Origin of the sequence: Streptococcus sp. 1032, assembly GCF_013277015.1 — a bacterium.
In the GTDB taxonomy this organism is placed as follows: Bacteria; Bacillota; Bacilli; order Lactobacillales; family Streptococcaceae; genus Streptococcus.
Genome location: NZ_VMMD01000015.1, coordinates 1 through 115,343, shown reverse-complemented (window position 1 = coordinate 115,343; position 115,343 = coordinate 1). Strand labels below are relative to the sequence as shown.

General features: G+C 39.4%; 110 protein-coding genes and 6 pseudogenes (1 of these 116 running past the window's edge). 89 read left to right on the top strand and 27 right to left on the bottom strand.

What is annotated here, in order from left to right; translation table 11 throughout:
* The 34 genes from nrdG to HT711_RS05030 form a co-directional block, all read left to right on the top strand.
* Nucleotides 1–296, top strand: partial view of an anaerobic ribonucleoside-triphosphate reductase activating protein gene (gene nrdG / locus HT711_RS05195; protein WP_173234701.1) — the 3' portion only. Its footprint begins 295 nt before the window's first position; 296 of the gene's 591 nt are visible here — the last part of the coding sequence; its start codon lies beyond the left edge, outside the window; the stop codon is at nucleotides 294–296.
* Nucleotides 293–919, top strand: coding sequence for a phosphoribulokinase (locus HT711_RS05190; protein ID WP_173234699.1), 627 nt, complete (start codon nucleotides 293–295; stop codon nucleotides 917–919). Before nrdG ends, HT711_RS05190 begins: the two co-directional genes overlap by 4 nt.
* A gap of 244 nt (nucleotides 920–1,163) precedes the next feature.
* Nucleotides 1,164–1,472, top strand: a complete 309-nt coding sequence (rpsJ, locus tag HT711_RS05185; RefSeq protein ID WP_033630409.1) for a 30S ribosomal protein S10 — start codon at nucleotides 1,164–1,166, stop codon at nucleotides 1,470–1,472.
* Between the two features lie 216 nt (nucleotides 1,473–1,688).
* Entirely contained in the window at nucleotides 1,689–2,315 is a 627-nt protein-coding gene (gene rplC, locus HT711_RS05180) for a 50S ribosomal protein L3 (RefSeq protein WP_000160197.1), read from the top strand.
* Between the two features lie 24 nt (nucleotides 2,316–2,339).
* Nucleotides 2,340–2,963, top strand: a complete 624-nt coding sequence (gene rplD, locus HT711_RS05175; RefSeq protein ID WP_000024539.1) for a 50S ribosomal protein L4 — start codon at nucleotides 2,340–2,342, stop codon at nucleotides 2,961–2,963.
* Entirely contained in the window at nucleotides 2,963–3,259 is a 297-nt protein-coding gene (locus tag HT711_RS05170; protein WP_001055347.1) for a 50S ribosomal protein L23, read from the top strand. The genes rplD and HT711_RS05170 overlap by 1 nt, the downstream gene beginning before the upstream one ends.
* Nucleotides 3,260–3,276: 17 nt before the next feature.
* Nucleotides 3,277–4,110 (top strand): 50S ribosomal protein L2, encoded by an 834-nt coding sequence (gene rplB, locus HT711_RS05165; protein ID WP_000512911.1) that lies wholly within the window; start codon nucleotides 3,277–3,279, stop codon nucleotides 4,108–4,110.
* A 103-nt stretch (nucleotides 4,111–4,213) separates the two neighbouring features.
* Nucleotides 4,214–4,495: a 30S ribosomal protein S19 gene (rpsS, locus tag HT711_RS05160; RefSeq protein WP_000533766.1), complete on the top strand. Its 282-nt coding sequence runs from the start codon at nucleotides 4,214–4,216 to the stop codon at nucleotides 4,493–4,495.
* A gap of 11 nt (nucleotides 4,496–4,506) precedes the next feature.
* A complete protein-coding gene (rplV, locus tag HT711_RS05155) occupies nucleotides 4,507–4,851 on the top strand; it encodes a 50S ribosomal protein L22 (protein WP_000818137.1) in 345 nt (114 codons plus the stop codon).
* Between the two features lie 12 nt (nucleotides 4,852–4,863).
* Nucleotides 4,864–5,517, top strand: a complete 654-nt coding sequence (gene rpsC, locus HT711_RS05150) for a 30S ribosomal protein S3 (RefSeq protein ID WP_000529936.1) — start codon at nucleotides 4,864–4,866, stop codon at nucleotides 5,515–5,517.
* A 3-nt stretch (nucleotides 5,518–5,520) separates the two neighbouring features.
* A complete protein-coding gene (gene rplP / locus HT711_RS05145) occupies nucleotides 5,521–5,934 on the top strand; it encodes a 50S ribosomal protein L16 (protein WP_000960946.1) in 414 nt (137 codons plus the stop codon).
* Nucleotides 5,935–5,943: 9 nt separating this feature from the next.
* Entirely contained in the window at nucleotides 5,944–6,150 is a 207-nt protein-coding gene (gene rpmC / locus HT711_RS05140; protein ID WP_000772918.1) for a 50S ribosomal protein L29, read from the top strand.
* Between the two features lie 24 nt (nucleotides 6,151–6,174).
* Nucleotides 6,175–6,435 (top strand): 30S ribosomal protein S17, encoded by a 261-nt coding sequence (gene rpsQ, locus HT711_RS05135; protein WP_000440801.1) that lies wholly within the window; start codon nucleotides 6,175–6,177, stop codon nucleotides 6,433–6,435.
* A 25-nt stretch (nucleotides 6,436–6,460) separates the two neighbouring features.
* The gene (rplN, locus tag HT711_RS05130; RefSeq protein WP_000616545.1) at nucleotides 6,461–6,829 is read left to right on the top strand and encodes a 50S ribosomal protein L14; all 369 of its coding nucleotides are present in this window, start codon (nucleotides 6,461–6,463) and stop codon (nucleotides 6,827–6,829) included.
* A gap of 77 nt (nucleotides 6,830–6,906) precedes the next feature.
* The gene (gene rplX / locus HT711_RS05125) at nucleotides 6,907–7,212 is read left to right on the top strand and encodes a 50S ribosomal protein L24 (RefSeq protein WP_000497691.1); all 306 of its coding nucleotides are present in this window, start codon (nucleotides 6,907–6,909) and stop codon (nucleotides 7,210–7,212) included.
* Between the two features lie 23 nt (nucleotides 7,213–7,235).
* Nucleotides 7,236–7,778 carry a 50S ribosomal protein L5 gene (rplE, locus tag HT711_RS05120; protein WP_000013542.1) on the top strand — a complete coding sequence of 181 codons (543 nt, stop codon included), beginning with the start codon at nucleotides 7,236–7,238 and terminating at the stop codon, nucleotides 7,776–7,778.
* A gap of 17 nt (nucleotides 7,779–7,795) precedes the next feature.
* Nucleotides 7,796–7,981: a type Z 30S ribosomal protein S14 gene (locus tag HT711_RS05115; protein WP_001085697.1), complete on the top strand. Its 186-nt coding sequence runs from the start codon at nucleotides 7,796–7,798 to the stop codon at nucleotides 7,979–7,981.
* Nucleotides 7,982–8,161: 180 nt separating this feature from the next.
* Nucleotides 8,162–8,560: a 30S ribosomal protein S8 gene (rpsH, locus tag HT711_RS05110; protein ID WP_000245504.1), complete on the top strand. Its 399-nt coding sequence runs from the start codon at nucleotides 8,162–8,164 to the stop codon at nucleotides 8,558–8,560.
* Nucleotides 8,561–8,751: 191 nt separating this feature from the next.
* On the top strand, nucleotides 8,752–9,288 hold the full coding sequence (gene rplF, locus HT711_RS05105) for a 50S ribosomal protein L6 (RefSeq protein ID WP_000086635.1): 537 nt from the start codon (nucleotides 8,752–8,754) through the stop codon (nucleotides 9,286–9,288).
* A gap of 83 nt (nucleotides 9,289–9,371) precedes the next feature.
* A complete protein-coding gene (gene rplR, locus HT711_RS05100) occupies nucleotides 9,372–9,728 on the top strand; it encodes a 50S ribosomal protein L18 (RefSeq protein ID WP_000624044.1) in 357 nt (118 codons plus the stop codon).
* 17 nt (nucleotides 9,729–9,745) lie between these two features.
* Entirely contained in the window at nucleotides 9,746–10,240 is a 495-nt protein-coding gene (gene rpsE, locus HT711_RS05095; protein ID WP_000874202.1) for a 30S ribosomal protein S5, read from the top strand.
* 13 nt (nucleotides 10,241–10,253) lie between these two features.
* The gene (gene rpmD, locus HT711_RS05090) at nucleotides 10,254–10,436 is read left to right on the top strand and encodes a 50S ribosomal protein L30 (RefSeq protein WP_000057241.1); all 183 of its coding nucleotides are present in this window, start codon (nucleotides 10,254–10,256) and stop codon (nucleotides 10,434–10,436) included.
* 144 nt (nucleotides 10,437–10,580) lie between these two features.
* Entirely contained in the window at nucleotides 10,581–11,021 is a 441-nt protein-coding gene (gene rplO / locus HT711_RS05085; protein WP_000766087.1) for a 50S ribosomal protein L15, read from the top strand.
* 12 nt (nucleotides 11,022–11,033) lie between these two features.
* A complete protein-coding gene (secY, locus tag HT711_RS05080) occupies nucleotides 11,034–12,344 on the top strand; it encodes a preprotein translocase subunit SecY (RefSeq protein WP_049511466.1) in 1,311 nt (436 codons plus the stop codon).
* Nucleotides 12,345–12,607: 263 nt separating this feature from the next.
* Nucleotides 12,608–13,246 (top strand): adenylate kinase, encoded by a 639-nt coding sequence (locus tag HT711_RS05075; protein ID WP_112444574.1) that lies wholly within the window; start codon nucleotides 12,608–12,610, stop codon nucleotides 13,244–13,246.
* A 116-nt stretch (nucleotides 13,247–13,362) separates the two neighbouring features.
* The gene (gene infA, locus HT711_RS05070) at nucleotides 13,363–13,581 is read left to right on the top strand and encodes a translation initiation factor IF-1 (protein ID WP_001029883.1); all 219 of its coding nucleotides are present in this window, start codon (nucleotides 13,363–13,365) and stop codon (nucleotides 13,579–13,581) included.
* A gap of 24 nt (nucleotides 13,582–13,605) precedes the next feature.
* Complete coding sequence (gene rpmJ, locus HT711_RS05065; protein WP_001808836.1) at nucleotides 13,606–13,722, top strand: 50S ribosomal protein L36; 117 nt, start codon at nucleotides 13,606–13,608, stop codon at nucleotides 13,720–13,722.
* A 17-nt stretch (nucleotides 13,723–13,739) separates the two neighbouring features.
* Nucleotides 13,740–14,105 carry a 30S ribosomal protein S13 gene (gene rpsM, locus HT711_RS05060; RefSeq protein ID WP_000090781.1) on the top strand — a complete coding sequence of 122 codons (366 nt, stop codon included), beginning with the start codon at nucleotides 13,740–13,742 and terminating at the stop codon, nucleotides 14,103–14,105.
* A gap of 17 nt (nucleotides 14,106–14,122) precedes the next feature.
* Entirely contained in the window at nucleotides 14,123–14,506 is a 384-nt protein-coding gene (rpsK, locus tag HT711_RS05055) for a 30S ribosomal protein S11 (protein ID WP_001118385.1), read from the top strand.
* A 42-nt stretch (nucleotides 14,507–14,548) separates the two neighbouring features.
* Entirely contained in the window at nucleotides 14,549–15,484 is a 936-nt protein-coding gene (locus tag HT711_RS05050) for a DNA-directed RNA polymerase subunit alpha (RefSeq protein ID WP_000568988.1), read from the top strand.
* A gap of 11 nt (nucleotides 15,485–15,495) precedes the next feature.
* On the top strand, nucleotides 15,496–15,882 hold the full coding sequence (gene rplQ, locus HT711_RS05045) for a 50S ribosomal protein L17 (protein WP_000331493.1): 387 nt from the start codon (nucleotides 15,496–15,498) through the stop codon (nucleotides 15,880–15,882).
* Between the two features lie 264 nt (nucleotides 15,883–16,146).
* Nucleotides 16,147–16,413 carry an ACT domain-containing protein gene (locus HT711_RS05040; RefSeq protein WP_000644124.1) on the top strand — a complete coding sequence of 89 codons (267 nt, stop codon included), beginning with the start codon at nucleotides 16,147–16,149 and terminating at the stop codon, nucleotides 16,411–16,413.
* Nucleotides 16,414–16,422: 9 nt separating this feature from the next.
* Nucleotides 16,423–17,760: a PFL family protein gene (locus HT711_RS05035; RefSeq protein WP_061438659.1), complete on the top strand. Its 1,338-nt coding sequence runs from the start codon at nucleotides 16,423–16,425 to the stop codon at nucleotides 17,758–17,760.
* A gap of 244 nt (nucleotides 17,761–18,004) precedes the next feature.
* Nucleotides 18,005–18,697, top strand: a complete 693-nt coding sequence (locus HT711_RS05030; RefSeq protein ID WP_050261297.1) for a histidine phosphatase family protein — start codon at nucleotides 18,005–18,007, stop codon at nucleotides 18,695–18,697.
* Nucleotides 18,698–18,955: 258 nt separating this feature from the next.
* Here the strand turns inward: HT711_RS05030 and HT711_RS05025 are convergent, their stop codons facing one another.
* The 6 genes from HT711_RS05025 to HT711_RS05000 all read right to left on the bottom strand — a co-directional run bounded on the left by HT711_RS05025 (nucleotide 18,956) and on the right by HT711_RS05000 (nucleotide 26,232).
* Nucleotides 18,956–20,614, bottom strand: coding sequence for an iron ABC transporter permease (locus HT711_RS05025; protein ID WP_173249798.1), 1,659 nt, complete (start codon nucleotides 20,612–20,614; stop codon nucleotides 18,956–18,958).
* Nucleotides 20,604–21,695, bottom strand: a complete 1,092-nt coding sequence (locus tag HT711_RS05020; protein WP_061438662.1) for an ABC transporter ATP-binding protein — start codon at nucleotides 21,693–21,695, stop codon at nucleotides 20,604–20,606. Before HT711_RS05020 ends, HT711_RS05025 begins: the two co-directional genes overlap by 11 nt.
* Before the next feature lie 12 nt (nucleotides 21,696–21,707).
* Nucleotides 21,708–22,754: an ABC transporter substrate-binding protein gene (locus tag HT711_RS05015; RefSeq protein WP_023946787.1), complete on the bottom strand. Its 1,047-nt coding sequence runs from the start codon at nucleotides 22,752–22,754 to the stop codon at nucleotides 21,708–21,710.
* 111 nt (nucleotides 22,755–22,865) lie between these two features.
* Complete coding sequence (locus tag HT711_RS05010; protein WP_173249797.1) at nucleotides 22,866–23,639, bottom strand: response regulator; 774 nt, start codon at nucleotides 23,637–23,639, stop codon at nucleotides 22,866–22,868.
* Nucleotides 23,632–25,281 (bottom strand): histidine kinase, encoded by a 1,650-nt coding sequence (locus HT711_RS05005; protein ID WP_173249796.1) that lies wholly within the window; start codon nucleotides 25,279–25,281, stop codon nucleotides 23,632–23,634. The genes HT711_RS05010 and HT711_RS05005 overlap by 8 nt, the downstream gene beginning before the upstream one ends.
* Nucleotides 25,282–25,455: 174 nt before the next feature.
* On the bottom strand, nucleotides 25,456–26,232 hold the full coding sequence (locus HT711_RS05000) for a glycyl-radical enzyme activating protein (RefSeq protein WP_000406173.1): 777 nt from the start codon (nucleotides 26,230–26,232) through the stop codon (nucleotides 25,456–25,458).
* A gap of 121 nt (nucleotides 26,233–26,353) precedes the next feature.
* Here HT711_RS05000 and HT711_RS04995 point away from each other — a divergent pair, with 121 nt between their 5' ends.
* From HT711_RS04995 to HT711_RS04945, 11 genes are all read left to right on the top strand, one after another.
* Entirely contained in the window at nucleotides 26,354–27,100 is a 747-nt protein-coding gene (locus HT711_RS04995) for a DeoR/GlpR family DNA-binding transcription regulator (RefSeq protein ID WP_061388975.1), read from the top strand.
* A gap of 12 nt (nucleotides 27,101–27,112) precedes the next feature.
* The gene (locus HT711_RS04990) at nucleotides 27,113–28,087 is read left to right on the top strand and encodes a sugar-binding transcriptional regulator (RefSeq protein ID WP_173249795.1); all 975 of its coding nucleotides are present in this window, start codon (nucleotides 27,113–27,115) and stop codon (nucleotides 28,085–28,087) included.
* A gap of 209 nt (nucleotides 28,088–28,296) precedes the next feature.
* Nucleotides 28,297–28,617 (top strand): PTS lactose/cellobiose transporter subunit IIA, encoded by a 321-nt coding sequence (locus HT711_RS04985; RefSeq protein WP_173213320.1) that lies wholly within the window; start codon nucleotides 28,297–28,299, stop codon nucleotides 28,615–28,617.
* Nucleotides 28,618–28,662: 45 nt separating this feature from the next.
* Nucleotides 28,663–28,971, top strand: coding sequence for a PTS sugar transporter subunit IIB (locus tag HT711_RS04980; RefSeq protein ID WP_173213322.1), 309 nt, complete (start codon nucleotides 28,663–28,665; stop codon nucleotides 28,969–28,971).
* Between the two features lie 16 nt (nucleotides 28,972–28,987).
* Nucleotides 28,988–30,277: a PTS sugar transporter subunit IIC gene (locus HT711_RS04975; RefSeq protein ID WP_153210277.1), complete on the top strand. Its 1,290-nt coding sequence runs from the start codon at nucleotides 28,988–28,990 to the stop codon at nucleotides 30,275–30,277.
* A 161-nt stretch (nucleotides 30,278–30,438) separates the two neighbouring features.
* Nucleotides 30,439–32,877 carry a glycyl radical protein gene (locus HT711_RS04970; RefSeq protein ID WP_173249794.1) on the top strand — a complete coding sequence of 813 codons (2,439 nt, stop codon included), beginning with the start codon at nucleotides 30,439–30,441 and terminating at the stop codon, nucleotides 32,875–32,877.
* Nucleotides 32,878–32,895: 18 nt separating this feature from the next.
* Nucleotides 32,896–33,564, top strand: coding sequence for a fructose-6-phosphate aldolase (locus HT711_RS04965; RefSeq protein WP_049524614.1), 669 nt, complete (start codon nucleotides 32,896–32,898; stop codon nucleotides 33,562–33,564).
* Nucleotides 33,565–33,581: 17 nt separating this feature from the next.
* Complete coding sequence (locus HT711_RS04960; RefSeq protein ID WP_173213327.1) at nucleotides 33,582–34,670, top strand: glycerol dehydrogenase; 1,089 nt, start codon at nucleotides 33,582–33,584, stop codon at nucleotides 34,668–34,670.
* A gap of 349 nt (nucleotides 34,671–35,019) precedes the next feature.
* Nucleotides 35,020–37,521 carry a leucine--tRNA ligase gene (leuS, locus tag HT711_RS04955; RefSeq protein WP_173249793.1) on the top strand — a complete coding sequence of 834 codons (2,502 nt, stop codon included), beginning with the start codon at nucleotides 35,020–35,022 and terminating at the stop codon, nucleotides 37,519–37,521.
* Between the two features lie 109 nt (nucleotides 37,522–37,630).
* Nucleotides 37,631–38,326, top strand: a complete 696-nt coding sequence (locus HT711_RS04950; RefSeq protein ID WP_173249792.1) for a GNAT family protein — start codon at nucleotides 37,631–37,633, stop codon at nucleotides 38,324–38,326.
* A gap of 11 nt (nucleotides 38,327–38,337) precedes the next feature.
* Nucleotides 38,338–38,754 (top strand): GNAT family N-acetyltransferase, encoded by a 417-nt coding sequence (locus HT711_RS04945; RefSeq protein ID WP_173249791.1) that lies wholly within the window; start codon nucleotides 38,338–38,340, stop codon nucleotides 38,752–38,754.
* Nucleotides 38,755–39,601: 847 nt separating this feature from the next.
* Here the strand turns inward: HT711_RS04945 and HT711_RS04940 are convergent.
* Nucleotides 39,602–39,694, bottom strand: coding sequence for a type I toxin-antitoxin system Fst family toxin (locus HT711_RS04940; protein ID WP_173225186.1), 93 nt, complete (start codon nucleotides 39,692–39,694; stop codon nucleotides 39,602–39,604).
* A 133-nt stretch (nucleotides 39,695–39,827) separates the two neighbouring features.
* Between HT711_RS04940 and ruvB the strand changes: the two genes are divergently transcribed.
* From ruvB to HT711_RS04895, 9 genes are all read left to right on the top strand, one after another.
* Nucleotides 39,828–40,826, top strand: a complete 999-nt coding sequence (gene ruvB, locus HT711_RS04935; RefSeq protein ID WP_188111569.1) for a Holliday junction branch migration DNA helicase RuvB — start codon at nucleotides 39,828–39,830, stop codon at nucleotides 40,824–40,826.
* The gene (locus tag HT711_RS04930; RefSeq protein WP_173234387.1) at nucleotides 40,807–41,379 is read left to right on the top strand and encodes a nucleotidyltransferase family protein; all 573 of its coding nucleotides are present in this window, start codon (nucleotides 40,807–40,809) and stop codon (nucleotides 41,377–41,379) included. Before ruvB ends, HT711_RS04930 begins: the two co-directional genes overlap by 20 nt.
* Before the next feature lie 345 nt (nucleotides 41,380–41,724).
* Nucleotides 41,725–42,483 (top strand): isoprenyl transferase, encoded by a 759-nt coding sequence (locus tag HT711_RS04925; RefSeq protein WP_000466719.1) that lies wholly within the window; start codon nucleotides 41,725–41,727, stop codon nucleotides 42,481–42,483.
* 8 nt (nucleotides 42,484–42,491) lie between these two features.
* On the top strand, nucleotides 42,492–43,295 hold the full coding sequence (locus HT711_RS04920) for a phosphatidate cytidylyltransferase (RefSeq protein WP_173234389.1): 804 nt from the start codon (nucleotides 42,492–42,494) through the stop codon (nucleotides 43,293–43,295).
* A gap of 21 nt (nucleotides 43,296–43,316) precedes the next feature.
* Nucleotides 43,317–44,576: an RIP metalloprotease RseP gene (rseP, locus tag HT711_RS04915; protein WP_173249790.1), complete on the top strand. Its 1,260-nt coding sequence runs from the start codon at nucleotides 43,317–43,319 to the stop codon at nucleotides 44,574–44,576.
* A 12-nt stretch (nucleotides 44,577–44,588) separates the two neighbouring features.
* A complete protein-coding gene (locus tag HT711_RS04910; protein ID WP_173249789.1) occupies nucleotides 44,589–46,442 on the top strand; it encodes a proline--tRNA ligase in 1,854 nt (617 codons plus the stop codon).
* 98 nt (nucleotides 46,443–46,540) lie between these two features.
* Nucleotides 46,541–47,920 carry a 6-phospho-beta-glucosidase gene (bglA, locus tag HT711_RS04905; RefSeq protein WP_164226900.1) on the top strand — a complete coding sequence of 460 codons (1,380 nt, stop codon included), beginning with the start codon at nucleotides 46,541–46,543 and terminating at the stop codon, nucleotides 47,918–47,920.
* Between the two features lie 191 nt (nucleotides 47,921–48,111).
* Nucleotides 48,112–49,920 carry a glutamine--fructose-6-phosphate transaminase (isomerizing) gene (gene glmS / locus HT711_RS04900; RefSeq protein WP_164226899.1) on the top strand — a complete coding sequence of 603 codons (1,809 nt, stop codon included), beginning with the start codon at nucleotides 48,112–48,114 and terminating at the stop codon, nucleotides 49,918–49,920.
* A 118-nt stretch (nucleotides 49,921–50,038) separates the two neighbouring features.
* Nucleotides 50,039–51,088, top strand: a complete 1,050-nt coding sequence (locus tag HT711_RS04895) for an LLM class flavin-dependent oxidoreductase (RefSeq protein WP_173234400.1) — start codon at nucleotides 50,039–50,041, stop codon at nucleotides 51,086–51,088.
* A gap of 345 nt (nucleotides 51,089–51,433) precedes the next feature.
* Here the strand turns inward: HT711_RS04895 and HT711_RS04880 are convergent, their stop codons facing one another.
* Entirely contained in the window at nucleotides 51,434–55,558 is a 4,125-nt protein-coding gene (locus HT711_RS04880) for a pullulanase (RefSeq protein WP_240148984.1), read from the bottom strand.
* Between the two features lie 474 nt (nucleotides 55,559–56,032).
* On the opposite strand from HT711_RS04880, the gene HT711_RS04875 reads away from it, so the two are divergent.
* Nucleotides 56,033–58,030 carry a thiol-activated cytolysin family protein gene (locus HT711_RS04875; protein WP_173234402.1) on the top strand — a complete coding sequence of 666 codons (1,998 nt, stop codon included), beginning with the start codon at nucleotides 56,033–56,035 and terminating at the stop codon, nucleotides 58,028–58,030.
* Nucleotides 58,031–58,287: 257 nt separating this feature from the next.
* On the opposite strand, the pseudogene HT711_RS04870 reads toward HT711_RS04875, so the two are convergent.
* Nucleotides 58,288–58,448 (bottom strand): annotated as a pseudogene (locus HT711_RS04870) (helix-turn-helix domain-containing protein); the annotation flags it as partial.
* 266 nt (nucleotides 58,449–58,714) lie between these two features.
* Here HT711_RS04870 and rpsL point away from each other — a divergent pair.
* From rpsL to pepC, 10 genes and pseudogenes are all read left to right on the top strand, one after another.
* A complete protein-coding gene (gene rpsL / locus HT711_RS04865) occupies nucleotides 58,715–59,128 on the top strand; it encodes a 30S ribosomal protein S12 (protein ID WP_001142332.1) in 414 nt (137 codons plus the stop codon).
* Between the two features lie 19 nt (nucleotides 59,129–59,147).
* Nucleotides 59,148–59,618, top strand: coding sequence for a 30S ribosomal protein S7 (rpsG, locus tag HT711_RS04860; RefSeq protein WP_000087873.1), 471 nt, complete (start codon nucleotides 59,148–59,150; stop codon nucleotides 59,616–59,618).
* A gap of 424 nt (nucleotides 59,619–60,042) precedes the next feature.
* Nucleotides 60,043–62,124, top strand: a complete 2,082-nt coding sequence (fusA, locus tag HT711_RS04855) for an elongation factor G (RefSeq protein WP_000090348.1) — start codon at nucleotides 60,043–60,045, stop codon at nucleotides 62,122–62,124.
* Between the two features lie 103 nt (nucleotides 62,125–62,227).
* Nucleotides 62,228–66,619 (top strand): PolC-type DNA polymerase III, encoded by a 4,392-nt coding sequence (locus tag HT711_RS04850; RefSeq protein WP_173234404.1) that lies wholly within the window; start codon nucleotides 62,228–62,230, stop codon nucleotides 66,617–66,619.
* Nucleotides 66,620–66,720: 101 nt separating this feature from the next.
* Nucleotides 66,721–66,984 carry a type II toxin-antitoxin system RelB/DinJ family antitoxin gene (locus tag HT711_RS04845; protein ID WP_023396570.1) on the top strand — a complete coding sequence of 88 codons (264 nt, stop codon included), beginning with the start codon at nucleotides 66,721–66,723 and terminating at the stop codon, nucleotides 66,982–66,984.
* Nucleotides 66,977–67,256, top strand: a pseudogene (locus HT711_RS04840) (type II toxin-antitoxin system YafQ family toxin). The gene HT711_RS04845 and the pseudogene HT711_RS04840 overlap by 8 nt, the downstream one beginning before the upstream one ends.
* A 196-nt stretch (nucleotides 67,257–67,452) precedes the next feature.
* Nucleotides 67,453–68,694 carry an aminopeptidase gene (locus HT711_RS04835; protein ID WP_173234406.1) on the top strand — a complete coding sequence of 414 codons (1,242 nt, stop codon included), beginning with the start codon at nucleotides 67,453–67,455 and terminating at the stop codon, nucleotides 68,692–68,694.
* 9 nt (nucleotides 68,695–68,703) lie between these two features.
* Nucleotides 68,704–68,934 carry a GlsB/YeaQ/YmgE family stress response membrane protein gene (locus HT711_RS04830; protein ID WP_000901572.1) on the top strand — a complete coding sequence of 77 codons (231 nt, stop codon included), beginning with the start codon at nucleotides 68,704–68,706 and terminating at the stop codon, nucleotides 68,932–68,934.
* Between the two features lie 312 nt (nucleotides 68,935–69,246).
* Nucleotides 69,247–69,969, top strand: coding sequence for a pseudouridine synthase (locus tag HT711_RS04825; RefSeq protein ID WP_173234408.1), 723 nt, complete (start codon nucleotides 69,247–69,249; stop codon nucleotides 69,967–69,969).
* A gap of 111 nt (nucleotides 69,970–70,080) precedes the next feature.
* The gene (gene pepC / locus HT711_RS04820) at nucleotides 70,081–71,415 is read left to right on the top strand and encodes an aminopeptidase C (RefSeq protein WP_173234410.1); all 1,335 of its coding nucleotides are present in this window, start codon (nucleotides 70,081–70,083) and stop codon (nucleotides 71,413–71,415) included.
* A gap of 54 nt (nucleotides 71,416–71,469) precedes the next feature.
* Here pepC and HT711_RS04815 read toward each other — a convergent pair whose 3' ends face one another.
* The 5 genes from HT711_RS04815 to HT711_RS04795 all read right to left on the bottom strand — a co-directional run bounded on the left by HT711_RS04815 (nucleotide 71,470) and on the right by HT711_RS04795 (nucleotide 76,516).
* A complete protein-coding gene (locus HT711_RS04815) occupies nucleotides 71,470–72,381 on the bottom strand; it encodes a PTS system mannose/fructose/sorbose family transporter subunit IID (RefSeq protein ID WP_050222832.1) in 912 nt (303 codons plus the stop codon).
* Between the two features lie 23 nt (nucleotides 72,382–72,404).
* Nucleotides 72,405–73,208, bottom strand: coding sequence for a PTS mannose/fructose/sorbose transporter subunit IIC (locus HT711_RS04810; protein WP_050271504.1), 804 nt, complete (start codon nucleotides 73,206–73,208; stop codon nucleotides 72,405–72,407).
* Nucleotides 73,209–73,235: 27 nt separating this feature from the next.
* Nucleotides 73,236–74,225, bottom strand: a complete 990-nt coding sequence (locus HT711_RS04805) for a PTS sugar transporter subunit IIB (RefSeq protein ID WP_050222834.1) — start codon at nucleotides 74,223–74,225, stop codon at nucleotides 73,236–73,238.
* 234 nt (nucleotides 74,226–74,459) lie between these two features.
* Entirely contained in the window at nucleotides 74,460–75,479 is a 1,020-nt protein-coding gene (gene adhP, locus HT711_RS04800) for an alcohol dehydrogenase AdhP (RefSeq protein WP_173234412.1), read from the bottom strand.
* A gap of 224 nt (nucleotides 75,480–75,703) precedes the next feature.
* Nucleotides 75,704–76,516 (bottom strand): Cof-type HAD-IIB family hydrolase, encoded by an 813-nt coding sequence (locus HT711_RS04795; protein ID WP_173234414.1) that lies wholly within the window; start codon nucleotides 76,514–76,516, stop codon nucleotides 75,704–75,706.
* 189 nt (nucleotides 76,517–76,705) lie between these two features.
* Here HT711_RS04795 and HT711_RS04790 point away from each other — a divergent pair, with 189 nt between their 5' ends.
* The 6 genes from HT711_RS04790 to folK all read left to right on the top strand — a co-directional run bounded on the left by HT711_RS04790 (nucleotide 76,706) and on the right by folK (nucleotide 82,985).
* Nucleotides 76,706–78,124, top strand: a complete 1,419-nt coding sequence (locus HT711_RS04790) for an NCS2 family permease (RefSeq protein WP_173234416.1) — start codon at nucleotides 76,706–76,708, stop codon at nucleotides 78,122–78,124.
* Between the two features lie 104 nt (nucleotides 78,125–78,228).
* Entirely contained in the window at nucleotides 78,229–78,936 is a 708-nt protein-coding gene (locus tag HT711_RS04785; RefSeq protein ID WP_050242564.1) for a type II CAAX endopeptidase family protein, read from the top strand.
* Nucleotides 78,937–79,180: 244 nt separating this feature from the next.
* Nucleotides 79,181–80,155, top strand: a complete 975-nt coding sequence (gene folP, locus HT711_RS04780) for a dihydropteroate synthase (protein ID WP_173234215.1) — start codon at nucleotides 79,181–79,183, stop codon at nucleotides 80,153–80,155.
* Nucleotide 80,156: 1 nt separating this feature from the next.
* Entirely contained in the window at nucleotides 80,157–81,479 is a 1,323-nt protein-coding gene (locus HT711_RS04775) for a folylpolyglutamate synthase/dihydrofolate synthase family protein (RefSeq protein WP_173218034.1), read from the top strand.
* The gene (gene folE, locus HT711_RS04770) at nucleotides 81,460–82,014 is read left to right on the top strand and encodes a GTP cyclohydrolase I FolE (RefSeq protein ID WP_061827444.1); all 555 of its coding nucleotides are present in this window, start codon (nucleotides 81,460–81,462) and stop codon (nucleotides 82,012–82,014) included. Before HT711_RS04775 ends, folE begins: the two co-directional genes overlap by 20 nt.
* 158 nt (nucleotides 82,015–82,172) lie before the next feature.
* A complete protein-coding gene (gene folK, locus HT711_RS04765; protein ID WP_173234217.1) occupies nucleotides 82,173–82,985 on the top strand; it encodes a 2-amino-4-hydroxy-6-hydroxymethyldihydropteridine diphosphokinase in 813 nt (270 codons plus the stop codon).
* A 76-nt stretch (nucleotides 82,986–83,061) separates the two neighbouring features.
* Here folK and HT711_RS11415 read toward each other — a convergent pair whose 3' ends face one another.
* The 3 genes and pseudogenes from HT711_RS11415 to HT711_RS04755 all read right to left on the bottom strand — a co-directional run.
* On the bottom strand, nucleotides 83,062–83,184 hold the full coding sequence (locus HT711_RS11415; RefSeq protein WP_262081894.1) for a hypothetical protein: 123 nt from the start codon (nucleotides 83,182–83,184) through the stop codon (nucleotides 83,062–83,064).
* Between the two features lie 6 nt (nucleotides 83,185–83,190).
* Nucleotides 83,191–83,508, bottom strand: a complete 318-nt coding sequence (locus HT711_RS04760; RefSeq protein ID WP_173234219.1) for a DUF960 domain-containing protein — start codon at nucleotides 83,506–83,508, stop codon at nucleotides 83,191–83,193.
* Between the two features lie 190 nt (nucleotides 83,509–83,698).
* A pseudogene (locus HT711_RS04755) lies at nucleotides 83,699–84,064 on the bottom strand (helix-turn-helix domain-containing protein); the annotation flags it as partial.
* A gap of 281 nt (nucleotides 84,065–84,345) precedes the next feature.
* Here HT711_RS04755 and rplM point away from each other — a divergent pair.
* Both rplM and rpsI read left to right on the top strand, forming a co-directional pair.
* The gene (gene rplM, locus HT711_RS04750) at nucleotides 84,346–84,792 is read left to right on the top strand and encodes a 50S ribosomal protein L13 (RefSeq protein ID WP_001044624.1); all 447 of its coding nucleotides are present in this window, start codon (nucleotides 84,346–84,348) and stop codon (nucleotides 84,790–84,792) included.
* Between the two features lie 18 nt (nucleotides 84,793–84,810).
* Complete coding sequence (gene rpsI / locus HT711_RS04745; protein ID WP_000075973.1) at nucleotides 84,811–85,203, top strand: 30S ribosomal protein S9; 393 nt, start codon at nucleotides 84,811–84,813, stop codon at nucleotides 85,201–85,203.
* A 106-nt stretch (nucleotides 85,204–85,309) separates the two neighbouring features.
* Here rpsI and HT711_RS04740 read toward each other — a convergent pair.
* Nucleotides 85,310–85,507: pseudogene (locus HT711_RS04740) on the bottom strand (site-specific integrase); the annotation flags it as partial.
* A 222-nt stretch (nucleotides 85,508–85,729) separates the two neighbouring features.
* On the opposite strand from HT711_RS04740, the gene HT711_RS04735 reads away from it, so the two are divergent.
* The gene (locus HT711_RS04735) at nucleotides 85,730–86,845 is read left to right on the top strand and encodes a hypothetical protein (protein ID WP_173218030.1); all 1,116 of its coding nucleotides are present in this window, start codon (nucleotides 85,730–85,732) and stop codon (nucleotides 86,843–86,845) included.
* A gap of 82 nt (nucleotides 86,846–86,927) precedes the next feature.
* On the top strand, nucleotides 86,928–88,370 hold the full coding sequence (locus HT711_RS04730) for a HEPN domain-containing protein (protein ID WP_173218028.1): 1,443 nt from the start codon (nucleotides 86,928–86,930) through the stop codon (nucleotides 88,368–88,370).
* Between the two features lie 337 nt (nucleotides 88,371–88,707).
* On the opposite strand, the gene HT711_RS04725 is transcribed toward HT711_RS04730, so the two are convergent.
* The 3 genes from HT711_RS04725 to HT711_RS04715 all read right to left on the bottom strand — a co-directional run bounded on the left by HT711_RS04725 (nucleotide 88,708) and on the right by HT711_RS04715 (nucleotide 93,495).
* Nucleotides 88,708–89,919, bottom strand: a complete 1,212-nt coding sequence (locus HT711_RS04725) for an ATP-binding protein (protein WP_173249788.1) — start codon at nucleotides 89,917–89,919, stop codon at nucleotides 88,708–88,710.
* Between the two features lie 386 nt (nucleotides 89,920–90,305).
* The gene (locus HT711_RS04720; RefSeq protein WP_173249787.1) at nucleotides 90,306–91,844 is read right to left on the bottom strand and encodes a response regulator; all 1,539 of its coding nucleotides are present in this window, start codon (nucleotides 91,842–91,844) and stop codon (nucleotides 90,306–90,308) included.
* Nucleotides 91,825–93,495: a histidine kinase gene (locus HT711_RS04715; RefSeq protein WP_173249786.1), complete on the bottom strand. Its 1,671-nt coding sequence runs from the start codon at nucleotides 93,493–93,495 to the stop codon at nucleotides 91,825–91,827. The genes HT711_RS04720 and HT711_RS04715 overlap by 20 nt, the downstream gene beginning before the upstream one ends.
* 202 nt (nucleotides 93,496–93,697) lie before the next feature.
* Between HT711_RS04715 and HT711_RS04710 the strand changes: the two genes are divergently transcribed.
* The 5 genes from HT711_RS04710 to HT711_RS04690 all read left to right on the top strand — a co-directional run bounded on the left by HT711_RS04710 (nucleotide 93,698) and on the right by HT711_RS04690 (nucleotide 100,163).
* Nucleotides 93,698–94,615 (top strand): ABC transporter permease subunit, encoded by a 918-nt coding sequence (locus HT711_RS04710; protein ID WP_000861540.1) that lies wholly within the window; start codon nucleotides 93,698–93,700, stop codon nucleotides 94,613–94,615.
* Between the two features lie 17 nt (nucleotides 94,616–94,632).
* Nucleotides 94,633–95,529: an ABC transporter permease subunit gene (locus HT711_RS04705; protein ID WP_173249785.1), complete on the top strand. Its 897-nt coding sequence runs from the start codon at nucleotides 94,633–94,635 to the stop codon at nucleotides 95,527–95,529.
* A gap of 9 nt (nucleotides 95,530–95,538) precedes the next feature.
* On the top strand, nucleotides 95,539–97,104 hold the full coding sequence (locus tag HT711_RS04700) for an extracellular solute-binding protein (RefSeq protein ID WP_173249784.1): 1,566 nt from the start codon (nucleotides 95,539–95,541) through the stop codon (nucleotides 97,102–97,104).
* Between the two features lie 204 nt (nucleotides 97,105–97,308).
* Nucleotides 97,309–97,953, top strand: a complete 645-nt coding sequence (locus tag HT711_RS04695; RefSeq protein ID WP_173249783.1) for a YesL family protein — start codon at nucleotides 97,309–97,311, stop codon at nucleotides 97,951–97,953.
* Nucleotides 97,950–100,163 (top strand): TIM-barrel domain-containing protein, encoded by a 2,214-nt coding sequence (locus tag HT711_RS04690; protein WP_173249782.1) that lies wholly within the window; start codon nucleotides 97,950–97,952, stop codon nucleotides 100,161–100,163. The genes HT711_RS04695 and HT711_RS04690 overlap by 4 nt, the downstream gene beginning before the upstream one ends.
* Before the next feature lie 221 nt (nucleotides 100,164–100,384).
* Here the strand turns inward: HT711_RS04690 and HT711_RS04685 are convergent, their stop codons facing one another.
* On the bottom strand, nucleotides 100,385–100,861 hold the full coding sequence (locus HT711_RS04685) for a glutathione peroxidase (RefSeq protein WP_173249781.1): 477 nt from the start codon (nucleotides 100,859–100,861) through the stop codon (nucleotides 100,385–100,387).
* Between the two features lie 211 nt (nucleotides 100,862–101,072).
* On the opposite strand from HT711_RS04685, the pseudogene HT711_RS04680 reads away from it, so the two are divergent.
* Nucleotides 101,073–104,272 (top strand): annotated as a pseudogene (locus tag HT711_RS04680) (LPXTG-anchored hyaluronate lyase).
* A 263-nt stretch (nucleotides 104,273–104,535) separates the two neighbouring features.
* Here HT711_RS04680 and HT711_RS04675 read toward each other — a convergent pair.
* The 4 genes from HT711_RS04675 to HT711_RS04660 are packed head-to-tail and all read right to left on the bottom strand — an operon-like array spanning nucleotide 104,536 to nucleotide 107,682.
* Nucleotides 104,536–105,165 carry a bifunctional 4-hydroxy-2-oxoglutarate aldolase/2-dehydro-3-deoxy-phosphogluconate aldolase gene (locus HT711_RS04675; RefSeq protein WP_049513598.1) on the bottom strand — a complete coding sequence of 210 codons (630 nt, stop codon included), beginning with the start codon at nucleotides 105,163–105,165 and terminating at the stop codon, nucleotides 104,536–104,538.
* Between the two features lie 9 nt (nucleotides 105,166–105,174).
* Nucleotides 105,175–106,176, bottom strand: coding sequence for a sugar kinase (locus HT711_RS04670; RefSeq protein ID WP_173249780.1), 1,002 nt, complete (start codon nucleotides 106,174–106,176; stop codon nucleotides 105,175–105,177).
* A gap of 30 nt (nucleotides 106,177–106,206) precedes the next feature.
* Entirely contained in the window at nucleotides 106,207–106,848 is a 642-nt protein-coding gene (locus HT711_RS04665; protein WP_000684789.1) for an RpiB/LacA/LacB family sugar-phosphate isomerase, read from the bottom strand.
* Nucleotides 106,849–106,866: 18 nt separating this feature from the next.
* A complete protein-coding gene (locus HT711_RS04660) occupies nucleotides 106,867–107,682 on the bottom strand; it encodes a gluconate 5-dehydrogenase (protein WP_099180546.1) in 816 nt (271 codons plus the stop codon).
* Between the two features lie 271 nt (nucleotides 107,683–107,953).
* On the opposite strand from HT711_RS04660, the gene HT711_RS04655 reads away from it, so the two are divergent.
* The 8 genes from HT711_RS04655 to HT711_RS04620 are packed head-to-tail and all read left to right on the top strand — an operon-like array spanning nucleotide 107,954 to nucleotide 114,968.
* On the top strand, nucleotides 107,954–108,388 hold the full coding sequence (locus HT711_RS04655; RefSeq protein WP_050240796.1) for a PTS sugar transporter subunit IIA: 435 nt from the start codon (nucleotides 107,954–107,956) through the stop codon (nucleotides 108,386–108,388).
* An 11-nt stretch (nucleotides 108,389–108,399) separates the two neighbouring features.
* Nucleotides 108,400–109,590 carry a glycoside hydrolase family 88 protein gene (locus tag HT711_RS04650; protein WP_000592923.1) on the top strand — a complete coding sequence of 397 codons (1,191 nt, stop codon included), beginning with the start codon at nucleotides 108,400–108,402 and terminating at the stop codon, nucleotides 109,588–109,590.
* Between the two features lie 10 nt (nucleotides 109,591–109,600).
* On the top strand, nucleotides 109,601–110,092 hold the full coding sequence (locus HT711_RS04645) for a PTS system mannose/fructose/N-acetylgalactosamine-transporter subunit IIB (RefSeq protein WP_173249779.1): 492 nt from the start codon (nucleotides 109,601–109,603) through the stop codon (nucleotides 110,090–110,092).
* A 14-nt stretch (nucleotides 110,093–110,106) separates the two neighbouring features.
* The gene (locus HT711_RS04640; RefSeq protein WP_000026611.1) at nucleotides 110,107–110,886 is read left to right on the top strand and encodes a PTS mannose/fructose/sorbose/N-acetylgalactosamine transporter subunit IIC; all 780 of its coding nucleotides are present in this window, start codon (nucleotides 110,107–110,109) and stop codon (nucleotides 110,884–110,886) included.
* Nucleotides 110,873–111,691 (top strand): PTS system mannose/fructose/sorbose family transporter subunit IID, encoded by an 819-nt coding sequence (locus HT711_RS04635; RefSeq protein ID WP_000148015.1) that lies wholly within the window; start codon nucleotides 110,873–110,875, stop codon nucleotides 111,689–111,691. The genes HT711_RS04640 and HT711_RS04635 overlap by 14 nt, the downstream gene beginning before the upstream one ends.
* The gene (gene yajC, locus HT711_RS04630; protein ID WP_173249778.1) at nucleotides 111,691–111,984 is read left to right on the top strand and encodes a preprotein translocase subunit YajC; all 294 of its coding nucleotides are present in this window, start codon (nucleotides 111,691–111,693) and stop codon (nucleotides 111,982–111,984) included. Before HT711_RS04635 ends, yajC begins: the two co-directional genes overlap by 1 nt.
* Nucleotides 111,985–112,005: 21 nt before the next feature.
* Entirely contained in the window at nucleotides 112,006–113,907 is a 1,902-nt protein-coding gene (locus HT711_RS04625) for an alginate lyase family protein (protein WP_173249777.1), read from the top strand.
* Nucleotides 113,908–113,966: 59 nt separating this feature from the next.
* Nucleotides 113,967–114,968, top strand: a complete 1,002-nt coding sequence (locus tag HT711_RS04620) for a LacI family DNA-binding transcriptional regulator (RefSeq protein WP_000412459.1) — start codon at nucleotides 113,967–113,969, stop codon at nucleotides 114,966–114,968.
* A gap of 178 nt (nucleotides 114,969–115,146) precedes the next feature.
* Here HT711_RS04620 and tnpA read toward each other — a convergent pair.
* Nucleotides 115,147–115,343 (bottom strand): annotated as a pseudogene (gene tnpA / locus HT711_RS04615) (IS200/IS605-like element ISSsu4 family transposase); the annotation flags it as partial.

Here is a 115,343-nt window from a genome sequence, read left to right as displayed (position 1 = left end):
CACTCGTTAAGCGGATTCGGAAGGAATTACCAGATAAAGATATCTGGTCTTGGACGGGCTATACATGGGAAGAAATGATGTTGGAGACACAAGATAAACTGGAACTCTTGTCACTGATTGACATTCTTGTCGATGGACGATATGATCGAACTAAGAGGAATCTCATGCTCCAATTTCGAGGTTCTTTCAATCAACGAATTATCGATGTTCAAAAATCCCTCAAAAGTGGGCAAGTAGTGATTTGGGACAAACTTAATGACGGAAAAGAAAGCTATGAACAGGTGAAGAGAGAATGAAGAAAAAAGACCTGATAAAACAACTGGTTTCAGAGATAGAAGCTGGAAAAGTTAGGACACTGGGGATATACGGTCATGGGGCTTCGGGTAAATCAACCTTTGCCCAGGAATTGTACCAATCTTTAGATTCTACTACAGTGAATTTGCTAGAAACAGATCCTTATATCACTTCAGAACGTCATCTGGTAGTACCAAAGCAAGCACCAGATCAAAAGGTGACAGCTTGTCTGCCAGTGGCGCATGAATTGGCGAGTTTGCGGAGAGATATCCTTGCCTTGCAGGCAGGTATGGATATCTTAACAATTGAAGAACCTTGGAAGGCTAGTGAGGTCTTGTCTGGAGCAAAGCCAATTCTGATTGTCGAAGGGATGTCTGTTGGCTTTTTACCCAAAGAACTCTTTGACAAAACCATCTGTTTCTACACGGATGAGGAGACCGAATTAAAAAGGCGTCTAGATCGAGATACGACAGTGAGAAATCGCGATGCATCCTTTATATTGGCTAGCCATCAGATGAGACGGGAGCAGTATCTGCGATACTATAAAGAAACTGAGTCAAGGGCGGACATTCTAGTGGACCAATCAGAAGATAAATTTGATGCCAAGAGGAGTCAGTTTATATAGAAGAAAATCCCTAATTTTAAAAAGAAAAAATAGGAAAACAGTTTCATTGTAAAAAAACGAAAAAATAGCAACAAATCCCTTGCAATCGCAGGGGCTTTGTGTTATTCTATTATGGTGCTGTAAATTACAGCTTTAGCTTTGATGCAAGAGGTTGCGATACGCTCGGTTGCATTGCCACGCAACACCGCGTCGGTTTTCTTGTGGAGCTAGCCTATTATCTTAAATAGACGAAAAGGAGAAAAAGATGGCAAACAAAAAAATCCGTATCCGTTTGAAAGCTTATGAACACCGTACGCTTGACACAGCGGCTACAAAAATCGTAGAATCAGCTACTCGTACAGGTGCACAAGTTGCGGGTCCAATCCCACTTCCAACTGAACGTAGCCTCTACACAATCATTCGTGCGACTCACAAATACAAAGACTCTCGCGAACAATTTGAAATGCGTACACACAAGCGTTTGATCGATATCGTTAACCCAACTCAAAAAACAGTTGATGCTTTGATGAAATTGGATCTTCCAAGTGGTGTAAACGTAGAAATCAAACTTTAATCTAAAATATAAAAGAGCAGAGGCTGGTGTTTCAATCTAATTGAACACGGGCTAAACTCGGTGTGGAAAAGATAAACTTCCTAGTGCCTGCTAGACACTGCGTCAGTTTTCTATTTTCACTTTGAGTTTGACGCCCTTTGTATCTTAGACTTGAGCATAAAAAACGCTCGTTAAAAACTTTTTGAATAAAAAATATAGAAAAGGAACTATTTTCTCATGACAAAAGGAATCTTAGGGAAAAAAGTGGGAATGACTCAAATCTTCACTGAAGCTGGCGAATTGATCCCTGTAACAGTTATTGAAGCAACTCCAAACGTTGTTCTTCAAGTTAAAACTGTTGAAACAGACGGATACAACGCTATCCAAGTTGGTTTCGATGACAAACGCGAAGTATTGAGCAACAAACCTGCTAAAGGACATGTAGCGAAAGCTAACACGGCTCCTAAGCGCTTCATTCGTGAATTCAAAAACGTTGAAGGCTTGGAAGTTGGTGCTGAAATCACAGTTGAAACATTCGCAGCTGGAGACGTTGTTGACGTAACTGGTACTTCTAAAGGTAAAGGTTTCCAAGGTGTTATCAAACGCCACGGACAATCACGTGGACCAATGGCTCACGGTTCTCGTTACCACCGTCGTCCAGGTTCAATGGGACCTGTTGCACCTAACCGCGTATTCAAAGGTAAAAACCTTGCAGGACGTATGGGTGGCGACCGCGTAACAATTCAAAACCTTGAAGTTGTACAAGTTGTTCCAGAAAAGAACGTTATCCTTATCAAAGGTAACGTACCAGGTGCTAAGAAATCTCTTATCACTATCAAATCAGCAGTTAAAGCTGGTAAATAATAAAGAAAGGGGAAATCAGTCACAATGGCAAACGTAACATTATTTGACCAAACTGGTAAAGAAGCTGGCCAAGTTGTTCTTAACGATGCAGTATTTGGTATTGAACCAAATGAATCAGTTGTGTTTGATGTGATCATCAGCCAACGCGCAAGCCTTCGCCAAGGAACACACGCTGTTAAAAACCGCTCTGCAGTATCAGGTGGTGGACGCAAACCATGGCGTCAAAAAGGAACTGGACGTGCTCGTCAAGGTTCTATCCGCTCACCACAATGGCGTGGTGGTGGTGTTGTCTTCGGACCAACTCCACGTTCATATGGCTACAAACTTCCACAAAAAGTTCGTCGCCTAGCTCTTAAATCAGTTTACTCTGAAAAAGTTGCTGAAAACAAATTTGTAGCCGTTGATTCTCTTGAATTTACAGCTCCAAAAACTGCTGAATTTGCAAAAGTTCTTGCAGCATTGAGCATCGATTCTAAAGTTCTTGTTATCCTTGAAGAAGGAAATGAATTCGCAGCTCTTTCAGCTCGTAACCTTCCAAACGTGAAAGTTGCAACTGCTACAACTGCAAGTGTTCTTGACATCGCAAATAGCGACAAACTTCTTGTCACACAAGCAGCTATCTCTAAAATCGAGGAGGTTCTTGCATAATGAATTTGTATGATGTTATCAAAAAACCTGTCATCACTGAAAGCTCAATGGCTCAACTTGAAGCAGGCAAATATGTATTTGAAGTTGACACTCGTGCACACAAACTTTTGATCAAGCAAGCTGTTGAAGCTGCTTTCGAAGGTGTTAAAGTTGCCAATGTTAACACAATCAACGTAAAACCAAAAGCTAAACGTGTTGGACGTTACACTGGTTTTACTAACAAAACTAAAAAAGCTATCATCACACTTACAGCTGATTCAAAAGCAATCGAGTTGTTTGCTGCTGAAGCTGAATAATCTAAGGAGGAAATATCGTGGGAATTCGTGTTTATAAACCAACAACAAACGGTCGCCGTAATATGACTTCTTTGGATTTCGCTGAAATCACAACAAGCACTCCTGAAAAATCATTGCTTGTTGCTTTGAAGAGCAAGGCTGGTCGTAACAACAACGGTCGTATCACAGTTCGTCACCAAGGTGGTGGACACAAACGTTTCTACCGTTTGGTTGACTTCAAACGTAACAAAGACAACGTTGAAGCAGTTGTTAAAACAATCGAGTACGATCCAAACCGTTCTGCAAACATCGCTCTTGTACACTACACTGACGGTGTGAAAGCATACATCATCGCTCCAAAAGGTCTTGAAGTAGGTCAACGTATCGTTTCAGGTCCAGAAGCAGATATCAAAGTCGGAAACGCTCTTCCACTTGCTAACATTCCAGTTGGTACTTTGATCCACAACATCGAGTTGAAACCAGGTCGTGGTGGTGAATTGGTACGTGCTGCTGGTGCATCTGCTCAAGTATTGGGTTCTGAAGGTAAATACGTTCTTGTTCGTCTTCAATCAGGTGAAGTTCGTATGATTCTTGGAACTTGCCGTGCTACAGTTGGTGTTGTCGGAAACGAACAACATGGACTTGTAAACCTTGGTAAAGCAGGACGTAGCCGTTGGAAAGGTATCCGCCCAACAGTTCGTGGTTCTGTAATGAACCCTAACGATCACCCACACGGTGGTGGTGAAGGTAAAGCACCAGTTGGTCGTAAAGCACCATCTACTCCATGGGGCAAACCTGCTCTTGGTCTTAAAACTCGTAACAAGAAAGCGAAATCTGACAAACTTATCGTTCGTCGTCGCAACGAGAAATAATATTAAACTAGTCGCTTAAGTAACTAGTAAATCCGCCAGCTCGGTAGCGCTCCATAGGAGCGCAAGCCGCTGTGGTACAACATTTAAAGGAGAAAATATAAAAATGGGACGCAGTCTTAAAAAAGGACCTTTCGTCGATGAGCATTTGATGAAAAAAGTTGAAGCTCAAGCTAACGACGAAAAGAAAAAAGTTATTAAAACTTGGTCACGTCGTTCAACGATCTTCCCAAGTTTCATTGGTTACACTATTGCAGTTTATGACGGACGTAAACACGTACCTGTTTACATTCAAGAAGACATGGTAGGTCACAAACTTGGTGAATTTGCACCAACTCGTACTTACAAAGGTCACGCTGCAGACGACAAGAAAACACGTAGAAAATAAGGAGAACATAAATGGCAGAAATTACTTCAGCTAAAGCAATGGCTCGTACAGTACGTGTTTCACCTCGTAAATCACGTCTTGTTCTTGATAACATCCGTGGTAAAAGCGTAGCCGATGCAATCGCAATCTTGACATTCACTCCAAACAAAGCTGCTGAAATCATCTTGAAAGTTTTGAACTCAGCTGTAGCTAACGCTGAAAACAACTTTGGTTTGGATAAAGCTAACTTGGTAGTATCTGAAGCATTTGCAAACGAAGGACCAACTATGAAACGTTTCCGTCCACGTGCGAAAGGTTCAGCTTCACCAATCAACAAACGTACAGCTCACATCACTGTAGCTGTTGCAGAAAAATAAGGAGGTAAAATCGTGGGTCAAAAAGTACATCCAATTGGTATGCGTGTCGGCATCATCCGTGATTGGGATGCCAAATGGTATGCTGAAAAAGAATACGCGGATTACCTTCATGAAGATCTTGCAATCCGTAAATTCGTTCAAAAAGAACTGGCTGACGCAGCAGTTTCAACTATCGAAATTGAACGCGCAGTAAACAAAGTTAACGTTTCACTTCACACTGCTAAACCAGGTATGGTAATCGGTAAAGGTGGTGCTAACGTTGATGCACTCCGTGCGAAACTTAACAAATTGACTGGAAAACAAGTACACATCAACATCATCGAAATCAAACAACCTGATTTGGATGCTCACCTTGTAGGTGAAGGAATTGCTCGTCAATTGGAGCAACGTGTTGCTTTCCGTCGTGCACAAAAACAAGCAATCCAACGTGCAATGCGTGCTGGAGCTAAAGGAATCAAAACTCAAGTATCAGGTCGTTTGAACGGTGCAGATATCGCCCGTGCTGAAGGATACTCTGAAGGAACTGTTCCGCTTCACACACTTCGTGCAGATATCGATTACGCTTGGGAAGAAGCAGATACTACATACGGTAAACTTGGTGTTAAAGTATGGATCTACCGTGGTGAAGTTCTTCCAGCTCGCAAAAACACTAAAGGAGGTAAATAACCAATGTTAGTACCTAAACGTGTTAAACACCGTCGTGAATTCCGTGGAAAAATGCGCGGTGAAGCAAAAGGTGGAAAAGAAGTAGCATTCGGTGAATACGGTCTTCAAGCTACAACTAGCCACTGGATCACTAACCGCCAAATCGAAGCTGCTCGTATCGCCATGACTCGTTACATGAAACGTGGTGGTAAAGTTTGGATTAAAATCTTCCCACACAAATCATACACTGCTAAAGCTATCGGTGTGCGTATGGGATCTGGTAAAGGGGCGCCTGAAGGTTGGGTAGCACCAGTTAAACGTGGTAAAGTGATGTTCGAAATCGCTGGTGTATCTGAAGAGATCGCTCGTGAAGCGCTTCGTCTTGCTAGCCACAAATTGCCAGTTAAATGTAAATTCGTAAAACGTGAAGCAGAATAAGGAGAAGGCATGAAACTTAATGAAGTAAAAGAATTTGTTAAAGAACTTCGTGGTCTTTCTCAAGAAGAACTCGCGAAGCGCGAAAACGAATTGAAAAAAGAATTGTTTGAACTTCGTTTCCAAGCTGCTACTGGTCAATTGGAACAAACAGCTCGCTTGAAAGAAGTTAAAAAACAAATCGCTCGTATCAAAACAGTTCAATCTGAAGCGAAATAATAGACTAGGGAAGGAGAAATTTCAATGGAACGCAATAATCGTAAAGTTCTTGTTGGACGTGTTGTATCTGACAAAATGGACAAGACAATCACAGTTGTAGTTGAAACAAAACGTAACCACCCAGTCTATGGTAAACGTATTAACTACTCTAAAAAATACAAAGCTCATGATGAAAACAATGTTGCCAAAGAAGGCGATATCGTACGTATCATGGAAACTCGCCCGCTTTCAGCTACAAAACGTTTCCGTCTTGTAGAAGTTGTTGAAGAAGCGGTCATCATCTAATCAAACCTGAAAGGAGAAAACTGAAATGATTCAAACAGAAACTCGTTTGAAAGTCGCAGACAACAGCGGTGCTCGCGAAATCTTGACTATCAAAGTTCTTGGTGGTTCAGGACGTAAATTTGCAAACATCGGTGATGTTATCGTGGCATCTGTAAAACAAGCTACTCCTGGTGGTGCGGTTAAAAAAGGTGACGTTGTTAAAGCAGTTATCGTTCGTACTAAATCAGGTGCTCGTCGTGCTGATGGTTCATACATCAAATTTGACGAGAACGCAGCAGTTATCATCCGTGAAGACAAAACTCCTCGCGGAACACGTATCTTTGGCCCAGTTGCACGTGAATTGCGTGAAGGTGGCTTCATGAAGATCGTGTCACTTGCTCCAGAAGTACTTTAATTTTTAGAAACAAACTAGTCCCCTAGCTTCAAGCTAGGGTGCCCTTATGGGCGTAAGAAAAATCAAGGAGAAACCTAATGTTTGTAAAAAAAGGCGACAAAGTTCGCGTAATCGCTGGTAAAGATAAGGGAACAGAAGCTGTTGTCCTTACTGCCCTTCCAAAAGTAAACAAAGTTATCGTTGAAGGTGTTAACATTGTTAAGAAACATCAACGTCCAACTAACGAGCTTCCTCAAGGTGGTATCATCGAGAAAGAAGCAGCTATCCACGTATCAAACGTTCAAGTATTGGACAAAAATGGTGTAGCTGGTCGTGTTGGTTACAAATTTGTAGACGGTAAAAAAGTTCGCTACAACAAAAAATCAGGCGAAGTGCTTGATTAATCACGAAGGAAAGGAGAAGTATAATGGCAAATCGTTTAAAAGAAAAATATCTTAATGAAGTAGTTCCTGCTTTGACAGAACAATTCAACTACTCATCAGTGATGGCTGTGCCTAAAGTAGATAAGATCGTTTTGAACATGGGTGTTGGTGAAGCTGTATCAAACGCTAAAAGCCTTGAAAAAGCTGCTGAAGAATTGGCACTTATCTCAGGTCAAAAACCACTTATCACTAAAGCTAAAAAATCAATCGCCGGCTTCCGTCTTCGTGAAGGTGTTGCGATCGGTGCAAAAGTTACCCTTCGTGGTGAACGTATGTACGAATTCTTGGATAAATTGGTTTCAGTTTCACTTCCACGTGTACGTGACTTCCACGGTGTTCCAACGAAATCATTTGATGGACGCGGAAACTACACACTTGGTGTGAAAGAACAATTGATCTTCCCAGAAATCAACTTTGATGACGTTGACAAAACTCGTGGTCTTGACATCGTTATCGTAACAACTGCTAACACTGACGAAGAGTCACGTGCATTGCTTACAGGCCTTGGAATGCCTTTTGCAAAATAATATAGGAGGTAAATCTAATGGCTAAAAAATCAATGATTGCTAAGAACAAACGTCCAGCGAAGTTCTCTACTCAAGCTTATACTCGTTGTGAAAAATGTGGTCGCCCACATTCAGTTTACCGCAAATTTAAACTTTGCCGTGTTTGCTTCCGTGAATTAGCTTACAAAGGACAAATTCCTGGTGTAACAAAAGCATCTTGGTAATTCTAGCTTTCAATCCCGTCGTGATTCGTCGTTATCTGCTTTTGCCTAACTCAAGTTATGCCTGCAAGCAGATGCCTAGACTCACTTAGGAATTGAAACCTAGAAACATATTCTGAGCCTAGCTCAATCATTAACTAGCAAGTGCAACTTGCAAACTACTAGTAAGAGGAGAAAAACAAAATGGTTATGACTGACCCAATCGCAGACTTCCTAACTCGTATTCGTAACGCTAACCAAGCTAAACACGAAGTACTTGAAGTACCTGCATCAAACATCAAAAAAGGGATTGCTGAAATCCTTAAACGCGAAGGTTTTGTAAAAAACGTTGAAATCATCGAAGATGACAAACAAGGCATCATCCGTGTATTCCTTAAATACGGACCAAACGGTGAGAAAGTTATCACTAACTTGAAACGTGTTTCTAAACCAGGACTTCGTGTCTACAAAAAACGTGAAGACCTTCCAAAAGTTCTTAACGGACTTGGAATTGCTATCCTTTCAACTTCTGAAGGTTTGCTTACTGATAAAGAAGCACGTCAAAAGAATGTTGGTGGTGAGGTTATCGCTTACGTTTGGTAAAATCAAGATACAAAGCTCGTAAAGAACAAAGCAAAATTAGGAAGTTGGAGAAGTTTGTTTACAAACAAGCCAACTTATCTATTTTGCACAGTTCTTAGAGCGTGTTCAGTTCAGCTCTTGAACTAAATAAGTATCTGAACCCCGTGAAAACTGGCCGTTCTGGCCTGACAATCTAACAGGAGAAAATAAACATGTCACGTATTGGTAATAAAGTTATCGTGTTGCCTGCTGGTGTTGAACTCACTAACAATGACAACCTTGTAACTGTAAAAGGACCTAAAGGAGAACTTACTCGTGAGTTCTCAAAAGATATTGAAATCCGTGTGGAAGGCACTGAAGTAACTCTTCACCGTCCAAACGATTCAAAAGAAATGAAAACTATCCACGGAACTACTCGTGCCCTTTTGAACAACATGGTTGTTGGTGTATCAGAAGGATTCAAGAAAGAACTTGAAATGCGCGGGGTTGGTTACCGTGCACAACTTCAAGGATCTAAACTTGTTTTGGCTGTTGGTAAATCTCATCCAGACGAAGTTGAAGCTCCAGAAGGAATTACTTTTGAACTTCCAAACCCAACAACAATCGTTGTTAGCGGAATTTCAAAAGAAGTAGTTGGGCAAACAGCTGCTTACGTACGTAGCCTTCGTTCACCAGAACCATATAAAGGTAAAGGTATCCGTTACGTTGGTGAATTCGTTCGCCGTAAAGAAGGTAAAACAGGTAAATAATGTTGAGTGGTTGATTTTCAACCACCAACCTATTTTCCAACTTTGTGCATAGCACACGATTTAAAACTAAAGAGGTGAAAACTGTGATTTCAAAACCAGATAAAAACAAACTCCGCCAAAAACGCCACCGTCGCGTTCGCGGAAAACTCTCTGGAACTGCTGATCGCCCACGTTTGAACGTATTCCGTTCTAATACAGGCATCTACGCTCAAGTGATTGATGACGTAGCGGGTGTAACGCTCGCAAGTGCTTCAACTCTTGACAAAGAAGTTTCAAAAGGAACTAAAACTGAACAAGCCGTTGCTGTCGGTAAACTCGTTGCAGAACGTGCAAACGCTAAAGGTATTTCAGAAGTGGTGTTCGACCGCGGTGGATATCTATATCACGGACGTGTGAAAGCTTTGGCTGATGCAGCTCGTGAAAACGGATTGAAATTCTAATAGGAGGACACTAGAAAATGGCATTTAAAGACAATGCAGTTGAATTAGAAGAACGCGTAGTTGCTGTCAACCGTGTTACAAAAGTTGTTAAAGGTGGACGTCGTCTTCGTTTCGCAGCTCTTGTTGTTGTTGGTGACCACAACGGTCGCGTAGGATTTGGTACTGGTAAAGCTCAAGAAGTTCCAGAAGCAATCCGTAAAGCAGTAGATGATGCTAAGAAAAACTTGATCGAAGTTCCTATGGTTGGAACAACAATCCCACACGAAGTTCTTTCAGAATTCGGTGGAGCTAAAGTATTGTTGAAACCTGCTGTAGAAGGTTCTGGAGTTGCCGCTGGTGGTGCAGTTCGTGCCGTTGTGGAATTGGCAGGTGTGGCAGATATTACATCTAAATCACTTGGTTCTAACACTCCAATCAACATTGTTCGTGCAACTGTTGAAGGTTTGAAACAATTGAAACGCGCTGAAGAAGTTGCTGCCCTTCGTGGTATTTCAGTTTCTGATTTGGCATAAGAAAGGGGATAAAATGGCTCAAATTAAAATTACTTTGACTAAGTCTCCAATCGGACGCATTCCATCACAACGTAAAACTGTTGTAGCACTTGGACTTGGCAAATTGAACAGCTCTGTTATTAAAGAAGATAACGCTGCTATCCGTGGTATGATCACTGCAGTATCTCACTTGGTAACAGTTGAAGAAGTAAACTAATGAATTTTTAGGGGATGTGCACTATACCATCCCCTAAAACTAGATATAGTCATCTATGATGACGTCGTATAGGCGAGTTGATGGGGGAGACAACCTTTTCTCCCTTATCGGCGCTAGCATTTTACAAAAGAGGAGAAAATAAAAATGAAACTTCATGAATTGAAACCTGCAGAAGGTTCTCGTAAAGTACGTAACCGCGTTGGTCGTGGTACTTCATCAGGTAACGGTAAAACATCTGGTCGTGGTCAAAAAGGTCAAAAAGCTCGTAGCGGTGGCGGAGTTCGCCTTGGTTTTGAAGGTGGACAAACTCCATTGTTCCGTCGTCTTCCAAAACGTGGATTCACTAACATCAACGCTAAAGAATACGCAATTGTGAACCTTGACCAATTGAACGTCTTTGAAGATGGTGCTGAAGTAACTCCAGTTGTTCTTATCGAAGCAGGAATTGTTAAAGCTGAAAAATCAGGTATTAAAATTCTTGGTAACGGTGAGTTGACTAAGAAATTGACTGTGAAAGCAGCTAAATTCTCTAAATCAGCTGAAGAAGCTATCACTGCTAAAGGTGGTTCAGTAGAAGTCATCTAAGAGAGGTGACCTATGTTTTTTAAATTATTAAGAGAAGCTCTTAAAGTCAAGCAGGTTCGATCAAAAATTTTATTTACAATTTTTATCGTTTTGGTCTTTCGTATCGGGACTAGCATTACAGTTCCTGGTGTGAATGCCAATAGCTTGAATGCTTTAAGTGGATTATCCTTCTTAAACATGTTGAGCTTGGTCTCAGGGAATGCCCTAAAAAACTTTTCGATTTTTGCCCTAGGAGTTAGTCCTTATATCACCGCTTCTATCGTTGTCCAACTCTTGCAAATGGATATTTTACCTAAATTTGTAGAGTGGGGTAAACAAGGGGAAGTAGGTCGAAGAAAATTGAATCAAGCTACTCGTTATATTGCTCTAGTTCTTGCTTTTGTGCAATCTATCGGGATTACAGCTGGTTTTAATACCTTGGCTGGAGCTCAATTGATTAAAACTGCTTTAACTCCACAAGTTTTTCTGACGATTGGTATCATCTTAACAGCTGGTAGTATGATTGTCACGTGGTTGGGAGAGCAAATTACAGATAAGGGATACGGAAACGGTGTTTCCATGATTATCTTTGCCGGGATTGTTGCCTCAATTCCAGAGATGATTCAGGGCATCTATGTGGACTACTTTGTGAACGTGCCAAGTAGCCGTATCACTTCATCTATCATTTTCGTAATCATTTTGATTATTACTGTATTGTTGATTATTTACTTTACAACTTATGTTCAACAAGCAGAATACAAAATTCCAATCCAATATACTAAGGTTGCACAAGGTGCTCCATCTAGCTCTTACCTTCCATTGAAGGTAAACCCTGCTGGAGTTATCCCTGTTATCTTTGCAAGTTCCATTACTGCAGCGCCTGCGGCGATTCTTCAATTTTTGAGCGCCACAGGTCATGATTGGGCTTGGGTAAGGGTAGCACAAGAGATGTTGGCAACCACTTCTCCAACTGGTATTGCCATGTATGCTTTGTTGATTATTCTCTTTACATTCTTCTATACGTTTGTACAGATTAATCCTGAAAAAGCGGCAGAGAACCTACAAAAGAGCGGTGCCTATATCCATGGAGTTCGTCCTGGTAAAGGTACAGAAGAATATATGTCTAAACTTCTTCGTCGTCTTGCAACTGTTGGTTCCCTCTTCCTTGGTGTGATTTCCATTTTGCCGATTGCAGCTAAAGATGTATTTGGTCTTTCTGATGTTGTTGCCTTTGGGGGAACAAGTCTCTTGATCATTATCTCTACAGGTATCGAAGGAATCAAGCAATTGGAAGGTTACCTATTGAAACGTAAGTATGTTGGTTTCATGGATAGAACAGAATAAAAGTATTTACTGATACTCTTCGAAAATCTCTTCAAACCACGTCAGCTTTATCTGCAACCTCAAAGCAGTGCTTTGAGCAACCTGCGGCTAGCTTCCTAGTTTGCTCTTTGATTTTCATTGAGTATGAAGCAGTAAATGCTGAGGGAGTGGAGGTTTAACTCTAACATTAGTGAGAGTTTGGTCTCCCCTCTTCTATTTTGTTTTTAAATAGGGGTGAAAAGACTTTTTGCTTCTATTTAAAAATAAAATAAGGAGATCAGATCATGAATCTTTTGATTATGGGCTTACCTGGTGCAGGTAAGGGAACTCAAGCAGCAAAAATCGTAGAACAATTCCATGTTGCACATATCTCAACAGGTGATATGTTCCGCGCTGCAATAGCAAATCAAACTGAAATGGGTGTTCTTGCTAAGTCATACATTGACAAGGGTGAATTGGTTCCTGATGAAGTTACAAATGGAATCGTAAAAGAACGTCTTTCACAAGATGATATTAAAGAAACAGGATTCTTATTGGATGGTTACCCACGTACAATCGAACAAGCTCATGCCTTGGACAAAACATTGGCTGAACTTGGCATTGAACTAGAAGGTGTTATCAATATTGAAGTGAACCCTGACAGCCTCTTGGAACGTTTGAGTGGCCGTATCATCCACCGCGTAACTAGAGAAACTTTCCACAAGGTCTTTAACCCACCAGTTGACTATAAAGAAGAAGATTACTACCAACGTGAAGATGATAAGCCTGAGACAGTAAAACGTCGTTTGGATGTGAATATTGCTCAAGGAGAACCAATCATTGCTCACTACCGTGCCAAAGGTTTGGTTCATGACATCGAAGGTAATCAAGATATCAATGATGTCTTCTCAGATATTGAAAAAGTATTGACAAATTTGAAATAAAGCGTTTTTCACACTTGCAAAAATCCGCTACAAATGTTATACTGAGATAGTCTGACTTATAATTGTTGTCTCTGTGTCTAGAGGCATCGAATCGAAATTTATGGAGGTGCTTTTGCGTGGCAAAAGACGATGTGATTGAAGTTGAAGGCAAAGTAGTTGATACAATGCCGAATGCAATGTTTACGGTTGAACTTGAAAATGGACATCAGATTTTAGCAACAGTTTCTGGTAAAATTCGTAAAAACTATATTCGTATTTTAGCGGGAGATCGTGTTACTGTCGAAATGAGTCCATATGACTTGACACGTGGACGTATCACTTACCGCTTTAAATAATCGAAAAACTTGGAGGGATAAGAAATGAAAGTAAGACCATCGGTCAAACCAATTTGCGAATACTGTAAAGTTATTCGTCGTAATGGTCGTGTTATGGTAATTTGCCCAGCAAATCCAAAACACAAACAACGTCAAGGATAAGATAGAAAGGAGAAAACATGGCTCGTATTGCTGGAGTTGACATTCCAAATGACAAACGCGTAGTAATCTCATTGACTTATGTTTATGGTATCGGACTTGCAACATCTAAGAAAATTTTGGCTGCTGCTGGAATCTCAGAAGATGTTCGTGTACGTGATCTTACATCAGATCAAGAAGATGCTATCCGTCGTGAAGTGGATGCAATCAAAGTTGAAGGCGACCTTCGTCGTGAAGTAAACTTGAACATCAAACGTTTGATGGAAATCGGTTCATACCGTGGTATCCGTCACCGTCGTGGACTTCCTGTCCGTGGACAAAACACTAAAAACAACGCTCGCACTCGTAAAGGTAAAGCTGTTGCGATTGCTGGTAAGAAAAAATAATATAGGAGGTAAAAGTCTTGGCTAAACCAACACGTAAACGTCGTGTGAAAAAGAATATCGAATCTGGTATTGCTCATATTCACGCTACATTTAATAACACTATTGTTATGATTACTGATGTGCATGGTAATGCAATTGCTTGGTCATCAGCTGGTGCTCTTGGTTTCAAAGGTTCTCGTAAATCTACACCATTCGCTGCCCAAATGGCTTCTGAAGCTGCTGCTAAATCTGCACAAGAACACGGTCTTAAATCAGTTGAAGTTACTGTAAAAGGTCCAGGTTCTGGTCGTGAGTCAGCTATTCGTGCGCTTGCTGCCGCTGGTCTTGAAGTAACAGCAATTCGTGATGTGACTCCAGTGCCACACAATGGTGCTCGTCCTCCAAAACGTCGCCGTGTATAATCATCGCATTACACTGCTTTTCGTTTAAGAGGGAGTAACTAAATGATCGAGTTTGAAAAACCAAATATAACAAAAATTGATGAAAATAAAGATTATGGCAAGTTTGTAATCGAACCACTTGAACGTGGCTACGGTACAACTCTTGGTAACTCTCTTCGTCGTGTACTTCTAGCTTCTCTACCAGGAGCAGCTGTGACATCTATCAACATTGATGGTGTGTTACATGAGTTTGACACAGTTCCAGGTGTTCGTGAAGACGTGATGCAAATCATTCTGAACATTAAAGGAATTGCAGTGAAATCGTACGTTGAAGACGAAAAAATCATCGAACTGGATGTTGAAGGTCCTGCTGAAGTAACAGCTGGTGACATTTTGACAGATAGCGATATTGAAATTGTAAATCCAGATCATTATCTCTTTACAATCGGTGAAGGTTCTTCCCTAAAAGCGACTATGACTGTTAACAGTGGTCGTGGATATGTACCTGCTGATGAAAATAAAAAGGATAATGCACCAGTTGGAACACTTGCTGTAGATTCTATTTATACACCAGTTACAAAAGTCAACTATCAAGTGGAACCTGCTCGTGTAGGTAGCAATGATGGATTTGACAAATTAACCCTTGAAATCTTGACAAATGGAACAATTATTCCAGAAGATGCTTTAGGGCTTTCAGCACGTATTTTGACAGAACATCTTGATTTGTTTACAAATCTTACTGAGATTGCTAAGTCAACTGAAGTGATGAAAGAAGCTGACACTGAATCTGACGATCGTATTTTGGATCGTACGATTGAGGAACTGGACTTGTCTGTGCGTTCATACAACTGTTTGAAACGTGCCGGTATCAATACTGTGCATGATTTGACAGAAAAATCTGAAGCAGAGATGATGAAAGTACGAAATCTTGGACGCAAGAGTTTGGAAGAAGTGAAACTCAAACTCATTGATTTGGGTCTTGGATTAAAAGATAAATAAAGGAGGAATACATGGCTTACCGTAAACTAGGACGCACTAGCTCACAACGTAAAGCAATGCTTCGCGATTTGACAACTGACCTTTTGATCAACGAATCAATCGTGACAACTGAAGCTCGTGCTAAAGAAATCCGTAAAACTGTTGAAAAAATGATTACTCTAGGTAAACGTGGTGATTTGCATGCACGTCGTCAAGCAGCTGCTTTCGTACGTAATGAAATCGCATCTGAAAACTATGATGAAGCAACTGATAAGTACACTTCTACTACAGCACTTCAAAAATTGTTCTCAGAAATCGCACCTCGTTATGCTGAACGTAACGGTGGATACACTCGTATCCTTAAAACTGAACCACGTCGTGGTGATGCAGCGCCAATGGCGATCATCGAATTAGTATAAAATCATCAATTTTGTTGAGTGTTATGATGATGGAGTCTTGTGCTCTTAGTCTAGCTCTGGTCTACCGCTAGGATTTCGGTCCTAGCGGGAACACTCATCATAAGTTGGGATAGTAGACGCTTGTTTACGAAATTGTTTTTTGCTTAAGAACAACTTCGTAAGCAGGCGTTTTTGAGTATTTTCGTTAGAATTATGCTATACTATTTGAAAAGAATCCTGTTTAATGTTCAGGTTTCCTATTAAAAGAAGAATTGGAGTTTGCTTATGAAAGCGATTATAACTGTTGTTGGTAAAGATAAATCTGGAATTGTTGCAGGTGTTTCTGGCAAAATTGCAGAATTGGGTTTGAACATAGACGATATTTCTCAAACTGTCTTAGATGAATATTTCACGATGATGGCTGTTGTCTCTAGTGATGAAAAGCAAGATTTTACTTATCTGCGAAATGAGTTTGAAGCTTTTGGACAAACTTTGAATGTAAAAATCAATATTCAGAGTGCAGCGATTTTCGAAGCTATGTATAATATCTAGGAGGTGCACATGGATATTAGACAAGTTACGGAAACTATCGCCATGATTGAGGAGCAAAACTTCGATATTAGAACCATTACCATGGGAATTTCCCTTTTGGACTGTATCGATCCAGATATCAATCGTGCTGCGGAGAAAATTTATCAAAAGATTACGACCAAGGCGGCTAATTTAGTGGCTGTTGGGGATGAAATTGCAGCTGAGTTGGGAATTCCAATCGTTAATAAGCGTGTATCGGTGACTCCTATTTCTCTGATTGGGGCAGCGACAGATGCGACGGACTACGTGGTTCTGGCAAAAGCGCTTGATAAGGCTGCGAAAGAGATTGGTGTGGACTTTATTGGTGGTTTCTCTGCCTTGGTACAAAAAGGTTATCAAAAGGGAGATAAGATTCTCATCAATTCTATTCCTCGTGCTCTGGCTGAAACGGACAAGGTCTGCTCGTCAGTCAATATCGGCTCAACCAAGTCTGGTATCAATATGACGGCTGTGGCGGATATGGGACGAGTTATCAAGGAAACGGCTAATCTATCAGATATGGGAGCGGCCAAGTTGGTTGTGTTCGCTAATGCTGTTGAGGACAATCCATTTATGGCTGGTGCCTTCCATGGTGTTGGGGAAGCAGATGTTATCATCAATGTCGGAGTTTCTGGTCCTGGCGTGGTCAAGCGTGCCTTGGAAAAAGTTCGTGGACAGAGCTTTGATGTAGTAGCAGAAACAGTTAAGAAGACTGCCTTTAAAATCACTCGTATCGGTCAATTGGTTGGTCAGTTGGCCAGTGAGAGACTGGGTGTGGAGTTTGGTATTGTGGACTTGAGTTTGGCACCAACTCCTGCGGTTGGAGATTCTGTGGCACGTGTCCTTGAAGAAATGGGGCTAGAAACAGTTGGTACGCACGGAACGACGGCTGCCTTGGCTCTCTTGAATGACCAAGTTAAGAAGGGTGGAGTGATGGCCTGCAACCAAGTTGGTGGTTTGTCTGGTGCCTTTATCCCTGTTTCTGAGGATGAGGGTATGATTGCGGCAGTGCAAAATGGCTCTCTTAATTTAGAAAAACTGGAGGCCATGACGGCTATCTGTTCTGTTGGTTTGGATATGATTGCCATCCCAGAAGATACACCTGCTGAGACCATTGCGGCTATGATTGCGGATGAGGCTGCAATTGGTGTCATTAACATGAAAACAACAGCTGTACGTATCATTCCCAAAGGAAAAGAAGGCGATATGATTGAGTTTGGTGGTCTTCTTGGTACAGCTCCAGTAATGAAAGTCAATGGAGCTTCGTCTGTTGATTTTATCTCTCGTGGAGGACAAATCCCAGCACCAATTCATAGTTTTAAAAATTAAGAAAATAGGAGAAATTTTAAGTTCTATTTAAGGTTGGATGTGTATACTATAATCATTAAATAAAGACCTCCTAATATTATTTGAAACAGATAACACTGATTTAGTTTGAATTTGATTTTCATCTAATATCTTTATTTAATAGAACTCCTAAACTTTTTCATAATAATCTCCTGCAAAAGTCGCCTGTCTGGGTGGCTTTTGTTTTATCATCCATGATATAATAGAAGCAAATGGAGGACGGAAAATGGTAAAAGTACGATTGTATTTGGTACGTCATGGCAAGACCATGTTTAACACGATTGGTCGCGCGCAAGGTTGGAGCGATACTCCCTTAACAACTGAAGGTGAACGAGGGATTCAAGAGTTAGGAATCGGTTTGCGAGAATCTGGTCTGCAGTTTGAGCGTGCTTATTCCAGTGATTCTGGGCGCACCATTCAGACAATGGGAATTATCCTTGACGAGCTTGGCTTGCAGGGAAAAATTCCTTATCGCATGGACAAGCGGATCAGAGAATGGTGTTTTGGTAGCTTTGATGGAGCTTATGATGGTGATCTTTTCATGGGCATTATTCCTCGTATCTTTAATGTGGACCATGTTCACCAATTATCTTATGCTGAACTGGCTGAGGGCTTGGTAGAGGTCGATACAGCTGGTTGGGCTGAAGGCTGGGAAAAACTCAGTGGCCGAATCAAGGAAGGTTTTGAAGCGATTGCCAAAGAAATGGAAGAACAAGGTGGAGGCAATGCTCTCGTTGTCAGCCATGGAATGACCATTGGAACCATTGTTTATCTGATCAATGGTATGCATCCACATGGTCTCGATAATGGTAGCGTGACGATTCTTGAATATGAGGACGGTCAGTTTAGCGTTGAGGTTGTTGGTGACCGTAGTTACCGAGAACTAGGACGTGAGAAGATGGAGGAAGCCTCTATTTAATACTCTTCGAAAATCTCTTCAAACTGTGTCAACGTCGTCTTGCCGTAGATATGGTTACTGACTTCGTCAGTCAGTCTTATCTACAACCCCAAAGCAGTGCTTTGAGCAACCTGCGGCTAGTATCCTAGTTTGCTCTTTGATTTTCATTGAGTATAATCAGTTTAGACTTGCTTGCTAGGAACTAGGGATTTGATAAGAATATCAAGATAAGAAAAAACAGCCGAGGGTAATCCTTTCGGCTGTTTTTGAGGGGGAAAACTAAAGTGTAATGCTGTTGCTTTTAGAGATTTTCATGAACAAGAGCAAGGAACCTACTGTTAGAACAGTGAGGATAGTTGACAAGGCTGCGGCTACACCGTAATTTCCTCTGAGAACTTCTGTATAAATGGCTACAGTCATTGTTCTTGTTTTGACATTGTAGAGGAGGATAGAAGTAGAGAGTTCTGAAATCATTGTGACCCAAGATAAGATGGCTCCAGAAATAATACCAGATAGCATCATTGGAGTTGTAATCTTGGCAAAGGTATTGAGACGGCTACTTCCTAAGCTTTCAGCGGCTTCTTCAATACTTGGTGCTATTTGTTGCAAGCTAGCAACAGATGAGCGAATAGTATAAGGCAATCTTCTGACAGATAGGGACATAATCAGGATGAAAGCTGTCCCAGTAATCATAAGAAATCCACTTCCAAATAGACCGGTATTGAAGGAAGAAATGAAGGCAATCCCTAGAACGGTTCCTGGTACAATATAAGGAACCATACTGAGGCTGTCAATTAAGTTTGTAAACAAATTCCGTTTTCTAACGGCTAGGTAGGAGATAAATGTTGCAAATAGAACAACTAGAACTAAGGCAATCAAAGGGATACGAATGGTATTGAAAATAGCAGAGCCCATACGAGTGAAAGCTACCTTGTAACTGTTTAGAGAATAACCTTTGACAAATACCATACCTGATGTTTTTAGAAAAGAAGTATAAATCAAGTAAATTTGAGGTAAAACAGAGATAAAGATAATTCCGTAGACTGTTGCATAAATGGCAGCCATTTTTCCTTTTGTAGTTTTTTTAGGCTCAATTGGATGGAGCGAATTCATGCTGAAACTGTAGCGATTTGCAATGTGTTTTTGGATAAGGAAAATTGCCAAGGCAATGATAATCGCCATAATTGCTAAAGCAGATGCAAAAGCAGAATTTCCTCCAACCTCGCTAATGAATTGGGTATAAATCAAGACGGGGAAAGTCCGATACCCTTCACCAATCAACATAGGCGTTCCAAAGTCTGAGAATGCTCTCATAAATACAAGTAGGGCAGCAGCTAGTAAGGTTGGAACTAGGAGAGGTAAAATGACCGTTACGATACGCTTAAATCCGAAGGACCCCATACTTTCAGCTGCTTCAAGTAGAGAATTGTCAATACTCTTCATTGTCCCAGCAACGTATAGAAATACCAGTGGGAATAGTTGCAGTGTAAAGACAAGTACAATTCCTTTGAATCCATAAATATCGATAGCTGGAAGATGAAGGGAATTTGTCAGGAATTTAGTAATGACCCCGTTTCGTCCCAGTAAGAGAATCCAGGAGTAGGCTCCCACAAAAGGAGCTGACATGGAAGCAATGATAATCAATATTTGTAGAAATTTCTTCCCCTTGAAGTCATACATAGAGAAGAGATAAGCTAATAGGGTTCCTACGACTAAGGAAGTGACAGTAGCGGTAATGGAAACCTTGAAACTGTTAACAAGTGTCTCAGAGTAGTAGGCTTTACTAAAGAAAGTGACAAAATTAGCTAGTGAGAATTGACCTTCATGTATGAGTGCTTGCTTGAGCACGGTAACGATAGGATAAACGAGAAAGACAAGATAGGTAAGAAAGATGAAGAAAGAGGAGGCTGTCCAAATATTTAGTTTTTTACGTTCCATGGTTGACTCCTTTTATCAGGTTTTGTGAACCATCTGCAGAAAAGACGTTTAATTTTTGAGTATTGATTCGTAGGCGAATACGATCGCCTTTTTGTAGATCTTCTTCAAAAGTTGATTCTTCGCTAACTTGAATTTTTGAGGCAAACCCTGTTTCGATGAAGTATTCAGTATTCAGTCCAAGATAGACGCTATCGCTAATAGTTCCTTCAATATCTCCAGATTCATCTTTGATAAACTCTTCAGGACGAATGCTTACATGAATGGCTTGCTCCTCAGCATGATCAAGGGCTGGCATTCGAAGGGCATAGCCATCTGAAAATACGATATAAGCGCCGTCGCTCCGTTTTTCAAGAGTGGCGGGGATAATATTTGTGCGTCCGATAAAGGTTGCTACAAACTCATTAGCTGGTTTATGATAGAGTTCTTTTGGCCGACCGATTTGTTGGATGACTCCGTCTTTCATAACAGCAATTTGGTCTGAAATAGCCATAGCTTCTTCTTGGTCGTGGGTCACATAAACAGTTGTAATTCCTACTTCGTGTTGGATTTCTCGAATGGCTTGACGCATATCCAAGCGAAGTTTGGCATCCAGATTACTAAGTGGCTCGTCCATGAGGAGAACACTTGGATTAACCGCTAAGGCACGTGCCAAGGCGACACGTTGTTGTTGTCCACCACTGAGTTTATCGGGCTTTCGATCCGCATATTGAGCAATTTGCATGAGTTCAAGATATTTATTGGTCTGTTGAATCAATTCTTCTTTTGGAACCTTCTTTTGCTTAAGACCAAAAGCAACATTATCTCGAACAGTCAAATGTGGGAAAATAGCGTAGTTTTGAAAAACCATCCCGATATTGCGTTTGCTGGGTTCCATATTATTGATTTTTGTATCATCGAAGTAAAATTCTCCGCCTTCGATACTGTTGAAACCTGCAATCATACGAAGAAGAGTCGTTTTCCCACAACCTGAAGGTCCAAGAAGGGTAAAGAGACTTCCTTTTGGAATTGTAATGTTCAAATTCTCAATAACAGGGACATCGTGGTAGATTTTTTTGGCGTTGATAATTTTGATCTCACTCATAGTGAACCTCTTTTACTGTTTAGATTGGATATCTGTAAAGACTTCGTTGTATTTCTTAACGATATCTGATTTATTCTTGATGACATAATCATAATCTTCAGTGAGTGTTTTGATTTTGTCAATTGGTTTCATATTTTCGCTTGTTTTGGCATTTTTACGAACAGGACGGTTAGTAGTGGTTGTACCAAGTGTATCTTGTACTTCTTGAGAGATAATAAAATCGATAAATTTCTTGGCATTTTCCATATTTTTCGCTTTTTTAACGATAGCAGCACTAGCAGGTAGGAAGACGGTTCCTTCTTTTGGATAGACTACCTTAATGTTAGCTCCGTCATTTAAGAGTTTAACTGCTGGATCTTCATAAGAGAGACCAACAGCCATTTCTCCGTCAGCGACTGCTTTATAGACACCAGATGAACTTGAACCGATTTTCCCATCAATAAGTGTGAAGAGATCTTTTACATAAGACCAGGCTTTATCGTCTTTGTAACCACCTTGAGCTTGTAGCATATTTGTTAATTGAGCAAAGGCGCTAGAAGAGTTTGCTGGGTCAGCAGTTGCAATTTTTCCTTTTAGTTCAGGTTTGAGAAGGTCGCTATATCCTTCGATGTTCATGCCTTTTGTTAAATCAGGATTGACGATTAAAACACTACCATCTAGTGTATAAGGTGTAGAGTAGCCAGTTGTGTTTTGATATTCTTTGATAACATTATCATTTTCTTTTGAAGTATAGTTTTCAAAGAGTTCTCCGTGGGTAGCATATTGTGTATAAGAACCACCAAAGATGACATCAGCTACAGGAGCTTCTTTTTCTGACTCTAGTTTTTTGAAAAGTTCTCCAGTACCAGCTTGAATCAGTTCTACTTTGATACCATATTTTTCTTCAAAGGCAGGAATAGTTGCTCCGATTAAGCCCTCTGAGTTTGGTGAATAAACGACTAGCGAACCGCCGTCTCCTTTATCAGATGAATCGCCATCGGCAGATTCATTAGAAGAACAAGCAGCAAGACCAAAAAGAGCTAGTCCGCAAGCAGCATAATACATCCATTTCTTTTTCATGATGGATACCTCCGTTGTGTTATTTAAGTTTATTTTAAAACAATGTAAGCGTTTTAAAAACCGACAATTCTATTCTATTAGAGTAAAATTCTCTACAAAAAGAAGAATAGCTTATTTTACTATTCTTCCGAGTGATTTCAATTCCTTTGGAGAAATATGGAGATACTTTTTAAAAACTTTGGCAAAATATTTATAGTCTGAAAATCCAACTTGATCAGAAATGTCGCTTAGAGGGGAGTTGGGAGATTCAGCTATCTTCTCTATAGCTTGTTTCAGACGATATTGTAAGATATATTCATTTAGAGTCATGGGGAAGTCTTCTTTGATAACTTTATATAGATAGCTTTCGCTATAGTTTAAAGCTTCAGCAATAGTCGCAATCGTAAAATGCTCTGCATAATGCTTGTGGACAAAGGAAATAATTTGTTGAATGATTTGGTTTTGTGTATCAACCTGTTGGATAGAGGTGAGTAAAGTTTGATATTCTTCTAAAAAAGGAGTTTCTTGATAGGTGCTACCTTGTAATCGCAAAACAATGTTTTGAAGACATTCTGTCAATTCCTTGGTATCAATTGGCTTGGATAAGAAATCAACTGCTCCATATTGCATGGCTTTTTTGGCATTTTGAAAATCGTTATAACCTGATAAGATAACTTTTTCATAGGGAAGGGTACGAGTGGCTTCGAACATCATAAAAGCATCCATAATTGGCATTGTGATGTCTGTTAAGACAATATGAGGTTCTTTTTCTTGGATGAGTTTCATTCCCTCTTGACCGTGACTGGCAGTTCCTACGACTTGGATACCCAAGGCAGAGTAGTCTACGGCAATCTCTAGCCATTTTCGGATGAGGTGTTCATCCTCTACGATAATGAGCTTAAACATGAGTTAGTCCTTTCGTTACAAATTTGACCCAAGTTTCTCCTTGGCGATTGACTCCTAGATCTAGCTGGACATCAGAAAAGAAATTGCTCAATCGTTTGTAGCTGTTCACGATGCCATGCTGGGTATGAGGGCTTTCTAAAGAGTCTAAAATAGCGAGTCGCTCTTGTTTTGTGAGTCCTCCGGCGTTATCCTTGACTAAAAAAGTCAGAGAATCTGTTTCCAAGGTAATTTGGATATCTATATGAAGATCAATACGGTATTGCATCCCATATTTTATAGCATTTTCTACTAAAGGAAGCAAGAAAAGTTTAGGAATAGGTTGATTATCAACAGTTTCTGGACAGACAATATCATAAGAAAAGTGCTCGAAACGAATCTTATGAATCATCAGGTAATCCTCTATAATCTTTAAATCTTGGCAAATGGTTGTTTCTTTTTCTAAATCGGTGATACTGTAGCGAAGAATGCGCGTGAGGTTTTGAATCAGGTCTTGTGTGAGAGCGGCATCCATTAAAGAAGTGATTTTAATCGTCTCAAGTGTATTGTAGAGAAAATGAGGATTGAACTGAGCTTCCAGCATTTTTCTTTCAAAAATCCACTTTTCTTTTTCTATGGTCAACATTTTTTGATGAAGTTGATCTAATTCGTACAACATATTGTTTATTTTTTCTGCCATAAACTCAAACTCATCACCTGTTTGTAGAGAAAGCCTTTTTTCTGCTTGTTTAGGAATTTCTTGAAGTTGGTAAACCAAACTTTCAATGGGAACAGCGTTGTGTGTAGCAATCTTATGAGCAATTCGTCTCGCTTGCCAGAAGTAGAGGAAGAATATACATAAGGTGAGGACGGAGGCTAGACCGAGTAAGCTAGGAATGGGAAAGAAGGATTGAAAAGTATAGATTGAAAAAATAGCACCGACTTTTTCTTTTTGAACAATAAGCGGTTCATTCGCATACCAGTGGGTGCGAGAGTGTAGGAGTTTTTCATCCAATTTTTCCAGAGTGGAACGAGTAAACTGATTTGTATTGTTGGAAAACATATTTCCAAAGCTATCGGTAATGATGTATTTGGAATTGATCATTGGGAAACTTGAGATGAAATCATTCTCATTTACGAAAGCAATAGTATAGGCCTTAACTCGTTGGTTTTGAAGTAGTGGTTTGATAAAGAGTGTGTAATGTTGCTTATCTGAAGAGAGTGCAATTTTTTCTGTCACTTTATCTTGAGAAGGATTTTGAATGAGCAGTTTTAGATAGTAGGGAGATAAAATACTTTCTTGATGATTTCGATTGGTACTAAATAGTAATTCACCTGTATCACTTAGGATAATGAGGTCAGAACTAAGCTTCAATCTAGCTTTTGTCTCGTAAAATAAGCTAAAGACTTCTCGCTCTGTGTGTTTGCCGTCCAAAAATTCAGGAATCATTTTATGGTTCATAGTAGTCAGGAGCTCATTATTGGCTTCTTTCATTTCTTGAACCTGTTTTACAATCTGTCTCGTGTCTTTGGAGAGTTGTTGCTTTTGTAAAAAATAGGAAAAACCAAAAAGTAAAATGAGCAGTAAAAGAGAGGTCATAAAGGCTGCGATAGAGCTTCTATGGAGAATTTCTTTTTGGAGAGATTTTTTAAAGGAATGAGACATCTGCTACCTCCTTGGAAGGGTTTTCTGTTATAAGTATAGCAGTTTAAAAATTTTAGAGCAAGGTAAAATAGAAAAGGTTTGGCTAAAATTTTTTAGCTAAACCTTTTGAGAAGTTAAGTATGTATTATAGATGCTTGTTATCTGCAAATAGCTAGAGCATTTCAAGGAAATAAACTAGAAATAACAATTAATATGATGGTTCAGAAATACCTTTTGATAATCAATAAGATCTTCGGGATGAAGTGCGTTGACTCCATCCATTTCATATTTCCGATTTAATAAACGATATTTGTTTTCACCAAATTGATGAAAAGGGAGTAGTTGAACTTGGTCGATATTTAATGAGTTAAATAGAGTAGCGAATTCTTCTGCATCCTCTAAACTATTGTTAAAATCAGGAATAACCGGGATTCTTAAAACGATAGTTTTATGTTGAGAAAAAGCATAATGAATGTTTTTAATAATCATTTGATTAAAAACCCCAGTCACTTTTTTATGTTTTATAGAATTATAATGTTTTAGGTCTGTGTAGATAAAATCCACATATTGGATTAAATCAACAAATTTTTCATGATCAACAAAGGCAGTAGTTTCAATGGCAGTGTGTATGTGATGTTCTTTAGCTGACTTTAAGATGGCTTTAGCAAATTCAAACTGAGCAAATATTTCACCCCCTGATAAAGTTAAACCTCCACCGGATTCTTCGTAAAATTCTTTATCTTTTAATACCTCTGTAATAATTTCTTCTACAGTTTTTTCTTCACCTACTAAAGTGAATTTCTCTCGTTGAGCATCTTTCATTTTTTCAGGTTTCATTCTTTGAGATTCAGGATTAGAACACCATGGACAGCGCAGAGGGCATCCTTTTAAAAAAACAGTTGTACGAATACCCGGACCGTCATGAATTGAAAAGTGTTGAATATTAAAAATAATTCCTTTAGATATTTCCATAAGAGTTCCTCCTCTTTATAATTCTATCCTATCACAAAAACGAAAGAAAAACAATTACGAACGAAAGTTTAATTTGTTGTTTTTTGCTTTTTATTTTGGTAGAATAAAACGGAGGTGTAAAATGAAAAGATTGGAACAAATTATTAAATTAGTATCAGAATATGAAAAGATTGATGTTAATACATTATCGGAAAAATTAAATGTATCAAAAGTAACGATTAGAAAAGATTTAGATAAATTAGAGTCAAAAGGCTTATTACACAGAGAGCATGGATATGCTGTATTAAATAGTGGAGATGACTTAAATGTACGCTTGTCAATTAATTATGAAATCAAGAGAAAAATTGTTCAAGAAGCAGTAAAATTAGTATCAGATAATGAAACAATAATGATAGAATCTGGTTCAACCTGTGCTTTACTTGCTGAGGAAATTTGCAAGCAAAAAAGAAATGTTACGATTGTAACAAATTCATTTTTTATAGCAAATTTTGTGAGAGCTTATGATTCATGTCGTATTATTGTTCTTGGTGGAGAGTTTCAGAAGGATTCACAGGTTACTGTGGGACCTTTATTAAAAGAAATGATACAGACTTTTCATGTGCATCAAGCTTTTGTTGGGACAGATGGTTACGATAAAGAGATGGGCTTTACAGGAAAAGATTTAATGCGCAGTGAGGTAGTTCAATATATTTCAGCAGCGTCGGATAAAGTCATTGTCCTAACTGACTCAAGTAAATTTGATAAAAGGGGTATAGTAAGAAGATTTGCTTTAAGTCAAGTCTATGAAGTAATAACAGACGAAAAACTTTCTAAACAAAATATAGCTACATTAGAAAATGCTGGGATAATGGTTAAGGTAGTTTCGTAAGAGGTTAAGTGTATGAATCAAGATAGGAATAAACTGCTCTCTAAAATTGCTTATCTGTATTATATTGAAAACTTAAATCAGTCACAAATAGCAGCAAAATTAGGAATTTATAGAACCTCTATTAGTAGAATGTTAACAGAAGCAAGGAATGCAGGAATTGTTAAAATTGAAATAGAGAATTTTGATACCAATATGTTTAAGTTGGAAAATTATGTAAAAGAAAAGTATGGTCTGGAAAGTTTAGAAATTATTCCAAACGAATTTGATGATAATCTAACAATTTTATCTGAAAGAATTTCTCAAGTTGCAGCAGGTGTCCTTAGGAATTTAATTGATGATAATATGAAAATTGGCTTTTCTTGGGGGAAAAGTTTAAGTAATTTAGTAGATTTAATTCACAGCAAAAGTGTCCGAAATGTTCACTTCTATCCTCTAGCAGGTGGTCCTAGTCATATACACGCTAAATACCATGTGAATACACTGATTTATGAAATGTCTAGAAAATTTCATGGAGAGTGTACATTTATGAATGCAACAATTGTGCAAGAAAATAAATTGTTAGCAGATGGTATTTTGCAATCAAGATATTTTGAAGATTTGAAAAACAGTTGGAAAGATTTAGATATAGTTGTGGTTGGGATTGGTGATTTTAGTAATAAAGGAAAACATCAATGGTTAGACATGCTTACAGAGGATGACTTTAAAGAATTGACAAAAGTTAAAACTGTAGGGGAAATTTGTTGTCGATTCTTTGATTCAAAAGGTAAAGAAGTTTATGAGAACTTACAGGAAAGAACGATAGCAATCTCTTTGGAAGATTTAAAAAATATTCCTCAAAGTTTAGCTGTTGCTTATGGTGATACGAAAGTATCTGCGATTCTTTCTGTCTTGCGTGCTAATCTAGTAAATCATCTGATTACAGATAAAAATACAATTTTAAAAGTTTTAGAAGAAGATGGTGATTTTTCTTTTCGAAATATTTTATGAGAGTGAAAATGATAGACTGATATCAGTTTATCGTTTTTTCTTTTTTCTTTTTAGTTGATTGCACATTTGTGCTTATATAAATAAAAATTGTTTATTTGTTGTTTTTAGATTGACAAGTTTATTATGTAGTTGTATTCTATAGTTACAAAAGAAAATTTTAAAATTTCAAATGAAAAAAGCTTTTTACATAGTGAAATGAGGAGGAATTTATGGAAATGATTGTTCCAGATCAAATTATCATGGGTTTAATTTTATATGCTGGCGATGCGAAACAACATATTTATAAAGCGTTAGATTATATAAAAAACGGTACATGTGAACGATGTGAAGAAGAAATCCAGTTAGCTGATGCAGCTTTATTAGAAGCCCATAATCTACAAACAAAATTCTTGGCCCAGGAAGCGTCTGGTACAAAGACAGAAATAACAGCTCTCTTTGTTCATTCACAAGATCATCTCATGACTAGTATGACGGAGATTAATTTAATCAAAGAAATTATTAGTTTGAGAAAAGAACTTCAAAAAAAATAATACTAGAGTATTGTCATTGTTATTAACATAGAGGAGGAAAATATAATGGTGAAGATTGGTTTGTTTTGTGCAGCAGGATTTTCTACTGGTATGCTTGTAAATAATATGAAAATTGCAGCGCAATCTAGTGGAGTTGAAGCAGAAATAGAGGCGTTTTCTCAGTCTAAATTAGCTGATTATGCCCCAAATATAGATGTCGCACTATTGGGACCGCAAGTTGCTTATACATTAGATAAGTCAAAAGAAATTTGTGATAAGTGTAATGTTCCGATAGCTGTTATTCCGATGATGGACTATGGTATGTTAGATGGGAAAAAAGTATTAGATTTGGCCCTATCTTTGATTAGTGGGTAAGAAAAGGAGTTTTATTATGGCAAAGATGGATGTTCAGAAAATCATTGCACCAATGATGAAATTTGTGAATATGCGTGGTATTATAGCTCTAAAAGATGGTATGTTAGCAATTTTGCCATTGACAGTAGTTGGTAGTTTATTCTTGATTATGGGACAATTGCCATTTGAAGGATTAAACAAGAGCATTGCTAGTGTATTTGGAGCAAATTGGACAGAGCCGTTTATGCAAGTCTATTCAGGAACTTTTGCGATTATGGGTCTAATTTCTTGTTTTTCAATTGCCTATTCTTATGCTAAGAATAGCGGAGTAGAGGCTTTGCCAGCTGGGGTTCTATCTGTATCTGCATTCTTTATTTTGCTAAGATCATCTTATATCCCTAAACAAGGTGAGGCAATTGGGGATGCTATTAGTAAAGTTTGGTTTGGAGGTCAAGGAATTATCGGTGCTATCATTATAGGTTTGGTAGTAGGAAGTATTTATACCTTCTTTATAAAGAGAAAAATTGTTATTAAGATGCCAGAACAAGTTCCACAAGCTATTGCCAAACAGTTTGAAGCAATGATTCCAGCATTTGTAATTTTCTTACTTTCTATGATTGTATATATTTTAGCGAGCTCATTGACTAATGGCGGAACATTCATAGAAATGATTTATTCTGCTATTCAAGTTCCATTGCAAGGTTTAACTGGATCTTTGTATGGTGCAATTGGAATTGCATTCTTTATATCATTTTTATGGTGGTTTGGTGTCCATGGACAATCGGTAGTAAATGGAGTAGTGACAGCTCTGCTTTTATCTAATCTTGATGCTAATAAAGCTATGTTAGCCTCTGGTAATCTATCATTAGAAAATGGAGCACATATTGTTACCCAACAGTTTTTAGATTCATTTTTAATTCTATCTGGTTCAGGGATTACGTTTGGTCTTGTAGTTGCGATGCTTTTTGCAGCAAAATCGAAACAGTACCAAGCGTTAGGTAAAGTAGCAGCCTTTCCAGCAATATTTAACGTAAATGAGCCAGTTGTATTTGGATTTCCAATTGTTATGAATCCAGTTATGTTTGTACCTTTCATTCTTGTTCCTGTACTTGCAGCTGTGATAGTATATGGAGCTATTGCAACAGGTTTCATGCAGCCATTTTCAGGAGTTACATTACCTTGGAGCACCCCAGCTATTATATCAGGATTTATGGTTGGTGGATGGCAAGGAGTTATTACTCAGCTGGTGATATTAGCGATGTCTACATTAGTTTATTTCCCATTCTTTAAAGTACAGGATCGTTTAGCTTATCAGAATGAAGCATGATAATTCTAAAAAAACATTTGTGTATTGTCATTAAACACACACATTTGTGCTAAAAATTAGAGAGTTAAAGTTTTTCTAGTTAAAAGCTTGAAATTCTCTAAAAAATCAGGTATTATATTTTCGAAAGAAACAAAAATATTTTCGAAAGAAAGGTGCTTACGATGGTAAATACAGAAGTAGCAAGAACAACAATCAAGACAGAATATTTTGGCAGCCTTACTGAAAGGATGAACAAATATCGAGAAGATGTTTTAAATAAAAAACCTTATATTGATGCTGAAAGAGCAGTTTTAGCAACACGCGCTTATGATCGATATAAGGAACAACCTAATGTCCTAAAACGCGCCTATATGCTCAAAGAAATTTTGGAAAATATGACTATCTATATCGAAGAAGAATCTATGATTGCGGGAAATCAAGCTTCTTCCAATAAAGATGCTCCTATTTTTCCAGAATATACGCTAGAATTTGTTCTCAATGAGTTGGATCTTTTTGAAAAGCGTGATGGAGATGTTTTCTATATTACTGAAGAAACAAAAGAACAACTTAGAAGTATTGCTCCGTTTTGGGAAAATAATAATTTACGTGCGAGAGCTGGTGCCTTATTACCTGAAGAAGTGTCTGTTTATATGGAAACAGGATTCTTCGGTATGGAAGGTAAGATGAATTCTGGAGATGCTCACTTAGCAGTTAACTATCAGAAATTGTTGCAATTTGGTTTAAGAGGTTTTGAAGAGCGGGCTCGTAAATCGAAAGCAGCGCTAGATTTAACAGATCCAGCAAGTATTGATAAATATCATTTTTACGACTCTATATTTATCGTAATCGATGCTATTAAAGTATATGCAAATCGCTTTGTTGCTCTTGCTAAAAGTTTAGCCGAAAATGCAAATCCTAAACGTAAGAAAGAATTACTTGAGATTGCAGATATTTGCTCTCGAGTCCCATATGAGCCGGCAACTACTTTTGCAGAAGCTATTCAATCAGTCTGGTTTATTCAATGTATTTTACAAATTGAATCTAATGGCCACTCTCTTTCATATGGCCGTTTTGATCAATATATGTATCCATATATGAAGGCTGATTTAGAAAGTGGTAAAGAAACAGAAGATAGCATTGTTGAACGTCTAACAAATCTTTGGATTAAGACAATTACAATTAATAAGGTTCGCAGTCAAGCACATACATTTTCTTCAGCAGGAAGTCCTTTATATCAAAATGTTACAATTGGTGGACAGACTCGAGATAAGAAGGATGCTGTTAACCCATTATCTTATTTGGTATTAAAATCAGTTGCACAAACCCATCTACCGCAACCTAATCTAACTGTACGTTACCATGCAGGTTTAGATGCTCGTTTCATGAATGAGTGTATTGAAGTGATGAAACTTGGTTTTGGTATGCCTGCATTTAATAATGATGAGATTATTATTCCTTCTTTTATTGCAAAAGGAGTATTGGAAGATGATGCTTATGATTACAGTGCCATTGGATGTGTTGAAACGGCAGTTCCAGGGAAATGGGGCTATCGTTGCACAGGTATGAGTTATATGAACTTCCCTAAGGTTCTACTTATCACGATGAATGATGGAATTGATCCGGCTTCGGGTAAACGGTTTGCACCAAGCTTTGGTCATTTTAAGGATATGAAGAACTTTTCTGAATTAGAAAATGCTTGGGATAAAACACTAAGATATTTGACACGAATGAGTGTTATTGTTGAAAATTCTATTGATTTATCATTGGAACGAGAAGTTCCTGATATTCTATGTTCAGCATTGACTGATGATTGTATTGGTCGTGGAAAACACCTGAAAGAAGGTGGAGCAGTATATGATTATATATCAGGTTTGCAAGTTGGAATTGCAAATTTGTCGGATTCATTAGCTGCAATTAAAAAATTGGTATTTGAGGAAGAACGTATAAGCCCAAGTCAGCTTTGGCATGCACTGGAAACAGATTATGCCGGAGAAGAAGGTAAGGTCATTCAAGAAATGTTGATTCATGATGCACCTAAGTACGGTAATGATGATGATTATGCTGACAAATTGGTTACTGCTGCTTATGACATTTATGTTGATGAAATTGCTAAATATCCTAATACACGTTATGGAAGAGGACCTATTGGAGGAATTCGTTATTCAGGAACATCTTCTATCTCAGCCAACGTAGGACAGGGACGTGGAACATTAGCAACGCCAGATGGACGCAACGCGGGTACACCGTTAGCAGAGGGTTGTTCACCATCACATAATATGGATCAACACGGCCCTACATCTGTTTTAAAATCTGTTTCAAAATTACCAACAGATGAAATCGTAGGTGGGGTTCTCTTAAATCAGAAAGTAAATCCTCAAACCTTAGCCAAAGAAGAAGATAAATTAAAACTAATTGCTTTGTTACGAACATTCTTTAATCGTTTACATGGGTACCATATTCAATACAATGTTGTTTCCAGAGAGACGTTGATTGACGCTCAGAAACATCCTGAAAAACACAGAGACTTAATTGTTCGTGTTGCAGGATACTCTGCATTCTTCAATGTTCTTTCTAAGGCAACCCAAGATGATATTATAGGACGTACTGAGCATACTTTGTAAAATAAAGAGGTTCTTTTTATGGAATTTATGCTTGACACATTAAATTTAGATGAGATTAAAAAGTGGTCTGAAATTTTACCGCTAGCTGGGGTAACTTCAAATCCCACTATTGCAAAAAGAGAGGGTTCTATTAATTTTTTTGAACGAATCAAAGATGTAAGAGAATTGATTGGCTCTGCACCCTCTATTCATGTTCAGGTGATTTCTCAAGATTTTGAAGGCATCTTAAAGGATGCTCATGAAATTCGGAGACAAGCAGGAGATGATATATTTATCAAAGTACCTGTTACTCCAGCTGGATTACGTGCAATAAAGGTGCTAAAAAAAGAGGGCTACCCTATCACTGCAACAGCTATTTATACAGTTATTCAGGGATTATTAGCTATCGAAGCAGGAGCGGATTACCTAGCTCCATATTATAATAGAATGGAAAATCTGAACATTGATTCAAATTCTGTCATTCGTCAATTAGCTCTTGCTATTGATAGACAGAACTCTCCTAGTAAGATTTTAGCTGCATCCTTTAAAAATGTAGCACAAGTAAATAATGCTTTAGCTGCAGGTGCGCATGCTGTTACAGCAGGAGCAGATGTTTTTGAATCAGCTTTCGCCATGCCATCTATCCAAAAGGCGGTTGATGATTTTTCTGACGACTGGTTTGTTACTCAAAATAGTCGTTCCATTTAGATAGAGAGGAAACAAACATGAGAATTTTTGCTAGTCCTTCGAGATATATTCAAGGGGAAAATGCCTTGTTCGAAAATGCCAAATCAATATTGGATTTGGGAAATCGTCCGATTCTATTATGCGATCAGTTGGTTTATGATATTGTTGGAAAACGATTTGAAGATTACCTACATAGGTATGGTTTCCATATTGTTCTAGCCCAGTTTAATGGTGAAGCTTCTGACAATGAAATCAATCGAGTTGTTGCCTTGGCTGAGAAAGAAAATTGTGATAGTATTATCGGGCTCGGTGGTGGAAAGACGATTGATAGTGCAAAAGCTATTGCAGATTTGATTGAAAAACCTGTTATTATTGCTCCAACAATTGCATCGACCGACGCACCTGTATCTGCTTTATCTGTTATTTATACAGATGAAGGTGCATTTGATCATTATCTATTTTATTCTAAAAATCCAGATTTAGTTTTGGTTGATACAAAAGTTATTTCACAAGCTCCTAAGCGTTTATTAGCGTCTGGTATTGCAGATGGTTTAGCAACTTGGGTTGAGGCGCGTGCAGTTATGCAGGCAAATGGAAAAACTATGTTGGGACAAGAACAAACGTTGGCTGGAGTTGCAATTGCGAAGAAATGTGAAGAAACGCTGTTTGCAGATGGTTTACAGGCTATGGCAGCTTGTGAAGCTAAAGTGGTGACACCAGCATTAGAAAATATTGTTGAAGCTAATACTCTATTGAGTGGCCTAGGTTTTGAAAGTGGAGGATTGGCTGCGGCGCATGCAATTCATAATGGTTTTACTGCATTGACGGGTGACATTCATCATTTAACACATGGTGAAAAAGTAGCTTATGGAACTTTGGTACAACTTTTATTGGAAAATAGACCTAAAGAAGAACTTGATAAGTATATTGAGTTTTACAAAAAAATTGGTATGCCAACAACTCTAAAAGAAATGCATTTGGATCAAGTTGGATATGATGATTTAATAAAAGTTGGTAAACAAGCAACTATGGAGGGTGAGACAATCCATCAGATGCCGTTTAAGATTTCGCCTTCAGATGTTGCACAAGCCATTATCGCTGTAGATGCATATGTAAATTCGCAATAAACAATAGAGACTACTGTTTTACAAATGGTAGTCTTTTATTTATCCTCATATTGTATCCGAAGCTCTTTATAAATCAGGAAGTAATACAGGTTGTCAGCTATTTATTGTAAATACATTAATTAGTATTCCAGTCTTATCTTCGGTCTAAAATAAGTATTTTGTGCTATACGAGATAAGCTTCTTGGTTTACTCCTTGATTTTCTGCATAACAATGGGATAAAAAGTGGGAGATAGGGCAAGTCATAGTAATCAAAATTAATGAAATACAGTATACAGTTTTTTCTTTTAACACATTTCAAATTCCCTCAAAAATGGTATAATAGTAACATCACAAAATTGGAGAGAGACCATGAGTTTTTACAATCATAAAGAAATTGAGCCTAAGTGGCAGGGCTACTGGGCAGAACATCATACATTTAAGACTGGAACAGATGCGTCAAAACCTAAGTTTTATGCGCTTGATATGTTCCCTTATCCATCTGGAGCAGGTCTGCACGTAGGACACCCAGAAGGTTACACAGCAACGGATATCCTCAGCCGTTACAAACGTGCGCAAGGCTACAATGTCCTTCACCCAATGGGTTGGGATGCTTTTGGTTTGCCTGCAGAGCAATACGCTATGGATACTGGTAATGACCCAGCAGAATTTACAGCTGAGAACATTGCCAACTTCAAACGCCAAATCAATGCGCTTGGATTTTCTTATGACTGGGATCGTGAAGTCAATACAACAGATCCAAACTACTACAAATGGACTCAGTGGATCTTCACCAAGCTTTACGAAAAAGGCTTGGCCTATGAAGCGGAAGTGCCAGTAAACTGGGTTGAGGAATTGGGAACAGCCATCGCCAACGAAGAGGTTCTTCCTGACGGAACTTCTGAGCGTGGAGGCTATCCAGTTGTCCGCAAGCCAATGCGCCAATGGATGCTCAAAATTACGGCCTACGCAGAGCGCTTGCTCAATGACTTAGATGAACTTGATTGGCCAGAGTCTATCAAGGACATGCAACGCAACTGGATTGGGAAATCAACTGGTGCCAATGTAACTTTTAAAGTTAAGGGAACCGACAAGGAATTCACCGTCTTTACCACTCGTCCTGATACCCTTTTCGGTGCGACTTTCACTGTTTTGGCTCCTGAGCATGAACTAGTAGATGCCATCACAAGCACAGAGCAAGCAGAGGCAGTAGCAGACTACAAACACCAAGCTAGCCTTAAGTCTGACTTGGCTCGTACAGACCTTGCCAAAGAAAAAACTGGTGTTTGGACTGGTGCTTATGCCATCAACCCTGTCAATGGCAAGGAAATTCCAATCTGGATTGCGGATTACGTTCTTGCTAGTTATGGAACAGGTGCCGTTATGGCTGTACCTGCCCATGACCAACGTGACTGGGAATTTGCCAAACAATTTGACCTTCCAATCGTAGAAGTACTTGAAGGTGGAAATGTAGCAGAAGCTGCCTACACAGAGGATGGTCTTCATGTCAATTCAGACTTCCTAGATGGACTCAACAAAGAAGACGCTATTGCCAAGATTGTGGCTTGGTTGGAAGAAAAAGGCTGTGGACAAGAGAAGGTTACCTACCGTCTCCGCGACTGGCTCTTTAGCCGTCAACGTTACTGGGGTGAACCAATCCCAATCATTCATTGGGAAGATGGAACTTCAACAGCTGTTCCTGAAAATGAACTGCCGCTTGTCTTGCCTGTAACCAAGGATATCCGTCCTTCAGGTACTGGTGAAAGTCCACTAGCTAACTTGACAGATTGGCTTGAAGTGACTCGTGAAGATGGTGTCAAAGGTCGTCGTGAAACTAACACTATGCCACAATGGGCAGGTTCAAGCTGGTACTACCTCCGCTATATTGATCCACACAATACTGAGAAATTGGCTGATGAGGACCTTCTCAAACAATGGTTGCCAGTAGATATTTACGTGGGTGGTGCAGAGCATGCCGTTCTTCACTTGCTTTACGCTCGTTTCTGGCATAAATTCCTCTATGACCTCGGTGTCGTTCCAACTAAGGAACCATTCCAAAAACTCTTTAACCAAGGAATGATTTTGGGAACAAGCTACCGTGACCACCGTGGGGCTCTTGTGGCAACCGATAAGGTTGAAAAACGTGACGGTTCTTTCTTCCATGTGGAAACAGGGGAAGAGTTGGAGCAAGCACCAGCCAAGATGTCTAAATCTCTAAAGAACGTTGTCAACCCAGACGACGTGGTGGAACAATACGGTGCTGATACCCTTCGTGTCTATGAAATGTTTATGGGACCGCTTGATGCTTCAATCGCTTGGTCTGAAGAAGGTCTGGAAGGAAGCCGTAAGTTCCTTGACCGTGTTTACCGTTTGATTATGAGTAAGGAAATCCTTGCGGAAAACAATGGCGCTCTTGACAAGGTCTACAATGAAACAGTCAAATCTGTCACTGAGCAAATCGAGTCTATGAAATTCAACACAGCTATTGCCCAACTCATGGTCTTTGTCAATGCGGCTAACAAGGAAGACGAACTCTATGTGGACTACGCCAAAGGATTTATCCAATTGATTGCACCATTTGCTCCTCACTTGGCAGAAGAACTCTGGCAAACAGTTGCGGCAACAGGTGAGTCAATCTCTTACGTGGCTTGGCCAACATGGGACGAAAGCAAATTAGTTGAAGACGAAATCGAAATCGTTGTCCAAATCAAAGGTAAAGTCCGTGCCAAACTCATGGTCGCTAAAGATCTATCACGCGAAGAATTGCAAGAAATTGCTCTCGCTGATGAAAAGGTTAAAGCAGAAATTGACGGTAAGGACATCGTGAAAGTGATTAGTGTACCGAATAAATTGGTTAATATTGTTGTGAAATAAGATAGGAATCCTTCAGAGTAGAATCTGGAGGATTTTTTGAATCTTCTTATGAAAGTATGGTATACTATGGGCAACTATAAAGTTTGAAAAGTGAATCAAGGAGAAAACAATGCCAGTAAACGAATATGGTCAGATGATTGGGGAGTCAATGGAAGGTTATACACCGGGCGAATTGCCTTCTATTGATTTCTTAGAAGGGCGTTATGCTAGGGTAGAGGCTCTTTCGGTGGAAAAACATGCGGAGGATTTATTAGCTGTTTATGGTCCAGATACTCCTCGGGAGATGTGGACTTACCTCTTTCAGGAACCAGTGGCAGATATGGAGGAGCTGGTTAGCCTTTTAAATCAGATGTTGGCTCGTAAGGACCGTTTTTACTATGCGATTATAGACAAGGCGACTGGTAAGGCTTTGGGAACTTTTTCTCTCATGCGTATTGACCAGAATAACCGAGTAATAGAAGTGGGAGCTGTCACTTTTTCTTCAAAACTCAAGGGGACACGGATAGGGACAGAAGCCCAGTATCTCTTGGCTTGCTATGTCTTTGAGGAGCTTAACTATCGTCGCTATGAGTGGAAATGTGATTCTCTTAATCTGCCATCCAGACGAGCTGCGGAGCGTTTGGGCTTTATTTATGAAGGAACCTTCCGTCAGGCAGTGGTTTATAAGGGGCGTACGAGGGATACGGATTGGTTGTCTATGATTGATAAGGACTGGCCTCAAGTCAAAACTCGTTTGGAAACATGGTTGCGTCCTGAAAATTTTGATAAAAATCGACGGCAGTACAAGAGCTTGAGAGAACTCTAAGAGGTGTTGAGATGATTACTATTAAAAAGCAAGAAATTGTCAAGCTAGAGGATATTTTGCATCTCTATCAGGCAGTCGGTTGGACAAATTATACCCATCAACCAGAGATGCTGGAGCAGGCCTTATCTCATTCATTAGTGATTTATGTGGCACTTGATGGTGATGCTGTGGTGGGCTTGATTCGTTTGGTTGGAGATGGATTTTCATCAGTTTTTGTACAGGATTTGATTGTTTTGCCTAGCTATCAGCGCCAAGGGATTGGTAGCTCCTTGATGAAAGAGGCTTTAAAGGATTACAAAGAGGCCTATCAAGTCCAGCTGGTGACAGAAGAGACAGAAAGAACCTTGGGATTCTATCGTTCTATGGGCTTTGAAATCTTATCCACCTATAATTGTATAGGGATGACTTGGGCGAATCGAGAAAAATAGCAAAACTTGTTTTTTCTTAAGCAAAGTTTAAGGATGGTCTAGTATCATATAGTCATTAAATAAAGACCTCCTAACTTTATTTAATGAAATCCTAAAATTTTTTTCATCATAATCTCCTAATGAAGTCACCTAATCAGGTGACTTTTTTGTGGGGTGAGGTGATGTTGATAGAAATTTTTTCAGAATGGTAGAATTTGAGAAAAGTTAAGCTAGTTTTAAGCTTTGTCTTGTATCATATAGTTATTAAATAAAGACCTCCTAACTTTATTTAATAAAATCCTAAACTTTTCTTTTTCATAATAATCTCCCTTAACTCCACCCAATCAGGTGGAGTTTTTTGGCTCTATTTCAGGCTTTTTGGGACTATTCTAAAAATAATTTTTCGATATTTTTCGGTATTTTTCGGATTTTGGTCGGGGAATTGGCGGGGACTTTTTGAGATTTTGGCGGGGATTTTTTTAGCGAATATAACTAAGAAATAGGCTTGCTGTTACTTCAGCTACTTCAAACTCAATTTGATTGTAAGTGACTGTTAATTGAAGGACTGGAACTGCTGTAATAATGATTTTGCTTGTCTAGTAGTGGCGTATTAAATGAGAAGTGACATATAAGATTGTATCTTCGTTTACTAAATCAAAATTTCTATGAAATTGATAGAATCTCTAATTTTCTCTTAAACTTGAAAGTCTTGTTGTAAAGCGATTAAAGCTTGAAAAGCCGAGAATATAAACCTTTGACAAATTTTGTGAACTATGGGATAATAAAAAGGAATTAAGTATTGTGTCTATATCATAGGCTAGAAAAGACCCCAAGCTCACGTCCAAATAAGCTTGGGGTCTTTTTGACACTATTTGTCCTTGTTTAGCCATTTATCGACTATATGAAGAACGACACCGACCACAATTGGTCCGATGATAGTTTTAAGTATTGTATCCATCATGGGCTATCTCACCTCCTTTCGCAGGCGGTGTAGCAGTGCCGTAGAATATTAGACCACATAAGTGCTAAACTCGGGAGTCGCCCAATTAGGTGGCTTTTTTGTTTGTGGCTTGGATTTTTGATATAATAGAGCCATGAATAGAATTTTAGACAATGAGATAATAGGGGACGAGGAGTTAGTAGAACGCACGCTCCGTCCTCAGTACTTACGTGAATATATTGGACAGGATAAGGTCAAGGACCAGCTCCAAATCTTTATCGAAGCTGCCAAAATGAGAGATGAAGCGCTGGATCATGTCCTCTTATTTGGACCTCCAGGTCTGGGGAAAACGACCATGGCTTTTGTTATTGCCAATGAATTGGGAGTAAATCTCAAGCAGACTTCGGGTCCAGTCATTGAAAAAGCCGGTGATCTGGTAGCGATTTTGAATGACTTAGAGCCTGGGGATGTCCTTTTTATTGATGAGATTCATCGCTTGCCCATGTCGGTGGAAGAGGTGCTTTATAGTGCTATGGAGGACTTCTACATAGATATTATGATTGGGGCTGGTGAGGGTAGTCGCAGTGTTCATTTGGAGTTGCCACCTTTTACCTTGATTGGTGCGACGACTCGGGCTGGTATGCTCTCAAATCCACTACGGGCACGTTTTGGGATTACAGGTCATATGGAGTATTATGCTCATGCTGACTTGACGGAAATTGTTGAGCGGACGGCAGATATTTTTGAGATGGAAATCACTCATGAGGCAGCATCTGAGTTGGCCCTACGTAGTCGTGGGACCCCTCGTATTGCCAATCGTCTCCTCAAGCGCGTGCGCGATTTTGCCCAGATAATGGGAAATGGGGTTATCGATGATCTTACTACCGATAAGGCTTTGACTATGCTGGATGTTGACCATGAAGGTCTGGACTATGTGGATCAAAAAATCCTTCGTACCATGATTGAGATGTACGGTGGTGGCCCTGTCGGATTAGGAACTCTTTCTGTTAACATAGCAGAAGAGCGTGAGACAGTTGAAGACATGTATGAGCCCTACTTGATTCAAAAAGGCTTTATCATGCGGACGCGGTCTGGACGGGTGGCGACTGCTAAGGCATATGATCACTTAGGTTATGAATACAATGAAAAATGAGCAAGAAATCCTAAATGCTTTTAGAAAAAATCCAGATATGATGGCTATTCTGACTATCATACGAAACCTTGGTCTGAAAGACTCGTGGTTGGCAGCGGGTTCTGTCAGAAATTTTATCTGGAATCTCTTGTCAGACAAATCCCCTTTTGACTGTGAAACAGATGTAGATGTTATTTTCTTTGATCCAGATATTTCTTATGAGGAAACCTTGTCCCTAGAGAAAAAGCTGAGAGAGGACTTCCCTCAGTACCAGTGGGAATTGAAAAATCAAGTCTATATGCACCAGCACAGTCCTCACACTTCTCCCTATACCAGTTCTCGTGATGCTATGAGTAAGTATCCAGAACGATGTACGGCTGTTGGACTACGCTTGAATGAAGAATCAGATTTTGAACTCTATGCACCTTATGGTTTGGAGGATATTGTGAATTTTCAAGTTCGTCCAACTCCTTATTTCTTAGAAAATGAAGACCGAATGGAACTTTATCAAACACGTCTATCCAAGAAAAATTGGCAGGAGAAATGGAAAAATTTGATTTTTAAAACTTCTTAAGGAAACTTTAAGCTAGGGAGTGTATACTAAGTCCATAAGTTAAGAAGACCTTAACTTAAACTCCTAAAACTTTTTCATAATAATCTCCCTATAAAAAATAAAGTCGCCCAATCAGGCGGCTTATTTTTTTGAAAAAAGGGCTTGGTGCCTGAGAATAATACTCAATGAAAATCAAAGTGTAAACTAGGAAGCTAACCGCAGGTTGCTCAAAACACTGTTTTGAGGTTGCAGATAGAGCTGACGTGGTTTGAAGAGATTTTCGAAGAGTATAAATAGCTTAGTGATAGAAGAAAATGGGGAAATATGGTATAATGAAACGATAGATTTTTGAATAGGAATAAGATCATGTTTGGATTTTTTAAGAAAGATAAGGCTGTGGAAGTAGAGGTTCCGACACAGGTTCCTGCTCATATCGGCATCATCATGGATGGGAATGGCCGTTGGGCTAAAAAACGTATGCAGCCGCGGGTTTTTGGGCACAAGGCGGGCATGGAAGCGTTGCAAACTGTGACCAAGGCAGCCAACAAACTGGGTGTCAAGGTTATTACAGTTTATGCTTTTTCTACGGAAAATTGGACCCGTCCAGATCAGGAAGTCAAGTTTATCATGAACTTGCCAGTAGAGTTTTATGATAATTATGTCCCGGAACTGCATGCGAATAATGTTAAGATTCAAATGATTGGGGAGACAGACCGCCTGCCTAAGCAAACCTTTGAAGCTCTGACTAAGGCTGAGGAATTGACTAAGAACAACACAGGATTGATTCTTAATTTTGCCCTCAACTATGGTGGACGTGCTGAGATTACACAGGCTCTTAAGTTGATTTCCCAGGATGTGTTAGATGCCAAAATCAACCCAGGTGACATCACAGAGGAATTGATTGGTAATTATCTTTTTACCCAGCATTTACCTAAGGACTTGCGAGATCCGGACTTGATTATCCGTACTAGTGGAGAATTGCGTTTGAGCAATTTCCTTCCATGGCAGGGAGCCTATAGTGAGCTTTATTTTACGGACACCTTGTGGCCTGATTTTGACGAGGCAGCCTTGCAGGAAGCCATTCTTGCCTACAATCGTCGTCATCGCCGATTTGGAGGAGTTTAGGAGGAAATATGACACAGGATTTACAGAAAAGAACCTTGTTTGCAGGGATTGCCCTGGCTATTTTCCTACCAATTTTAATGATTGGTGGTCTCTTGCTTCAGATAGCAATTGGAATCATAGCCATGCTAGCCATGCATGAACTTTTGAAGATGAGAGGTCTAGAGACCATGACGATGGAGGGCCTCTTAACCCTCTTTGCAACCTTTGCCTTGACCATTCCCTTGGAGAATTACCTGACTTTTTTGCCAGTTGATGGGAATGTGGTTGCCTATAGTGTTTTGATTTCAATCATGTTAGGAACGACTGTGTTTAGCAAGTCTTATACGATTGAGGATGCGGTTTTCCCTCTTGCTATGAGCTTCTATGTGGGCTTTGGTTTTAATGCTCTATTAGATGCTAGAATTGCAGGTTTAGATAAGGCGCTTTTGGCCTTGTGTATCGTCTGGGCGACAGACAGTGGTGCCTATCTTGTTGGGATGAACTATGGGAAACGAAAGTTAGCACCAAGGGTATCGCCTAATAAAACCCTTGAGGGTGCCTTGGGTGGTATTTTAGGTGCTATTTTAGTAACCATCATCTTTATGATGTTTGACAGTACAGTTGCTCTTCCGTATGGAATTTACAAGATGTCAGTCTTTGCTATTTTCTTTAGCATTGCTGGACAATTTGGTGATTTACTAGAAAGTTCGATCAAGCGTCACTTTGGTGTTAAGGATTCTGGGAAATTTATTCCTGGACATGGTGGTGTTTTGGATCGTTTCGATAGTATGTTGCTTGTATTTCCAATCATGCACTTGTTTGGACTCTTTTAATCAAAAGACGGAGGAAATACTATGCTCGGAATTTTAACCTTTATTCTGGTTTTCGGGATTATTGTGGTGGTGCATGAGTTTGGGCACTTCTACTTTGCCAAGAAATCAGGGATTCTAGTCCGTGAATTTGCCATTGGTATGGGGCCAAAAATCTTTGCTCATATTGGCAAGGATGGAACGGCCTATACCATTCGGATCTTACCTCTAGGTGGCTATGTTCGTATGGCCGGTTGGGGTGATGATACCACTGAAATCAAGACAGGAACTCCTGTCAGTTTGACGCTTACTGATGATGGTAAGGTTAAACGCATCAATCTTTCAGGTAAAAAATTAGATCAAACAGCCCTCCCTATGCAGGTGACCCAGTTTGATTTTGAAGATAAGCTCTTTATCAAGGGCTTGGTTCTGGAAGAAGAAAAAACATTTGCAGTAGATCACGATGCAACGGTTGTGGAAGCAGATGGTACTGAGGTTCGGATTGCTCCCTTGGATGTTCAATATCAAAATGCGACTATCTGGGGGAAACTGATTACCAACTTTGCAGGTCCTATGAACAACTTTATCTTAGGTGTCGTTGTTTTCTGGATTTTAATCTTCATGCAGGGTGGAGTCAGAGATGTCGATACCAACCAGTTCCATGTCATGCCCCAAGGGGCCTTGGCTAAGGTGGGAGTATCAGAAACGGCACAGATTACCAAGATTGGCTCACATGAGATTAGCAACTGGGAAAGTTTGATTCAGGCTGTGGAAACAGAAACCAAAGGTAAGACAGCCCCGACCTTGGATGTGACTATTTCTGAAAAGGGTAGTGACAAACAAGTCACTGTTACTCCGGAAGAAAGTCAAGGGCGTTACCTTCCAGGTGTTCAACCGGGGATTAAGTCAGATTTTCTATCCATGTTTGTAGGTGGTTTTACAACTGCTGCTGACTCGGCTCTACGAATTCTCTCAGCTCTGAAAAACCTGATTTTCCAACCGGATTTGAACAAGCTAGGTGGACCTGTTGCCATCTTTAAGGCAAGTAGTGATGCTGCTAAAAATGGAATTGAGAATGTCTTGTACTTCTTGGCAATGATTTCCATCAATATCGGGATTTTTAATCTTATTCCGATTCCAGCTCTGGATGGTGGTAAGATTGTGCTCAATATCCTGGAAGCCATTCGCCGCAAACCATTGAAACAAGAAATTGAAACCTATGTCACCTTGGCCGGAGTGGTCATCATGGTTGTCTTGATGATTGCTGTGACCTGGAATGACATCATGCGACTCTTTTTTAGATAATCGAGGAATATTATGAAACAAAGTAAAATGCCTATCCCAACGCTTCGCGAAATGCCAAGCGATGCTCAAGTTATCAGCCACGCTCTTATGTTGCGAGCTGGTTATGTTCGTCAAGTCTCAGCAGGTGTTTATTCTTACCTACCACTTGCTAATCGTGTGATTGAAAAAGCTAAAAATATCATGCGCCAAGAATTCGACAAGATTGGTGCCGTTGAGATGTTGGCTCCTGCTCTTCTTAGTGCAGAATTGTGGCGCGAATCAGGTCGTTACGAAACTTATGGTGAGGACCTTTACAAACTAAAAAACCGTGAAAAATCAGACTTTATCTTAGGTCCAACTCACGAAGAAACCTTTACAGCTATTGTCCGCGATTCTGTTAAGTCTTATAAGCAATTGCCACTCAACCTTTACCAAATCCAGCCTAAGTATCGTGATGAAAAACGCCCACGTAATGGACTTCTCCGTACACGTGAGTTTATCATGAAGGATGCTTACAGTTTCCACGCTAATTATGATAGCTTGGACAGTGTTTACGATGAGTACAAGGCCGCTTATGAGCGTATTTTCACTCGTAGTGGTTTAGACTTCAAGGCTATCATTGGTGACGGTGGAGCCATGGGTGGTAAGGACAGCCAAGAATTTATGGCCATTACACCTGCTCGTACAGACCTTGACCGCTGGGTTGTCTTGGACAAGTCAGTTGCCTCATTTGACGAAATTCCTGCAGAAGTGCAAGAAGAAATCAAGGCAGAATTGCTCAAATGGATGGTCTCTGGTGAAGATACCATTGCTTACTCAAGTGAGTCTAGCTATGCGGCTAACTTAGAAATGGCAACAAACGAGTACAAACCAAGCAACCGTGTTGTTGCCGAAGAAGAAGTGGCTCGTGTTGCAACGCCAGATGTTAAATCAATCGATGAAGTGGCAGCCTTCCTCAACGTTCCGGAAGAACAAACAATTAAAACCCTCTTCTACATGGCAGATGGTGAACTTGTTGCAGCCCTTCTAGTTGGAAATGACCAACTCAACGAAGTTAAATTGAAAAACTACTTGGGAGCAGATTTCTTTGACGTTGCTAGCGAAGAAGAAGTGGCGAATCTTATTCAAGCAGGATTCGGTTCACTTGGCCCAGTTGGTTTGCCAGAGAATGTTAAAGTCATCGCAGACCGTAAGGTGCAAGATGTTCGCAATGCAGTTGTCGGTGCTAACGAAGATGGCTACCACTTGACTGGTGTGAACCCAGGTCGTGATTTTACTGCAGAATATGTGGATATCCGTGAAGTTCGTGAGGGTGAAATTTCCCCAGACGGACAAGGTGTCCTTAACTTTGCGCGTGGTATCGAAATTGGTCACATCTTCAAACTCGGCACTCGCTATTCAGCAAGCATGGGAGCAGATGTCTTGGATGAAAATGGTCGTGCTGTGCCAATTATCATGGGATGTTACGGTATCGGTGTCAGCCGTCTCCTTTCAGCAGTGATGGAGCAACACGCTCGCCTCTTTGTTAACAAAACGCCAAAAGGTGAATACCGTTACGCTTGGGGAATCAACTTCCCTAAAGAATTGGCACCATTTGATGTGCACTTGATCACTGTCAATGTCAAGGATGATGAAGCGCAAGCCTTGACAGAAAAGCTTGAAGCAAGCTTGATGGGAGCTGGTTACGAAGTCTTGACAGATGACCGTAACGAACGTGTTGGTGTTAAATTCAGCGATAGTGACTTGATTGGATTGCCAATCCGTATCACTGTTGGTAAAAAAGCGGCCGATGGCATCGTAGAAGTGAAGATTAAAGCGACTGGTGACACCATCGAAGTTCATGCAGATAACTTGCTTGAAACGCTTGAAATTCTCAGCAAGAAATAAAAACTATAATCAGAAGAAAAACAAGGAAAAAATGTAACTAGTTTTTACCTTGTTTTTTCTGTATAATGGGAAAAATGAGTAGATAAAGAGGTAAATGTATGCTAAGATTTCCAAAGGATTTTGTCTGGGGATCCTCTACTTCTGGACCACAAACAGAAGGACGTGTAGCTGGTGACGGTAAGGGAGATAATCTCTGGGATTATTGGTACCAAGTGGAGCCAAATCGTTACTATAATGGAATTGGTCCAGATAAGACATCGACCTTTTATGAAAATTGGGAACAGGATATTGAGCTTTTGTTAGAAACTGGTCACACGGCCTTTCGGACTTCTATTCAGTGGTCACGGATTTTTCCACAAGGGCGTGGAAAAGTCAACCCTCAAGGTGTAGCCTTTTACCGTAAGGTCTTTGAGGCTATTAAGGCTAAAGGGATTCGTCTTTTAGTCAATCTTTATCATTTTGATCTGCCTTTTGCCCTTCAAGAGGATGGTGATGGTTGGGAAAATAAGGCGACTGTCTCAGCCTATGAAGACTATGCTCGTTTTTGTTTTGAGACTTATGGAGATCTAGTGGATCAATGGATTACCTTTAACGAGCCCATCGTTCCTGTAGAGTTTGGCTATTTTTACGATGCCCATTATCCGCATAAGGTGGATGCAGAAGCTGCCGTTAAAGTAGCTTATCACACACAATTGGCTAGCAGTCGAGCGGTCAAGGCTTGTCATGAACTTTTGCCTGATTCCAAGATTGGGATTGTCCTCAACTTGACACCGGCTTATCCACGTAGCCAGCATCCTGCTGATGTCAAGGCTGCTCGTATTGCGGACCTTTTTCAAGCCCAATCTTTCTTAGATCCGTCTGTCTTGGGGACCTATCCACAGGAGTTGGTAGAAATCTTGCATGAATACGGTCTCTTACCTGATACTACGGAGGAGGAGTTGGAACTCATTCGTGACAATACGGTAGACTTCCTTGGTGTCAACTACTATCAACCTTTGCGTGTTATGGCACCTCGATTTGCTAAGCATCCAGAGAGTCCACTCTTACCAGAACATTTTTACGAACCTTATGTTATGCCTGGACGTAAAATCAATCCTCACCGTGGTTGGGAGATTTATGAGCAGGGGATTTATGACATTGCCCAAAATATCAAGGAAAATTATGGTAATATTGAGTGGATGTTGACAGAGAATGGCATGGGTGTTGAGGGGGAAGAAAAATTCCGTCAAGATGGGATGATTCAAGATGATTACCGTATTGACTTTGTAAAAGGTCATCTTCGTGAACTTCACCGAGCCATTGAAGATGGAGCCAATTGTAAGGGCTACTTGATTTGGACCTTTATTGACTGCTGGTCATGGCTCAATAGCTATAAAAATCGCTATGGTTTGGTCGAATTAGACTTGGAAACGCAAGAACGTCGTCTGAAGAAATCAGGGCACTGGTTCAAGGAACTAAGTGATAATAATGGATTTTAAAAAGGACTCTGACTAATGATTTTAATTAGTCAGAGTTTTTTGCTTACAAGAGCTTAATTTGAACTATACCAATTTTTACTCTTGACAAGTGAAAGAAACAAGTATATACTGTTTTTGCTGATTCTATAAAAGATAAATTAGACTATACCAATTTTAAGGAGAAAGCACAGCTTGCCTGTGTCGTAGATACTATGTGTGGAATTGTTGGTGTTGTTGGAAACACAAATGCAACTGATATTTTGATTCAAGGGCTTGAAAAGCTCGAATACCGTGGTTATGATTCTGCGGGGATTTTTGTCCTAGGTGGTGCTGAGAATCATTTGGTGAAGGCTGTTGGTCGTATCGCAGAATTGTCTGCCAAGACAGCTGATGTTGAGGGAACAACTGGTATTGGACATACTCGTTGGGCTACTCACGGAAAACCAACGGAAGACAATGCTCACCCACACCGCTCTGAGACAGAACGTTTTGTCTTGGTTCACAATGGGGTGATTGAGAACTACCTTGAAATCAAGGAAGAATACCTTGCAGGTCACCACTTCAAAGGGCAAACAGATACTGAAATCGCTGTTCACTTGATTGGAAAATTTGCGGAAGAAGATGGCTTGTCAGTTCTTGAAGCCTTCAAAAAAGCTCTTCACATCATCCATGGTTCTTATGCCTTTGCCTTGGTTGACTCACAAGATCCTGAAGTCATCTACGTGGCTAAAAATAAATCACCACTTTTGATTGGGCTTGGAGAAGGCTACAACATGGTCTGCTCAGATGCCATGGCTATGATTCGTGAAACCAACCAATACATGGAAATCCATGACCAAGAGTTGGTAATCGTCAAGGCTGATAGCGTCGAAGTGCAAGACTATGATGGAAATAGTCGTGAGCGTGCTAGCTACACTGCTGAGCTAGACTTATCTGATATCGGTAAGGGAACTTATCCTTACTACATGCTCAAGGAAATCGATGAGCAACCAACGGTTATGCGTAAACTCATCCAAGCCTACACAGATGAGGCTGGTCAAGTTGTCGTAGACCCAGCTATCATCCAGGCTGTTCAAGACGCAGACCGTATCTACATCCTTGCAGCTGGGACATCTTACCACGCAGGATTTGCTTCTAAGAAAATGTTGGAAGAATTGACAGATACACCAGTTGAACTTGGAATCTCATCTGAGTGGGGCTACGGTATGCCACTTCTCAGCAAGAAACCACTCTTCATCTTTATCAGCCAGTCTGGTGAAACAGCGGATAGCCGTCAGGTTTTGGTCAAGGCTAATGAAATGGGAATCCCAAGCTTAACAGTGACAAATGTCCCAGGTTCAACTCTTTCACGTGAAGCCAATCATACCATGCTCCTTCATGCAGGTCCTGAAATTGCCGTAGCATCAACCAAGGCCTATACAGCGCAAATTGCAGCCCTTGCCTTCTTAGCAAAAGCAGTCGGAGAAGCAAATGGCAATGCTAAAGCGCAAGCCTTTGATTTAGTTCATGAGTTGTCAATCGTAGCTCAGTCTATCGAATCAACTCTTTCAGAGAAAGAAACCATCGAAGCCAAGGTTCGTGAGCTTCTTGAAACAACTCGTAACGCCTTTTACATTGGACGTGGTCAAGATTACTATGTAGCCATGGAAGCAAGTCTCAAACTCAAAGAGATTTCTTACATCCAGTGTGAAGGCTTTGCGGCAGGAGAACTCAAGCACGGAACCATTGCCTTGATTGAAGAAGGAACGCCTGTTTTGGCCCTCTTGTCAGATCCAGTCCTTGCCAACCATACTCGTGGAAATATCCAAGAGGTCGCAGCCCGTGGTGCCAAGGTTCTCACTATTGCAGAAGAAAATGTTGCCAAAGATACAGACGACATCGTTCTTACGACCGTCCACCCTTACCTCTCACCAATCTCAATGGTTGTGCCAACACAATTAGTCGCTTACTTTGCAACACTCCACCGTGGTCTCGATGTGGACAAACCACGTAACCTTGCTAAGTCAGTAACGGTAGAATAAGCTAAAAAAGTCTAGTTATCTAGGCTTTTTCTTGTGAGCAAATAGGTTGCTTGTACTCAAGATTCGTGTTAGAATAATTTTTCAAATTGAAGGACAGAAATAGACAGGGAGTATCAAAATGGTAGAATTGGGAATTTCAACATTTGGGGAAACAACGGAGCTTGAAGGGACTGGACAGACTTACAGTCATGCTGAACGCATTCGTCAGTTGGTGGCAGAGATTGAATTGGCTGACAAAGTTGGTTTGGACGTGTATGGGATTGGTGAGCATCATCGGGAAGACTTTGCGGTATCAGCCCCAGAGATTGTTCTGGCCGCTGGGGCAGTTAATACCAAGAAAATCCGTTTGACCAGTGCAGTCAGCATTCTCTCGAGCATGGATCCGATTCGCTTGTTCCAACAGTATGCCACTATCGATGCTTTATCAAATGGACGAGCGGAGATTATGGCCGGAAGGGGTTCTTTCACGGAATCTTTTCCCTTGTTTGGCTATGATTTGAAAGACTACGAATCCCTTTTTGATGAGAAATTAGATTTGCTTCAGTTAGTCAATGAAAAGACCAAGTTAGACTGGCAAGGTCGATTGACCCAAACAATCTCTGGCAAAGAAGTTTATCCTCGTCCAGTTCAGGATCGATTACCCTTATGGATAGCGACAGGTGGTCATGTCGAATCAACAGTGAAGATTGCTCAGGCAGGCTTGCCGATTGTCTATGCCATTATTGGTGGCAATCCGCGTTATTTTAAAAAGTTGATTCAGGCTTATCGTGAGATTGGGAGCGAAGTGGGTCATGCCAGTCATGAACTAAAGGTTGGAGCCCATTCTTGGGGTTGGATTGCTGAAGATGGCGAGCAGGCTGTAAAAGATTATTTCCATCCGACTAAGCAAGTAGTGGATGCTATTTCCAAAGACCGTCCGCACTGGCAGGAATTGCGTTATGAGCAATATTTGGAGCAAGTTGGGCCAAATGGTGCTATGTTTGTGGGCAATCCAGATCAGGTAGCCGAAAAATTGATTCGCATGATTGAAGATCTAGGTTTGGACCGCTTTATGCTCCATCTACCGCTTGGTTCCATGCCTCATGATCAGGTTCTGAGAGCTATTGAACTTTTCGGAACGCAAGTGGCTCCAAAAGTACGGGCTTATTTTACCATGACAGAGGCTTAATAAAAAATCCTAATCAAGTTTATTAGGACAACAAATATTGTACAAAAATCAATCCCCCAAGCGTTAAGTCTAGGGGGATTTTTCTATAGGAGGGCTAGTTTATACTCTTCCAAAATCTCTTCAAACCACGTCAGCTTCCATCTGCATCCTCAAAGCAGTGCTTTGAGCAGCCTGAGGCTAGCTTGCTCTTTGATTTTCATTGAGTTTTAGTTCTCTTTTTTGTTTTTTAGTAAAGCGAGACCTAGAAGGGCGAGGAGACTAATTCCTGCAAACAGAAGTTTGTTATCGTTGTGCTTAGTTATATCTAGTTATATCTAGCTAAGCAAAGGTTATACAGTAGCAGTTTTAGCTAACCCATTCACCGTTTTCATTGACCAAATAGCCTTCAACTCTTGTATTAACTGCAAGTTTACCTGATGAATCAACATAGTACCATTTGCCAGAAACTTCAAACCATTGATTTTCTTTCATAGCTCCTGATGGCTCAAGATAGTACCAAGTATCTCCATCCTTAACCCAACCGGTTGACATAGAACCGTTACTATTTAGGAAGTACCAAACATTGCCATCTTTTACCCAACCAGTTACCATAGAGCCATCATCTTTTAGATAATACCAAGTATCTCCATCTTTCACCCAACCAGTAGCTAGAGAACCATCTGCTTTATGGAGATACCAGATACCATTTTCTTGTTTCCAACTAGCTTTAGTTGCCTGATTTGGAGTTTCCGGTTTCTTATTTGTATAAGCTGGGGTGTAGGAAGTTACAATAGCTTGTGTAGAAGTAGCTGGAAGTGATTGAGTATTATTGTCTTTATGTGGTTGTGAAGCTTGTGAATCAGTTGTAGCTTGGCTAGGTTTGTTTTCTGCATCGGCTACTGTTGCAGATGGTTTAGTAGAATCAGGTTTAGTTTGTGGAGCTGGATCTTGATGTGCAGGGTGAGAAGCTTCATTTTGATGTTCAGGCTTGGAAGGGCTTGAGTCTGGTTTTTCTTCCACAGCTGGGGCAACGATGGCACCACCTTGAGAGACTCGAAGAACAGTAGCTGTAAGGGCATTCAATTTCAAACCTTTTTCAGTCCATTTAAGCCCTTGAGGGTTGGCAATTCCTACTGGTCCTGCTTGGTTTTCATCTGCCAAAACTTCAGCATTTCTTAGATGGGCAAAGGCAGTTCCCAAATTAAATTCGCGAGCTTTTTCATCCGCATTGACAAAGACTGCGTAGATATCACCGTTTGGAGCAGTAATTTGGTAGCCAATCACTACATCCTCTTTTTCCACACCATTTTGACCTGGGACAGTGATGAGGTGGACACGGTCTTTGATATCTTGGAGACTCTTAAGTCGGAAGGCATCTGTAGATTGACGAAGGGCAATCAAACCTTTCATATAGTTACGGCTCTTGACATTTTCAGGATAAGCTTTACTATCTGTAGCCTTAGTCCAGTCAAACTTGTTGACTGCATCGCTAGAATCGTAAGAATCATGGATGAAGTAAGGATAGTCAAATGGGTTGCCGTCCTTATCACGCAACAAGTGAGATTTGTTTGGTTGTTTGTCCTCTGCTACTGGAGTCTTGTAGGCTGGGTCACGGAATTGTTTGGTGCGACCATATTCCTGACCAGAGTGGATAAATGGAGTTCCTTGAGCTGTCAAGACCATGAGATTTCCAAGTCGCAAACGACGGTGGATTTCAGCATAGTTCTCAGCCTTGCTTGGGTCTTTTTTGATAGACTGGGCAATGATGTCAAAGAGGGTCAAGTTATCATGGGCTGCGATGTATTGGATGACATCTCCAGGATTGTCTGCTTCAAAGTTGGTTGGCTGAGCAATGAGATTTTTGAAGACAGTGTTGACATCACGCTTGCCACCTGTGATAAAGGCAGGTTGACCTTCATTTGGATAACCAGACTTGAGGTTGTTACGGATGTCATCTGAGAAGACAGCGACAGTATCGGTATGTTTCATCCAATCTTGGTCAGCTGCTTTAGTAGGCATGTTTTCATCACCGGCATAGGTTCTCCAACCTTCACCCAGCATGATGAGATTTGGATTGAGGGCGCGTGCAGCCTTATAAGCTTCTTCGATAGAAGCCGCATCATGGTCTCCCATCATATCGAAGCGGAATCCATCTACTTTGTAGGTATCGACTAGGTATTTGATAGAATCAACTAGGAGCCGTTTGGTCATATGGTGAGTTGTCCCCAAACGTCCACCACCAAAGCTAGTTCGAGGTGTTCCGTCAGCATCCATAAAGTGGTAGTAGTTTGGCTCTAGGTCTTCAAAGAGATCGACTTTGGCTGTATGGTTATACACTACGTCCAGGATAGCTCCCATGCCACGTTTGTGGATTTCGTTGATGAGGTTTTTAAACTCTGCGATTCGTTTTTCTGGATTTTTAGGATCGCTTGAATACATACCAGTCAATGAGAAGTAGTTTTGAGGATCATATCCCCAGTTGTAGTTGCTGTTGCTTGAAGCATAGTCAGACAAGCGTTCATGGTTTTTCAATTCATTGACAAAGTAGTAAGACAAGACTGGAAGGAGCTGGATGTGGGTTACCCCCAAGTCTTTGAGATAGTCTAGTTTTTCAATAAAGGCTTCAAAGGTACCAAATGGTTTGGTCAAGTCTTTTGCAATGGCAGGATCTGAAGTGAAGTCACGCACATGAGCTTCGTAGATAACGGCATCTTCACGAGTCTTGAAGTTGTGAATCTTACCATAAGTCAAGTCTTGAGGTCCTAGTTTAGCTGGATCTACAAAGGCAGCTTTAGCCACTTTATGGGAAGCGTCTGTTTTTGCAAGATCGCTGTTCCAAGCAGCGAGGGACTTAGCGTAAGGATCGAGTGCAAGAACAGTTTTACCTTGACGCTCAATTTGGTATTGATAATAGTATCCAGTGAAATCCGTGATTCCTAATTTGTTTGTGCTATCTAGAGTTTGTTTCCAAGTTCCTCTTTCCCCTTTTTCAAGAGCGACAGTTCCAACCACTTTTTCAGGGTCATTCTTGTCGTAGACAACAACAGAAACCTTATCAGCACTTGGTGACCAAAGAGTCAAATCAACTTGTTTTCCTTCTTCTTTTAAGTCAGCTCCAAGTTTGCCATCATAGCTGTAAGTCTCATCTTTAAGGCGCCAGCTTGTTTTGGTAGTGAAGTGGTCGGAATTGTAGCTAACAGTATATGGATGTTTTGTATCTGAGAAATCTCCGCTGTAAGTCACTTTCTTACCAGCTTCATCGATTGCAACATCGGTGATAGTTACCTTGTTTCCTAGGTGATTAGTGATGTTGGAGTGCTTGAGGATATCCTCTTTTTTGGCACCGACTAGTGTTGAAAAACTACTTTCAATGCTAGAAGTGCCTACGTGTTGGGCTCCTGTCATACGGATATCATGGACATAGTATGGATTTGTGTAAATTGATTCATCATCGTCTTTTAGGAAAATTTGGCTATGATTTTTCAAATCTGTGAACTTATAATCTTCTTTACGGATCTTCACGTCGTCTCCTTGTTTACTCTCATCTAGTAATAAAAAGCCGAATTCTTTGGCGGCATCCTTAAGAGGAATGTCGATATAGCGGCCATATTTGCCTGTAGCCGTAAAGTCTGTTCCGTCAGGCCATTGAGCGCTACTTGGATTTTTCACATCTCCCCAGTACCAGAGAGATTTCTTGTCATAGTTGCCGTCAGTGCGGTAATAGTTGACGCGAACAGTTCCTGCAGGTTGTGGCTCGTAAGAGAAAACCTTGTAATCTTGGTCCAACCAAGCCTCGTTCATTTTTGGAACTAGTTTTTCGACCGATTTATCGCCGGTTAGATTTTTTCCAGCTGTATTATTGATGAGGAAGCTAATCTTCTTGGCTTGTTCTCCCTTTAATTTAACATCTAGGTAGTAGCCGTAGTCGTCTTTTTTAGCATCCTTAAAAGACAGGGCTCCGTTTGGCCAGTTTTCAGATGGTTTTTCAACATCGTCCCAAGTCCATAGTCCTTGAGCATCCTTGTTTTCTTCAGGAAGTTTTTTGACATGGATACGGAAGTAGTTGTCTTCGATTGGCTCTTCTGCCTTAGTTTCAGTCGTTACTGGACTCGTAGAAGTAGTTGGTTCACTTGAACGATCTTGCCCGGTTTGTGGTGCTGAATCGACTGGGATTGCAACAGGAGTGGTTGGCTCTGTTGCAGGTTTTTCTTCTTTTTTCTCTAGGGAAGCGTTTGCATTGTCAGGTGAAGAAAAATCGCTTTCGTTCTTGCCAGCGATGTTTGTTGCATCAGTAAGAGATTGAGTAAGGGCAGTAGTAGTTTCACTATTACTTGCGTTAGTGGTTGGTGTACTTTCGTCGGCTGAGATAGTTGGTGTGGCCATGGCAAGTAGGACAAGACTTGCTCCGATAAGGACAGAACCAGTTCCATTTTTGAGGGAACGGATGCTGTAGACCATTTTTTTCTCAGTTTGAGCTGGTGTTTTTCTCATAATGATTCTCCAATCAATAAATTTCTATATCAGTATAGCATGTAGTAAAACAATATGCAAGCGTTTTCTTTAGTTTGTCAAAGAAATTCTTACTTTTGAGAAGTTTTCTGTACTATTTTATATATCAGTATAAATGACGGAGATAAAAATGTCACATAAGCAAAGCCGTATTATTAGGAAGATGATGTGTTCCCAGCTATTTTTATTCAGAAATTGATCTCTAATATTTCTTTAAAAAGTTCATCTAGCGAAACTGTAAATAGGAAGAGAAAAAGCTAGCGCTTCTCAAGTTTTATCTAGTTTCCAAACTATAGTATTTACTGGAAATCTAAAGAAAATATCAGAAAAATTCAGCAAACGTTTTCTTCTTATTTTCTTGACTTTTTTGCTGGTTTGTGCTTGACTTTTACTTGAAATTTGATAGACTATAGACAAATAGGAAAACGTATTCATTTAAAAACGGAGGAATAAGGAATGAATCAAGAAAAACGTTTGCATCGCTTTGTCAAAAAGTGTGGACTCGGTGTGTGTAGTGCTGTTGTTGCGGCCTTTTTATTGAACGCTCAGGGAGTAGCTTTGGCTACAGAGCAAGGGAATCGTCCAGTTGAGACAGAAAACATCGCTCGTGGAAAACAAGCTAGTCAAAGCTCTACTGCTTATGGAGGAGCTGCTACACGAGCAGTGGATGGTAATGTTGATAGTGACTATGGGCACCATTCTGTAACGCACACAAACTTTGAAGACAATGCTTGGTGGCAAGTTGATCTTGGAAAAACAGAGAATGTTGGAAAAGTTAAACTTTACAATCGTGGAGATGGGAATGTAGCTAATCGTCTTTCTAATTTTGATGTTGTTTTGTTAAATGAAGCAAAACAAGAAGTTGCTCGTCAACACTTTGATAGTTTGAATGGGAAGGCAGAACTTGAAGTTTTCTTCACCGCCAAAGGCGCTCGTTATGTAAAAGTGGAGTTGAAAACTAAAAATACCCCATTGAGCTTGGCAGAAGTGGAAGTATTCCGTTCAGCAACAACTCAAGTTGGACAGGATAGAACTGCGCCAGCAGTAGATCAAAAATCAGCATTGAAAGACTACCTTTTTGGCTTAACTTATAATCCTTTGGATATTTTAACTCGCAAGGGAGAAACCTTAGAAAATCGCTACAACACAAGTGCTAAGGAACAAAATGGAGAGTTTGTCGTTGTAGAAAAAATCAAGAAAACCCTCTCTACAGGCACAGCAGATGTTTCCATCAATGGAAATCAAAATGTCTTCCTAGGTGGCTTGTATAAGGCAAACCAAAATCTGCTAGAAAATCAGCCAGAATTGATTAGTCTTGCCCGTGCAAAGGGGACAGTCAGCGTCGATTTACCTGGGATGATTCATTCTGAAAATAAAATCGAAGCAAATCCTACAACTAGTGGCATGCAAGAAGCAATGAATACCTTGGTTGAAAAATGGACAAAGAACTATTCATCTAGCCATTCTGTTCCTGCCCGTGTTCAGTATGAATCGACTACAGCCTATAGCATGAACCAATTGAAAGCAAAATTTGGTGCAGACTTTGAAAAAGCAGGTGCACCGCTCAAGATTGACTTTGAGGCTGTGCAAAAGGGTGAAAAGCAAATTGAAGTTGTAAACTTTAAACAAATCTACTATACAGCGACATTTGATGCACCGACCAATCCAGCGGCTGTATTTGACAAGAGTGTGACACCTGAAGATTTAAAACAAAGAGGTGTTGATTCACAAACTCCACCTGTATATGTATCAAATGTTTCTTACGGACGTCAAATCTATGTTAAGTTTGAGTCAACAAGTAAGTCTACTGAATTAAAAGCAGCTATCAATGCGGTTATCAAAGGCGCAACAATTGCTCCAAATTCTGAATGGAGCCGTCTATTGAAGAATACTTCTGTAACAGCGGTAATTGTAGGAGGTAATGCTAGCGGTGCCGCCAAAGTTGTCACAGGAACAGTCGAAAACTTGAAGGAACTCATCAGAGAAGGAGCTAACTTTAGCGCTCAAAGTCCAGCTGTGCCAATCTCATATAAGACTGCCTTCCTAAAAGATAATGCCCAAGCAACTTTACAAAATAGTACAGACTATATCGAAACGAAGGTTACTTCTTACAAAAATGGCTTCTTGAAACTTCATCATAAGGGTGCTTATGTTGCGCGTTACTACATCTATTGGGATGAAATTACATATGATGAACAAGGAAATCCAGAAATCCGTTCACGTCAATGGGAAGATAACGGAAAAAACAGAACTTCAGGCTTCCAAACAGAGATTCAATTTAAAGGAAATGTCCGTAATCTTCGTATCAAGGTTCAAGAAAAGACGGGTCTTGTATGGGAACCATGGCGTACAGTTTACAACCGCACAGACTTACCACTAGTACAACAGCGTACAATTACACATTGGGGAACAACTCTAAACCCTAAAGTTGATGAAAAAATTGTGAATGAGTAACGATTTGATTTACTTGATTCGATAGTAAACAGTGAAGAGGAGGAACTTCGATTTCTCCTCTTTTATGATTGACTTTTGAGAGAATGAAAAGGGTAACTTCTATAGCAGATTGAAACTAGAATAGTACGTTGTTGCTATTAAAACATTTCTAGAAATTAAGTTGACTTTCCCAATAGATTTGTTCATGTCTTATTTCAATTCAATATAAAACCAACTTCCAGTTTTCCACAACCTAGCTTTTAGTATGAGAAAAACGCGTTGTTACAGACATAAGGAGCTTTTTGAGAAGTGGGCAATCCGTGCAATCAGATTTGACGGATGTTGGATGCATGATACGATTGCGCTTGATTTCTTTTGAAATCGTTGACGGGTCTTTTCCCATCTTCTCAATGATGGAACGGAAAGTCTCACACTTAATTCCACCATAAAAATCCGTTTTAGACTAATTTCCACTTCGGTCAGGCAAGTGGAAGTTACTTTGAGAAGTTACGAAATTAACAATAAAAAAGAAAAATATCTTGACAAGCAAGGGAAAATTTTGTTACAATAATAGACGGTACTTTTTACTTTTGGTCTCTCAAGAGTGTACAGGGACGTGCTGACAAATGTTGCAAAAGTACACACAGATGATAGCTGTCACCAAGTGTATCATCACCAAAAATAAAAAAACACAGGAGAATGTAGATGCCTACAATTAACCAATTGGTTCGCAAACCGCGTAAATCAAAAGTAGAAAAATCTAAATCACCAGCTTTGAACGTTGGTTACAACAGTCATAAAAAAGTTCAAACAAACGTTTCTTCACCACAAAAACGTGGTGTTGCAACTCGTGTTGGAACAATGACACCTAAAAAACCTAACTCAGCCCTTCGTAAATTCGCTCGTGTACGTTTGAGCAACCTTATCGAAGTTACTGCCTACATCCCAGGTATCGGACACAACTTGCAAGAGCACAGCGTGGTTCTTCTTCGTGGTGGACGTGTAAAAGACCTTCCAGGGGTACGTTACCATATCGTCCGTGGTGCACTTGATACTGCAGGTGTTAACGATCGTAAACAAGGCCGTTCTAAATACGGTACTAAACGTCCAAAAGCATAAGGAAAGGGGATAAAGAGAAATGAGTCGTAAAAATAGAGCTCCAAAACGTGACGTATTGCCAGATCCGCTTTACAATTCACAACTAGTTACTCGTCTTATCAACCGCGTTATGCTTGATGGTAAACGTGGTACAGCTGCTTCAATCGTTTACGGTGCCTTTGAGCAAATCAAAGAAGCTACTGGAAACGATGCACTTGAAGTATTTGAAACAGCTATGGAAAACATCATGCCTGTACTTGAAGTACGTGCACGTCGTGTTGGTGGTTCTAACTACCAAGTCCCAGTTGAAGTTCGTCCAGAACGTCGTACAACACTTGGACTTCGTTGGTTGGTAACAATCGCTCGTCTTCGTGGTGAACACACAATGCAAGACCGTCTTGCAAAAGAAATCTTGGATGCTGCTAACAACACTGGTGCAGCTGTTAAGAAACGTGAAGACACTCACCGTATGGCTGAAGCTAACCGTGCATTCGCACACTTCCGTTGGTAAGATAGGATGCGAAAGCGTTAAGAAAGTCCCAGAGAAAATAGGGAATCGAAGCAGGTTGCGATTGCAACCAATGAGATTCATCTTTTTCTCCAGACTTTTAGCTTGAGCTCAACTATATCATGATGCTAGGAACGGTAAGGATACAAGGTGAAAATAGGAAACTGACGCAGTATTCGACGAATACAAGGAAGTTTATCTTTTTCACACAGCATCCCGTTCCGGCTCAAATCGGCTAATTAACTTTAGCCCGGGTTCAAATTAGCTAAATCGATTAGTATTAGCTATAACTCAACTTACCATCTCGTAAGTTGAAACCAACAATAGCATGAAAACATTGAGAACGGGTAGGTCCTGCCTATCCGTTTTTATTAAAATCGTGTTATAATAGAATAGAAATCAAAAATAAATAGGAGAAACAAACCTCATGGCACGCGAATTTTCACTTGAAAAAACTCGTAATATCGGTATCATGGCTCACGTCGATGCTGGTAAAACAACAACTACTGAGCGTATTCTTTACTACACTGGTAAAATCCACAAAATCGGTGAAACTCACGAAGGTGCGTCACAAATGGACTGGATGGAGCAAGAGCAAGAGCGTGGTATCACTATCACATCTGCTGCGACAACAGCTCAATGGAACAACCACCGCGTAAACATCATCGACACACCAGGACACGTGGACTTCACAATCGAAGTACAACGTTCTCTTCGTGTATTGGATGGTGCGGTTACCGTTCTTGACTCACAATCAGGTGTTGAGCCTCAAACTGAAACAGTTTGGCGTCAAGCAACTGAGTATGGAGTTCCACGTATCGTATTTGCCAACAAAATGGACAAAATCGGTGCTGACTTCCTTTACTCTGTAAGCACACTTCACGATCGTCTTCAAGCAAATGCACACCCAATCCAATTGCCAATCGGTTCTGAAGATGACTTCCGTGGTATCATCGACTTGATCAAGATGAAAGCTGAAATCTATACTAACGACCTTGGTACAGATATCCTTGAAGAAGACATCCCAGCTGAATACCTTGACCAAGCTCAAGAATACCGTGAAAAATTGATCGAAGCAGTTGCTGAAACTGACGAAGAATTGATGATGAAATACCTCGAAGGTGAAGAAATCACTAACGAAGAATTGAAAGCTGGTATCCGTAAAGCGACTATCAACGTTGAATTCTTCCCAGTATTGTGTGGTTCTGCCTTCAAGAACAAAGGTGTTCAATTGATGCTTGATGCGGTTATCGACTACCTTCCAAGCCCACTTGACATCCCAGCAATCAAGGGTATTAACCCAGATACAGACGAAGAAGAAACTCGTCCAGCATCTGACGAAGAGCCATTTGCAGCTCTTGCCTTCAAGATCATGACTGACCCATTTGTAGGTCGTTTGACATTCTTCCGTGTTTACTCTGGTGTTCTTCAATCAGGTTCGTACGTATTGAACACTTCTAAAGGTAAACGTGAACGTATCGGACGTATCCTTCAAATGCACGCCAACAGCCGTCAAGAAATTGACACTGTTTACTCAGGTGATATCGCTGCTGCCGTTGGTTTGAAAGATACTACAACTGGTGACTCATTGACAGATGAAAAAGCTAAAATCATCCTTGAGTCAATCAACGTTCCAGAACCAGTTATCCAATTGATGGTTGAGCCAAAATCTAAAGCTGACCAAGACAAGATGGGTATCGCCCTTCAAAAATTGGCTGAAGAAGATCCAACATTCCGCGTTGAAACAAACGTTGAAACTGGTGAAACGGTTATCTCTGGTATGGGTGAGCTTCACCTTGATGTCCTTGTTGACCGTATGCGTCGTGAGTTCAAAGTTGAAGCGAACGTAGGTGCTCCTCAAGTATCTTACCGTGAAACATTCCGCGCTTCTACTCAAGCACGTGGATTCTTCAAACGTCAGTCTGGTGGTAAAGGTCAATTCGGTGATGTATGGATTGAATTTACTCCAAACGAAGAAGGTAAAGGATTCGAATTTGAAAATGCAATCGTCGGTGGTGTGGTTCCTCGCGAATTTATCCCAGCGGTTGAAAAAGGTTTGGTAGAATCTATGGCTAACGGTGTTCTTGCAGGTTACCCAATGGTTGACGTTAAAGCTAAACTTTACGATGGTTCATACCACGATGTCGACTCATCTGAAACTGCCTTCAAGATCGCGGCTTCACTTGCCCTTAAAGAAGCTGCTAAATCAGCACAACCAGCTATCCTTGAGCCAATGATGCTTGTAACAATCACTGTTCCAGAAGAAAACCTTGGTGATGTTATGGGGCACGTAACTGCTCGTCGTGGACGTGTAGATGGTATGGAAGCACATGGTAACAGCCAAATCGTTCGTGCTTACGTTCCACTTGCTGAAATGTTCGGTTACGCAACAGTTCTTCGTTCTGCATCTCAAGGACGTGGTACATTCATGATGGTATTTGACCACTACGAAGATGTACCTAAGTCAGTACAAGAAGAAATCATTAAGAAAAACAAAGGTGAAGACTAATCTGTCCTCACTTTAGAAGGAAGTCACTTAGTGGCTTCCTTTTGTCTTTAGAAAATACCTCTAAATATGGTAAAATAGTAGGAGAATAATGTGAGGAAAATGAATGTCAAATAGTTTTGAAATTTTGATGAATCAACTGGGGATGCCTGCTGAAATGAGACAGGCTCCTGTTTTATCACAGGCTGATATTGAGCGAGTTGTGGTTCATAAAATTAGTAAGGTATGGGAGTTTCATTTCGTATTTTCTAATATTTTACCGATTGAAATCTTTTTAGAATTAAAGAGAGGTTTGAGCGAAGAATTTTCTAAGACAGGCAATAAAGCTGTTTTCGAAATCAAGGCTCTGTCTCAAGAATTTTCAAATCAACTCTTGCAGGCCTATTATAGAGAGGCTTTTTCTGAGGGGCCATGTGCTAGTCAAGGTTTTAAGTCCCTTTATCAAAATTTGCAAGTTCGTGCGGAGGGCAATCAGCTCTTTATTGAAGGCTCTGAGGCGATTGATAAGGAACACTTTAAGAAAAATCATCTTCCTAATTTAGCCAAACAACTTGAAAAATTTGGTTTTCCAACTTTTAATTGTCAAGTCGAGAAGAATGATGTGCTGACTCAAGAGCAGGAAGAAGCATTTCATGCTGAAAATGAGCAGATTGTTCAAGCGGCCAATGAGGAAGCGCTCCGTGCTATGGAACAACTAGAACAGATGGCACCTCCTCCAGCGGAAGAGAAACCATCCTTTGATTTTCAAGCTAAAAAAGCTGCAGCTAAACCGAAGCTGGATAAGGCAGAGATTACTCCTATGATTGAAGTGACGACGGAGGAAAATCGTTTGGTCTTTGAAGGGGTTGTTTTTGATGTGGAGCAAAAAGTGACCAGAACAGGGCGTGTTTTGATCAACTTTAAAATGACGGACTACACTTCAAGTTTTTCGATGCAAAAGTGGGTTAAGAATGAGGAAGAGGCTCAGAAATTTGATCTCATCAAGAAAAATTCTTGGCTCCGTGTTCGTGGGAATGTGGAGATGAATAACTTCACACGCGATTTGACTATGAACGTGCAAGACGTGCAGGAAGTTGTTCACTATGAGCGGAAGGATTTAATGCCAGAAGGAGAACGACGGGTTGAGTTTCATGCTCATACTAATATGTCGACCATGGATGCTCTACCAGAGGTAGAAGAAATCGTTGCGACAGCTGCTAAGTGGGGACACAAGGCGGTTGCCATCACAGACCATGGAAATGTTCAGTCCTTCCCACATGGCTATAAGGCGGCTAAGAAAGCGGGAATCCAGCTGATCTATGGTATGGAAGCCAATATCGTGGAGGACCGTGTTCCTATCGTTTATAACGAAGTGGAGATGAACTTGTCGGAAGCGACCTACGTGGTCTTTGACGTGGAAACGACAGGCCTTTCAGCCATCTATAATGACTTGATTCAGGTTGCGGCTTCTAAGATGTACAAGGGGAATGTCATTGCTGAATTTGATGAATTTATCAATCCTGGACATCCTTTGTCAGCTTTTACTACTGAGTTGACTGGAATTACAGATGATCATGTCAAAAATGCCAAACCACTGGAACAAGTTCTGCAAGAATTTCAAGAGTTTTGCAAGGATACGGTCCTAGTTGCCCACAATGCTACCTTTGACGTTGGATTTATGAATGCCAACTATGAGCGCCATGGTCTGCCTAAGATTAGCCAGCCAGTAATCGATACTCTAGAATTTGCTAGAAATCTCTACCCTGAGTATAAACGTCATGGTTTGGGCCCTTTGACTAAGCGTTTCGGTGTGGCACTGGAACACCATCACATGGCCAACTACGATGCGGAAGCTACAGGTCGCCTGCTCTTCATCTTTATCAAAGAGGTTGCAGAAAAACATGGTGTGACCGATCTAGCTAGACTCAACATTGATTTGATTAGTCTAGATTCTTATAAAAAAGCTCGGATTAAACATGCGACCATTTATGTCAAGAATCAAGTAGGGCTAAAAAATATCTTTAAGCTGGTTTCTTTATCCAATACCAAGTACTTTGAAGGGGTGCCACGAATTCCGAGAACAGTTCTAGATGCTCATCGGGAAGGTTTGATTTTAGGTTCAGCTTGCTCTGAAGGTGAAGTTTTTGATGCAGTCGTTTCCCAAGGTGTGGATGCGGCGGTTGAGGTGGCCAAGTATTATGACTTTATCGAGGTCATGCCACCAGCTATCTATGCTCCCTTGATTGCCAAGGAGCAGGTCAAGGATATGGAAGAACTCCAGACCATTATCAAAAGTTTGATAGAAGTTGGAGACCGTCTTGGTAAGCCCGTTCTGGCTACGGGAAATGTCCATTATATCGAACCGGAAGAAGAGATTTATCGTGAAATTATCGTCCGTAGTCTAGGCCAGGGGGCGATGATTAACCGAACTATCGGTCATGGAGAACATGCCCAACCGGCACCACTTCCAAAGGCTCATTTTAGAACGACCAATGAGATGTTGGATGAATTTGCCTTCTTGGGAGAGGAATTAGCTCGGAAATTGGTTATTGAAAACACCAATGCCTTGGCAGAAATCTTTGAACCCGTTGAGGTTGTTAAGGGTGACTTATACACTCCTTTCATCGACAAGGCTGAAGAAACAGTTGCTGAGTTGACCTATAAGAAAGCTTTTGAGATTTATGGAAACCCGCTGCCAGATATTGTTGATTTGCGGATTGAAAAAGAACTAACCTCTATTCTGGGGAATGGATTTGCTGTGATTTATCTGGCTTCGCAGATGCTGGTACAACGTTCCAATGAACGGGGCTACTTGGTTGGTTCTCGTGGGTCTGTTGGGTCCAGTTTCGTTGCGACCATGATTGGGATTACAGAGGTTAATCCTCTCTCTCCACACTATGTCTGTGGTCAGTGTCAGTACAGTGAGTTTATCACAGATGGTTCTTATGGTTCAGGTTTTGATATGCCCAATAAGGACTGTCCTAAATGTGGTCATAATCTCAGCAAAAACGGACAGGATATTCCTTTCGAGACCTTCCTTGGTTTTGATGGGGACAAGGTTCCCGATATTGACTTGAACTTCTCGGGAGAAGATCAGCCTAGCGCCCACTTGGATGTACGTGATATTTTTGGTGAGGAATATGCATTCCGTGCAGGAACAGTTGGTACAGTAGCTGCCAAGACCGCTTATGGATTTGTCAAGGGCTATGAGAGAGATTATGGCAAGTTTTATCGTGATGCAGAGGTGGAACGTTTAGCCCAGGGAGCTGCTGGTGTCAAACGAACGACAGGCCAACACCCGGGGGGAATCGTTGTTATTCCGAACTACATGGATGTCTATGATTTCACGCCTGTTCAGTATCCAGCGGATGACGTGACGGCTGAATGGCAGACCACTCACTTTAACTTCCATGATATAGACGAGAACGTCCTCAAACTCGATGTACTGGGACATGATGATCCGACCATGATTCGGAAACTGCAGGATTTGTCAGGGATTGATCCTAATGAAATTCCTATGGATGATGAAGGTGTGATGGCCCTCTTTTCTGGGACTGATGTGCTAGGTGTGACTCCTGAACAAATCGGAACGCCGACAGGTATGCTGGGGATTCCAGAATTTGGAACCAACTTTGTACGTGGGATGGTAGATGAGACGCATCCGACGACTTTTGCGGAGTTGCTTCAGCTGTCTGGTTTGTCCCACGGTACCGACGTTTGGTTGGGAAATGCCCAAGATTTGATCAAGCAAGGAATAGCGGATCTATCGACTGTTATCGGTTGTCGGGACGACATCATGGTTTACCTCATGCATGCGGGTCTTGAACCTAAGATGGCCTTTACTATCATGGAACGGGTACGTAAGGGCTTGTGGCTCAAGATTTCAGAAGAGGAACGTAATGGCTACATCGAAGCCATGAAGGCTAATAAGGTGCCAGAGTGGTATATCGAGTCCTGTGGGAAAATTAAGTACATGTTCCCTAAAGCCCATGCGGCAGCCTACGTTATGATGGCCTTGCGTGTAGCTTACTTCAAGGTTCACCATCCCATTTATTATTACTGTGCTTACTTCTCAATCCGTGCTAAGGCTTTTGATATCAAGACTATGGGTGCGGGCTTGGATGCCATCAAACGCAGAATGGAAGAAATCTCTGAAAAACGGAAGAACAATGAGGCCTCTAATGTGGAAATCGATCTCTATACAACTCTTGAGATTGTAAATGAGATGTGGGAACGTGGTTTCAAGTTTGGCAAACTCGATCTCTACCGTAGTCAGGCGACAGAGTTCCTTATCGATGGGGATACCCTCATTCCGCCATTTGTAGCAATGGATGGTCTGGGAGAGAACGTTGCTAAGCAGTTGGTGCGAGCGCGTGAAGAGGGAGAATTCCTCTCTAAAACAGAACTACGCAAACGCGGTGGACTCTCATCAACTTTGGTTGAGAAGATGGATGAAATGGGGATTCTCGGCAATATGCCAGAGGATAACCAGTTGAGTTTGTTTGATGAGTTGTTTTAAAAAATTGTTTAATCATCTATCCAAAGAGGCTAATGTATATCCAATAGATTTACATTAGCCTTCTTTTTTGTTAAAATAGTCTATAGAAAGAGGGTGAGAGTATGTCAAAGACGAGTATGAGTATCCGTCTGGATAGTGAGGTTAAGGAGCAGGCCCAACAGGTGTTTAATAACCTGGGAATGGATATGACAACAGCTATCAATATTTTTCTTCGTCAGGCTATTCAATATCAGGGATTACCTTTTGATGTTAGACTAGACGAAAATTGGAAGTTGCTCCAAGTGTTAACGGATTTAGACCAAAATCGTAATATGAGCCCATCCTTTGAATCAGTCTCAGACTTGATGAAGGACTTGCGTGCTTAAGATTCGTTATCATAAACAGTTTAAAAAAGATTTTAAGTTGGCTATGAAGCGTGGTTTTAGGGCAGAATTATTAGAAGAAGTTTTAAATTTTCTTGTTCAAGAAAAAAGAACTTCCTGCTAGATATCGTGATCATCAATTAACGGCATCTAAGCATTTTCAAGGAGTTCGTGAATGCCATATCCAGCCGGATTGGCTTTTGGTTTATAAAGTAGACAAGGAAGAATTGCTTTTAAATTTGCTGCGGACAGGCAGTCATAGTGATTTATTTTAATCTATTTTAAGGGGTTCAGGAAAAAACTAAGAATTTTTGCGGAAGATAGGCCAGCTGAGAAAGTATTTGAATATCAATTAGAACTTGCTGATCAGACAATTCTTCTATCAATAGCACTTTTGTCAGGTGCCATTGCTTTAGCAGGATTATTTTCTGCTTTGAAAGAAAAATAAACAAATAGAAAAGGAAAAACAGAATGGTTTTACCAAATTTCAAAGAAAATCTAGAAAAATATGCGAAATTATTGGTTGCGAACGGAATTAACGTGCAACCTGGTCACACTTTGGCTCTCTCTATCGATGTGGAGCAACGTGAGTTGGCTCACTTAATCGTCAAAGAAGCTTATGCCTTGGGTGCGCATGAGGTTATTGTTCAGTGGACAGATGATGTCATTAACCGTGAGAAATTCCTCTATGCTCCGATGGAGCGTCTGGACAATGTGCCAGAATACAAGATTGCTGAGATGAACTATCTTTTGGAGAACAAGGCTAGCCGTCTCGGAGTTCGTTCATCTGATCCAGGTGCTTTGAACGGTGTGGATGCTGACAAGCTTTCAGCTTCTGCTAAAGCTATGGGACTTGCCATGAAGCCAATGCGCATCGCAACGCAATCCAACAAGGTTAGCTGGACTGTAGCAGCCGCTGCTGGACTTGAGTGGGCTAAGAAAGTCTTTCCAAATGCTGCGAGCGACGAAGAAGCAGTCGATCTCCTTTGGGACCAAATTTTCAAAACTTGCCGTGTTTATGAAGAAGATCCTGTTAAGGCTTGGGAAGAGCATGCAGCTATTCTCAAGAGCAAGGCAGATATGCTTAATAAAGAACAATTTTCAGCCCTTCACTACACAGCGCCAGGGACAGATTTGACACTTGGTTTGCCGAAGAACCACGTTTGGGAATCAGCTGGGGCTATCAATGCACAGGGAGAAGGATTCTTGCCAAATATGCCGACAGAGGAAGTTTTCACAGCGCCTGATTTCCGTCGCGCAGATGGTTATGTCACTTCTACAAAACCGCTTAGCTATAACGGAAATATCATCGAAGGTATTAAGGTAACCTTTAAGGATGGACAAATCGTTGACATCACTGCAGAAAAAGGCGATCAAGTCATGAAAGACCTTGTCTTTGAAAATGCGGGTGCGCGTGCCTTGGGTGAATGTGCCTTGGTACCAGATCCAAGTCCAATTTCTCAGTCAGGCATTACCTTCTTTAATACCCTTTTCGATGAGAATGCGTCAAATCACTTGGCTATCGGTGCAGCCTATGCGACCAGCGTTGTTGGGGGAGCAGAGATGAGCGAAGAAGAACTTGAAGCTGCAGGTCTCAACCGTTCAGATGTTCACGTAGACTTTATGATTGGTTCTAACCAAATGGATATCGATGGTATTCGTGAGGATGGGACACGTGTACCACTCTTCCGTAACGGAGATTGGGCAAGTTAAGGAGATAATATGTTAGGAAGTATGTTCGTTGGTCTCCTAGTGGGATTTTTAGCAGGTACTCTGACCAATCGTGGAGAGCGAATGGGATGTTTTGGAAAAATGTTCCTAGGCTGGATTGGTGCCTTTATAGGCCACTTGCTTTTTGGGACTTGGGGACCGATAATAGCAGGAACTGCCATTATTCCGGCAGTACTAGGTTCCATGATTGTCTTAGCGATTTTTTGGAGACGAGGAAGTTAATTTCTTAAATCTGATACTCAATGAAAATCAAAGAGCAAACTAGGAAACTAGCCGCAGGCTGCTCAAAGCACTGCTTTGAGGTTGTAGATAGAACTGACGAAGTCAGCTAAAAACACTGTTTTGAGGTTGCAGATAGAACTGACGAAGTCAGCTAAAAACACTGTTTTGAGGTTGCAGATAGAACTGACGAAGTCAGTAACATATATACGGCAAGGCGACGTTGACGCGGTTTGAAGAGATTTTTGAAGAGTATGAAACGAAAAGGAGGTTGGTCATTGTACCAGCCTCCTTTTGATATGATATAATAGTTCTATGAGATTAGATAAATTTTTAGTTGCCTGTGCGGTGGGAAGTCGGACTGAGGTCAAAAACTTGCTCAAGGCTGGGCGCGTGACTGTAAATGGTAAAAAAGAAAAATCAGCTAAATTGCAGATTGATGAAAAAATAGATGAGATTCGCTTTGATGGGCAAGTGTTGGAGTATGAAGAGTTTGTCTACTACATGATGAACAAGCCCAAAGGAGTTATCTCAGCGACTGAGGATCCCAAGCACAGAACCGTTCTGGACTTGTTGGATGACTTGGCGCGGAGTAAGGAAGTTTTCCCAGTAGGACGCTTGGATATTGACACGCATGGTCTTTTGCTCTTGACCAATGACGGCAAGCTTGCCCATGCTCTTCTTTCACCTAAGCGTCATGTGGACAAGACTTATCTGGCACAAGTCAAGGGAATCATGACCCAAGAAGATGTGGAGACATTTGCTGAGGGTATTCCGCTCAAAGACTTTACCTGTCAACCCGCTAGACTGGAGCTTGTTTCCATAGATACAGAAAAGAATCAAAGCCAAATCCGTGTGACTATTGCAGAAGGGAAGTTTCATCAGGTCAAGCGTATGGTGGTCTACTGTGGCAAGGAAGTAGTAGACTTGCAACGTTTGACTATGGGAAATCTAGTATTGGATGAGAACTTAGAACGAGGAGAATGGCGTCGCTTGACCAAGGAGGAATTGGAAAATCTTCTTGCTAGTATTGCTTAATTTGGTTTATATTCGAAAAAGGTGAGGAAGAATGTCCTTGCCTTTTATGTTTTTCAGTTGCTTACTTTGTGAAAAGAGTTATAATAGACTGTAGAATAAAAGGAGGAATCTATGAACGCGATTCAAGAATCATTTACTGATAAACTATTTGCCAATTATGAAGCAAATGTAAAATACCAAGCGATTGAAAATGCTGCTAGTCACAATGGAATTTTTGCAGCCCTAGAACGTCGCCAAAGCCATGTAGACAACACACCTGTTTTCTCATTGGATTTGACCAAGGACAAGGTAACAAACCAGAAGGCTTCTGGTCGTTGCTGGATGTTTGCGGCTCTCAACACCTTCCGCCACAAGCTTATCTCACAATACAAACTAGAAAATTTTGAGTTATCACAGGCCCACACATTCTTCTGGGACAAGTATGAGAAATCAAACTGGTTCTTGGAGCAAGTCATTGAGACTGCAGACCAAGGCTTGACGAGCCGTAAGGTTAGCTTCCTACTTCAAACACCACAACAAGATGGCGGTCAATGGGATATGGTCGTTTCTCTCTTTGAGAAATACGGTGTCGTGCCTAAGTCAGTTTACCCTGAGTCTGTTTCATCTAGTAGCAGCCGTGAGCTAAATGCAATTCTTAACAAATTGCTTCGCCAAGATGCTCAAATTTTGCGTGATCTATTAGCTTCAGGTGCTGATCAAGCGACTGTTCAAGCTAAGAAAGAAGACCTCTTGCAAGAAATCTTTAACTTTCTTGCTATGTCTTTAGGACTTCCACCACGTAAATTTGACTTTGCTTATCGCGATAAGGATAACAACTACCAAAGCGAAAAATGTATCACACCACAAGAATTTTACAAGAAATATGTCAATCTTCCGCTAGAAGACTATGTTTCTGTTATCAACGCACCAACTGCTGACAAGCCTTACGGCAAATCTTATACAGTTGAGATGTTAGGAAATGTGGTTGGTAGCCGTGCGGTTCGTTATATCAACGTTCCTATGGAGCGCTTGAAAGAGTTGGCAATTGCTCAAATGCAAGCAGGTGAGACTGTTTGGTTTGGTTCAGATGTCGGTCAGCTCAGCAACCGCAAAGCTGGAATTCTTGCGACAGATGTTTATGACTTTGAATCAAGCATGGACATTAAACTCACTCAAGACAAGGCTGGACGTTTGGACTACAGCGAAAGCTTAATGACCCACGCTATGGTCTTGACAGGTGTTGACTTGGATGAAAATGGCAAGTCAACCAAGTGGAAGGTTGAAAACTCATGGGGAGACAAGGTTGGTACAGATGGTTACTTTGTTGCCTCAGACGCTTGGATGGACGAATACACTTACCAAATCGTTGTTCGCAAAGAATTGCTGACAGCAGAAGAACAAGTTGCTTATGAAGCAGAACCAATTGTGCTTGCACCATGGGATCCAATGGGAGCCTTGGCAGAATAAAAACATAGAAAAAAGGAATCAGGCTTAGAACCTGGTTCCTTTTAAGTTGCTTGATTACATGATGTGAAGAACATGTGCCACAATACCCACTGCGAAGAGGGCAAGGATAATAGTGATTGGAGATACTTTTTTCTTAAGCAAGTACATGCAAAGTAAAGTAAGGAGTAGTCCTGATAATCCAGGAATCAACATATCCAAGTTTTGTTGGAAAGTAGTAACTTTTTCAGGAGTTTGAGACAATCCTTGTCCTACTTGTGCGAATGCTTCTTGGATACCTTTAGATCCTTCTGGCAATTTATCCCAATGGATATAAGCCTTTTCATCTAGTTGAACTTTGGAAACATCGAAAGCAAATTTAATATTTACCCAGCGTTGAACAAGGACAGCAAGAATGAACATCCCAAGGATAGAAGCTCCTTTAGTGATGTCTTGAAGGATACCGCCAGACATATCTTTAGTGATTTCTGATCCAGCCTTGTATCCAACCTCTTGAACATACCACAAGAATGACATACGAATCAAGTTCCATGCAACAAAGAAGAGGAGTGGACCCAAGATATTGCCAGTAAGGGCAAGTGAAGCACCGAGAGATCCAAGGATTGGGCGTACTGTAAACCAGAATACTGGGTCACCGATACCAGCAAGAGGTCCCATCATACCGATTTTAACCCCTTGGATAGCAGCGTCATCGATTTCCACACCGTTAGCACGTTCTTCTTCAAGCGCAAGAGTAACCCCCATGATTGGAGCGGCTACGTATGGATGAGTGTTGAAGAACTCAAGGTGACGCTCAAGAGCAGCGATTTGATCTTCTTTTTTAGTGTAGAGTTTTTTGATAGCTGGAATGAGTGTATAAGCCCAGCCCAAGTTTTGCATCCGTTCAAAGTTCCAAGACCCTTGTAAGAAGGTTGAACGCCACCAAACTTTTTTACGATCTGATTTAGTTAATTGAAGTTTTTCAGTCATGATGTTTTCAGTCCTTTCTTATCTTAGTAGTCTTCTAGGATATCGCCGATTGGGTCGTTAGAAGTTGCGGCTCCTCCGCCACCATTTCCACCAGTTTTAGAAAGGTGAAGGTAGATAAGCGCGATAGCAACACCGATAGCACCAAATCCGATTAGAGTAATGTCTGATACGGCAGCGAGAACGAAACCAAGAGCGAAGAATGGCCATACTTCACGAGTTGCCATCATGTTGATAACCATAGCGTAACCAACGGCAACAACCATACCACCACCGATAGCCATACCATCTTTGAGCCAATCAGGCATAGCATTTAGAATGCTTTGTACAGTTTCAGTTGGTACCATAAGGAGAAGAGCTGCAGGAAGCGCGATACGAAGTCCTTGGAAAAGTAGCGCAATAAAATGCGCACGCTCCACAGCGCCGAAGTCACCTTTTTTAGCGGCAGCATCTGCAGTATGAACCAAACCAACTGAGATTGTACGAACAATCATAGTTAAGAATAGACCAGCAACGGCAAGAGGGATAGCAACCGCTTGGGCAACACCGATACCTGTCTTAGTAAAGTCACCACCAAGAACCATGATAATGGCAGCAGCGACAGAAGCAAGTGCAGCATCAGGAGCGATAGCAGCACCGATATTTGACCAACCAAGGGCAATCATTTGAAGCGATCCACCGAGGATAATCCCTGCTTCCAAGTGACCTGTTACAAGCCCAATAAGGGTACAGGCTACAAGTGGTTGGTGAAATTGGAATTGGTCGAGGACGCCTTCAAGACCTGCAAGGAAGGCTACAACGACTACTAAAACCATAGAAATAATAGACATCTTTAAAATCCTTTCATAAATAATGGCTTATTTGACATTGGCTTTGTTAATCAAGTCAAACAAATCTTTTTTAGAATCATTTGGTACTTTACGTACATCGAATTCAACACCCAAGTCACGCATTTTTTCAAATGTAGCAACGTCTTCTTTGTCCATAGACAAAACAGTATTGACCAATGTTTTACCTGTTGAGTGAGCCATAGAACCAACGTTAAGAGTTTTGATTGGCACGCCACCTTCGATGGCACGAAGGGCATCTTGAGGTGTTTCAAACAAGATAAGGGCATGTGTTTCTCCAAAACGTGGGTCTTTTGAAACCTCAATCAGTTTTTGAATTGGAACCACGTTAGCCTTGACATTACCTGGAGCTGCTTGTTTAATCAATTCTTTACGAAGGTCGTCTTTAGCTACGTTATCTGAAGCAACGATGATACGATTTGCTTTTGAATCTGGAGTCCAAGCAGTTGCAACCTGACCGTGAAGTAGACGTGTGTCAAGACGGGCAAGATTGATTTTCAATTTACCGTCTCCGATAACAGTTCCTTCTGGGATAGCAGCTTGGGCAACTGGAGCAGCTGCAGCGCTTGCAACTTCTTCAACTGGGTTTAGCTCTTCTGGAAGAGCCTTGATGCCATCTTTGGCTTCTTTAATGATATTAGCAGCGACTTTTTCTACACCTGCAGCAGCGTCCATGAGGCGCTCTGTGTAGGCTTGAATTAACATCGGTAAATTAAGTCCTGTGATGATGGCAAACTTACGCTCGGGATTTTCTCCCATCACGCGACTAGCTTGGTTAAATGGAGATCCACTCCAAAGGTCAGCCAGAACTAGAACCTCATCTTCTGCGTCAAATGCAGCAACAGCGTTATTAAACTTAGCGTATAGATCATCAGGGCCTTCATTTGGCATAAAGGTTACAACTTGAACCTTTTCTTGTTCACCAAAGATCATAGATCCTGACTGATGAATACCCGCAGCAAACTCGCCGTGGCTCGCAATAATGATTCCGATACTCATTATTGTCATTCCTCCTTTTTTGTTTTAGTTTTCGTTTAAGAAAACTTTAAGACTTTTTAAGTATAAACCGTTTTCATCTAAAAATCAACTATTTATCATAAAATAATTAAAAAGATTACATCTGAAAATATTGATATATTGAGTTTTAGAGAAGTTTTTTTGAATCCTTATTTAAAAATTTAATATAAAAAAGTTGGAAGCGCATTCCAACTTTTAAAATAGGTTTCTAATAGATTAATGGGTGAAGTCGAGTACCATACGTCCTTGTATTTGACCTTTTTCCATTTCGTCGAAAATGGCTACGGCATCTTCTATTGGACGTTTTTGAACAACTGGAACTACTAAACCTTCTGCACCGAATTGGAAGGCTTCTTCCAAGTCTTTACGAGTTCCTACAAGAGAACCGATGACTTGGATTCCATCGAGGACTGTTTTAACGATGCTGAGTTCCATCATTTCAGAAGGAAGACCGACAGCGACGACGCGACCACCGGCACGAACGGAGTCAACAGCCTGATTGAAGGCAACTTTAGATACAGCAGTTACGACAGCTGAATGAGCTCCTCCATCAGTTTTTTCTCTGATGAGTCCTGGTACATCTTCAACTTCGAGACCGTTAATAACGACATCAGCACCGACTTCCTTTGCAAGGGCAAGTTTGTCGTTGTTGATATCAACTGCGATGACATGAGCATTAAATACTTTTTTAGCGTATTGAACAGCTAGGTTACCAAGTCCACCAGCACCGTAAAGAACAACCCATTGACCTGGTTCAACTTTTGCTTCTTTTATAGCTTTATAGGTTGTTACACCAGCACATGTGATAGAAGAGGCTTGGGCTGGATCAAGTCCGTCAGGAACTTTAACAGCATAGTCTGCAGTTACGATACACTGTTCAGCCATACCACCGTCTACTGAGTAGCCAGCATTTTTTACTGTACGGCAAAGAGTTTCACGGCCAGTTGTACAGTATTCGCAAGTACCACATCCTTCAAAGAACCAAGCAACGCTGACGCGGTCACCGACTTTAAGGCTTTTCACATCTGGAGCAATTTCTTTAACGATACCAACACCTTCGTGGCCAAGAACACGTCCTGGGACTTGACCAAAGTCACCATGAGCAACGTGGAGGTCGGTGTGGCAAACGCCACAGTATTCAATTTCTACAAGTGCTTCCCCAGTTTCAAGTGGACGGAGTACTTTTTCTTCAATAGCAACACCAGTGCTTTCTGGATTTACAACAACAGCTTTCATAGCTATCCTCCTTTATATTGACCGAGAACAGGGACAACGGGACTGGATTGATTTTGTGTCAACAGAGTCGAGTGTAACGAGCTCTCTTGTATTTATATGTGAAGTATATCACAAAAGAAAGCCTTTTCCAAGGTTTTGGTGGTAAAAAATAGAACAATCGATTAACTGGTTGATGAGACTGTGAAAAGAGCACAAAGACCAGCTCGCAAGCTGGTCAGTAGGGGCTATAAGAATAAGTCTTGCAGGATTTTGGCAACTCCGTCTTGGTCATTGGTCAAGGAAATTTGCTCATCGGCATAAGGGAGTAGCTCTGGATTGGCATTTTTCATGGCATAGCCCTTCCCAGCAAAAGCGAGCATTTCGGTATCATTGTGTTCATCTCCAAAAGCAATCAAATCTTTTTTGTCGCGGTTCATTACCTTGAGCAAGTAGTCCAAAGCAAAGGCCTTATTGACACCTTTTGGGGTACACTCAAGGATATTGAGCGGACCTCCCCAGGTATTGATAGACAGTTGATGCTGGTAGAAGGCGTTCATTTCTTTTGCCAAGGCATATTTGTCACTGGCTCTGGTCTGTAACAGAATACAGTTAGGATCCTTGGTTACTAACTCTGGCTGAAATTGATCTTCAGGCTGGAAAGCTTCTACACCAAATAGTTTAGGATCGGCAATTTCTTCATTGGGATTTGTGATGTAGAATTTTTTACGGTATTCTCCAGCGATAAAATCGGCTTGAATGTCCTCAGAACGTCGAACCATGTCTAGCAGATATTTTTTGTCTACCGTCAAACACTTTTCAAAGTCCCAAACTTGGTCTGGTAAATGAGTAAGGGAGCCGTTGAAATTAATCATAGGAGTGTCTAAGCCTAGTTCACGGTAGAAATCTTTTGACATGCGGTAAGGGCGACCTGTCGTAATAATAACCTGATGGCCTTTTTCAGTAACTTTTTTAATGGTTTCTTTGGTAAAGTCAGAAATCTGACTGTCTGAGTTGAGCAGGGTTCCATCCAGGTCTAGTGCAATAATTTTTTTCGTCATATGAACCTTTCTAGTGTCTTTCCAGATAAGATGTCTTCTATTATAACAAAAAGCAGACAGAAAAGCAGATTCCAAACAAAAAATGAAATTCCATCAAATTCTTAAATAAATTAAACAAATATATTGAAAAAGTGAATGATGAATGATATAATTCTATTATTGTTCGTAAAAATTAAAAGGAGATTGATGATGGACAAATTATTTAAACTAAAAGAGAACGGTACAGACGTTCGTACAGAGGTTCTCGCTGGTTTAACAACTTTCTTTGCAATGAGCTATATTCTCTTTGTAAACCCACAAATGCTTTCGCAAACAGGAATGCCTGCTCAGGGTGTATTCCTCGCAACGATTATCGGTGCAGTTGCTGGTACCTTGATGATGGCTTTTTATGCTAACTTGCCATACGCTCAAGCGCCAGGTATGGGACTGAATGCTTTCTTTACCTTTACAGTTGTATTTGGACTCGGTTATTCTTGGCAAGAAGCCCTAGCTATGGTCTTCATCTGTGGGATTATTTCATTGATTATTACCTTGACAAATGTTCGTAAAATGATCATTGAATCGATTCCAAATGCCCTTCGCTCGGCTATTTCAGCTGGTATCGGTGTCTTTCTTGCCTATGTAGGGATTAAGAATGCTGGACTTTTGAAATTTACGATTGATCCAGGCAACTATATTGTTGTAGGAGAAGGGGCTGACAAAGCTCAAGCAACGATTGCAGCAAATTCTTCAGCAGTTCCAGGCTTGGTCAGCTTTAATAATCCAGCTGTTTTGGTGGCTCTTGCAGGACTTGCTATCACAATCTTCTTTGTCATTAAAGGGATTAAAGGGGGAATTATCCTCTCTATCTTGACAACAACGGTTCTTGCTATCGCAGTTGGTTTGGTAGATTTGTCTAGTATCGATTTTGCTAATAACCATGTTGGTGCAGCTTTTGAAGATTTGAAGACAGTCTTTGGTGCAGCTCTTGGTTCAGAAGGTTTGGGAGCTTTGATTTCAGATACAGCTCGCTTGCCTGAAACTCTGATGGCCATTCTTGCCTTCTCATTGACAGATATTTTTGACACGATTGGTACCTTGATTGGTACAGGTGAAAAAGTTGGTATTGTAGCGACAAATGGTGAAAATCACCAATCAGCCAAGTTGGACAAGGCTCTTTACTCTGATTTGATTGGAACGACAGTCGGTGCCATTGCAGGTACTTCAAACGTAACGACTTATGTTGAGTCTGCTGCGGGTATCGGTGCAGGTGGACGTACTGGTTTGACAGCCTTGGTTGTAGCTATCTGTTTTGCGATTTCAAGCTTCTTTAGTCCACTTCTAGCGATTGTACCAACAGCCGCTACAGCTCCAATCTTGATTATCGTTGGGATTATGATGTTGGCTAGCTTGAAAAATATCCATTGGGACGATATGTCTGAAGCGGTTCCTGCTTTCTTCACATCTATCTTTATGGGATTCAGCTACTCTATCACTCAAGGGATTGCAGTTGGTTTCTTGACTTACACTTTGACTAAGCTTGTCAAAGGTCAAGCTAAAGATGTTCATGTCATGATTTGGATTTTGGATGCCTTATTTATCCTGAACTACATCAGCATGGCACTATAAATGCTATAATATAAAAAGGGGTTCTCCCCTTTTTATATTATAGTTACTTGAAAATTGCTTCAAACTAGGTAGGTGATTTTGATTGAATGGTAGGAGTATAATTGATGATAAAAAAGAATATTTGGGATGAAGTATTAAACAGGGGGAAGTGGTTAATAATCTTTCTAGTAGGGCTTTTGTTTTCTCAGTTTCCTTTAGCCCTAGCAACTTTTCTAACTAGCAGAAAATTTCCACTGCTTCAAACTGGACTATTAGTAGGGGTCTTATCTCTTGTGGTTTTAACTGTATTTATAATAGGTGCTAGGAAAACACAGTTGGCTAGTTTTGGTTTATCGTTTTTCAAGGCTAAGGATTTGGCTAGATTGGCCTTAAGCTATCTAGTGATTCTTGCCTTTAATATTCTTGGTGTGGTCTTACTGCGTTTGATGAATGAAACAACAACCAGCAATCAATCAAATATTAATGATTTGGTCCAGAATAGTTCCTTAATTTCCAGTTTTTTCTTACTGGTTCTAATAGCTCCTATTTGTGAGGAGATTTTATGTCGAGGAGTGATTCCTAAAAAACTCTTTCGTGGTAAAGAAAATGTGGGTTATATAGTCGGTGCTATTATCTTTGCCTTGCTTCATTTACCGACAAATCTACCTTCTCTTCTTATCTATGGAGGAATGTCAACTGTGCTAACTTGGACAGTTTATAAAACCCAACGTTTGGAAATGTCTATCTTACTTCACATGATTGTTAATGGAGTTTTTTTCTGTTTGTTGGCTCTTGTGGTGATTTTGAGTCGGACATTAGGGATTTCTGTTTAATACTCAATGAAAATCAAAGAGCAAACTAGGAAACTAGCCGCAGGCTGCTCAAAACACTGTTTTGAGGTTGTAGATAAGACTTACGAAGTCAGTCACATATATACGGCAAGGCGACGTTGACGCGGTTTGAAGAGATTTTCGAAGAGTATAAGATTATTGACAATTGCTTACTTGTTTCTACTGGGAAAAAGATGAATGCAATCGTGTCCATCTTTTTCTTTTTATGGTAAAATAGAGAAATAATATGGTGAAAAGCCTTGAGGGAGTGACCGATATGTTAAGTAAAGCCAATCGTGCAAAGACAGCTATTTGCGGAATTATCAATGTAACCCCAGACTCCTTTTCGGATGGTGGTCAATTTTTTGCTCTTGAGCAAGCACTCCAGCAGGCTCGGAAGTTGATCGCAGAGGGAGCGAGTATGCTAGATATCGGCGGAGAATCGACTCGGCCGGGAAGTAGCTATGTTGAGATAGAAGAGGAAATCCAGCGTGTTGTTCCAGTGATTAAAGCGATTCGCAAGGAAAGTGATGTCCTCATTTCTATTGATACTTGGAAAAGTCAGGTGGCAGAGACTGCTTTGGCTGCTGGTGCCAATCTAGTTAATGATATTACTGGTCTCATGGGTGATGAAAAAATGGCCCATGTGGTTGCTAAGGCTGGTGCGAAAGTGGTCATCATGTTTAATCCAGTCATGGCTCGACCTCAGCACCCTAGCTCGCTCATCTTCCCTCATTTTGGTTTTGGTCAAGCTTTTACAGAAAAAGAGTTAGCTGACTTTGAAACATTGCCAATCGAAGACTTGATGGAGGCTTTCTTTGACAGAGCCCTAGCGAGAGCAGAGGAAGCTGGTATTGCACAAGAAAACATCCTTCTGGATCCAGGAATTGGCTTTGGTCTGACCAAGAAAGAAAATCTGCTTCTTTTACGGGACTTGGATAAACTACATCAGAAGGGCTATCCAATCTTTCTTGGAGTGTCGCGCAAGCGATTTGTCATCAATATCCTAGAAGAAAATGGTTTTGAAGTCAATCCTGAGACAGAGCTTGGTTTCCGCAATCGAGATACGGCTTCGGCTCATGTAACTAGTATCGCTGCAAGACAGGGTGTGGAAGTGGTGCGCGTGCATGATGTAGCTAGTCACAGGATGGCAGTTGAAATTGCCTCCGCCATTCGTCTGGCTGATGAAGCGGAAAATTTAGATTTAAAACAATATAAATAAGATGAAAGAAATTGAAAACAATCAGTGGATTGCCCACTATCGGACGGATCAACCGCATTTTGGCTTGGAACGAATGGTGGAACTGTTAGCTTTGCGTGGCAATCCCCATCTCAAACTCAAGGTTATCCATATCGGAGGGACCAATGGCAAGGGTTCGACCATTGCTTTTTTGAAAAATATGCTAGAAAAGATGGGGCTGAGAGTTGGGGTGTTCAGCTCGCCCTATCTCATTCATTACACAGACCAGATTAGCATCAATGGAGAATCTATCCCAGAAGCGAGGCTAGAAGCCCTCATGGCAGACTATCAGTCTTTGCTGGAGGGAGAAACGGCCGCCAATTTGCAGGGGACAACCGAGTTTGAGATTATCACAGCTATAGCCTATGATTACTTTGCCTCGGAGCAAGTAGACGTGGCTATCATGGAAGTCGGCATGGGTGGACTTTTAGATAGTACCAATGTCTGCCAGCCCATTTTGACAGGCATCACCACTATTGGACTGGATCATGTGGCCCTACTTGGTGACACCTTGGATGCCATAGCAGAGCAGAAAGCAGGTATTATCAAACAAGGGATTCCCTTGGTAACAGGGCGTATTGCTCCAGAAGCTTTGGCTATGATTGACTGCATTGCGGAAGGGAAAGATGCACTGAGATTTGCCTACGGGACAGATTATCAGGTCAGCCATCAAGAAAGTGTGGTGACAGGGGAAGTCTTTGACTATACAAGTGCTGTCAGACAAGGTCGCTTCCAGACTAGCCTGCTTGGCTTGCACCAGATAGAGAATGCTGGGATGGCCATAGCTTTACTTGATACTTTTTGTTTAGAAGATGGTCGAGAGCTAGCAAGCAATGACCTACTTGGTCAAGCCTTGGAAGAAGCAAGTTGGCCAGGGCGTTTGGAAGTTGTGTCGAGAGACCCTCTGATGATTTTGGATGGGGCCCACAATCCCCATGCTATCAAGGCCTTATTGGCAACCTTGCAAGAACGCTTTGCGGATTATCATAAGGAAATCCTCTTTACTTGTATCAAAACCAAGGCCTTGGAGGATATGTTGGACTTGCTGGGGACAATGCCAGATACCGAGCTTACTCTGACACATTTTGAAGATAGTCGGGCGACTGATGAAAGCGTGTTGGAAGAGGCAGCTAAGTCTAGGAATCTCAACTACCAAGGTTGGCAGGATTTTCTAGAGCAGAAATTGACAGATAAAAAAGAAGAGAAACAAACAGTTAGGATTGTCACGGGTTCCTTGTATTTCTTGAGCCAAGTGAGAGCCTATCTGATGGAGAGGAAGAATGAGAATGGATACACAAAAGATTGAAGCAGCTGTAAAAATGATTATCGAGGCTGTCGGAGAGGACGTTAATCGCGAGGGCTTGCAGGAAACACCTGCTCGTGTAGCCCGTATGTACCAAGAGATTTTTTCAGGTCTTGGTCAAACAGCGGAGGAACATTTGTCAAAATCCTTTGAGATTATTGACGATAATATGGTGGTAGAAAAGGATATTTTTTTCCATACCATGTGTGAACACCACTTCTTGCCATTTTATGGTAGAGCGCATATTGCCTATATTCCAGATGGCCGTGTGGCAGGTTTGTCTAAGCTAGCTCGTACGGTTGAAGTTTATTCTAAAAAGCCACAAATTCAAGAACGGTTGAATATCGAAGTGGCTGATGCCTTGATGGAGTATCTAGGCGCTAAAGGAGCCTTTGTTGTCATTGAGGCGGAACATATGTGTATGAGCATGCGTGGTGTCAGAAAACCGGGCACTGCCACCTTGACGACAGTAGCTCGTGGTCTATTTGAAACAGATAAGGACCTCCGAGATCAGGCTTATCGTTTAATGGGACTATAATACTCTTCGAAAATCAAATTCAAACCACGTCAGCTTCCATCTGCAACCTCAAAACAGTGTTTTGAGCAGCCTGCGGCTAGCTTCCTAGTTTGCACTTTGATTTTCATTGAGTATAAAAAGAATCCGCTTTGGGCGGATTTTTCTAGAAAGGAATCATTATGGATCAACTGCAGATTAAGGATTTGGAAATTTTTGCCTATCATGGTCTTTTTCCTAGTGAGAAGGAATTGGGGCAGAAGTTTGTCGTTTCAGCCATCCTATCCTATGATATGACCAAGGCGGCGACAGACTTGGATTTAACGGCTTCTGTCCATTATGGAGAACTGTGTCAGCAGTGGACGACTTGGTTTCAGGAAACAACTGAGGATTTGATTGAAACGGTAGCTTATAAACTGGTGGAACGTACTTTTGAGGCCTATCCTCTTGTCCAAGAAATGAAGCTGGAACTGAAAAAACCTTGGGCGCCAGTGCATTTGCCACTAGATACTTGCTCGGTAGCCATTCATCGCCGCAAGCAACGATCCTTTATCGCCCTAGGAAGCAATATGGGAGATAAACAAGCAAACTTGAGACAAGCCATTGAGAAAATGCGAAATCGAGGTATCCATATTCTCAAAGAGTCCAGTGTCTTTACGACGGAGCCTTGGGGTGGTGTGGAGCAAGATAGCTTTGCTAATCAAGTGGTTGAAGTAGAAACATGGTTGCCTGCCCCAGTGCTATTAGAAACCTTGTTAACCATTGAAGCAGAGATGGGACGGGTGAGAGAAGTGCATTGGGGACCTCGTTTGATTGATTTGGACTTGCTCTTTGTGGAGGACCAGGTCATTTATACAGACGACCTCATCCTGCCTCATCCTTACATAGCGGAACGCCTTTTTGTCCTTGAGTCCTTACAGGAAATTGCGCCTCATTTTATCCATCCGACATTAAAGCAACCGATCCGTAACTTGTATAATGCTTTGAAAAAATAGAAAAAACTCTAGTTTTCAGTCGTTTGCAACTGAAGGCTAGAGTTTTTATACTCTTCGAAAATCTCTTCAAACCACGTCAGCTTCCATCTGCAACCTCAAAACAGTGTTTTGAGCTGACTTCGTCAGTTCTATCCACAACCTCAAAGCAGTGCTTTGAGCAACCTGCGGCTAGCTTCCTAATTGGCTCTTTGATTTTCATTGAGTATTAAAATAGGTCATTTTCTTCTGGGAGGAGGATAGTCTCTCTACCATTCATATCTAAAACCAGAACTCTCGGGGGATAAAGAGGGTCGAAAGGATGATTAAAGTCAAAATCAATGGCTGTGGGGAGGTGTTGACTTGAGAAGTGGAAGGTAATTTTTCCTTGGTTATTGAGCAATTGAAACTCAAGTTCTTCTTCCAATTCAAAGACATTTTTTAAGAAGTGGTCAATAATATACCAAAAAGAATCAATGACATCATCAGGCAAGCTGGTAACAATGCCAAAACTAGCAGACCGCATCTGGGTATTGGTAAAAGCCATATTTTTGCCCCCTTTCTTTTCCCTTATCATACAGCAAATAGGATTAAAAATCAAGAAAAGGTGATTTTTTGAAAAGGATTTTAGCTACAGGGAGAAATAAGGAAAAAATCCTAAAAATCTCCCGAAGTTAATAGGTAAATTCCCAAATTAACTTGATTATATAACTTTCAGTTACTTTGAGAAGTTACGCATTAGAAATGACTTTGTCCATGTCCCAGAAGGTCTTGGAATTGAGGGGAGTTCCTTCACGAGATTCAACAAGAGTTTGTTCGTATTGTTTTTGAGCTTGTTTAGCAAGGTAGAAGATTTTCTGATAGCCACAATTCTGTCTTCTTTTAGGGCATCCATTACAGACAAAGGGAGCTTTGTCGAGTAGAGGGCAAGGAAGGTTATCGCAAGTAGACTCTCGGACTTGTCTGTTTCGTTTGACTTCTTTAGAAACAGTAGTCGGGTCTTTTAGAATGGATTGTCCAATAGCTTTGAAGGTTTCACTGCGCTCTAAACCTAATTGGATATCATTACGGTCTGAAAGGGTAAGGTGTTTATGTTTTGTCATAGTAGACCTCGTTTCTAACTCAAACGTCTCACACTTAATTCCACCATAAAAATCCGTTTTAGACTAATTTCCACTTTGGTCAGGCAAGTGGAAGTTACTTTGAGAAGTTACGTTTAGAAAAATATTTTTCATATCTATTGACTTTTAGGGGTGAAATTTGGTATTATAGTAGGCGGTATTGTTTACCCCATTTGAAAGGCCCCGGAACCTTCCAAATACTTTTCGATGGGAAGGAACACCCATCACCGTAAACAAAAATCGAACTATATATAGGAGAAATCATGAACAAAACAACATTTATGGCTAAACCAGGCCAAGTTGAACGTAAATGGTACGTAGTTGACGCAACTGATGTACCACTTGGACGTCTTTCTGCAGTAGTTGCTAGCGTACTTCGCGGAAAAAACAAACCAACATTTACACCACACACTGATACAGGTGACTTTGTGATTGTTATCAATGCTGAAAAAGTTAAATTGACTGGTAAAAAAGCAACTGATAAAATCTACTACACTCACTCAAACCACCCAGGTGGATTGAAACAAATCTCTGCAGGTGAACTTCGTTCTAAAAATGCAGTACGTTTGATCGAGAAATCAGTTAAAGGTATGCTTCCACACAATACTCTTGGACGCGCTCAAGGTATGAAGTTGAAAGTATTTGTTGGAGCTGAGCACACTCACGCTGCACAACAACCAGAAGTTCTTGATATTTCAGGACTTATCTAAGGAAAGGAACAATAAAGTATGTCACAAGCACAATATGCAGGTACTGGACGTCGTAAAAACGCTGTTGCACGCGTTCGCCTTGTTCCAGGAACTGGTAAAATCACTGTTAACAAAAAAGATGTTGAAGAGTACATCCCACACGCTGACCTTCGTCTTGTCATCAACCAACCATTCGCAGTTACTTCAACTGTAGGTTCATACGACGTTTTCGTTAACGTTGTAGGTGGTGGATACGCTGGTCAATCAGGAGCTATCCGTCACGGTATCGCTCGTGCCCTTCTTCAAGTAGACCCAGACTTCCGCGATTCATTGAAACGCGCAGGACTTCTTACACGTGACTCACGTAAAGTTGAACGTAAGAAACCAGGTCTTAAGAAAGCTCGTAAAGCATCACAATTTAGTAAACGTTAATCAATACGATCATATCAACGTTTCAAAGCACTCAAAAGTTTACCTTATGGGTGCTTTTTTCGTATTTTTTTGAAAAGCTTACCTCAAAGTTTACCTTATTTTTACCTTATTGTTTTAGAGACTTTAAAGCAAATTCACCAACTGCCATAGGAACTACATTAGGAGTATTGACATAAATTTGAGTTGTACCTGTATGTCGTAGTTTATGAAGTGTAGCATGTGCCAGCTCTTTATGTCGCTTTCTAATGCTTTTCATTTTATTGTTCAGATAGTCAGCATGTAAAGGCTTGTTGGTGTTTCCTTTTGCTATATCGACACTATAATATGACTGGGAGGGCAAAGTCAGTTGCTTTAAAACGTTAATTGATACGATTATATCAATATTTCAAAGCTATTTGCAAAGTGCTTTTCTAGGTTTACACTTAAAATAATTGTTAAGTTATATAGGAACCTTCTAGATAAAGACTGAGTACTTTTAGAGTATAATATAGTTATGTAGAGTTAAAAAGAATTGAGGAAAGTAATATTGGCTAAATCTCACATATCAGAATTATTACCAACTAAGTATAGAAAACGTCATCAATTAATGCTATATTTGTATGATATACTAGTTGATATTTTAGTTAAAGCTGATAAATATCAATTATCCAGTCTATCTTTTAGATTTACTAATGAGATAAATGATGAAATTGACTTGTTTGATGAACTAGATAGACAAAAAGATTTAGATATTTCTGAATATGTATATATACCTCACATCTTTTTTTCAATTTTACGTGATTTAAATTACTATCTATTTGAATCTCTGAGTTGTATAGAGAGGGGAAAAGTTACTGTTGCATTTTCTCTTGCTAGGAAACCTTTTCAAGATAATTTATTTTATTTAAGTTGGATATTGGTTCAACCACATGATTTCTTAGAAAAAATACAATATGGAGAGCTTAGGGAATATGACGTAAGTGATTTGAAGGGTAAAAAAGAATTTGTTATTGACCTACTTTTAAAAGCAAAAGAATCGATTCAGTATGAAAATGGTTTTTTGGATTTTAGTAGAGAATTACTTGATCCTGAATTACTATATGACATTATATATAATCGAAAGGCAGAAAATAGTTTAACAAGTGTATTTGATCAATCTATTCATTTGGTGACAAAGAATAAAAATTATCCTACGGAAAAGCGAAATCTTAATTTTATATTTTCTGATGATAAGATTTGGGATGATTTTTGGCATTTGTTCTATGAGAAAACACCCTACATTCTCATTTATTTAGTAGAAGTAGCTATTGCTATATTTGAGAAATATTTTGATATTGATTTAGAAATAGTTACCCTTAACCGGTATATTAGAAATTTAAAGATAATTTTAGCTTTATCTGGAGAAGAAAATAAAGAATTAGAAAGTATTTTTGATTTCATATTTAATGGTGATAATCTTAGCATGACATGTGAAGAATGCGGGAGGATATATAAGTTCAATATCAATTTAGTGAGGGAAATAAAAGAAGATTATCTATATACTTGTCAGAATTGTGGTTTTGTAGAGAGACTAGGGCAATATTTTGTGAGTGATGAATTATTGAGTAATAAAAGAAATACTCTGATTGATAACTCGAATGATGAGAATTGGAAGCTGGTCTAATACAATTAAAAGGTAGTACCGACATAAAAATCATAGTTTAGAAAGTTGTGAAGATTTTTGAAAAGCAATCAGAAAGGATAATATGAAATTTAAAGATTACACTTGGAATAAAGAGTTTGAAATAAAAGGGTATTTTTCAGAACGTTCCGACGATATAGTTAGTAAGGATAACTTGAGCGGTATTTTACATTATTCTTCTAGTGAAATTGTATTAGAATTATTTGGTGGATTTGAAGAGGAATCAGGTATTTCATTCGGTTTTGGTAAGTGTTTGGAAAAGATATATGGTTTCTCCAGTAATGGTAATATTTTAATTTTAAATACTTATGGTGAACCAATGGTACATTCCTCATCTCCTGGATTTCCGATAACTAGATATAGAGTAAAAAATTTTAAAATTTACAGTGTATTTTATAATGAGCTTGGAAATTTTGATTATAGTTCTGAGGCCTTTAAAGATTTAATTAATGAATTAGATTCTGAAAAAATCAAGGAATATAATTTTAGCTTTGAACATATTGAGGAATGGATTGAAAAATCATTGGTAACTGTTAAATATAGAGACAATCAAACTATTTTTGAAAGTGCAGTAAGTGAATATCAACCAACAAAAGTGTCAATAAGATCACTAGGAATGAACTTTGAAGATGTGGCAATACTCCATTCTTCATATACAACTACGTCATTTACCAGTGATTATTTTATTAAACTTATTTCAGCTGATTTAAATATAAGATATTTTGATGAATTTTATCAAGCTTCACATAAGTTTAAGGAATTTATTGAGATTTTATCAAATATACCATTGTCTTTTACTAATATTGAATTTCTTGTTCTTTATAAAATGATAGATGGTAAGCGTATGCCACTTATAAAAGGCAAATTCTTTGTTCAGCATTCTAGAAAATCCCAAAAATGGAAATCGTATTCTCAGCAAGATATTTCTTTGAGGGCATTAGAAGATAATTTTGAACATATTTTAAATCATTGGTTTGATAAATCTGAGGAACTTGAATTTATAGTGAGACAATTTTCAAAAAATCTTCATGGTGATTTATATTTGGAAGATCAGTTGGTTGATGCTATTAGGAATTTGGAAGTTTACTCTAGAAATTTTAAGAATTTTAAAAATCCGAAATGTTTATCTGATGTTGAAGAAAAAGCTAGACAATCTTTGTTTGACTTTATAAACACACATCTTTTAGAAGAGGTAAGAAGAAAATTTAGAAATAAATTGAAATTTAATCAAAAAGAGCCTAACCTTGCCGAACGTTTAAAAAATTTATTCGATTCAATTGATGAGCTTAATCTGTCTAAAATTTTTTCGAATAGTGAGAGAGAATTACTAATAATAAAATTAATTCAAACACGAAATTACTATACTCATGGTGATTCGAAAGATAACTATCCAGAAATGATAACAGATATCAGGGAGATGTATGAAACAAAATTGTTTCTTCAAGAAGTGCTGAGATATTATATTTATCAAGAATTGGATATGAAATATAAATATAAAAAATTCTAAACCTCAAGCCATTAGCTCAATGATTTAGGATGTTTTCATGGAAATTGGAACAATTGACACAGTTGTTGAGACTTTAGTCGCTTATAAATGTGGCTGCAACCTGACAAGGTCAGTTGTCTGTAAACGTTAATCAATATGAGTATATTAACGTTTACAGACATTCAAGAATTTTCTCTTGGATGTCTTTTTTGTATAGAAATCAAGAGTTTCCATCATTGATTTTTAGTCTAGTATTAGTTTCTACTGAATAAGCTTTTTCGGCCATAACAAAACACTCCTGTTCATAGTTTCACTAGATTTTGACAGGAGTGTTTTTCTTGTGTATCAATTTATAGGTTCAGTATTTTTCTAGTAACCAATCTATGATATTTTTCTTCTCAATACCATTGTAATTTGCTGTTGGCTGAATCGTATCCATTGTTAATAGATATTTTGGGAATTGATCTTTAATGGCTTCTAGTGGTCTAAGTTCTCTTTCTAGTGTTTCTGGAGCAAGTGTTGTTTCACTGACTTGATAATAAGCGTAGTGACCAAGATCAGTTACAACAACAAAATCAACCTCATATTTATCTAAATTACCAACATATACTTGTGAATATCTACGTCTCAATTCCAAATATACCATATTTTCCAAGATATGCCCAATGTCTTCTTTGTGGTCTGGCAATAAGAGGTGTCGTAAACCTAAATCAACGGGATAATATTTTTCTAAGCGTTGCAATAATGCTCTGCCTTTTACATCAAAACGTGGAACGGAATAAAAAAGTAAACTATCTGTCAAAGTTGTCAAATAATTTTCCAAAGTATTATGGGAGATTGAAACATTTTGGCTGACTAGGGTATTGCGAATCTTATTTGTTGATATTAAGCTACCTGTACTACTGAGAAGAGTTCGAACAATGCGCTCAATAATAGTAGGATTTGGATTTCCTAATCTAGTTACAATATCATTTAACAGTATGGAGTTATATATTCCTCTGAGATAGTCAATTTTTTCAGCGTAAGATGATGTTTGCAATAAGTAAGGGAAAGCACTAAAGAGATAATTGTTAAAAATTTCTGTTGTATTCAGATTCTCTGAGAGAGATTGACCCGATAGGTATTCTTCAAATGACAAAGGAAGAACCTCTATCTCAACATACCGACCAGTTAAGTTTGTTGCTAATTGGCTGCTCATAAAGTAGGCGTTTGATCCAGTCAAATAGAGGTCAACATTTGGTAGGATGAATAGGCTATCTGCAACTAGTTCAAATTTTTCAACATGTTGAATTTCATCTAAAAAGATATAGTATGTTTTCTCCCCAACTAACTGCTCTTTTATATAAGCGAATAATGTTTGAAAATGTCGCAGGTCATAGTAACTCAAATCTTCGAAATTGATGGATATAATCTGATCCTCGTCTACCCCAGTTGCTAGTAACTCTTCTTTATAGAGTTGAAAGAGAACAGATTTACCAGCTCGTCTAACTCCGCTCACAACTTTGATGATTTGGCGGTCACGATGTCTTCTTAGAAAGTCTAAATAATGTGGTCTTTTAATATAGTTCATAATAGATACCTCAAAGATAGTATAATACAAATAGACATTATTTTCAAATATTTAGAAATAAAATAGAATTCGTTTGGTTATTTCTAAGTATTTAGAAATAGTGTTTTTCTGCAATCAAAAAATAGTCCATTTTGGTATGGTATGATAGTAAATCTTATAAGGTGTTATAGCAAGTATTCAAATAAAAAGCGCATACTATCAGGAGTGTAAAAGCTTGATAGTATACGTTTTATCCTATGAAATATTTACTGGATTTTCTTCTCAAACTGACTTTTTAAGAAGTTACCTTATCAGCAATTTCAAATAAGTTTATGGAGCTATCTTTGGAAAAATTGTAGAGTGTCAAAGCTTACCATAGTCTTTAGCATTTCAATAATTTAGATTGCTTACATTTTGTTTTGATAAGTTTTACGGTAATCTCCAGGAGAAAGTCCAGTCCTTTGTTTAAAAATTTTAGTAAAGTAAGAATAATTATCATACCCTACTTGACAAGATACTTGTGATATCGATATATTTGTTTGAGATAGGAGAGATTTAGCAGCATTAATGCGTTTATCCGTTATATATTTAACAAGAGTTTCTCCAGTTTCTTTTTTAAAAATTCTAGCTAAATGATCTGCGCTGAGATAAACCATATCTGCTAATATAGAACGATTTATATCTTCATAGTAGTGATGATCTATGTATTCGACAATGCGTTGAATACTATTTTTTTGGTTTTCAATGTTTGTTGCAAATTTCTTAGCATGCGACCAGTAATAATCAAAGTAATCCTGAAAAGATTCAATTGAATGAAAGCGTCGTTGGAATAAGAAATCATGAGTGCTGTTTTGGAACAATTTATGTGCCGAAATTCCTTTTTGATCTAGATATATTCCTATTTGTTGAGTCCAATCTAGTAAAATTTGTTGTAGTGTGAAAGTAGGAATTTGAGAATTATAGGCAAGTGAATTAATTTTTTCTCTTAATTCGTATTCACTTAAGCTATCTAAAAAAGTAATTGAAAGAGTTTCTGTTTTAAAGGAAGTTGGAAAACTATGTGGAACACATGTAATAGTATTCCAATAAGAAACATATTGTTCATTATAAGTGTAGAGTTCTTTGGTATGAAATAAAATATCGGATATTTTATGGCAACTCTTATATATAATGTTTGAGTATTTACTAAAGTTATTAGAAATTTGAGAATGAATCTCATATGCCAATTTGTCACTACGTTTGGATGAGTCTACTCTAAAGAGACAAACATATTGATCAACCTGGCTTTCCATTTTGAATAGACTTATCAGCTTATAAGAAGGTTGTGAAATTCTTTGAAGTTCTCTTTTTAGTTGAGAAGTCCATGATGGAGTTTCTGCAGAATAATCTTCTTCATTAAGATTGATTGTTAAAACTGCAAGAAAAAAATACTGGTGTTTTTGAAGAATAAAATCTTGTTTGTTTGCTATATTTTCTAGCTCATCAATGCGAGAAATTTGAGGTTTTCTAAGGTAATCATACCAGAAGTTATCTTCTATTTGTAAAACTGCATCATTTTTTCCGTTTAAGTTATGATTCTCAATTTTACTAATGGCTTTTTGAATAATAAATTCTAATTTTTCAAAGTTAATAGGTTTTAGATAGTATTCGAAGCTTTGTAATTCAATTGCTTTTTGAGCATAGTTGAAGTCGGCGTAATTGGTTAAAAAAATTGTTTTTATATCATATTTTTCATTTCTAATCCACGATAAGAGTTCGAGGCCACTACCTTGAGGCATTTCTATATCGCTTATCATGAGATCAATAGGATGCTCTCTAATAATATTTTGAGCTTGAGTGAGGCTATAGGCAACATAAACAATGTCAATGTGTAGTTTATCCCAATTTATTTTCTCTCGTAAAGCCTCAATGATAAAGCGATCGTCATCAACTAATAAAATGTTCATTATAACCTCCGTCTATAATCTTGTATGGAATGAGTAAAAGAATTTTAGCTCCACCTTCTTCATTATTTTCAAATGTAATAGTATAGTCGTTGGGATAGAGAAGATTTAAACGTTCGATGGTGTTTGTTATCCCGATATGATGTCCATCTTCTGTTATTAGAGACTGTTTCTGATTTAGTTTTGATAAAATTTCTTCAGAGAAACCTGGACCATTATCTTCGATACAAATCTGAATATAATCTGAGTTCTCAGTTTTTACTTTTTTTATCGATAGCAAAATTGTAAATAAATCCTGAAATGAAAAACCGTGTTTGATTGTGTTTTCAATAAATGTTTGTAAAAGTAATGATGGGATAAGAGTATTTTGTAGGTCATCATTGTAGTTTAGTGAAAAGTAGATGCTATTTCCATATCGAATTCGTTGTATTTCTAAATAATCTTTAATATGCTGAACTTCATCTTTAAGTTCTGAAAAATCTTGATTAGCCATAAATAAATGACGGAGATAATTTGAAGTTAGGATAGTTAATTCTTCAATTTCTTTGTAGTTTTTTGTTTGAAGCATACTATGAATCATTGATAACATATTTAAGTAGAAATGCGGTCGAATTTGATTTTTAAGATAATTAAGTTCAATCTTCTTAAGTTCTAGTTGTGAATGGTATTCCCGTATTTTTAATTCTTGCATGTCAAATATTACTTTATTAAGTTTATCATTTGCCTTATCAATTTCTAGTATACCTTCAGATATAAAAAATTCAGAAGGGGGGATGGAGTCCCCAAGTTGAGAGAGTCGTTCAGTGAGTCTTGTTATCGGTTTAATCATCCACTGACGAATATACAGGATAATGATGATTGATAAAATGGTGATAATAATAGGAACAGCTGATAAAAATACTTCTAAGAGTGTGATATTTCTAAAGACTTCGGCATAATCGACTAAAACATAAATATCGAAAGGTAAATGCGTTTTTTCATTTTGAGCATGAATTAGGTAGTTTTCGGAGGGTATATTGTTAGGCTCTTTTAGGGAAAGTTTACCATTATTTCCAATATTGAGTTTTCTGAGAGGTTTTAGGATATCTTCTGAAGATATGACGGCATAAATGATTTTTCCTTCGTAATGAACAGATTTAACTAAGTATTCGCTGTTTTTAGTAGTTACATTTTTCCATTTACGGTCACTTATATCACTACGCAATGATTTTAGATTTGATTTTAACAGTAGATAATCTTCATATGGAATATAAAGATTGGAGACATTTATAAAATAATCAGTACTATCGGTTTCTAATAAGAATGTCATATGAGTTTCATTTTGATATTCAAACTCTGCAAAGCTAGTTTGAACTTTTTTGAGATCTTCTTGATAGTCAAGAAACGTTTGTACATGATTTAATTTCTCTAAAGATTCATTATGCGTTATTGTTGAGTACATAAAGCGTTCTACAGAATGCAATTTCTCATTAACAGAGTCAGCATAAATTTCAATTGAACTACGTAGGTGTACTATATTTTGGTTTTTAATAAAATTTCTGGTTATGTCACTCATAGCAATATTGATTAAAATATTTATCAATAGTAGTACAAGTAGGAGTTTAAAGAAAAAATGAATAGAATGTTTTTTTGATAAGTCGTGATTTAATTTCATATACTAGTCTCCTATTAAAATTATAGCACTTTGAAAATACGATATCATGTAACAAAACAGATATGTTTTATCAAGATGTCGGAAAAGTAATAGTTTTTAAAATTAAAAAACTGAAAAATTGATAAACCTAGTCCAAAAAGTTCTATTAAGGGAATTCTATATGGTGTAAAATAATCGTAGAAAATCAGATGGGAGGAAAAACATGAAAGTAGCATCTCAACTTCATAAAATAAAATTAAAGCATAGTATTCCGTTATATATATTACTTTTTCCTTCAATATTGCTATTAATTTTATTTTCCTATATTCCCATGTTGGGACTAATTATTGCATTTAAAGACTATTCACCAGCCAATGGTATCTTTGCTAGTCAGTGGGTAGGATTTAAGTATTTTACTCAATTTTTCTCATCATTCCAATTCGGGACAACTATGTTCAATACATTAAAAATTTCACTTTATAGTATTGTAGTAGGATTCCCCTTACCCATTATACTAGCTATCATTAGTAATCAGTTAAGAGTTGGGAAATTTAGAAAAATATTTCAAGTGACAACTTACTTACCTCATTTTATCTCTACAATGGTTATGTGTGGGATGATTATCTTATTTTTATCTCCTACTAGTGGTTTGTTAGCGAATGTATTTAAGTCTGTTGGAATCACTATTCCAGATTTTTTATCAAAACCTAGTCATTTTGCAGGTGTTTATGTTTGGAGTGATGTATGGCAACATATTGGTTGGGATAGTATTATTTATCTGGCGGCGCTTTCTGCAATTGATCCTACATATTATGAGGCTGCAACTATGGATGGTGCCTCTAGGTTACAAAAAATTCGGCATATAGAATTACCATTGCTTTTGCCGACTGCTATGATTTTATTAATATTAAGAGCAGGTAGTTTATTAAGTGTAGGGTTTGAGAAAGTGTTACTACTACAGAATCCTCTTAATTTAGCAGGAAGTGAGATAATTTCGACCTATGTTTATAAAGTTGGTATGGTGAACTTTCAGTATAGTTATTCGACTGCTATAGGGTTATTTAACACCGTAGTCAATCTAATAATTTTGTTATCTGTTAACTGGTTCTCGAAAAGATATACCAGAACGGGTCTTTTTTAAAGGAAGGAGTGCTTAAGGTGAGATGGTTTCATAAATCAAGAAAAACAAACTCTGAATTATTATTTGATATAGTTACCTATGGTTTAGCAATTTTTCTTATTCTGTTAATTGTTTATCCGTTATGGTTTGTAGTGATTGCATCTTTTAGTAATCCTTCAGATGTTGCAAATGGGAAGGTATGGTTTATTCCAAGAGAATGGAAATTAGATGGATATTTACGTCTTATTCAACAACCTTTATTTTTACATAGCTATCTAAATACAATTTTATATACTGTTGTTGGGACCTTAGTTGCTTTAGTAGTCAATATTCCAGCTGGTTATGCTTTATCTAGAAAAGAATTAGTTGGTAGAAGGTGGATGAGTATTCTATACATAATCCCTATGTTTGTATCAGGTGGCTTGATTCCTACCTACTTAACAGTAAAGAATGTAGGCTTGATTGATACATTTTGGGTAATGGTAATACCTTTTGCGGTTTCATCATACAATATTATTGTTGCTAGAACTTTCTTTAATAATAGTATTCCAGACGGGATGTGGGAGGCTGCGCAAATTGATGGCTGTGGTACAATTCGTTATTTTATTAAAATAGTTGTTCCGTTATCAAAAGCTATTATAGCAGTTATTGGACTTTGGACTGCAGTTGGTATTTGGAATTCGTGGTTTAATGCTTTAATTTATTTAACGAATGAAAATTTACAACCATTGCAATTAATTTTACGACGTTTACTAATTAGTAATCAAATGTTACAATCGCAAGCAACAGGAGAAGTTGCATCAGATCTTCGTATCAAAGCCGATATGATGAAATATGCAGCAATTGTTATTTCAACCGCTCCGATAATGTTGCTATATCCCTTTGTTCAAAAATATTTTAATCAAGGCGTAATGATTGGCGCCTTGAAAGAATAGGAGAAAAACATGAAAAATAAATCATTTACATATTTGTTCTTAGGAACAGTTACACTTGCTGGCTTAACAGCCTGTGCAAATTCCAATAATGCGAATAAGGACGATAAGTCTGGAGAGGATTCTTATAAAATCACAACTGTTCGTTGGTCTGACTGGGGAGAAGATTATCATAAAGGTTTTCTAACAGATTCTGCCAAGGAAGCAGGTATTGATGTTAAATGGGATACACTTGTAGCAGCAGATTGGGCAGATAAGAAATCTGTGTTGGTTGCTAGTGGAGATTTACCAGATGCATTTTTAGGCTCAAATGCTTTTACAGATTCAGAAATTGCTCAGAACCAATCTCTATTTATCCCGTTGGAAGATTTAATCAAGGAAAACATGCCTAATTTAACTAAGGCTATGGAGAAAGAACCTAAGATTAAAGCTATGATTACTTCACCAGATGGTCATATCTACAGTCTACCTAAAAAATTACCGATGCGTCCTACTGTAGCTAATCAGCTATTTATTAATAAAAAGTGGCTGGATAATTTAGGATTAAAGGTTCCAGAAACTTATGATGATTTAGTAAAAGTACTACAAGAATTTAAGGATAAAGATGCGAACGGAAATGGAGACACTTCTGATGAAATTCCATTCGGAGCAGGAAACTTTGATCCAACATTCTCATATATTCTTCCGTTCAATAATCGTTTAGGTGCAGATAATACGTATGAAATGTCTGTAAAAGATGGAAAACCAGTCTACCTTCGTACAGAGGAAAGTTATAAACAAGGGATTGCAGCAATGCACGAATCTTATAAAAAAGGTTTGATTGATCCGGAAATCTTTACAGAAGATACCTCTATGAGTGTAGCAAAACGTATGGATAAGGGAGTATCTAGAGTAGGTGTTTCTAGTGGTTGGACAGCAGATGCAACGTTTGGCTTACATTCAAGTGAATATATTGCTCTACCTGCTTTAAAAGGTATGGATGGTAAACAATATGTCTTTTCTGACCCAGATCATTACAACTACGGTCGAAATGAAATTTTGATTACAAATAAGAGCAAAAACCCTGCTAAATTATTGAAATGGTTGGATAAATTATATACAGATGAAGCAAGTATTCAGAATTTCTATGGATCATTTGGAATAGCTACTGAAAAGAATGGTGATAAGTTTAAAGTGTTACCTCCTAAAGATGGTAAATCAGCTGATGAATGGGCATGGATTAATTCACTTCGAGATTTTGGTCCTAAATACGTAAGCGATGATATCAATAGTCGCGTAGAAATCGATCAAACACAAGGTGATGGATTGAAATTGAAGATGGACCAAGATTTGAAACAATTTGCGTTGCCAGCTTACCCTAATGTGATTTATTCACAAGAAGAGCTTAACAAATTATCATCAATCTATGTGAGTATTGAATCTTATGTCAAACAACAAGCATCTAAATGGGTAGTTGAAGGTGGCATAGAAAAAGAATGGGACTCATACAAAGAAACTCTTAAGAATATGGGATTGGACGAATTTATGAAGATTCAACAGGAAGAATATAATCGTTACCAAAAAGAAGTAAAAGAGTAATACTTTATATGAACTCTTGGTTGTATAAACAAGGGACTAGCTAATTACAGGAAGCGAGACTGATAACATCAAATTATCTCGCTTCCTTTATTCTAATTTTTAAAGAAATTTGGAAATGTTTTTTAAATAATTTAGGTAATATTTTTGTGCAACTGACATTCTAAAATATAGAGTTAAGACGATTGATTTTATGGAGAATATATTATGCAAAAATTATTTTCATTAGATGGAAAAGTGGTTAGAATTTTAACTTTTTTGACAGATTTAATTATTTTAAATACTCTATTTATTGTTAGTTGTATTCCAATAGTTACAATTGGAGCATCACTAACTTCTCTTACGACAATGTGGTATCGTATTTTAAAAGGTAAAGATACCGATATTGCTTATCATTATTTTCGGATCTTTAGACAAAATTTTAAACAATCAACTTTTATTTGGTTGTTTATCCTCCTAATAGAATTACTTTTATATGTGAACTATTGTCTTTGGGGCTATTCAAGTTTATTTTCAGAGTATAGTTTATTGTTAGTGTTGCCCTTTTTATTTGTTATAATACTTTTGATGAGTGTTATTTTTCCCTATATTGGTTTATTTAAAGATAATCTAAAAAATAGTATTGTAAATAGCGTATTAATTTGTATTTTAAATCCAATACAAGCTATCATGTTGGTTTTATTTAATATTTCTGTACTGTATATGAGTTTTAGTAGTCCAGAACGAGTTTTAACAGCTATTTACGTATTTACATTTGGGGGATTTGCTTTTTGCGGATTGATGAATGTAATGATAACGAATAAAATGTTTGATAAAGTAAAGCAATTTACTAAAAGGAGGGAAACAAATTGAAAATTTTTAAGGGAGAGTTTTATCGAATCTCTGTATTAACAGACAAGTTAGTAAGGTTAGAATACTCTCAAACTGGAAGTTTTGAGGATAGAACGACACAACTTATCTATAATAGAGGTTTTGGTCAAGTTTCGTTAGATTATATCGAGACATCAAACGTACTAGATATTATGACGGACTATTTTCATTTGCATTTTAATAAAGGAGAATTTAACGCCGAAAATTTATTTATAGAATTAAAAGGAAATTTTGCCGTATATGGTAGTCGCTGGTATTTTGGTGAATCTATTGAAACGTTAAAAGGAACAGCTCGGACTCTGGATGAGGCAGATGGAGCAATCTCGTTAGAAGATGGAATTATTAGCAGAAATGGTATAGCCTTATTGGATGATTCTCAAGAATTTATTTGGGATGAACAGTCTGGTTATATTGAGAGAGAAAATCAAATTGACCTGTATTTCTTTGCCTATGGGCATGATTATAGAGGAGCAATCAGAGACTTTTACCATTTGACTGGTTCAACACCCTTGTTGCCAAGATATGCTTTAGGCAATTGGTGGAGTAGGTATTGGCCTTATACGTCGGATGAATACTTGGATTTAATAGACAGATTTGAAACAGAGAAAATTCCATTATCTATCGGTGTTTTAGATATGGATTGGCATATAACTGATATTCCAGCTCGTTTTGGAAGTGGCTGGACAGGATATAGTTGGAATAAAAACTTAATACCTAATCCAGAACAGTTATTGCAACAACTTCATGATAGAAAGTTAAAACTCTCCTTAAATGTCCATCCTGCTGATGGTATACGGGCTTATGAAGAAGCTTATCCTCGAGTCGCCAAACGATTGGGGTTAAATGTAGAACTAGAAGAACCTGCTATTTTTGATTTTTTTAATCCATCTTTTAGAGAAGCCTACTTTAAAGATGTTCATTATGAGCTAGAAAAGCAGGGAGTAGATTTTTGGTGGATTGACTGGCAACAAGGGACACAAGGCATGTTGGATCCACTGTGGCTTTTAAACCATTATCATTATCAGGATAGTTGTAAAAATGAAGAAGGTGGTTTGATTTTATCAAGATATGCAGGTCCTGGTAGTCATCGCTACCCTGTTGGTTTTTCAGGGGATACTATTATTAGTTGGAATTCCTTAAGATTTCAACCTTATTTTACAGCGACAGCATCAAATATCGGTTATAGTTGGTGGAGTCATGATATTGGTGGACACATGCTGGGGGATTATGACGAAGAGCTACAAACCAGATGGCTACAGTTTGGCGTTTTTAGTCCGATTACTCGATTACATAGTTCCAGAAGTCCCTTTAATAGTAAAGAACCTTGGTTTTTTTCAGAAACAACATCTAAGATTATGAAGAAATACCTTCGTTTGAGACATCAGATGATTCCATATCTATATACCATGAATGTAAAGACACACGAGGAAGGTGCCCCATTAATTAGCCCAATGTATTATTTCTACCCAGAGAATGATGAGAGCTATAATGTTCCAAATCAATACTTTTTTGGAACAGAACTGATGGTGGCTCCCATTGTAGAAAAGATGGATTTGGCATTCCAATCTGCAAAAGTGGATGTATGGTTCCCTGAAGGTGAATGGTATGACTTCTTTTCAGAGAAAAAATATACAGGTGGTGTGAAGTTGAGTGTTTATAGAGACATTTCGACTATGCCTGTGTTTGCAAAAAGTGGTGCAATCATTCCCCTGGTTGGTTCTGAGATAGATATGGGTGTTGAGTTACCTGAAGTTGTAGATTGGTATGTATTTCCAGGCAAACAACATTCTTTTGAAATGATTGAAGATCAAAATGGTCAAAGATATAAAACAAGATTATCAATCGACTGGGAAATGGGGATGGTAGAGTTAGCATTACAAGGAGATTCTAGTATCGTTCCAAGCAAAAGAAGGCATAGAATTCATTTTAAAGGAACGAATGTGTCTATAATTGAATTGCCAAATAAGAATGATACAGCTAGATTTGAATGGAAAGATCATAAAAGGACATCCCTAAATGACGAAGTTTTCAGACTACTAAAGACGGCTTCTCTTCCATATGAATTAAAAGATAGATTGTTAAATCAATTCATCAATGCCAAAAATTCTCATGAGTTAATGAATATCTTGCATCATCAGGATAAGGAATTGAGAGGGCGTTTGTTGGAAATGATATTTACTAGCCAAAACTAATTGAAATAATTAGAAAGTCATTTGTTTAGTGTATATGAAGCTTCGGTATGGTATTTGTTATCATTGGTCACATTGAAAATGTGAAATAAGCACCTACAACATAGACTTTACAACACTTCATGGTTCGATCCGTGAGGTGTTTTTCCATTTAAGTCAAAGCTAATCAAAAAATCCCACTATTCATTAGGCTAAAGGAAACCTAATCATAGTGAGATTGTGAATTATAGTAGATTTTGTATTGCCTCTTCAATTTGTTTTGGATCCGTTTTTGAAGAGAAGCGTTCAAAGACTTGCCCATCACGATCGATGAGAAATTTAGCGAAATTCCATTCGATTCGTTTTCCCAGTGGGCCAGATTTCTGGTCTTTTAACCAGACATAGAGAGGATCTGCCTCCTTACCGTTGACCTTGATCTTGGCAAAACGTGGGAAGGTGGTCTGATAATGTAGGCTACAGAAGGCGTTGATTTCCTCTGCGCTACCTGGTGCTTGTCCCATAAACTGATTGCAAGGGAAGTCTAAAATCTCAAAACCTTGTTCTTGATAGCGGTCATAGAGTTCTCGAAGTCCTTGGTACTGGGGCGTTAAACCACATCCAGTAGCAGTGTTGACAACCAAGAGAACTTTGCCACGATAGCTTTCCAAGGGAGTTGATTGGTTGTTTTGGCCTAAAACGGAAAAATCATAAAGTGAAGTCATGAGGGCCTCTTTTCTTTTTCTACATTGTAACAGTTTTTACTTTTTTCGTCGAGTCGGATGGAAGATGTTGTTGAAAAATAGGTCCTTGATACAATAGAAACCGTTTACAAACAGCTTAAAAAAATGGTGTGGTTTAATTAAGCCGGGTTACTTAGTTGCTATAAATCTCTAATTTGAGATTTAGTTCCTATTGATTTATTGGAGTGTATACATGCAAACAAAAACAAAGAAACTCATTGTGAGTTTGTCTTCACTTGTTTTATCAGGATTTTTATTACACCATTATCTGACAGTTGGAGCGAAAGAAACGACTACGAATACCATTCAGAAAAGCCAGAAGTTCAGTATCAGCAAAGGGATGCAAAAAATTTAGTTGAAAATGGTGATCTTGGTCAGACGGAGGACGGAAGCAGTCCGTGGACAGGAAGCAAAGCTCAGGGGTGGTCAGCTTGGGTAGACCAGAAGAATAGTTCTGCAGATGCCTCAACTCGAGTTATTGAGGCTAAGGATGGGGCTATCACTATCTCAAGCCATGAGAAATTAAGGGCAGTGGTTCACCGTATGGTCCCTGTTGAAGCTAAGAAAAAGTATAAACTGCGTTTCAAGACTAAAACAGATAATAAAGTCGGGATTGCTAAGGTTCGTATCATTGAGGAAAGTGGTAAGGACAATCAATTGTGGAATTTTGCAACGACGTCAGGAACAAAGGACTGGAAGACCATTGAAGCAGACTATAGCCCGACTTTAGATGTTGATAAAATCAAGCTGGAGTTATTCTATGAAACGGGAACTGGGACTATTTCTTTTAAGGATATTGAGCTGGTAGAGGTAGCAGACCAGCCTTCTGAGGATTCTCAAACAGATAAACAGCTCGAGGAAAAGATTGATTTACCAATTGGGAAAAAACATGTCTTTGCTCTTGCAGACTATACTTATAAGGTAGAAAATCCTGATTTTGCTTCAGTCAAAAATGGAATTTTAGAACCTCTTAAGGAAGGGACAACCAATGTCATTGTCAGTAAAGATGGAAAGGAGGTGAAAAACATTCCTTTGAAGATTCTAGCCTCTGTTAAGGATGCATACACAGCCCGTTTGGATGACTGGAATGGTATCATCGCTGGGAATCAATACTATGATTCTAAAAATGAACAGATGGCCAAATTAAACCAGGAACTGGAAGGAAAAGTGGCTGATAGCCTATCCAGTATTTCAAGTCAGGCGGGCCGCACCTATTTGTGGGAAAAATTTTCAAATTATAAAACGTCTGCGAATCTAACTGCTACTTATCGGAAATTGGAGGAGATGGCCAAGCAAGTGACCAATCCTTCTTTTCGTTATTATCAGGATGAAACCGTTATTCGAACAGTTAGGGATTCCATGGAATGGATGCATAAACATGTCTACAATAGTGAAAAAAGCATTGTTGGGAGTTGGCGGGATTATGAAATCAGTACACCTCGTGCCATCAACAATACCTTGTCTCTGATGAAAGAATACTTCTCTGATGAGGAAATTAAAAAGTATACAGATGTGATTGAAAAATTTGCGCCAGATCCCGAATATTTCCGAAAGACGACTGATAACCCATTTAAGTCCCTAGGTGGAAACTTAGTGGATATGGGAAGGGTAAAAGTAATAGCTGTTTTACTGCGCAAGGATGACCAAGAAATTTCTTCTACCATTCGTTCGATTGAGCAAGTGTTCAAGTTGGTAGACCAAGATGAAGGTTTTTATCAAGATGGATTCTATATCGACCACACCAATGTTGCCTATACGGGTGCTTATGGGGATGTCTTGATTGATGGCCTGTCTCAACTGTTGCCAGTCATTCAAAAGACCAAGAGCCCAATCAATAAATATAAAATGCAAACTATGTACCACTGGATTGATAAATCGTTTGCCCCTTTGCTGGTGAATGGAGAGCTGATGGATATGAGTCGTGGACGCTCGATCAGTCGTGCAAATTGCGAGGGGCACGTGGCCGTAGTAGAAGTGCTAAGAGGGATTCACCGGATAGCGGATATGTCTGAAGGAGAAACCAAACAACGTTTGCAGAGTTTTGTGAAGACCATTGTCCAATCGGATAGTTATTATGATGTCTTTAAGAATTTGAAGACTTATAAGGATATCAGTTTGATGCAATCTTTGTTAAGCGATGCTGGAGTCGCAAGTGTTCCAAGAACCAGTTACCTATCTGCCTTTAATAAGATGGATAAAACAGCTATGTACAATGCGGAGAAAGGGTTTGGATTTGGCTTGTCACTCTTTTCCAGTCGTATCTTGAATTACGAACACATGAACAAGGAAAACAAACGTGGTTGGTATACGAGTGATGGGATGTTCTATCTTTACAATGGCGATTTGAGTCACTATAGCGATGGCTACTGGCCAACAGTTAATCCATATAAGATGCCTGGTGCGACAGGAACAGATGCTAAGAGATCGGATAGTGATACAGGTAAAGTTCTACCGTCTGCTTTCGTTGGAACGAGCAAACTAGATGAGGCCAATGCGACAGCAACCATGGATCTCACTAACTGGAATCAAACACTGACTGCTCATAAGAGCTGGTTTATGCTGAAGGATAAGATCGCCTTTTTAGGAAGCAATATCCAAAACACTTCAATAGATACTGCTGCAACTACAATTGACCAGAGAAAACTGGAATCAAGTGATCCATATAAAGTCTATGTCAATGATAAAGAAGCCTCCCTCACGGAACAAGAAAAGGATTATCCTGAAACCCAAAGTGTCTTCTTAGAATCGTCCGATTCGAAAAAGAATATTGGTTACTTTTTCTTTAAGAAGAGTTCAATCAGTATGAGTAAGGCTGTCCAAAAGGGATCTTGGAAGGATATCAATGAAGGACAGTCAGACAAGGAAGTTGAAAATGAATTTCTTACGATTAGTCAGGCTCATAAGTAAAATGGGGATTCTTATGGCTATATGCTCATCCCTAACGTGGATCGTGCCACCTTCAATCAAATGGTAAAAGAGTTAGAAAGTAGTCTCATCGATAACAATGAGATCCTTCAGTCTGTTTATGATGCCAAACAAGGAGTTTGGGGCATTGTAAAATATGATGATTCTGTCTCTACTATTTCCAACCAATTCCAAGTCTTGAAACGTGGGGTCTATACGATTCGAAAAGAAGGGGATGACTATAAGGTTGCCTACTACAATCCTGAAACCCAGGAATCAGCTCCAGATCAGGAAGTCTTTAAAAAGTTAGAACAAGCAGCTCAACCACAAACTCAGGATTCAAAAGAAAAGGAAAAATCTGAAGAAGAAAAGAACCATTCGGATCAAAAGAATCTCCCTCAGACAGGAGAAGGTCAGTCAATCTTGGCAAGTCTAGGGCTCTTGCTACTTGGGGCGACTTATCTATTCCGTAGAGGAAAGAATAACTGATTTGTTCATCATCTAAGATGAATCACATGAAACTGTGGAAAATAGAAAAAATCCGAAGAAAGTCAAACATCTTCGGATTTTTCTTTTAAAAAGAGTTTGGAACAAAAAGATTTTGATTTTAGAAATTCTTTATTATAAATTTTAAAAATCGATAGATTAGACAAAAAAGCGAACAATACAGAATTCTGAGTGTCAGATAACTCGTTTTGTTCGCTTTTTATATTTAAGGTTAGACTTTTGTCCCAGACTATTTTCACTTCATTTTATCTGAGTGTAACATACTGTTGGGCAATCTCGCTAATGCGGTCAAAGTCGCCTTGGGAAGCGAGTTTATTGAGTTCGCCACCAATTCCAACGGCGTCTGCACCAGCAGCGAACCATTGAGGAATGTTGTTTAGGCCGACTCCTCCGGTTACCATTACGGAAACTTGTGGGATCGGTGCCTTGACTGCAGAGATATATGCTGGACTGAGAGCACTACCTGGGAAGAGTTTAATGATTTCACTACCGGCTTCAAGTGCAGTCGTTATCTCTGTGAGAGTAATACAGCCTGGAATGTACGGTGTGCTGTAGAGATTGCACATTTTTGCAGTTTCAGCATGGAAAGATGGAGAAACAACGTAATTTGCTCCGGCTAGAATAGCATCTCTAGCAGTTACGGCATCAATCACAGTACCTGCACCGATACAAACACTTTGATCGTCCTGATACAAGTCTACAAGTTCCTTGATGATTTGCCCTGCATACTGATTGGTATAGGCGATTTCAATAGCTTTGATACCTCCCTTGATACAAGCAATCGAGGCTTGCAGTCCTTCTTCCTTTGTATTTCCTCGAATAACAGCGACAATTTTTTGTTTTTTTAGTTCAATAATCGTATCTGATTTGGTCATGTAATTCTCCTAACGAATGATATCTTGTGCATTTGCCAGTAATTTTTCAATACTAGTTTCGGAAGTGGAGAGATGGTCTCCTGGAAGAGTACATTTGAGAGTTGCGCTCGCAACTGCAAAGTCAATGGTAGTTTTTAAGGAGGAATGATGGAGTAGTTGATAAAGGGCACCAGATATAAAGGCATCTCCGCTACCAACTCGTTGATAGACTGCAGTTTTTAGTTGGACAGACTCTTCAAATCGTTCTCCCAGAGCATAGGCCTGATAGACATTTTTGTCTTGTTCATCACTAGAGCGGAGGGTATGGAAAATGGCCTTGAAACCATAGGCTTCTTTTAATTGTCGCATGCGATTTTCCACCTCTTTTAGGCTGGCTCTGTCTCTTGGGAACATCTCTAGATTTTGGTCATCAATCATGAGAGGATCAATACCAAAGCAATAGTCAGCGAAACGTGCAAACTTAGAAAATTCATACTTGGCTTCTAGGACTGAAATCATCTTTGTTCTCAGATTGAGATCCATTGAAACGATAATCCCTCGGCGCTTGGCTTCTTCCAAGAGTAGGAGAAGGAGCGTACGAACCTCTTGACCGATAGCTACAGTGATTCCACTAAAATGAAAATGGCTAATCCCCTGAAAGAGAGAATCCATATCTAGCATGTTTGGCCGAATCTGACTGATACTCGTATGCTTACGATCGTAGAAAACTTCACTTTGACGACAACCAAAGCCGTTCTCCAAAAAGTAGAGGCCGATTCGATTGCCAATCCGACAGATTGAACTGGTATCGATTTGGTGCTGTTTCAAGAATGTGAGAAAACGATCTCCAATCTCGTTGTCAGGGAGTGCGGTAAAGACTTTCGTTGAGATACCCAGGGCCTGCAAATTACAAGCGATGTTAATTTCTGATCCGCCAAAATAAGTCGAACTGGCAACATGATCGCCGATACTGGTGGCATCTAATGGTGAGATTCGAATTAATGGTTCGCCAAACAGTAATATTTTCGTCATCCATTAGTTCCTTTCTGGTTTAGAATAGCTTTACTTGGCTAATACTTCTTTCAAATAAGCAGCGACTTCATCATCTTGGCAGTTTTCAAAGAAGTATTCTTGGAAGTATTTGCCAGAGATGGTGTCTTTGAGGAAGTCTTGGTCGATTGTTTTAAGGATGGTCATCAAATCATTGTAGGTGATTTGTTTTACCTCGTTTAAGATACGAGCGTTGCGTTGTTCAGGGATTACACGTTCTCTTGGGTAGCCACCGCCCATTTCTTCAGCAAATAAGCGTTCAAACATCAATTTGAGGGTCAGTTCTGCCCCCCAGCCAAATCCTTTGGCATAAGGGATAGACAAGGCGTTACCACCATTGATTTGAGAATAAAGGTAAGCATCAGTTGGGTCCACTGCTAGACCACAGACAACACCAGGGAAGCTGTTTAAAGCAAGCATAGCTCCTACACCCGTACCACAGCCGGTAACAACAAAGTCGACTGCTTTTGTATTTAAAAGGATGGCAGCCATTAGGCCGTTTTGTACGTATGTTAATGGGTTTTCACCTTCTTCTCCACGCATACCATAGTTAAATAATTGGTAGCCTTTTTTATTTGTCGCTTCTTTTAGACTATCATAAATAATGTGATTCTTACTAGCTTGACTATTTTCATTGATTAATGCGATTTTCATAAGATCCTCTTTCTATTTTTACTCAGGTTGTTTTCCGATGTAGGCTAAGATACCGCCATCTACATATAGGATGTGGCCATTGACAAAGTCGCTGGCTTCACTAGCGAGAAAGACAGCAGGGCCCATTAAATCTTCAGGATTTCCCCAACGTGCAGCAGGTGTTTTTGCAATGATGAACTGGTCAAATGGGTGGCGAGAACCATCTTCTTGCAACTCACGAAGAGGTGCTGTTTGAGGAGTGGCAATATAACCCGGCCCGATTCCGTTACATTGGATATTGGCTCCACCGTATTCAGACGCAATGTTGCGGGTCAACATTTTCAAGCCGCCTTTAGCGGCAGCATAAGCGCTAACCGTTTCACGTCCCAGTTCGCTCATCATCGAGCAAATATTGATAATCTTTCCATGCCCTTTCTTTATCATAGAAGGAATGACTGCTTTTGAAACGATAAATGGTGCGTTTAAGTCAATATCGATGACCTTACGGAAATCAGCGGCGCTCATTTCGCACATTGGAACGCGGCGGATAATACCAGCGTTATTAACGAGGATGTCAATGACACCAACCTCTTGTTCGATTTGCTTGACCATGGCTTGGATACCGTCCTCGTCTGTCACGTCACAGACATACCCATGGGCTTCGATGCCAACTTCACGATAAGCTTCAATCCCTTTATTGACCAGGTCTTGATTGATATCATTAAAGACAATAGTAGCGCCGACCTCAGCGTAGGATTTGGCAATAGCAAATCCAATTCCATAAGAAGCGCCGGTGATGAGAGCAATTTTTCCTTTTAAAGAAAACTGTTCAATTGAGAATGATGTATTTGTCATTTGATACTTCCTTTCAAATTTGTTAAGACTTCTCTATAACCAAATTATATTCTAGTAAACCGGTTTTGTCAATGATTAAATATTTTTATTTCTGAAAATCTTTGTTTTCCTAAAAAAACGGAAGATTTTGAAGTTTCTGTCTATTGTAATGGTTAAACAAGCAATGAAAGCGCTAATATTTTTTTGAAAAAACTATTGACAAGATAAAAATAAAGGTCTACAATGTAAAATATAGAGTAAACCGGTAAACTCAAAAAAGAAAGGAGAAAAGATGAAAATTGTACTTGTAGGGCATGGACATTTTGCCACAGGGATTTATAGTTCTTTACAATTGATTGCAGGCAATCAAGAAAATGTGGAGGCGATTGACTTTGTGGAAGGAATGTCAGCAGATGAACTCAAGCAAAAAATCTTACTTGCAATTTCAAATGAAGAAGAAATTTTAATCCTAAGTGATCTCTTGGGAGGATCGCCATTCAAGGTTTCTTCTACCATAATGGGAGAAAATCCAGCCAAAACAATGAATGTTCTCTCGGGTTTGAACTTAGCCATGTTAATGGAAGCAGTCTTTGCTAGAATGTCTCATAGCTTTGATGAGGTTGTTAATAAATCAGTAGTGGCGGCCCAGGGCGGAGTCGTAAATGGTAAAGAATTGTTTTCAGCGGATGCAGAGGAAGAGGAAGAAGATTTCGAATCGGGTATTTAAAGGGTAAAAGAATGATAAAAAAGGTTACGATTGAAGAAATAAAATCGCCTGAGCGCTTCTTAGAAGTACCACTTCTGACGAAAGAAGAAGTCGGCCAGGCAATCGATAAGGTTATTCGGCAGTTAGAACTCAACCTTGACTATTTCAAGGAGGATTTCCCGACGCCAGCTACCTTTGATAATGTCTATCCAATCATGGATAATACGGAATGGACCAATGGTTTCTGGACAGGAGAACTGTGGTTGGCTTATGAATACAGTCAACAGGATGAATTTAAAAACATCGCTCATAAAAATGTTCTTTCTTTCCTGGATCGTGTCAATAAGAGAGTAGAATTGGATCACCATGATCTCGGCTTCTTGTACACACCGTCTTGTATGGCTGAATATAAGATAAATGGAGATGGAGAGGCCAGAGAGGCAGCCTTGAAAGCTGCAGATAAGTTGATTGAACGCTATCAAGAAAAAGGTGGTTTTATTCAAGCTTGGGGAGACTTGGGCAAGAAAGAGCATTACCGTTTGATTATCGACTGCTTGCTCAACATCCAACTCTTATTCTTTGCTTATCAAGAAACAGGCGATCAAAAATACTACGATATTGCAGAAAGCCATTTCTATGTTTCAGCTAATAATGTAATCCGTGATGACGCTTCGTCCTTCCACACCTTCTACTTTGATCCTGAGACAGGTCAACCCCTTAAAGGTGTAACGAGACAAGGGTATAGTGATGATTCATGCTGGGCACGTGGTCAATCATGGGGAGTCTATGGTATTCCTTTGACTTATCGTCACCTGAAAGACGAGTCCTGCTTTGACTTGTTTAAGGGTGTAACCAATTATTTCTTGAATCGTCTGCCAAAAGATCATGTTTCTTATTGGGATTTGATTTTTAATGATGGTAGTGATCAATCACGAGATTCTTCAGCAACAGCTATCGCTGTCTGTGGGATTCATGAAATGCTAAAACATCTCCCAGAGGTGGATGCTGACAAAGATATTTATAAACATGCTATGCATGCCATGCTTCGTTCTTTGATCGAACATTATGCAAATGATCAATTTACCCCTGGTGGGACAAGTCTCCTCCACGGTGTGTACTCATGGCATTCAGGTAAAGGAGTGGACGAAGGCAATATCTGGGGTGACTACTATTACCTAGAAGCCCTTATCCGTTTCTACAAGGATTGGAACCTATATTGGTAGGAGGAGAAATATGACAATGCCAAATATTATTATGACCCGTATCGATGAACGGTTGATTCATGGGCAAGGACAACTTTGGGTAAAATACCTAGGTTGTAATACGGTCATTGTTGCCAATGACGAAGTAAGCACGGACAAGATGCAACAAACTCTGATGAAAACAGTTGTGCCAGACTCAGTTGCCATGCGTTTCTTCCCTTTGCAAAAGGTGATTGATATCATTCACAAGGCCAATCCTGCTCAAACGATCTTTATCGTTGTAAAGGATGTGAAGGACGCTTTAACCTTGGTAGAAGGTGGTGTCCCTATTGAAGAAGTCAATATTGGGAACATTCACAATGCCCCTGGTAAAGAGCAAGTGACACGCTCCATCTTCCTGGGTGAAGAGGACAAGGCAGCCCTCAAGGAATTGAACCAAACTTATCAAGTAACATTTAATACGAAAACAACTCCAACAGGAAATGATGGAGCTGTTGAAGTCAACATTATGGACTATATTTAAAAGAGGAGATCGTTATGTCGATTAATGTATTTCAAGCGATTTTAATTGGATTATGGACAGCTTTCTGTTTTAGTGGAATGCTGTTAGGAATTTACACCAATAGATGTATTGTTCTGTCATTTGGTGTCGGAATTATTCTAGGTGATTTGCCTACTGCTCTTGCAATGGGAGCTATTGGTGAATTGGCTTATATGGGATTCGGTGTTGGTGCTGGAGGTACTGTTCCACCAAACCCAATCGGACCTGGTATCTTTGGTACCTTGATGGCTATCACTAGTGCTGGTAAAGTCAGTCCAGAAGCGGCTCTTGCCCTCTCTACTCCGATTGCTGTGGCGATTCAATTCTTACAAACTTTCGCCTACACTGTACGTGCTGGTGCGCCTGAAACGGCGATGAAGCACTTGAAAAACCATAATTTGAAGAAATTCAAGTTCACTCTAAATGCAACAATTTGGTTGTTTGCCTTTATTGGATTTACCTTGGGTTGCTTGGGTGCCCTTTCAATGGATACCTTGTTGAAACTCGTAGACTACATTCCACCAGTATTGCTTACAGGTTTGACAGTTGCTGGTAAAATGCTCCCAGCTATCGGTTTTGCAATGATCTTGTCAGTGATGGCTAAGAAAGAGTTGATTCCCTTTGTCTTGTTGGGATATGTTTGTGCGGCTTATCTAAACATCCCAACAATTGGTATTGCAATTGTAGGTACTATCTTTGCTTTGATTGAATTTTATAACAAGCCAAAAACAGCGAATCATGTGGTAGAGGAGGAAGCACACGATGACTGGATCTAACAAATTAACAAAACGTGATTATCTTAAAACGTCTTTGCGGGCATTCTTTTGTCAAAATGGATTTAACTATAGTAACTATCAAGGGTTGGGATATGCCAATGTGATGTATCCTGCTTTGAAAAAACACTATGGAGAGGATCAGGAAGGTTTCTACCAAGCCTTGGAAGAAAACTGTGAATTCTATAATACCAACCCACACTTCCTGCCTTTTATTACCAGTTTGCACCTTGTAATGTTGGAAAATGGCCGTCCGGCAAAAGAGACACGTAGCATCAAGATGGCCTTGATGGGGCCATTGGCAGGTATTGGGGATTCTCTTTCACAATTTTGTTTAGCTCCATTGTTCTCAACCATCGCAGCTTCTTTTGCTCAAGAAGGCCTGGTTGTCGGTCCAATCTTGTTCTTCCTAGCGATGAATACGATTTTGACAGCGATTAAATTGTCAACTGGTCTCTATGGATACAAACTAGGAACGACTGTGATTGATAAACTAAGTGAACAGATGGCAACGATTTCTCGTATTGCTAATATTATCGGTGTAACCGTAATTGCTGGTTTGGCAGCGACATCTGTGAAGATTATGGTGCCAATCACCTTTGCTGCAGGGGAAGTTAAAGCAGATACCAAACAAAGTATCGTAAGTATTCAGGGAATGCTTGATAAGGTTGCTCCAGCTCTTCTACCAGCCCTATTTACACTTTTAGTTTACTACTTGATCAAAGAAAAGAAATGGACAACATATAAACTCGTTATTTTAACAGTTATCATCGGAATTATCGGAAGCTGGCTTAAGATTCTAGCTTAATGGATACAACATTGTTTTATGGAATAGTGATTGTCTTGGCAGTGAGCCCCCTTTTACTGTCAAGCTTTCATTCTATTCGTCAGCAAAAGTTGCTTCGCAAACAGATGGAGCAACGAAAAGAGTATTTAGCTTCTTTAACATCTGGTGATGAAGTGTTGTTATTGTCTGGAATTCATGGAAAAATCATTTCTATCAAAGATGACTTGGTCTCCTTGCAGATTGCAAAAGGTGTGGTCATCTATGTAGAAAAGGAAAGTGTAATGGGAAAGATAAAAGAACTGCTTTTTAAGTAGTTCTTTTTCTGGTAATAGATAATGAAAGAAGAAAGAAGACAATTTTTTGAAAGAATTGATGGGGATCAATATCGTGATTATATCTTGTCCCACTGTTCACAAGACTATGAGAAAGTCAAGCGTTCCCTTGAACGCTTGATGGACAATCGTTTTATGTTTGATAGTCCTTGGGATATGGAACCTTGTTCAAAAATCCATCAAATCCAGCCGATGGTGTGGAATCAAGTATTTGAAGATGATCCAGAATGGGCTTATATGCTCAATCGACAAGAATATCTCTTGCAGTTTATGATAGGGTACCTGGTAGAAGGAGATAAGGGCTATATCCAAAAGTGCAAGTTCTTTCTATTTGACTGGATTGAGCAGGTGAGAGAATTTCGTCCTCAATCTTTGATGACTAGAACCTTGGATACGGGTATTCGTTCCTTTACTTGGTTGAAACTACTCTTGCTCCTCTTGAAATTTGACTTGCTAGAGGAGGAAGAACTAGAGAAAATTTTGGTCAGTCTAGAAAAGCAGATTGACTTTATGAAAAGCCATTATCGCGCCAAGTACACCCTTAGTAACTGGGGGATTTTACAAACGATTCCGATACTTGCAACCTATCATTTCTTTTCAGATAAGATGGACCTAGAAGAAGCTTACCATTTTGCTTCAAAGGAGTTGAAACAGCAGATCGAGACGCAGATTTTAGAGGATGGAAGTCAGTTTGAACAGTCGATTCTCTATCATGTAGAGGTTTATAAAGCCTTGCTGGACTTGTGTCTCTTGCTTCCGGACTTGCAAGATAGCCTTCAAGAGCTGCTGGAAAAGATGGCGACTTACATTCAAATGATGACAGGTCTAGATGGACGGACCTTGGCTTTTGGTGATAGCGATTCTACAGAAACGACAGAGATTTTGAGCCTGTCTGCTATGGTTTTGAACAAGGAAGACCTTCTTAACGGTCTGGATGTTAAAGTCGATTTACTTAGCCTCCTGTTCCTGGGGCGAGAAAAGGTCAAGCGACTGCAGGAATTTGAAAAGAGAGCTTGGCAGCCTAAGTTCAGGAGCTTTGAAGATTCTGGGCATGTTTGCATTAAGGATGAACATCGTTATCTATTTTTTAAAAACGGTCCGCTGGGAAGTGCCCATAGCCATAGTGACGAGAATAGTTTTTGCTTACAGTATCAAGGCCAACCGATTTTCATAGATACTGGGCGTTATTCTTATCGGGAGGTAGATGAACGTTATCTCTTAAAGAGTGCTTGGAGTCATTCGACCTGTATAGTAGATGGGAAAGCTCCAGAAAGGATCGTGGGATCCTGGGAATATGAATACTATCCTCACTCCCTGTTTTGTCACCACAAAGAAAGAGAGGGAGTGCATTATATTGAGGGGGCGTATTTGTCAGCAGAACCTGATTTGCCTTATCTTCACAGGAGAAAAATCCTCATGTTGGCAGAGGATGTATGGCTCTTGGTAGATGATATCAGGTGTCAAGGTCAGCATGAGGCGTTGACTCAGTTTATCCTTGACAAGGATGTGACCTATCAAGATGGGAAAATCAATCAGTTGAAACTATGGAGTGAAGTTGATTTTGATTTGGAAGCTACGATCATTTCTCCTAAATACAACGAGCTTGAAAAAAGTAGCAAACTCATCAAACACCAATTCTTTGAGAATCAGATGCTGGATTATACAATCATTGCGCATGAGAGTTTTGAAATCATCCGTCATTCTGTCTACCAGACAGATGGTCATCAAGTAGAAAATGCTCTGGCTTTTGAAGTGAAAAATGACGAAACAGACAAGCTGATTCTGTTATTAAGCGAGGATATTTGTGTAGGTGAAAAATTATGCCTCGTTGACGGAACAAAAATGCGTGGAAAATGTCTAGTATATGATAAAATAAATGAGAGAATGATTCGCTTGCAGTGCTAGAAATAGACGTTTTGAATAGTGAATATGTTATAATGGGTATTAGTAGGAGGTGTTTTAGATTGGAGAAGAAACTGACCATAAAAGATATTGCAGAAATGGCTCAGACCTCGAAAACAACCGTGTCATTTTACCTAAACGGGAAATATGAAAAAATGTCCCAAGAGACACGTGAAAAGATTAAAAAAGTTATTCATGAAACAAATTACAAACCGAGCATTGTTGCGCGTAGCTTAAACTCCAAACGAACAAAATTAATTGGTGTTTTGATTGGTGATATTACCAACAGTTTCTCAACCCAAATTGTTAAGGGAATTGAGGATATCGCCAGCCAGAATGGCTACCAGGTAATGATAGGAAATAGTAACTACAGCCAAGAGAGTGAGGACAGGTATATTGAAAGCATGCTTCTCTTGGGAGTAGACGGCTTTATTATTCAGCCGACCTCTAATTTCCGAAAATATTCTCGTATCATCGATGAGAAAAAGAAGAAAATGGTCTTTTTTGATAGTCGGCTCTATGAACACCGGACTAGCTGGGTCAAAACCAATAACTATGATGCCGTTTATGATATGACCCAGTCCTGTATCGAAAAAGGTTATGAGCATTTTCTCTTGATTACAGCGGATACGAGTCGTTTGAGTACTCGGATTGAGCGGGCAAGTGGTTTTGTGGATGCTTTAACAGATGCTAATATGCGCCACGCTAGGCTAACCATTGAAGATAAGCATACGAATTTGGAACAAATTAAGGAATTTTTACAAAAAGAAATCAATCCCGATGAAAAAACTCTGGTATTTGTTCCTAACTGTTGGGCACTACCTCCAGTCTTTACCGTTATCAAAGAGTTGAATTATAACTTGCCACAAGTTGGGTTGATTGGTTTTGACAATACGGAGTGGACTTGCTTTTCTTCTCCAAGTGTTTCGACGTTGGTTCAGCCCGCCTTTGAAGAAGGACAACAGGCTACAAAGATTTTGATTGACCAGATTGAAGGCCTCAATCAAGAAGAAAGGCAACAAGTCTTGGATTGTAGTGTGAGTTGGAAAGAGTCGACTTTCTAAGATGAAAGGGAAATAACTGGCAACCTCTGTTAAGAAATCATAACCACCCGTCAAACGGGTGGTTTGAACCAGGGCTATAAGCCCAAATTACCAGCCAGCGCCTAAAGACGCTGGCTTTCACTTTGTTCAAGCCTCATTGCTCTTGACTCGTCACTTGCCTCTCAAAGAGGCTTTAGTATTACTTACCACTATCCCTAAAGGGATCCTCATATTCTTTTACACTCAATTTATCTAGTGCTATATCATGTTTTTCCTGTTCTTGGATATATTTCTTAATTGTGGCTTCATTAAGCCCTACTGTACTTACATAATAACCTTCCGCCCAGAAATGCCTATTCCCAAACTTGTACTTGAGATTGGCGTGTTTGTCAAACA

What these genes read in the sequence shown, in the direction of transcription:
- HT711_RS04660 (WP_099180546.1), bottom strand. Translation starts at nt 107,682, where the DNA reads ATGACAAATACATCATTCTCAATTGAACAGTTTTCTTTAAAAGGAAAA.
- HT711_RS05050 (WP_000568988.1), top strand. Translation starts at nt 14,549, where the DNA reads ATGATCGAGTTTGAAAAACCAAATATAACAAAAATTGATGAAAATAAA.
- HT711_RS04805 (WP_050222834.1), bottom strand. Translation starts at nt 74,225, where the DNA reads ATGAGTATCGGAATCATTATTGCGAGCCACGGCGAGTTTGCTGCGGGT.
- HT711_RS04695 (WP_173249783.1), top strand. Translation starts at nt 97,309, where the DNA reads ATGCAAAAATTATTTTCATTAGATGGAAAAGTGGTTAGAATTTTAACT.
- rpsM (WP_000090781.1), top strand. Translation starts at nt 13,740, where the DNA reads ATGGCTCGTATTGCTGGAGTTGACATTCCAAATGACAAACGCGTAGTA.
- HT711_RS04925 (WP_000466719.1), top strand. Translation starts at nt 41,725, where the DNA reads ATGTTTGGATTTTTTAAGAAAGATAAGGCTGTGGAAGTAGAGGTTCCG.
- HT711_RS05190 (WP_173234699.1), top strand. Translation starts at nt 293, where the DNA reads ATGAAGAAAAAAGACCTGATAAAACAACTGGTTTCAGAGATAGAAGCT.
- rpmC (WP_000772918.1), top strand. Translation starts at nt 5,944, where the DNA reads ATGAAACTTAATGAAGTAAAAGAATTTGTTAAAGAACTTCGTGGTCTT.
- HT711_RS05075 (WP_112444574.1), top strand. Translation starts at nt 12,608, where the DNA reads ATGAATCTTTTGATTATGGGCTTACCTGGTGCAGGTAAGGGAACTCAA.
- folE (WP_061827444.1), top strand. Translation starts at nt 81,460, where the DNA reads ATGGATACACAAAAGATTGAAGCAGCTGTAAAAATGATTATCGAGGCT.
- HT711_RS04985 (WP_173213320.1), top strand. Translation starts at nt 28,297, where the DNA reads ATGGAAATGATTGTTCCAGATCAAATTATCATGGGTTTAATTTTATAT.
- HT711_RS04995 (WP_061388975.1), top strand. Translation starts at nt 26,354, where the DNA reads ATGAAAAGATTGGAACAAATTATTAAATTAGTATCAGAATATGAAAAG.
- HT711_RS04835 (WP_173234406.1), top strand. Translation starts at nt 67,453, where the DNA reads ATGGTTTTACCAAATTTCAAAGAAAATCTAGAAAAATATGCGAAATTA.
- HT711_RS04940 (WP_173225186.1), bottom strand. Translation starts at nt 39,694, where the DNA reads ATGATGGATACAATACTTAAAACTATCATCGGACCAATTGTGGTCGGT.
- adhP (WP_173234412.1), bottom strand. Translation starts at nt 75,479, where the DNA reads ATGAAAGCTGTTGTTGTAAATCCAGAAAGCACTGGTGTTGCTATTGAA.
- bglA (WP_164226900.1), top strand. Translation starts at nt 46,541, where the DNA reads ATGCTAAGATTTCCAAAGGATTTTGTCTGGGGATCCTCTACTTCTGGA.
- HT711_RS04950 (WP_173249792.1), top strand. Translation starts at nt 37,631, where the DNA reads ATGCCAGTAAACGAATATGGTCAGATGATTGGGGAGTCAATGGAAGGT.
- HT711_RS05040 (WP_000644124.1), top strand. Translation starts at nt 16,147, where the DNA reads ATGAAAGCGATTATAACTGTTGTTGGTAAAGATAAATCTGGAATTGTT.
- HT711_RS05015 (WP_023946787.1), bottom strand. Translation starts at nt 22,754, where the DNA reads ATGAAAAAGAAATGGATGTATTATGCTGCTTGCGGACTAGCTCTTTTT.
- HT711_RS04830 (WP_000901572.1), top strand. Translation starts at nt 68,704, where the DNA reads ATGTTAGGAAGTATGTTCGTTGGTCTCCTAGTGGGATTTTTAGCAGGT.
- HT711_RS05035 (WP_061438659.1), top strand. Translation starts at nt 16,423, where the DNA reads ATGGATATTAGACAAGTTACGGAAACTATCGCCATGATTGAGGAGCAA.
- HT711_RS04930 (WP_173234387.1), top strand. Translation starts at nt 40,807, where the DNA reads ATGAATACAATGAAAAATGAGCAAGAAATCCTAAATGCTTTTAGAAAA.
- rpmJ (WP_001808836.1), top strand. Translation starts at nt 13,606, where the DNA reads ATGAAAGTAAGACCATCGGTCAAACCAATTTGCGAATACTGTAAAGTT.
- HT711_RS04675 (WP_049513598.1), bottom strand. Translation starts at nt 105,165, where the DNA reads ATGACCAAATCAGATACGATTATTGAACTAAAAAAACAAAAAATTGTC.
- rseP (WP_173249790.1), top strand. Translation starts at nt 43,317, where the DNA reads ATGCTCGGAATTTTAACCTTTATTCTGGTTTTCGGGATTATTGTGGTG.
- HT711_RS04965 (WP_049524614.1), top strand. Translation starts at nt 32,896, where the DNA reads ATGGAATTTATGCTTGACACATTAAATTTAGATGAGATTAAAAAGTGG.
- rplQ (WP_000331493.1), top strand. Translation starts at nt 15,496, where the DNA reads ATGGCTTACCGTAAACTAGGACGCACTAGCTCACAACGTAAAGCAATG.
- HT711_RS04990 (WP_173249795.1), top strand. Translation starts at nt 27,113, where the DNA reads ATGAATCAAGATAGGAATAAACTGCTCTCTAAAATTGCTTATCTGTAT.
- HT711_RS05170 (WP_001055347.1), top strand. Translation starts at nt 2,963, where the DNA reads ATGAATTTGTATGATGTTATCAAAAAACCTGTCATCACTGAAAGCTCA.
- HT711_RS04635 (WP_000148015.1), top strand. Translation starts at nt 110,873, where the DNA reads ATGACTGGATCTAACAAATTAACAAAACGTGATTATCTTAAAACGTCT.
- rplO (WP_000766087.1), top strand. Translation starts at nt 10,581, where the DNA reads ATGAAACTTCATGAATTGAAACCTGCAGAAGGTTCTCGTAAAGTACGT.
- HT711_RS04910 (WP_173249789.1), top strand. Translation starts at nt 44,589, where the DNA reads ATGAAACAAAGTAAAATGCCTATCCCAACGCTTCGCGAAATGCCAAGC.
- rpsG (WP_000087873.1), top strand. Translation starts at nt 59,148, where the DNA reads ATGAGTCGTAAAAATAGAGCTCCAAAACGTGACGTATTGCCAGATCCG.
- HT711_RS04715 (WP_173249786.1), bottom strand. Translation starts at nt 93,495, where the DNA reads ATGAAATTAAATCACGACTTATCAAAAAAACATTCTATTCATTTTTTC.
- HT711_RS04980 (WP_173213322.1), top strand. Translation starts at nt 28,663, where the DNA reads ATGGTGAAGATTGGTTTGTTTTGTGCAGCAGGATTTTCTACTGGTATG.
- folK (WP_173234217.1), top strand. Translation starts at nt 82,173, where the DNA reads ATGGATCAACTGCAGATTAAGGATTTGGAAATTTTTGCCTATCATGGT.
- HT711_RS04790 (WP_173234416.1), top strand. Translation starts at nt 76,706, where the DNA reads ATGGACAAATTATTTAAACTAAAAGAGAACGGTACAGACGTTCGTACA.
- HT711_RS04640 (WP_000026611.1), top strand. Translation starts at nt 110,107, where the DNA reads ATGTCGATTAATGTATTTCAAGCGATTTTAATTGGATTATGGACAGCT.
- rplN (WP_000616545.1), top strand. Translation starts at nt 6,461, where the DNA reads ATGATTCAAACAGAAACTCGTTTGAAAGTCGCAGACAACAGCGGTGCT.
- HT711_RS04945 (WP_173249791.1), top strand. Translation starts at nt 38,338, where the DNA reads ATGATTACTATTAAAAAGCAAGAAATTGTCAAGCTAGAGGATATTTTG.
- HT711_RS04645 (WP_173249779.1), top strand. Translation starts at nt 109,601, where the DNA reads ATGACAATGCCAAATATTATTATGACCCGTATCGATGAACGGTTGATT.
- HT711_RS04795 (WP_173234414.1), bottom strand. Translation starts at nt 76,516, where the DNA reads ATGACGAAAAAAATTATTGCACTAGACCTGGATGGAACCCTGCTCAAC.
- rplP (WP_000960946.1), top strand. Translation starts at nt 5,521, where the DNA reads ATGTTAGTACCTAAACGTGTTAAACACCGTCGTGAATTCCGTGGAAAA.
- HT711_RS04845 (WP_023396570.1), top strand. Translation starts at nt 66,721, where the DNA reads ATGTCAAAGACGAGTATGAGTATCCGTCTGGATAGTGAGGTTAAGGAG.
- HT711_RS04725 (WP_173249788.1), bottom strand. Translation starts at nt 89,919, where the DNA reads ATGAACTATATTAAAAGACCACATTATTTAGACTTTCTAAGAAGACAT.
- leuS (WP_173249793.1), top strand. Translation starts at nt 35,020, where the DNA reads ATGAGTTTTTACAATCATAAAGAAATTGAGCCTAAGTGGCAGGGCTAC.
- ruvB (WP_188111569.1), top strand. Translation starts at nt 39,828, where the DNA reads ATGAATAGAATTTTAGACAATGAGATAATAGGGGACGAGGAGTTAGTA.
- rpsQ (WP_000440801.1), top strand. Translation starts at nt 6,175, where the DNA reads ATGGAACGCAATAATCGTAAAGTTCTTGTTGGACGTGTTGTATCTGAC.
- glmS (WP_164226899.1), top strand. Translation starts at nt 48,112, where the DNA reads ATGTGTGGAATTGTTGGTGTTGTTGGAAACACAAATGCAACTGATATT.
- HT711_RS04685 (WP_173249781.1), bottom strand. Translation starts at nt 100,861, where the DNA reads ATGACTTCACTTTATGATTTTTCCGTTTTAGGCCAAAACAACCAATCA.
- HT711_RS04665 (WP_000684789.1), bottom strand. Translation starts at nt 106,848, where the DNA reads ATGAAAATCGCATTAATCAATGAAAATAGTCAAGCTAGTAAGAATCAC.
- HT711_RS04815 (WP_050222832.1), bottom strand. Translation starts at nt 72,381, where the DNA reads ATGACTGAAAAACTTCAATTAACTAAATCAGATCGTAAAAAAGTTTGG.
- rpsJ (WP_033630409.1), top strand. Translation starts at nt 1,164, where the DNA reads ATGGCAAACAAAAAAATCCGTATCCGTTTGAAAGCTTATGAACACCGT.
- HT711_RS04720 (WP_173249787.1), bottom strand. Translation starts at nt 91,844, where the DNA reads ATGAACATTTTATTAGTTGATGACGATCGCTTTATCATTGAGGCTTTA.
- pepC (WP_173234410.1), top strand. Translation starts at nt 70,081, where the DNA reads ATGAACGCGATTCAAGAATCATTTACTGATAAACTATTTGCCAATTAT.
- HT711_RS04710 (WP_000861540.1), top strand. Translation starts at nt 93,698, where the DNA reads ATGAAAGTAGCATCTCAACTTCATAAAATAAAATTAAAGCATAGTATT.
- rplM (WP_001044624.1), top strand. Translation starts at nt 84,346, where the DNA reads ATGAACAAAACAACATTTATGGCTAAACCAGGCCAAGTTGAACGTAAA.
- folP (WP_173234215.1), top strand. Translation starts at nt 79,181, where the DNA reads ATGGTGAAAAGCCTTGAGGGAGTGACCGATATGTTAAGTAAAGCCAAT.
- rplV (WP_000818137.1), top strand. Translation starts at nt 4,507, where the DNA reads ATGGCAGAAATTACTTCAGCTAAAGCAATGGCTCGTACAGTACGTGTT.
- HT711_RS04625 (WP_173249777.1), top strand. Translation starts at nt 112,006, where the DNA reads ATGAAAGAAGAAAGAAGACAATTTTTTGAAAGAATTGATGGGGATCAA.
- HT711_RS05005 (WP_173249796.1), bottom strand. Translation starts at nt 25,281, where the DNA reads ATGTCTCATTCCTTTAAAAAATCTCTCCAAAAAGAAATTCTCCATAGA.
- fusA (WP_000090348.1), top strand. Translation starts at nt 60,043, where the DNA reads ATGGCACGCGAATTTTCACTTGAAAAAACTCGTAATATCGGTATCATG.
- HT711_RS04670 (WP_173249780.1), bottom strand. Translation starts at nt 106,176, where the DNA reads ATGACGAAAATATTACTGTTTGGCGAACCATTAATTCGAATCTCACCA.
- rplE (WP_000013542.1), top strand. Translation starts at nt 7,236, where the DNA reads ATGGCAAATCGTTTAAAAGAAAAATATCTTAATGAAGTAGTTCCTGCT.
- rplC (WP_000160197.1), top strand. Translation starts at nt 1,689, where the DNA reads ATGACAAAAGGAATCTTAGGGAAAAAAGTGGGAATGACTCAAATCTTC.
- rplF (WP_000086635.1), top strand. Translation starts at nt 8,752, where the DNA reads ATGTCACGTATTGGTAATAAAGTTATCGTGTTGCCTGCTGGTGTTGAA.
- rpmD (WP_000057241.1), top strand. Translation starts at nt 10,254, where the DNA reads ATGGCTCAAATTAAAATTACTTTGACTAAGTCTCCAATCGGACGCATT.
- rpsL (WP_001142332.1), top strand. Translation starts at nt 58,715, where the DNA reads ATGCCTACAATTAACCAATTGGTTCGCAAACCGCGTAAATCAAAAGTA.
- rpsS (WP_000533766.1), top strand. Translation starts at nt 4,214, where the DNA reads ATGGGACGCAGTCTTAAAAAAGGACCTTTCGTCGATGAGCATTTGATG.
- HT711_RS04850 (WP_173234404.1), top strand. Translation starts at nt 62,228, where the DNA reads ATGTCAAATAGTTTTGAAATTTTGATGAATCAACTGGGGATGCCTGCT.
- HT711_RS04760 (WP_173234219.1), bottom strand. Translation starts at nt 83,508, where the DNA reads ATGGCTTTTACCAATACCCAGATGCGGTCTGCTAGTTTTGGCATTGTT.
- HT711_RS04970 (WP_173249794.1), top strand. Translation starts at nt 30,439, where the DNA reads ATGGTAAATACAGAAGTAGCAAGAACAACAATCAAGACAGAATATTTT.
- HT711_RS05030 (WP_050261297.1), top strand. Translation starts at nt 18,005, where the DNA reads ATGGTAAAAGTACGATTGTATTTGGTACGTCATGGCAAGACCATGTTT.
- HT711_RS04875 (WP_173234402.1), top strand. Translation starts at nt 56,033, where the DNA reads ATGAATCAAGAAAAACGTTTGCATCGCTTTGTCAAAAAGTGTGGACTC.
- HT711_RS05000 (WP_000406173.1), bottom strand. Translation starts at nt 26,232, where the DNA reads ATGGAAATATCTAAAGGAATTATTTTTAATATTCAACACTTTTCAATT.
- HT711_RS04775 (WP_173218034.1), top strand. Translation starts at nt 80,157, where the DNA reads ATGAAAGAAATTGAAAACAATCAGTGGATTGCCCACTATCGGACGGAT.
- HT711_RS05115 (WP_001085697.1), top strand. Translation starts at nt 7,796, where the DNA reads ATGGCTAAAAAATCAATGATTGCTAAGAACAAACGTCCAGCGAAGTTC.
- HT711_RS04700 (WP_173249784.1), top strand. Translation starts at nt 95,539, where the DNA reads ATGAAAAATAAATCATTTACATATTTGTTCTTAGGAACAGTTACACTT.
- HT711_RS04960 (WP_173213327.1), top strand. Translation starts at nt 33,582, where the DNA reads ATGAGAATTTTTGCTAGTCCTTCGAGATATATTCAAGGGGAAAATGCC.
- HT711_RS05010 (WP_173249797.1), bottom strand. Translation starts at nt 23,639, where the DNA reads ATGTTTAAGCTCATTATCGTAGAGGATGAACACCTCATCCGAAAATGG.
- rpsH (WP_000245504.1), top strand. Translation starts at nt 8,162, where the DNA reads ATGGTTATGACTGACCCAATCGCAGACTTCCTAACTCGTATTCGTAAC.
- HT711_RS04730 (WP_173218028.1), top strand. Translation starts at nt 86,928, where the DNA reads ATGAAATTTAAAGATTACACTTGGAATAAAGAGTTTGAAATAAAAGGG.
- HT711_RS04650 (WP_000592923.1), top strand. Translation starts at nt 108,400, where the DNA reads ATGATAAAAAAGGTTACGATTGAAGAAATAAAATCGCCTGAGCGCTTC.
- yajC (WP_173249778.1), top strand. Translation starts at nt 111,691, where the DNA reads ATGGATACAACATTGTTTTATGGAATAGTGATTGTCTTGGCAGTGAGC.
- HT711_RS04920 (WP_173234389.1), top strand. Translation starts at nt 42,492, where the DNA reads ATGACACAGGATTTACAGAAAAGAACCTTGTTTGCAGGGATTGCCCTG.
- HT711_RS04975 (WP_153210277.1), top strand. Translation starts at nt 28,988, where the DNA reads ATGGCAAAGATGGATGTTCAGAAAATCATTGCACCAATGATGAAATTT.
- HT711_RS05025 (WP_173249798.1), bottom strand. Translation starts at nt 20,614, where the DNA reads ATGGAACGTAAAAAACTAAATATTTGGACAGCCTCCTCTTTCTTCATC.
- HT711_RS04810 (WP_050271504.1), bottom strand. Translation starts at nt 73,208, where the DNA reads ATGTCTATTATTTCTATGGTTTTAGTAGTCGTTGTAGCCTTCCTTGCA.
- HT711_RS04785 (WP_050242564.1), top strand. Translation starts at nt 78,229, where the DNA reads ATGATAAAAAAGAATATTTGGGATGAAGTATTAAACAGGGGGAAGTGG.
- HT711_RS04655 (WP_050240796.1), top strand. Translation starts at nt 107,954, where the DNA reads ATGAAAATTGTACTTGTAGGGCATGGACATTTTGCCACAGGGATTTAT.
- HT711_RS04825 (WP_173234408.1), top strand. Translation starts at nt 69,247, where the DNA reads ATGAGATTAGATAAATTTTTAGTTGCCTGTGCGGTGGGAAGTCGGACT.
- HT711_RS04895 (WP_173234400.1), top strand. Translation starts at nt 50,039, where the DNA reads ATGGTAGAATTGGGAATTTCAACATTTGGGGAAACAACGGAGCTTGAA.
- rpsE (WP_000874202.1), top strand. Translation starts at nt 9,746, where the DNA reads ATGGCATTTAAAGACAATGCAGTTGAATTAGAAGAACGCGTAGTTGCT.
- rplD (WP_000024539.1), top strand. Translation starts at nt 2,340, where the DNA reads ATGGCAAACGTAACATTATTTGACCAAACTGGTAAAGAAGCTGGCCAA.
- HT711_RS05020 (WP_061438662.1), bottom strand. Translation starts at nt 21,695, where the DNA reads ATGAGTGAGATCAAAATTATCAACGCCAAAAAAATCTACCACGATGTC.
- secY (WP_049511466.1), top strand. Translation starts at nt 11,034, where the DNA reads ATGTTTTTTAAATTATTAAGAGAAGCTCTTAAAGTCAAGCAGGTTCGA.
- rpsI (WP_000075973.1), top strand. Translation starts at nt 84,811, where the DNA reads ATGTCACAAGCACAATATGCAGGTACTGGACGTCGTAAAAACGCTGTT.
- HT711_RS11415 (WP_262081894.1), bottom strand. Translation starts at nt 83,184, where the DNA reads ATGAAAATCAAAGAGCCAATTAGGAAGCTAGCCGCAGGTTGCTCAAAG.
- rplX (WP_000497691.1), top strand. Translation starts at nt 6,907, where the DNA reads ATGTTTGTAAAAAAAGGCGACAAAGTTCGCGTAATCGCTGGTAAAGAT.
- HT711_RS04880 (WP_240148984.1), bottom strand. Translation starts at nt 55,558, where the DNA reads ATGAGAAAAACACCAGCTCAAACTGAGAAAAAAATGGTCTACAGCATC.